Genomic DNA, 113741 nt, shown 5'->3' with positions numbered 1-113741 from the left:
TGGTGTGTCCTATGCCGGGGTATCGGTCGCGTCCTTTCTGTCGCTCGGCATCTGGTCCAACCGCCTGGCACTGGGAAGCGCCACCGCCAGCTCGAATGTGTTGCTGGCTGCCGGTACATCTGGAATGGACCCCAATGTGGATGTGCGAGGCATCTCGGTTGATATCAGCACTGGCCCAGGCGCGCTGACGGCCTCGCATACCTACCGTGGCGGCTGGTTGCGCGCAACCGGCGATATGACGGCACAGGACAAAGGCTCGTTTGCAGTCACAGTCATGGGCTCGCTTATTGAAGCCCGAAGCGCGACAACAATGGGGAATGCGGGGGAGGCGACTGAGCTGCGTGGGGTGCATGCGCAGGCGACAGATAGCGCCGGCAAAACCACTGCTCTGAACTTCGCTTACGGCGCGTACTGCTACTGCAATCACACGGGCACCGGGTCCGTAACCAACTCCATCGGGGTGATTGGCTTTGTGCAGAACAACAATGTGGGCAACACCATCAGCACAGTGGAGGGTGTGCGCTCTGCCGTCACCAACAGTGCAGGCACGGTAGATACCGCCCACCTGTTCCGGGGCACGTACACCGGCACATTCGCGACGAAGTGGGGCTTTCGGCTCAGCGGAGACACCCAGAACCAGATTGAAGGCTGGCTCAACATCACCAACACGACCGCGAGCACCAGCTCCACGACCGGGGCCTTACGTGTCTCTGGAGGTGTTGGCATCGCGGGTGACCTGTTCGTGGGCGGCAGCCTGGCGGCTTCTGGGCCGCTACGGGTTGGCCAATACACGCTGACCACTCTGCCCAGTGCCTCGGCCTTCAACGGCTATGAAATCGATGTGACCAATGCCACGGGCGGCTCCAAGCGCTGCCGCAGCAATGGCTCGGTCTGGCAAATCCTCAACACCTCGACCACTGTCTCCTGAAGGAATTCACATGCTTACCAAGCGCACGCGCCCCTATTGGACCCAGATCCTGCACCGTGATGACGGGACGATCGGTGCCCAGCACCAGACCATTACTGAAATCCTGGATGGCAACACCATCCTGCCCGGCGCATCGATTAGCGAGCCTCTGCCGATCACTGGCCAGGATCTGGACCATGTACTGGGTGCGGCCACTGTTGCAGCTCTGGCTCAGGTCGAGGCCTTGAAAGCCTCGCTGGCCGAACGCCAGTCACAGCTGGACCAGGCTCAAGCCGCGCTTGCTGATGCAACGCAGGCCTTGGCCGACCAGCGTGCACAGCTGGAGGCGGCAACTTCGCTGACCACCCAGCAAGAGCAGGTGATTGAGGCGCAGAAGGCCACGATTGCCGCGCTGCAGCAGCAACTCGATGCACCTCCTCAGCAAATAGTTGAAGGAGTCGCCTGATATGGACTGGACGCCACTGATTCACGCCCTGATCGCCCTGCTGGCACAGGCCCTAGTCGGCCTGGCGGTGGGTAACTGGTGGTTGGGTGGCGCGCTGGCCTGCAGCTGGTGGCTGGCGCGCGAGCACACCCAGGCCGAGTACCGATGGATTCAGGCATTTGCTGGAGGGCATCGCACGGGCATGCCCTGGTGGGGTGGGTTTGATTCGCGCGCCTGGAGTAAGGGCAGTGTGCTGGATGCTCTTGTGCCTATGGCTGCATGCATAGCGGTGTTCTGGGCAGTCTTCTGATACCCCCTTGAATCTTGTGCTGGGCCGTCGTTTCATTTGCCCTGCCGGATTTGCTGGCGCTGGAGAACCAATGCGTGGATTGCTTGCTGTGGCCCTGGCCAAACGTATCGGACAGCCCTTGACCGTCGATGTGGCGCGCGAGGTGGTGGCCGAGTGCCTGCCGGATCTGTCCGTGGGCGCGGTGGCGGTGGAGCGGCGCGGCGACCTGGTGTTCCAGGCCGAGCAGCTGGGACCGGATCCGGCCGCCGGCGAGCTGGCCGCGCAGCGCCTGCGGTTCCTCGAGGAAACCTTGCCCCATGGCGTGCCGGCCAAAGTGCAGTGGGATGAGCTGCGCCAGATTGAGCGCTCCGGACAGCTGCTGATTCTGACCGTGCGCCGCGACGGCGTGCTGCTGGGCAGCGTTTGGCTGAACCTCTATCAGGACCTGAATACTGGCGAGCCGGTGGCCTGTGACGACATGCTGTTTATAGAGCAGGGCGCGCGCGGCGGCCTGACGGTGGTTCATTTGTGGCGCTATGCCGAGCGGGTGCTGGAGCACCTGGGGCGCGTGCAGATGAGCTGCCATTCGCGCGAGGCCAACAATGCCGGGCGCCTGGCGCGGTTTGTGGGTGGGCAGATCACCCACACGGGATTCTCGAAACGGATTGGCTGCGGCCAGGAGCGGGCGCAGCGCGCCGGAAAGGACTGAGCAATGGGAAAGAGCACCAAGGTTGATAACTCCGGGGCCAACGCGGCCGCCCTGATGCAGGCGCAGCTGTCCAGGGAACAATTGGACTGGGCAAAGCAGATCTACGGCGAGACGGCTGATGAACGCGCAACGGCCACGGCTATTGCCGACCAGGTATCCCGTTCGCAGCTGGAAGCCCAGAACCTGCAGAACAAGGTGGCCCAGGCAGGCTACGAGGACTACACCAGCACCTATCGCCCGCTCGAGCAGAAGCTGGTAGCAGATGCCCAGGCCTATGACACTCCGGAGCGTCGCGCGGCCGAGGCTGCCAGCGCGAGCGCCGACGTGGAAACCAGTATCGCTGCCCAGCGCGGAGCCACGATGCGCGCCATGGAGCGCTCGGGGGTGAACCCCGCCAGCGGCAAGGTGATGGCCATGGCCGGAGCTTTGGACATTGGCGCGGCCAAAGCCAAGGCCGGCGCGGCGAATACCGCCATGAAAGCGGTGGAGCAGCAGGGCTATGCCCGGCGCATGGACGCGGCCAACCTGGGCCGCAATATCGCCAGCAGCCAGGGCACAAATGCCTCTATCGCATCGCAAATCGGTGCGGGTGCCGTGGGTAGCGCCAATGCTGGACTGGGCGCGGCCACGAGCGGGCAGGGGATTCTGAATTCAGGGTACGCAGGCGCCCTGGCAGGATTGGCTGGGGCCGCGAACACCTATAGCCAGATCAATCAGAACCAGATCGCTGCTGGATCCTCAAGCAATTCGCTGTGGGGCGGGCTCGGGAGCGCGGCAGGGATGATCGGATCTGCTTGGCTTGGGAAAAAGTAATTAGAGAACGCAGTCGAAAACCCACCAAGCGTTTGGCTTGGAGCCACCATCCTTGGCAAGCGCGGCATGCCGCCCCTGCTTCTGGCATTGGGCTTGGGCCAGATCAAATGCTTTTTGATTGTCTGCAAAGTCCCAGGCCGTTCCCTTGATCTCAACTGTGCGCGGTGTAGACGATGTAATTTCGTGCTTGCTTGCACATGCGGACAGGGCGACGCATGCAGCAATAACAGCAGCGATTTGAAAAGCTCTCATCTCTCTCATTCCTCCTATGTGAAGGAATGTAGCAGAGCGCATGCTCGTCGTTGAGACGGGCTTTTTCGATGCATACAGGTCACTGCGAAAAGTGTGGATGCCGCTCGCAGGCTATCGACCAACCCTTTGAGCGCATGCTTCAAAGGCTGCACCAGCTGCTTCCGAGAGCCCGCGAGTAGGAATGGACACTTCCTTTCCTGCTGGGGTAACGAAAGACAGCGACGTGACCTTGCCGAAGGTCACAATCTGCGCCATGTCCTGTGGCATCCCAAATCCGACTTCTACGGCATTTGCATACACAGATACTGCACCCGGGCCGGTGTATCTGTTGCCATTCACGCTGCCAAAGGCGCGGCCGGACGGCAAGGCCATTTGCTTCTCGCCTGCACCAAATTGCCGGCCTTTTATCTCAGCGTAGGTGAATAGTGGCGAACATCGGCGTGCATATTCGTATGCAAGCATTGCGACCCGATTGTTTCCGCCCTCAGCGGGAAGATCGAGCACCGCTACTGGGCCTGCAGCGCCTTTCTTATCCATGCGCCAAGAGCTCTGTGCATGGGCGCCAACGGTAGCTATCAGTACTGTGGCGGCGAGTACAAGTTTGATGTTGAGGCGCACTGCAAGCGCACTGTTCTTTGACTGCATGTTTCCCTCTGCTGCTCTGTATTTGTGAGGGAATGTAGCAGAGGGTCGGTAACGCTGGACTCTTGAATTCTCAGCAATCGCAATTAGCTGTTTTTTCCGGTTGAAAGTAACTCTCCTCACTTGGGTATGATTGAAACAAATCGTATCTACTGAGGGGTAATTTTGTTCAAGCCAGTTTTAGGCCTCATCGTGGCGTGTGCTTCGCCCCTTGTCTTCGCACAGACCTCTAATGAGTCTGCGCCAGTACTTGGTGTGACTACAACTGTGCCGGCTGTTGAGCCAGCCCTAGGCATGCTTAAAAGGACAGCAGACGCTGGAATTCGTTTATCTGCAACTTGCACGCTTGAAGTGCCGAAAAAACTACCTAATCGAGCTCTTGTTGTTGTGGTTCGTAAGGTGTCCTGCGTTTCGCGCTATGGAGGAAATGTCACTACGGATTTCTTCGAGGTTCTATACGCCGGAAATGAGCGCTTAGTACCAGTCGATGCTGTATTCATGACGAATGAGAATGAAAAACGTGTCGCCGCGATAGAGCCAGATCAAATCGAGGCCAGTACTGAAAAATGGCGGAGGTTCTCTCTGATTGCACGTAAAAACGAACTGGATCAGGCAATTGCAGCCATAGATGCGACTGGCAAGCACGGCATAACGCTTTTTAAGTCAAGCATCTTTGACGTCAGTGATTACACGGAGGGAACAGGCTTTAAAGCGACGGTTTTGAACTCGAGCAAAAAGACAATTAAGTATGTGTCCTTTACTGTTGCTGGGCTGAATGCTGTCGGTGACCCGGTCTTAGGTAACGCACGAGGGGGGGCGTCACCGACGCTGCGCGGAATTGGTCCAATTGCACCTGGTGAAACGGCTTCTTACTCTAAGGACTACATGTGGATGACGGATGTTGTTCAGTCATATCGAATTCGCAGCATTAAGGTGGAGTACACGGACGGAAGCAGTAAGGTTGTCTCCGATGTCAAGAAAATCCAAATCAGTGCACAAGACTATGAAGCGTTGATGACTGACGACTGACTAGAAGTACGATTTACATCGCTCAAAAAGGGGCAGGGGAGCGCGTCACGCTTGCCGGACCTGGCCCAAAGAACACAAGACCACCCTCGATGGTGAAGACAAGCACCCATCCTGGGTGGACTGCTTCTGTGATGTAGTCGCTGGCGCTGCCAGGCAGGATGCGCGCAATGGGATATCCGTATCGGCCCGGTGTGTGCAGCAGGGTGGGGTGCCAGTCCTCACCGATCATCATCATTCCGGCTTGCGCACTACACCCGGCATGGTGTTTTGGCGCGTGCGCTCCCAGTATTCGTCCAGCGTGTCGGTCACCTCGACGACTCTGAGCGTTCCTTGAACCGGGGTGGCACTTGGGAACTCCTTTTTGATCGACTCTTCGGAGCAGAGGTAACTGGTGGTGCGCCACTTGCCGAGATGGTCTTGATAGCGCCAGTTGTAGTGATGTTCGATGTGCATGGAGTCTTCTTGATGACTGTATATTTATACAGGCATTAAGAAATCCGACTTGTTAGTATGCACTTATGTGCAACCGCTACAACACCCCCTCCGAGATCGAGATAGAGCGGCATTTCCGAATCGGTCGGGAGTCTCCGGGCTGGTGGAAGGATGAGCGGCTCGACATCTTTCCGCGCGCGTCTGGCCCGTTTCTGCGCCGCGCTGTCGATGACCCCGGCTACAGCATCGAGGGTGCGGTAGGGCAATGGGGCCTGATCCCCTGGTTCGCAAAAGAGCGGGTGCTGAAGTACAGCACCAACAATGCGCGCTCGGAGGAGCTGGCAGACAAGCCCAGCTACAAGGCACCCTGGGCGCGCGGCCAGCGCTGCATCATTCCCGCCTGGAGCTTTGATGAGCCGTGTTGGGAGACTGGCAAAAACGTGTGGTGGAGATTTCGCCGGGCCGATGGCGCGCCGTGGGCGCTGGCCGGGCTGTGTAATCGCTGGAAGGATCCAGCATCCGGAGAGCTGGTGGAGAGCTACACCATGCTGACCATCAATGCTGACTCACATCCCCTGATGAGTCGCATGCACAAGCCAGACCCCAAGCTGCCGGCGGACCATCAGGACAAGCGCAGCGTGATCCCGATTGAGATGCAGGATGTGGACCAGTGGCTGGCGGGAACCCAGAAAGAGGCGTCCGATCTACTGCGCCTGGCGCCGGTCGGCGTGTTCGATGCTGCCCCAGCATAGGCTGGGTTCCTGCCTGCCAGATGCTCTCGATAGGTGCAAATGGCTCTGAATAAATTCACCGTGTAGCGCACCGCTGGCTCAGCCTTTCCACAACTTGCTCACAATCACGAATCGCCATAAAACTGCTCTCTGAATGCTCTCGAAAAGCTGCAGCGAGCGCTCGGCAGCGGTTGAGTTGAAATTGGGCGTTGTGGCGACTTGTGGCGGCCTATTGTTGTTTATTGCATGAATAGGCGCTCGGAGTTGGTAAGAAGAGTTGGTGTGCTTTGTAAGCCTTTGATTTATAAACCAAGTGTAAACCTTTACACGGAGTAGGTCGGCGGTTCGAGACCGTCAGGACCCACCACTAAAAAACTAAAGAAATCAAGGGCTTAGAGCAATCTAAGCCCTTTTTCTTTGCCCTCTCTACCAACCCAAATAGCCGCCACAAGCCGCCTCTACCAACCGGAAATCGTGGCTGACCAACCTGTCTGAGCTTGGCGTGGCGCTCGGCAGGGGAGTTCATGGCCGCTTGAGAAAAGCCCACGACGCCTGGCCGGGCTGCATCTATTGAGAGGAAGGCACGGGCTCCAGAAAACAAGCCCGCTTGGTGGCGGGCTGTTCAGCTGGCGTTGTTGCATAACTCCTGCGCTCAACTGCGATAGCCTCGCTCGATGAGTGAATCGGTTTGAGCATCAAGTCGTCGAGCTCAATGTTCGCGCATCCATCCTCAATCGATTGACAGGGCTGGGCGCGCCGCAGACGGTGGCCGTTGCATAACCAGGTCTGGGGCCGGGGCTGGGGAAAGCTCCACCTCAAATGGAGCTATGCCACACCAGCCACGGCAAACTGAAAAGCGCTCATCTGCCTCAGTCCTCCTGAGTGAAGGAATGCAGCAAAGGAGTCGCTTTGGTCTTGCAGACTCTCAGTAACCTTCGATCAAAGGCATTTCCGTCCCATCGACCGCAATCATCACTCCTGTGGTGCTGGTGTCGATTTCAATGGGGACTCCCCACAACTCATTGGGCTTGCCGAAAGAGTTGACGTGATTGAACTGCCGCAGCTCTTCTGGCGGCAGTTTGATGAGCTTGGGGTAGGCATTGTTGTGGGCCTTCCAGTGACGCAGGAAGGTCTGGCAAACGCGTTTGTGGACGGTGTTGATCGGTGATTCATCGGTCATGGCGCAATTGTCTCAGAGCCGGCCGGCGTGCCTGGCGTCCAACGGGATACGGCCAAAAGCGCAATGGTGACCGGTCGACGCCCACCTCGGCTTCAGGCCGATCTTGGTTGCTCGCAGCCGCCGGCTTGAGAGGCTTTGGTCATGACCGCTCCTTCATGCCGCGATACCTTGGGCAAGCTTGGGCGGCAATGCGCCGAACGCGCAGGTCGCCGCCGGCAAGCCGGTTGGGCTGGCCGGCGCAGTGCAGCCTTGTCGTCAAGACGCGGCAGAGGATGGATGGACTGCCCCTAGCGCAGCGCCCGTCGAACGCCGATGCCTGCCATGTCGAGCAGTTGGCGCGCTGCCGGGGCCAGCCCCAGCATGTGGATGCACCCATGGATCATGCCCGGCAGGCGCACGGCCGTCGCGAGCACACCATCCTCCTGCAGGCGAGCGGCATAGGCCTCGGCTTCATCGCGCAGCGGGTCATACTCGCAGCTGATCACCGTGGCTGGAGGCAACCCGGCCAGGCTTTCGGCGCGTGACGGGGATACTTGCTCCAGTCGCCCTTGCGCAGGATCTGCAAGATAGGCCTCGTAGCAATACGCCATGGTCGCCCGGGTGAGGGCGTAGCCATCGCCGAACAGATCGAAGGACGGGGAGTCCATGGCGGCGTCCAGTGCCGGGTACAGCAATAGTTGGTGGGCAATGCTCGGCGCGCCGCCCGCACCCCAACCATCTCCATGCCTGGCGGCCAGACAGGCTGCTGCAGCGAGGTTGCCGCCCGCGCTGTCTCCGGCCACAGCGATGCGGCTGCGGTCCAGTCCAAGCCTTTCGGCCTGTTCGAAGGTCCAGCTCAAGGCGTCGCAGAAGTCTTGCAGCGGCACCGGAAAGCGGTGCTCGGGGGCCAGCCGGTAGTCCACCGAGATCACCACCGCCTCCGTCGCAACAGCGAGCGCACGGCAGGGGTTGTCGTACAGCTCCATGGAGCCGAGGCACCAGCCCCCGCCATGCGCGAAGACCAGGGCAGGCTGGGGCGCGTCGGATGCCGACGGCCAGTACACACGCAGACGCAGCGGTGCGCCGTCGCGCGCACGCAGCGTGAAATCTCCCGTGCGCGCAACGGGTTCGGCCGGCCCATGCAGTGCACGCAGTCCGATGTCAGTGGCCTGCCTCAACTGCGCCAGCGTGGGCGCAGTCGAGGGCTGGGGCATCCGGGCCTGCTCCAGCAGGTAGTGGGCAATATCAGGGTTCAGAGGCATGATTACCGCGTCCTTTGCAAGAACGGCAGCAGTTCGGCGATGAAGGCCTGGGCCGCCTCCTCCATGATGAAGTGGCCACAATCGGGCACGATCACGCCGGACAGATCATGGGCATGCCCGCGCAAGGTGGTCAGCGGCGCATCGCCTGTGGCGTGCTCGGCGCCTATGGCCAGCACGGGCATGCCAAGAGGGCGCTTTGCGCGCTCACGATTCTGTCGAATGGTCTCGGGAATCGCCCGGTAATAGGCGAAGCCGCCGCGCAGCCCGCCCGGTGCCGCATAGGCGTCGACATAGGTATCAACGGCCACGCGATCGCGCCTCAGTGACCATCGATTGAACATGAATTCCAGATAGGCGCGTTCGCGGCCCGCGATCAGAGTCTCGGGCAGGTCGGCCAGTTGATTGAACATGAAATGCCACAGGAAGATGTTCTGCTCGGGCGGCGCGAAGATGCTGGGCTCTGGAGCCAGACCCGGGATCACGGCCTCGGTCAGCGCAAGCGATTGCACGACCTGGGGCAGGTCGCTGGCCAGCGCATAGGCCACCCACATGCCCACATCGTGGCCCGCGACCTGGTAGCGCTCGTGGCCCAGCGCCAGCATGGTGCGGTGCAGGGTCTGCGCGATGGCACCCGTGTCGTAGCCCGTCTCAGGTCGGTCCGAAAAACCGGTGCCCGGCGGATCGACGGCAATGGCCTGAAAACCCTGCGCAGCCAGCGCTTGCATGACATGGCGCCAGGCATACCAGGTCTGGGGCCAGCCCGGGATCAGCAGCACCGGCGAGCCCTGGCCGGCCGTGATGCAGTGGACGCGGCGGCCGTCGATGCGCACGTAGTCGTGGGTGAAATCGTCCTGGGCGTGCGCAAGGGTGGAGGGGAGAGCGTTCATGGGTCTGTTTCCTGGTCTGATTCGGAAGCCGGGGGCTCAGGCGATGCCGAGCATGGTGTTGATCTGGCGCTGGTCCACGGGGGCGCCGGCGAAGTCGTCGAAGATCTTGTCGGTCACGTGGATGATGTGGCGGTTGATGAAGTCCACGCCTTCGCGTGCACCGTCCTCCTGGTCCTTGAGGCAGCACTCCCATTCCAGCGAGGCCCAGCCCTGGTAGTCGTACTGGGCGAACTTGGAGAAGATGGCCTTGAAGTCCACCTGTCCGTCACCCAAAGAGCGGAAGCGCCCCGCCCGCTCCAACCAAGAGGAATAGCCGCCGTAGATGCCCTGGCGCCCGCTGGGCAGGAATTCCGCGTCCTTCACATGAAACATGCGGATGTGCTCGCGGTAGATGTCGATGTAGTCGAGATAGTCCAGCTGCTGCAGCACGAAGTGGCTGGGATCGAACAGTATCTTGCAGCGCTCATGCTGGCCGACCAGTTCATGGAAGCGCTCGAAGCTCGTGCCGTCGTGCAGGTCCTCGCTGGGGTGGATCTCGTAGCACAGGTTCACGCCCTGCTCGTCGCAGGCGTCCAGGATGGGGCGCCAGCGGCGCGCCAACTCCTCGAAGGCGGTCTCGATGAGGCCCGCTGGGCGCTGCGGGAACGGGAACAGATAGGGCCAGGCGAAGGAGCCCGAGAACGTGCCCATCTCCGTCAGGCCCATGCGGCGCGAGGCGCGGGCCGAGCACTTGAGCTGCTCCAGCGCCCAGGCCGTGCGCGCCTGGGGATTGCCGCGCAGGGCCTCGGGGGCGAAGCTGTCGCACATGGCGTCGTAGGCAGGATGCACGGCGACGAGCTGGCCGAAGATGTGCGTGGTCAGCTCGCTGGCCACCAGGCCGTGCGAGGCAAGCATGCCGTTGACGTCGTCGCAGTAGGCCTGGCTTTGCGCGGCGGTGGCCACGTTGAACAGGCGCTGGTCCCAGGCCGGGATCTGCAAGGCCTTGAAGCCCACGCCCGCGGCCCAGCGCGCAATGTCCTCCAGCGAATTGAACGGTGCCTTGTCATCGGCGAACTGCGCAAGATGAAGGCTTGGCCCCTTGATTGTCTGCATGTGTTTTTCCTTGCTTTGAGGTATTGTTTGTTGATCGACAAAGAATGGTATCACGCAAACGCAGTCGTTTTCGACAGATAGGTGTGCTGCGCCGTGGATGACACGCCGCTAAGATGCCGCACCGACTTTTGAGAGGAACAAGGAAGATGGCTGGAAGACCCAGGGAATTTGATCGGGACCAGGCGCTGGAGTGCGCCATGCTGGCGTTTTGGCAGCGCGGTTACGAGGGCACATCCATGGCCGACCTGGTGCAGGCCATGGGCATCGCCTCGGCCCGCATCTATGCTGCCTTTGGCAGCAAGCAGGCGCTGTTCCGCGAAGCCATACAACGCTATGAGTCCGGGGCCGGCTGCTTTGCCGATCGGGCCCTGGCCGAAGAGTCATTGGTGCGTGACGCCCTATCACGCATGCTGCGCGATGCAGCGACCACCTACACGGAACCAAGCCGGCCACAAGGCTGCATGGTTGTCATGGCAGCGACCAATTTTGCGCAAGAGAATGAGGAAGTGGCAGCCTGGCTGGCGGTGCACCGTCGCCAGCGAACCCAGTCCATCATCGACCGACTGCAACGCGCAATGGACGAGGGCGAGTTGCGAAAAGATGCGGATGTGCAGTCCTTGGGCGACTTCTATGCCACGCACTTGCACGGTATCTCAGTGCAGGCTCGTGACGGCGTGTCGCGCCCGCGCCTGCTGGCTGCTTCCGCGACCGCTATGGGGGTGCTGGACCAAGCGTTGTGCCCGGCCCTGAAGCCTTGAGTTGCAGTGCGGCTAGGGTGAGTTTGTGGGCAATTGAGCCAGGCGCTTGTTCAAGCGGGGCAAAGGCTGATTCCTGAGCGCATCTTGCCCTGCAGATGGCCCGGGCACAGAGTCCATGGAAGGGATCTGCCAGCGGCTTGCACAATGGTTCGGTGAGGGTGCGTGGGCACCCGTGGCGGCTCACTTCGAGCCAAGCCACTGCAGCACGCTCCATTGGTGCTTGAGCGTCACTCACCGGAAAGCCGTCGTTGACCCACACCTGCATCGGCCTCCGGATGACCGCTCTTGAGCGGTGACGGCGAGGTCATGCTATCCATCAAGGCGCTCAGGGTGTCGTCTTTGAGATGCCTGCGACCAGGCCAGGGAGGACGCCGGGCAGTGTTGGATTAGGGCGTTCTGCGAGCAGTTTCCATTGTCTGGACCAGGCATCAAACAGTGCATGTCTTGGCAGTCGAGTGCGTGTGTGTCATTTTCGAGTGTGGGTGGTCAGGAGAGTTGGAGACTGCTGCAAGGGGCTGATATCTATGGAGATATGAGAATTTTCGCAGGGTAGGTCGGCGGTTCGGGGCATCCAGTGCCCACCACCAAGGCGCAAAGAAGGCTTTGGCAGTAGTAAGCCTTCTTTGTGTTTTGGCGTTTGTTGCGACTGGAGGTGAAGGTTGTTCGGGGTATTTCTATGCAAGATGCACTGGCTGGACAGCGGCAATGGAAAAGCTGGCAGTTAGAATGGCCGGGATTAGCCTAACCCTGTTGGTGGAGGTTGGATGGCAGTTCTGTAGAGCATCAGTGCCCTGTAGAGGCCCGGTCGGTGGCGCAAGCGGGTCGCACGGCTTTCACCATTGTTAATGAGGCGAACGTAAGTTCGCCTTTATTTTTGCTGCCGCAGAAAGATTGACCATGTTCGAATCCATCCGCAAGCATTCCAAGTTCGTGATGATCTTGTTGTTCTTGCTGATCATTCCCTCTTTCATTTTTGTCGGAGTCAACCAGAACTACTTCACCGAGTCCAGCCAGACTGTGGCCCGCGTGGATGGGCATGACATCACCCAGCAGGACTGGGATAACGCTCACAGGACTGAAAGCGACCGCCTGCGTGCGCAGAATCCGACCATGGATGCCAAGCTGCTGGACTCGCCAGAGGCGCGTTATGCCACGCTGGAGAAGCTGGTGCGTGATCGCGTGCTGGCAGCTGCTGCAGCCAAGATGCACCTGACAACGCCCGATGCGCAACTGGTGCGTACCTTGCGTGAGATTCCTGCGATTGCCTCCTTGCAAAAGCCCGATGGCTCGCTGGATGCTGAAGCCTACAAGGCTCTGGTGGGCTCGCAGGGCATGACTCCCGAAGGATTTGAAGCCAATCTGCGTCGTGAACTGGCTCTCAATCAGGTACTGGGTTCCGTGTCCTCGACCAGCTTCACGACTGCTGCACAGCTGCAGCAGGCCATGGATGCTCTGTATCAGCGCCGCGAAATTCAGGTTGCACGGTTTGATGCCAGCGCCTTTGTCGGCAAGGTACAGCCCACGGAAGCCGAGCTCAAGGCCTTCTATGAATCGCACACCAGCCAGTTCAAGCAGCCCGAAGCTGCCACAGTGGAATATGTGCAACTGGATGTGGCGACGGTAGAGAAGAGCATTGTTCTGAGCGAAGATGATCTGCGCACCTATTACAAGGAAAACGCGGCCCGTCTTGCCGGCCCAGAGGAGCGTCGTGCCAGCCACATCCTGATCAATGCGGCCAAGGATCTTCCCGCTGCAGAGCGTGAAAAGGCCAAAGCCAAGGCAGAGCAACTGCTGGCCCAGGTGCGCAAGGATCCCAAGAGCTTTGCCCAGGTGGCCAAGGCCAATTCGCAGGACCCCGGCTCTGCTCCCAATGGCGGTGATCTGGGCTACTTCGGTCGCGATGCCATGGTCAAGCCATTTGAAGAAGCCGTTTTCAAGATGAAGCAGGGCGACATCAGCGATGTGGTCCAGTCTGACTTTGGCTTTCACATCATCGAGCTGACCGGCATCAAGCAGCCCAAGGTCCCCTCGTTCGAGGAAATGCGCCCCAAGCTGGAAGCAGACCTCAAGCAGCAACAGGCACAGCGCAAGTTTGCAGAGGCGGCCGAAGCCTTCTCCAACGCCGTTTACGAGCAGTCCGAAAGCCTCAAGCCTGTGGCCGAAAAGTTCAAGCTGAGCATCCACAAGGTCGAGAACGTGACGCGTGAGCCAGCCCCTGGCGCTCAAGGTCCTCTGGCCAACAAGCGTTTCCTCGAGGCACTGTTCTCCGCAGATTCTCTGGAGAACAAGCGCAATACCGACGCAGTGGAGCTCGCTCCCAGCAACCTGGTGGCTGGCCGTGTGCTGAGCTATGCTCCTGCGCATACTCAGTCCATGGATGAAGTGGGTGAGAAGCTCAAGCAGCTATATGTGGCGCATCAGTCCGCAGAACTGGCCAAGCAGGAAGGCAAGGCCAAGATGGCCGAATGGAAGGCCAAGCCTGAAGCAGCTCAGTTGCCTGCGGCCGTCGAGGTGGGGCGCGATCAAGCCAGGGATCTGCCGCGTGAAGTGCTGGATGCGGCATTGCGCGCCCCCACGAATGCCCTGCCTGCATGGGAGGGTGTCGATCTTGGCAATGCAGGTTACGCGGTGATCAAGGTCAACCGCATTGCCCAGCGTCCTGCGCAGGATGCTCAGGTGCTGGAGCAGCAAAAGGCGCAGTTCACGCAGTGGTCCTCCATGGCTGAAGTCATGGCCTACTATGAACAGTTGAAGAAGACCTTCAAGGTCCAGATCAAGGTGCCGCGTCCTCAGTAAGGCATTTAAATCAGGCGCGAGTTTATTTGCGGTCTGATTTATGCATTACAATAGATGCTTCTACGGTGGCTGTAGCTCAGTTGGTAGAGTCCAGGATTGTGATTCCTGTTGTCGTGGGTTCGAGTCCCATCAGCCACCCCAGAATTTTGAAAACGCTCTGCAGCGCAGAGCGTTTTTACTTGATGAGAGGTTTTTGCCTTGAATCGTTGCTAGTTCAGTGTTTGTTGCTCTCAATTTTGATTGGCGACTCAAATTCTGAAGTACAATAGAGACTTCTACGGTGGCTGTAGCTCAGTTGGTAGAGTCCAGGATTGTGATTCCTGTTGTCGTGGGTTCGAGTCCCATCAGCCACCCCAGTTTATAAAATGCCTCACAGGTTTTCTTGTGAGGCATTTTTGTTTTTGCAGCCCTGCTGAGCAGGGTGCACAGGCCGCTTTGAAGTTCTACTTCCTCGCTAGGCCGTCCGGCGCTGAAAGCAGCGTGACAGCGGTTGGGCTGGAAGTCGTACAGCGCAGCATTGAAGGCCCGAGGTGATTTGAGCATCTGAAGGGGTTGGAGGTTCAGGTGCACTCCCGTCCAAGCCGCAACGGCCTGCAATTGCTCGCTGGCTCCACGGGCATCAAGTGCTTGGGGGAAGGTGAATGGAAAGCCAAGAAGCATGGCGCCGTCGCCAGTGGCGCAAGGTGCATCTGGGCATAGACGCACAGACACAGCAGATTGGAGCCATCGTCGTGACCACTAACGAGGTGGGTGATTCGCCAGTAGCGGCTGAGCTGCTTGGACAAATACCCAACACCTGAAGAGGTGGCCAGCTTCACGGGCGACGGCGCATATGACGCACAGGATGTGCATGAAGCATGTCACGGCCGCAGCGCCATCCCCGTCATCTCGCCACGTAAAGGAGCAAGACTGCGTAAAGGGTTGGCCTTTCCGCATCGCAACGAGGCCGTTGAGGCGTGCAAGCGAGTGGGGGGGCAGTATCTGCAAGCGCTGCAGCGGCTACCATCGCTAAAGCTTGGTGCCAACCAAGATGAATTGCTTCAAACGCCTGGGAGAGAAAGTGATGGCCAGGACGCTTGAGCGTCAAGTCGTCGAGCTCAATATTCGTGCATCCATCCTCAATCGATTGACCGAGCTGTGCATGCTGCAGACGGCGGCCGTTGCATAACTAGGTCTGGGGCTGGGGAAAGCGCGACCTCAAATGGCGTTATGCAACAAAGCCCTTCATCCGCACCATCTCACTCTGGGACTGAACATCTACGTTGGCTACTGCTGACCCAGTAGCCGCGCAAGCTCATGCTTCCAGAAGCGAGCCTGCCCCGTGGTGCCATGGCCGGCTGTGTCGGCGCTGGCAGGGATACGCAGCATCCGCCCCTGAGGCACACGGGCGATGGCCTGCTGCAGCAGGCCCAACGCGGGCGGGTAGCGTTCGTCGTCGTCCGCGTTGATGGCTAGCAGCGTTGCGCGTATCGATTCGAGCTGCCTTGAAGCGTCATAGTCGGCCGAGGCTTCCCATTGGTAGAGCGTATCGTTGGCATCAGCCGGCAGCGGTGTGTTCAGGCGCGCATAGACGATGGCGTCGGCTTGCGCGCGCGTGGGTGCCTGATCGTGCAGCGCCAGGTCACCGCCATTTGTGGCAAGCGCGAAGAAGGTGCTTGCCAAGCGCAGGCTGGGTGGTTGCTCGGCGTAGTCCCCGCCCTTCCACGCAGGGTCCTGGCGTATCGATTCACACAGCATGCGGCGCAGCATCCAGTTGCGGCCCGACATGGGCGTGGGCAGCGAGGCCATTGGCACAGCGATGTCCAGCATGCCGGGGTGCTGCTGGGCCCACATCCATGTGTGCATCCCGCCCATGGAGTTGCCAAGCACTAAGCGCAGGTGGCAAATGCCCAGGTGCTCGGTCACCAGCCGGTGCTGGGCGCGCACCATGTCACCATAGGTGTAGCGTGGAAAGCGCGTGCGCAGGCCGTCGGATGGCTTGCAGGAGCGGCCGGTGCCGATGGCGTCGGGCGCAATCAGGAAGTAGCGGCTGGTATCGAGGGGCTGACCGGGGCCAAACAGCTCGCCGCCGAATTGCGGACCGAAGAAGGCCGCGCCCGACTGCAGGGTACCGTGAAGCAGAAGCACCGGCTCGCCATCAGGGTTGCCCAGCGTGGCGTAGTGAAGGCGCAGCTCGGGCATAGTCTGGCCACACTCGAACTCAAAATCGCGAACCTTCCAGCTCTGCCCTTGAGGAATTTGGGGTGCCTGCATAGAGCTCAAAGCCAGGTTTTCAACCAACCCAGCCCGTCGCTGGTGGCGTGCGCAGCGGCTCCGCGTGCAGGCTTGTATTCGCAACCAATCCAGCCTTCCCAGCCCATGCTGTCGAGCAACTGGAACAGGTAAGTGTGGTTGACCTCACCCACATCGGGCTCGTGGCGCTCGGGGACGCCGGCGATCTGGAAGTGGCCGACATTGCCTGTTGGAAGATACTCGCGGATCTTCATCGCCAGGTCGCCTTCGACGATCTGGCAGTGGTACAGGTCCATCTGCACCTTGACATTGGGCTCGTTAATCTCGGCCACCAGCGAGTGGGCCTGGTCCTGGCGACTCAGGAAGAAGCCGGGCATGTCGCGGCCGTTGATGGGCTCAAGCAGGATCTGAATGCCGTGGGGCGCTGCCTGGCGAGCGGCGTGGCGAACATTGGCCACATAGGTTGAGTGCACATGCGCGGGGTCGGCCCGCAAAGGCACGCGACCTGCCATCACGTGGATGCGCGGGCAGCCCAGGACGCGCGCATATTCGACAGCCTTGTCGATGCCTTTGCGGAATTCGGCCTCGCGTCCCGGCAGACAGGCTATACCGCGCTCGCCCTCGTCCCAGTTGCCGGGAGGCGCGTTGAACAGCACCTGCTGCAATTCGTGCTGCTTAAGTAGTGCGGCCAGCTGCGTGGGTGTGTAGGCATATGGGAACAGGTACTCAACGGCCTGAAAGCCGTCACGGGCAGCGGCAGCAAAGCGGTCGAGGAAGTCCACATCGTTGTAGAGCATGGACAGGTTGGCGGCAAAGCGTGGCATAGGCGTTGGGAAGGTGGGTTACCAGAAAGCGTTGAAGGTATGGCGCAGTTCGTCGATCTGCGCCATATCGAGGGGCTTCACAGAAGCGGCTGGCACCAGCATGCAAAGGCGGGCGGTTTCCTCCAGCTCCTCGAGCAGGGCCATGGCGGCGGCTGGCGTGTCGTGCCAAACATTGGGTCCCAGGCGCGCTAGCATCACGGCGCGTATGGGATGGCCAGCCTGCGCATACTGCGCAATGGCGCGTGCTACGTCCTCGGCGGCCTCAGCCGCGCCGGGGCGGTGGTAGCTGATGTGAGGCACATGGCCAACCTTCATGACGAAGTAGGGCGTAATGGGCGGCAGCAGCTCGGCCTGATCCGGCCCTGCGCGCAGCGAACAGGCCACGAGGTGGGTGCTGTGCGTGTGGATCACGCAGCGCGCGGGCGCGGCCGTGCTGCTGCTGGCCTGGTAGATACGCCGGTGCAGCGCAATGGTCTTGCTGGCCCGGTCGCCGCCAGTCTGGCGGCCGTCCTGGTCCAACCGGGCCAGGCGCTCTGGCGCAAGGGCGCCCAGGCAGGCGTCAGTGGGCGTGATTAGAAAGCCGTCGGCCAGCCGCACGCTGATGTTGCCGGCCGTGGCGTGTACGTAGCCGCGCTCGAACAGCGAGCGGCCCACTCGAACGATTTCGTCGCGGGCCTGATCCTCGTTCATGAAGTCCGTGGTCGTGCTCATGCGTTCAGCATCGTAAAGGCTTTGGTGAAGAAGTCCTCGGTACCGAAGTTGCCTGACTTGAGCGTGAAGTGCAAACCCTGCGGCGCAACCGGCGAGAGGGCATGGCACCAGGGAACGCCGGGATCGATCTGGCCTCCAATGCGCAGTTGTGCGATGTCCATAGCCTGCACGCAGGCGCCCGAGGTCTCGCCGCCGGCCACGATGAGCTGGCGCACGCCTATCTCGACCAGGCCGCGCGCCACGGCGGCGATGGTCTGCTCGACCAGGGCGCCAGCATGTTCCACTCCGAGCCGCTCCTGGATGGCCTTGACGGCGGCGGGCTCGGCCGTGGAATAGACCAGCACCGGGCCGCCGGCGATGTGTTCGCGCGCCCAGGCCAGGGCCTGCTCGGCAACCGACCGCCCCCCTTGCGCATCAGCGGCGATCTGCAGCGGGTCCAGCGCAAGGGCCGGGTGGCCCCTGGCGATGAAGTGTGCGACCTGGGCATTGGTGGCCACCGAGCAGCTGCCCGAGACCACGGCCTGCAGACCGCCGGGTGAGGGCAGGGCCGCGGCATGGCTGGTAGGCGCGAGCCCGAAGTTGGCGGGCAGGCCGATGGCCACGCCCGAGCCGGCCGTGACCAGCGGCATATCGGCCAGTGCCGGACCCAGGCGCAGCAGGTCGTCGTTGGAAACGGCGTCCACTACGGCCATGCCCACGCCTTCGGCCTTGAGCTGGGCGATGCGCTCGCGGATCGCGGCCTGGCCACGGGCCACCACGGCGTGGTCGATCAGGCCCACCTTGCGGCGCGTCTGCGCCTGCAGCACGCGCACCAGGTTGGGATCGGTCATGGGCGTGAGCGGGTGGTTCTGCATGCCGCTCTCATTGAGCAGCACATCGCCCGCGAACAGGTAGCCTTTGAACACGGTGCGCTTGTTGTCGGGGAAGGCCGGAGTGGCGATGGTGAAGTCCGAGCCTTGCACATCCGCGAGCGCATCCATCAGTGCATCCGTCACGGGGCCGATGTTGCCGGCCTGCGTGCTGTCAAAGGTGGAGCAGTATTTGAAGTAAATCTGCTGTGCTCCCTGGGCGCGCAGCCAGCGCAGCGCGGCCAGCGACTGCTCCACGGCCTCGCCGGCGGCAATGGTGCGCGACTTGAGTGCCACCACGACGGCATCGACGTCCGTGTCCAGCGGGCCCTTGGGCACGCCTATGGTCTGCACCACGCGCATGCCTGCGCGAACCAAGTTGTTGGCCAGGTCGGTGGCGCCGGTGAAATCGTCGGCAATGCAGCCGAGTTTGAGGTCGGTGGTCTTCATGCCTGGTCCTCGTTGGCTGCGCGCGGCAGGTTGATGCCGGGGAAGATCTTAATCACGGCGCTGTCGTCTTCCTTGGCGTAGCCGGCCGTCGAGGCCTGCATGAACATCTGGTGCGCCGTGGCAGCCAGCGGCAGCGGGAACTTGGAGGCCCTCGCGGTGTCCAGCACCAGGCCCAGGTCCTTGACGAAGATGTCCACGGCCGACAGCGGCGTGTAGTCGCCAGCCAGCACATGGGCCATGCGGTTCTCGAACATCCAACTGTTGCCCGCGCTGTGGGTGATGACGTCGTAGATGGCGGCCGCATCCACGCCTTCACGCAGGCCCAGGGCCATGGCTTCTGCGGCGGCGGCGATGTGCACGCCCGCCAGCAGTTGGTTGATGATCTTGACCTTGCTGCCGGCGCCGGCCTTGTTGCCCAGGCGGTAGACCTTGCCTGCCATGGCGTCGAGCACGTGGCCTGCGGCCGCATAGGCGGCGGGCGTGGCCGAGGTCATCATGGTCATCTGGCCGCTAGCAGCCTTGGCTGCGCCGCCCGAGATCGGGCCGTCCACGTAGAGCACGCCCAGGTCGGCCAGGCGTGCTTCCAGGGCGATGGACCGGTTGGGGTCCACCGTGGAGCACATCACAAAGGTGCTGCCTGGCTGCATGGCGACCGCGGCGCCTTGCTCGCCGAACAGTACGGCCTCGGTCTGGGCCGCGTTGACCACCACAGACACCACGACGGAAACCCCGGCAGCCACTTCGGCAGGTGAGGTGCAGGCCACCCCGCCGTCCTTGGCGAATTCCTCGGCGGCGCCGGGGCGCACGTCACAGACATGCACGGCAAAGCCGTTGCTGCGCAGGGTTTTGGCGATGCCCAGGCCCATTGCGCCTAGGCCGATGACGCCGACGTTCTTGTTGCTCATGATGACGGTGTTCCCAATAGAAGTGAAAGACGGAAAACGCCGGACGTGCCGGCGCGGGAGAGGATCAGGGACTGCGGCGCTTAGGCGATGAGGCTCCACAGCAGCCATGTCATGGCGAAACCCGCCACGCCCAGCACGGTGGTCAGCACCGTCCAGGTGCGCAGGCCATCGGCCACGCTCAGGCCCAGGTAACGGGTCACGATCCAGAAGCCGGAATCGTTGACGTGCGACAGGCCCAGGCCGCCGAAGCCTATGGCCACGGTGAGCACGGCCACCTGCAAGGCGCTGTAGCCGCCCGACTGGATGCTTTCGGCCAGCAGGCCGCAGGTGGTGAGGATGGCCACGGTGGCCGAGCCCTGCGCGGCGCGCAGGGCCAGCGAGATCACGAAGGCCAGCAGGATGAGCGGCAGGCCGGTGTCGGCCAGTTCCCGCGACAGCGCCGTGCCTATGCCGCTGACCGTGAGTACCTTGGCGAACACGCCGCCGGCACCGGTCACCAGGATCACGGTGGCGGCTGCGGGCAGGGCTGATTCCATAACCTCATTGGTGCGCGTGCGGCTCCAGCCCAGGGGGCGGACCAGCAGCACGAAGGCCAGGCCGATGGCAACCATGAGCGCGAACAGGGGTGCGCCGGTGAAGGACAGCAGATTGCGCAGCGCGTCGCCCTTGGGCAGCATGGTCGCGCCCGTGGTGCCCAACATGATCAGGCCCAGCGGGATCAGGATCAGGGCCAGGATGGCTCCTACGCTAGGCAGCTTGCGGCCCGCATCGGGCTCGCCGCTGTTGCCGAAGCTGCGCAACTGCGCCTCGGTGTCGGGCAGCATGGTGAATTCGCGGCGGTTGAGGCGGCCAGCGACAAACTGCGACAGAAAGGCCAGCGGAATGCACAGCATCAGGCCGATCAGCGTGATCCAGCCCACATCGGCGCCCAGCACGGCTGCGCCGCCTACGATGCCGGGGTGCGGGGGCACGACCACGTGGACGGCCAGCATGATGCCGCCCACTGGCAGGCCATACTTGACCGGATTCACACCTGCGGCCTTGCAGAAGCCGTAGACGATGGGGATCAGAATGATGAAGCCCACGTCGAAGAACACGGGAATCGACAGCACCAGGGCCGAAGCCGTTAGCGCCGCCGGCACGCGCCGTGGTCCCAGCAGCTGGGTGAAGCGGTTGGCCAGGGCGCTGGCACCGCCCGAGACCTCGATCATGCGGCCCAGCATGGCGCCCAACGCCACCAGAATGGCCACCGAGCCCAGGGTGCCGCCCATACCGGCGATCAGCGTGGGAATTATGTCGCCGACGGGAATGCCTGTGACCATGGCCACGAGCAGGCTGACCAGCATGAGCGCCACGAAGGCATGCACCTGGAAGCGGATGATGAGAAGCAGAAGCAGGGCAATGCTGGCGGCAGCAATGCCGAGTAGAGCGATGGTGGACATGTCAGACATACGGGCAGGCTGCGCGAAAATTTATGTTGGATAAGCTTGTTATATTGTCATCATACAAATTTGGCGTTAATAAAAAAAACAGGGTAAACCCTTTGCGTATAAAAATGAGAGCTGTTAGCGCATGATGCGTTTAAATCCTGGATTGTTTTATAGCTGATATCAATATATAGCAAGCGATAAGTGCTCACTTTTTATGAGAAGAGCTTGCTACTTGCCGGTTGCCGCCTGGTTGGCGCGCGCCTGGAGTAGCGCTCAGGGCGCGTTCACGATGCCGCGCGCCAGCCGTTCGCCGTCCTGGTCCCAGAAGCTGGCATCGGCCTGCTGGATGCGTGCAATCGCATTGTGCATGTGGCTGGCCGCCGCCTGCCGCGCGGCTGCGGGGTCGCCGGCCTCGATGGCGCACACGATTCGGTCGTGCTCCTCGGTAACGGCCTGGGCAAAATCGGTGTGCCGCGCCTCGTTGGCACGCGTCACACGCGTGGCGTCGTGCAGGAATTGGGCAAGGTAGTCCAGCGTGCGAATCAGGAACGGATTACGCGCGGCCTGTGCGATCGCGTGATGGAAGGCCACATCCTCCTTGACGCCGTCACTGCCCTGTCGCACGGCCTCGGCCAGCGTGTCCACGGCCTCTCGGATGCGGCGCAGATCTTCTTCGTCGCGGCGCTGCGCCGCCAGCTCGGCCACTTCGGATTCCAGCGCCCGCCGCAGCTCGGTAATCTGTATTACTGCGCTCTTGCTGCTAGTGTGCAGGCTGTCCAGGTCCAGTGGCTCGATCCCCGCTTCCTTGACAAACACACCACTGCCCTGGCGCGACTCAACGAGGTTGAGCGAGCGCAGCCGCGAGATCGCCTCGCGTACCACAGTGCGGCTAACTTCCAGCTGCTGCACCAGCTCAGCCTCCGTCGGCAGCTTTTCGCCGGGCAGCAGGCGTCCGGCACGGATCTGCGCCTCCAACTGTTGGGCGACTTGGTCGGCCAGCTTGAGGGTGGGTTGGATTGCGGAGAAGGAAACCGTCATGGCGCAGGTAAGGTGTTTTTGAGGCTGAGGGACTATGCAATTGTCTCAGAACGCCTTGACGCGCAGGGAGTCGCAGGCAGGGCTGGGGAAAATCCCTGGAGATGATGCATTCCTCAATTCATATGATGACAGTATTAGATGATTTTAAAATCAGGAGACAACATGCAAAGACGTGACTTCATGGCCGCAGCGGCCTTCACCGGGTTCGGGGTAGGCGCCGGCCTCACGCAGACTGCAGCGGCCCAAGCCGCTTCCTGGCCGACGCGGCCCTTACGACTGGTGGTGCCGTTTCCGCCTGGAGGGCTGATCGACCGTATGGCGCGGCTGCTTGGGCCGCGCTTGGCCCAAAGCCTGGGCCAGCCGGTGGTGGTAGACAACAAGCCGGGAGCCGGCGGCAATCTGGGCGCGGCCGATGTAGCGCGTGCGGCGGCGGATGGCTACACCTTGCTGATGGCCTCGCCGCCGCTGACCATCAGCCCAGCGATCTACAAGTCTTTGCCATATTCGCCCCAGCAGATCGAACCCGTTGCTCTGCTGGGCAGGGTGCAGAACGTATTGCTGGTCAACGCGCGCAGTCCCATCCAGAGCGTCGCACAACTGAGCCAGGCAGCCAGAGCCAAGCCCGGGCAAATGAACTATGGCTCCAACGGCAACGGCACCTCACTGCACTTGTGCATGGAGCTTTACAAAAGTATCAGCGGCGCCCAGATCACTCATGTTCCATACCGAGGTGCGGCCGGTGCGATGACGGCCCTGCTTGCGGGCGAGGTGGATGTCATGTTCGACAATCTACCGGCGGCGCTGCCCCACATTCGCGCGGGCAACATTCGCGCTTTGGCAGTAGCCGCGCGTCAGCGCAGCCAAACCGTGCAGGATGTACCGACGATGATCGAGGCCGGCGTGCCCGGATTCGATGTAACCGCGTGGTTTGGCATCGCCGCACCGGCCGGTTTGGCCGGCGGTGTAGCCGAGCGTCTGCGCCAAGTGCTGGTGGATACTGTAAGGACTCCCGAAATCGTTCAGGCCATGCAGAATCAGGGCGCCGAGCCACATCTGCTCGGCCAGGCAATGCTACGCGAGTTCTGGGCTGAGGACGGAGCCCGCTGGAGCCGCTTGACGAGCAGGGTAGGCATTGCAATCGATTAAAGGCGTTGTTGCACTGCAGGGACTTCCCATCAACGCAAGCGCTGATCAGTTACTTTTGACTCACCTGACTGCCAAGACCATCAAGGTGCTTGAAACGAAGAACAGACTGCACATCTACAGACGGGGTGAAGCACGAGGTGCGCGCCCCCGAAACAAACCGTGCAGCAGGGCTCCTTTCAAATCACGTGGCGTCTTTCGGCTCACAATGCAACAACCGAGCTTGCCTGCTGCAGATCTGACCTGTTCATTGCAACTTTGATTTCACGTCTGGCATGTTGAAGTGCCTGCCTCAGGCAACGGCAGAGATGGGTGGTCTGGGGCGTTCGTTGGCATGGCCCGTGTCATAGGTACGCTCCTGTGTCATGAGCGCCCACAGGATGCGTGCATTTTTGTTGGCTAAAGCCACGGCGGCCTTTTGCCAGCCACTGCGCTGCCTCAAGGCCATCACCCATTGGGAGATAGGGTCAAGGTTGTGTTTGCCGGTCAGCACTGCGGCCTTGGCCCCTTGCACCTGCAAAGTGCGCAGGCAACTATCGCCTCGCTTGGTGATAGCTCCGAGGTTGGATTTGCCTTCGCCTCTTTGAACCCTTCACTCAGCCGATGCACACATGGTATGCCCTGCTGCTGTAGAGTCTTAACGGATACAAAGCGCATCTGAGGATGGCTGACTGCCTCACGCTTGGTGCAACCAAGATGAATTGCTTCAAACGCCTGGGAGAGAAAGCGATGGCCAGGACACTTGAGCGTCAAGTCGTCGAGCTCAATATTCGTGCATCCATCCTCAATCGATTGACCGAGCTGGGCATGCTGCAGACGGCGGCCTTCGCATATCTTGTCTGGTTGCTATGCACATCACGGACATCGCTATGGGCATCGTCACCATGATGGGTTCTACGGGCATCCGCACGGCCACAAGCATCATGGCTATTGGTCAAGTGGTCATGGCGGGGGACATAAGCACCACGGTGGACGTGGGCATGGTCGACGCTAGGCCTGAAACGCAAAAAAGCCACCCTTGAGGTGGCTTGGTTTATTTGGAGACTGTTTAGAAAGCGTCGACGCTGTACTCGCCTTCGGGAGGGTTCTGGGACAGCATCCGCAGAACTTCTTCGGGAGAGCGCGGTTCAGGCATTGGCGTCATGATCTCTTGAATCGTCGCTTTGAGTTCAGGATAGGCGGCGTACAGGTAGGTCATGGCAACTCCTTGAAGGGTGGATGGAAGCTGATGTCTTTCTTTTTAACGTTTGACTGTGTCAGTTCGTTGACAGGAATGTAAGCCGTGAGGTGTGCTTGCAGATTCTCAAGCAGGCATTGCACGGTCCTGTTGTCCGGTCACTAGGCTGTCTGCCCGGGCAGGAAAAGGCAGCGCGTGCAGCGACTCGGATCGCACCGCCTGGGGGCTGAGATCGGTATCCGCCCAAGCCGGCCAGCGGCTCAGGGTATCGCTAGCGGCGATAGCCGGGTTGTTGCCGGATGCTTTGCCGTCAATCTGGTGCTGGATGCTGCCAGCCATGTGCGGTGCGTGATGGCGCAGTCGAGAAACTCTGGCCTGTGCTTGAGATGAGAGTCCGGCTTGTGATTGCGCAACGGTGTTTGGTCGTGCTGCTGTGGTTGACGACTTGATTGACTCGATCGTGGAAAAAAGGCTTGGCTAATAGGAGAGGGCCGCTGGCTAGCTAAAACGCTGCAAGCCCTCGCTTGTCAGCGCCCCACGATGAAGAGGCAGTACAGCGATTCGCTGCACCATGAGATGAATTATAAATGCAATTGATAATCGTTTGCAAATAACCGTGCGATTTTCAGGACTATAGAAAGAAAGGGCTAACGTCTGGAGGCGTGAATCTGAATTGCTCCAAGAGTTGCTGGATAGATACGGGCGTTGGGTTCAGAAGCGTTGGAAGAGGTTGCGATGCGTCAGTGCCAAGGTGCGGTGTCAGTCTCTGCTGCAGGTAGGATTCAGGAGAGGTTTGGTTAACTTAAAGACGGCCCTGAACAAGAAGCCAGGGGAATCGCAAAGCAGGTTGAAGGCTCCGCTTAGAAGAAGGCCGGTGATCTGAAAGAGCGATTCAGGATGCGGTCAAAAAATAAGCTGCACGAGCGCTAAAGAGCAGACCACCTCCAGGTTGGCCAGTTGGCTTTTGTGTTGCTTTCTGGCGGGGTTCATTACTGAATATCTATTCATGCTGTAGATTTATACATGTGTGCTACAATACAACGGTCGGGGAAATCATGCTGGCGCCTAGGAATGGTGGTTGGCCCCCGACGCGGAATATCGCGAGGTGGAGCAGTCTGGTAGCTCGTCGGGCTCATAACCCGAAGGTCGTTGGTTCAAATCCGGCCCTCGCAACCAATAAAGCCCTGGTCGGAAACGGTCAGGGCTTTTTTGCCATCTTTCTGTCATATTTAGAGAGCAAGATACGCATCGCTAGGTTCAGGTTGTAGCACTGAAAGATGGCTTAACCCCTGGCGCCAATTCCCAAGCCCTGGCTGTAGCAGCCGGGGCTTTTTCTTTTGCCTTCTACCAGCCGAGGGCTGGTTGCTGCGGCCAGGGATTTGTCTCGTCCGGCTTTTCTTGTTCGCTTGAGCCAGCCAGGCCTACGCCCGGGTGGCATGCCGCACGGGTGATGAAAGGGCTGCTTCATCACTCACGGAGAGCTCTTGCATGTGCCACCTTTGGCCGAAGGTGTGGAAGCTGGAGTTGCGGAGGCAGCCGGTTTTCCTGCCATGAGGGCGCACAGCATCAGTGTTCGGTGCTGGCCTTGGAGGGTTAAGGCGGTTCTTGGTCCGCCAAGCCACAAATAAATATGATGGCGCGTACAAGCCGGCAAAGTTGCAAATCGCAGACAGACAAAAGGGGTTAGATCTTTCGATCTAACCCCTTGTCATTTGGTCGGAGCGGCGGGATTCGAACTCGCGACCCTCTGCTCCCAAAGCAGATGCGCTACCAGGCTGCGCTACGCTCCGAAGCCTCTATTCTAACTACAAAAAATTGCTCATTTTTTGAAATGTCGAATTTTTAATGGTGAGGCGCAATTTATTTTGAACGAGGTGTCGTGGGGGCCGGGCCACGGTTGGCCAGGTGGCGGAAGGTGATGCGGCCCTTGGTCAGGTCGTAGGGCGACATTTCCAAAGACACTTTGTCGCCGGCCAGAATGCGGATGTGGTGCTTGCGCATCTTGCCGCCGGTATAGGCAATCAGTTGGTGACCGTTTTCCAGCGTGACGCGAAAACGCGAGTCAGGCAGGACTTCTGTCACGGAGCCTTGCATTTCAATCAGTTCTTCCTTGGCCATTTGTTCAATCTCTCAGAAAAGGTCAGTTGCGGCGCTTGCTCGTCATCACCACGTAAAAGGCCTGAGCAGTACAAGTGCTCAGGCCTCAGTGTGGCAAGGGCGCTGCGCTGATTGCGCAGACCGAACAAAAGGCCGATATCCAATCAAGCCATGCTGTCAAACAGCATTCAGCTAAACATTGGAATTGTAGCGTCTCGCCTTCGCTTATGCCCTCATAAATGGGTAAAGCGTCGCAGCGATGAGACGGGGGCATGGGGCTTTGTCATGACGCCTGCATCATTGAGATGTCGTGCCCGGGAGGTGGTCTGGATGGGGGAAAACGCCTGTAGCCCTCAAAGACAGCCGCCGCTGCCGTGGTCTTGGCTAGAATCCTGTTCGACAGCTCTATAACTTTGATAGCAAAATTCCATTGTGTCTGACCGACTTGCCGTACTTTCCCAATATTTCTTGCCCAAGCAGGCGCTGACCGCGCTGATGGGAAAACTGGCGCAAGCCGAGGCCGGCGGATTGACGACGGCGGTCATTCGCCGCTTTATCCAGCGCTACCAGGTGAACATGGCCGAAGCGGCCAATCCCGATCCTGCTGCCTACAAGACCTTCAATGCCTTTTTCACACGTGCGCTCAAGGACGGTGTTCGCCCTCTGGCGCAGGCGGACTGGATTTGCCCGGTAGATGGTGCGATCAGCCAGTTCGGCAGGATCGAAGGCGAGCAGATATTTCAAGCCAAGGGGCATCAATACAGTGCGACTGCCCTGGTGGGAGGCGATGCGGCTCTGGCTCGTCAGTTCGATAATGGCAGTTTTGCCACGATCTACCTGAGCCCGCGCGACTATCACCGCATTCATATGCCTTGTGCCGGCAAGCTGCGCAGCATGACCTATGTGCCAGGGGATCTGTTCTCGGTGAATCCGGTTACCGCACGTGGCGTACCCGGCTTGTTCGCGCGCAACGAGCGCGTGGTCTGCGTGTTCGATACCGACCATGGCCCCTTCGTGCTGGTGCTGGTGGGCGCGACGATCGTTGGCAGCATGGCCACGGTGTGGCACGGCCTGGTCAACCCGCCGCGCCCAGGCCATATCCAAACCTGGAATTACGAAGGCGCCGAGGCGGTGACGCTGGCTAGCGGCGAGGAGATGGGGCGCTTTCAGCTTGGCTCCACGGTGGTCATGCTGTTTCCACAAGCGGCAGGCCTGCAGTTCAATCCGCAGTGGCAGCCAGCGGCGCCGGTGCGACTGGGTCAGGTCATGGCCAACGCCCGGATCAAGCTGGGCTGATAGCCGGGTTCCATAGAAAAAGCCGCTGATGCCATGAGCTCAGCGGCTTTCTTGTTTTGATGGATCAAAGAAACCAGGTCAGCGGTTCAGGCCTGCGTTCGGTGGTGAACACCGAGGGGGCAATACTCAGGCGATCGGGCTTTACCGGGTCGTCGTGACCTCGGAGGTAGACCATCAGTTCGCGTCTGCGCAAGATGACATGGCTGACGACTTCGCGTCGGCCATTCTGAGTGACCTCGGTGCCGGGGCGAAACAACGGCATATGAAACAGGCCGCTGCGTGTAGTGGGCGGCGATGCCGCAACTTCATTGGAGGCGAGCTGCATGGGCTTTCCGTAGTAGTGGTGACTGCTTATCGGCAGCGAATCATCAAACTAAAGCCCGAATTGCCGGGCCTGGTTCAACCGGGCTGGGCCAGGGCCTTGAGCAGCTCGGTCTCCACGCGCAACTGGCTGTTGTTGTCCTGCAGTTCAGGGCCTTCGATGAGGAAGGTGTCTTCCACGCGCTCGCCCAGGGTGCTGATCTTTGCCAGATGCACGCTGATATGGTGCTGCGCCAGGATGCGGGCAATGATGTAGAGCAGGCCAGCGCGGTCTGACGCGGAGATGGACAGCAGCCAATGCTGGGCTTTTTCATCGGGGCGCAGGATGACGCGCGGAGCGAATGGAAAGCTCTTGACGCGGCGCGAAAGCCGTCTTTGCGATGGCGTGGGCAGCGGGCCGCCCTGCAGCAGTGTCTGCGTCAGATCGCTTTCCACCATGTGCATGAGCTCGCGGTACTGCTCCTGCATGGTGGGTGCGACGACCTGGAAGGTGTCCAGTGCGTAATCGTTGTTGGCCGTGTGCACGCGCGCATCGAGGATGGAGAATCCGGCCCGGTCGAAGTAGCTGCAGATGCGGGCAAACAGATCGGGCTGGTCGGGTGCATAGACCAGCACTTGCAGGCCTTCGCCGGCCAGCGACCGCCGGGCGCGCACCACGGGCTTGCCCTGGCCCACATGGCGTGAGAGATGGCGGGTATGCCAGGCGATGTCGGCCGCTTCATGGCGCATGAAGTAGCTCACATCCAGTGTCTCCCAGAGTTTCTTGTGGGACTCGAAAGGCTGGGCGGACAGGGCCAGCTGCACCAGTGCCTCGCGCTTGCGGGCTTCGATTTCAGCGGCGGCATCCGGGGCGCGACCACCCAGCACACGCAGGGTCAGTCGATAGGTGTCTTCCAGCAGCTTGCCTTTCCAGGCGCTCCAGACCTTGGGGCTGGTGCCGCGAATGTCGGCCACCGTCAGCAGGTACAAGGCGGTGAGCTTGCGCTCGTTGCCGACGCGTTCGGCAAAGGCGCGAATCACATCGGGGTCGGACAAGTCCTGCTTCTGGGCCACCTGGCTCATGGTCAGGTGCTCGCGCACCAGAAACTCGACCAGATCCGCATCAGCTTTGTCGATCTGGTGGGCGCGGCAAAAACGCTTGACTTCGACGGCGCCGATCACGGAATGATCGCCGCCTCGGCCCTTGCCGATATCGTGGAAGAGGGCAGCCAGATACAGGATCCAGGGCTTGTCCCAGCCTGCGGCGAGCTGGGAGCAGAACGGATACTCATGGGCATGCTCGGCCATGAAGAAGCGGCGCACATTGCGCAGCACCATCAGGATGTGCTGGTCCACGGTGTAGACGTGGAACAGATCATGCTGCATCTGTCCCACGATGCGGCGGAAGGGCCAGAGATAGCGGCCCAGTACCGAGGTCTGATTCATCAGTCGGATGGCATGGGTGATGCCGCGCGGCTGCTGCAGGATTTTCATGAAGGTGGCGCGATTGACCGGATCGTGACGGAAGGCACTGTCCATCACATCGCGGCTGGCATACAGCGCACGCAGGGTGCGCGTCGACAGACCCGTCAATCCCTCATGCTGCTCATACATGAGAAAGGTTTCGAGAATGGCATGCGGATCGCGCTCGTACAGATCGTCGCTGACTACCTCGATGGTGCCGGCCTTCTCGCAAAACCGATCATTGAGCGGAATCAGTTCGTGCGAGCCGGGGTTCAGGCGCTCCTCGATGCTCATGCGCACGATCTGGCACAGCTGGGTCACCGCCTTGGCGGCCCAGTAATAGTGCCGCATCAGGGTCTCGCCAGCGCGCATGGCCAGCTTGCGGCCCTCTGGCGTGGTGGAGCGGTAGCCAAAGGCTTCGGCCACGGCGGTCTGCAGGTCAAAGACCAGCCGGTCCTCATGGCGCCCGGCAGCGGCATGCAGGCGCGCACGGATCAGGCTGAGCAGGGATTCGTTGGATTCGAGCTGCTGGACCTCGAAATGGGTAATCAGGCCTTGCTCGGCCAGCTCATGCCAGCTGTTGCCGAAGCCTGCAGCCTTGGCCAGCCAGAGCATGGTGTGCAGATCGCGCAGCCCGCCGGGCGACTCCTTGCAGTTGGGCTCAAGCGAATAGGGCGTGAAGTCGTATTTGGCATGGCGCTGGCGCATTTCCAGCAGCTTGCCTTCGACAAAGGCTCGGGGCTCGAGCTGCGCACGGAACTGCTGCTCGAAGTCGGCAAACAAGGCCTTGCTACCTGTGATGCGGCGTGACTCCAGCATGGCGGTCTGCACCGTCAGGTCCTGCGCGGCCTCCTGCAGGCATTCGGCAATGCTGCGCACGCTGGAGCCGATTTCCAGGCCTGCATCCCAGCAACTGCTGATGAACTGCTCGATGCTGGCCGCCAATTCCGCAGCCGGCTGTGCACCGCTTTGGGGCAGCAATACCAGCACATCGATGTCCGAATAGGGAAAGAGCTGGGCGCGCCCATATCCGCCCACGGCCAGCAGGGCTGCACCTTCCGGCATCTTCGCGCGCTCCCAGAGAGTGCGCAACAGACCATCGGCGAGTTCACTGAAATGGTGCAGCACTCCGCGCACGCTGCGTCTGCCCAGCGTGGGGTTGCGCAGCAACTCCATCTGCCGGGCCTTTGCCTCGCGGTATTGCTCGCGCAGGCTCTGTAGCGAGGACAGGTCGGAGACGTCGGCAGAGTTGGCGTAGGAGTGGGCAGAGGAGGTCATGCGCAGTAGAAAAAAAGCGTTTCAACAGGGCAAGTGCTTGAGCGTCACCTTAACCCAACTGACTTGGGCTTGAGGCCTGTGATGGCAAAAAGATGAGCGCATGGCGCTTGCAGAACAAGGTCTACAAGCAAAAAATATGCCGCATCCAGCCTTGGCCGGATGCGGCATGCAGATCAGCGGCAGCAGCGTGCTCAGGTGCGGATGGCCGTGATGAAGTCGGGCGGAGTGGGTGAGCCATCGGACCAGGTCAGCACGTCATAGCCGGTCTTGGTGACGGCCAGCATCAGCTCCCACTGGGCGGTCAGGCTGCGATCCTTGGTGACCACGGTCCAGCCGTCGGGCATGGCCTTGATGTCGCGCTTGCCCAGATTCAGCATGGGCTCGATGGTGAAGACCATGCCTTCTTCCAGCACCACACCTTCGCCGGGGCGGCCGTAGTGCAGCACCTGGGGCTCGTCGTGGAACACCTTGCCGATGCCGTGGCCGCAGTATTCACGCACCACGGACAGATTGTTACCCTCCGCGTAGGTCTGGATGGCGTGGCCGATATCGCCCAGCGTGGCGCCGGGCTTGACTTGGGCAATGCCCTTCCACATGGCTTCGAACGTGAGCCTGGACAGACGCTTGGCAGCAATCGTGCCTTCGCCAATGATGAACATGCGGCTGTTGTCACCGAACCAGCCGTCTTCGGTGATGATGGTCACGTCGACATTGACGATATCGCCCTTCTTCAAAGGCTTGTCGTTGGGGATGCCGTGGCACACCACATGGTTGACCGAGGTGCAGACATAGGCCGGGTAGGGCGTCATGCCCGGGGGCTGATAGCCGAGGCAGGCGGTCTTGGTGCCTTGCTCGGCCATGCGCTTGGCGCACAGATCGTCGATCTGCTGGGTGGTGATGCCAGGTTTGATGTGGGGGGTGATGTAGTCCAGCACATCCGAAGCAAAGCGGCCTGCAATGCGCATGCGCTCGATGTCTTCGGGGGTCTTCAGTGTGATGCTCATGGCCGCAATTATCCCATTGCGCGCTTGAACATGCAGGGCTTGTGGGTGTGAGCATTCGGACTAACCCCGAGGCACGGTAAAATCCGAGGCTCACCGAATTCAGCGCTTTGGCCAGGTCCTCTCAAGCAGGGGATTGGTCAGGACGCTTTTCAACAGCCTTCACACAAACAGGCCGCCACGTGACATTGCATCTGACACAGTTTGAGGGTGGAAACGCCCTGAGCTCGTTCCGCGCCCAACAGCTTCTGACCGATCTGGTCGCCATTCACCCCAAGATCACCGGCGTATCTGCACGCTTTGTGCACCTGGTTGCCACCGAGGGTGCAGTTGCGCCCGCATTGCAAGAGCGCCTTTCGGCGCTCTTGACTTATGGAGACCCCTATACGGGCAGCGCTGAAGGCCTGGCCTTTATCGTCACCCCCCGTCTGGGTACCATCTCTCCCTGGGCTTCCAAGGCGACCGATATCGCCCGCAACTGCGGCCTGAATGTGTTCCGTGTGGAACGCATGACCGAGTATCGCGTGGACATGAAATCCGGTCTGCTGGGCGGCAAGCCCGAGCTGTCGACAGAGCAAACCGCTCAGGTCGCCGCTTTGCTGCACGACCGCATGACCGAGTCCGTGTTTGCGACACGCGCAGAAGCCGAGCAACTGTTCAACACCCTGGCCGCACAACCCATGGAGTTTGTGGATGTGCTGGGCGGTGGCCGCGCCGCGCTGGAAACCGCGAACAAGCAATGGGGCCTGGCCCTGGCTGAAGACGAGATCGAGTATCTGGTCAACGCTTTCAGCGACCTCAAGCGCAATCCCACGGACGTGGAGTTGATGATGTTTGCGCAGGCCAACTCCGAGCATTGCCGCCACAAGATCTTCAACGCCAAGTTCACTATCGACGGCGTGGAGCAGGAAAAATCGCTGTTCGGCATGATCCGCAACACCGAAGCCTGCTCGCCCCAGCACACCGTGGTAGCTTATGCCGACAATGCTTCCATCATGGAAGGCCATGAGGTCGAGCGATTTGTCGCCAAGTTCGATGCCAAGGCAGATGCAGTCAGCGCGCCCAGCTATCAGAAGCAGGCGGCTACCAACCATGTGCTGATGAAGGTGGAAACACATAACCACCCCACAGCGATTTCGCCCTTCCCCGGCGCATCGACCGGCAACGGCGGCGAAATCCGTGACGAAGGCGCGACCGGTCGTGGCTCCAAGCCCAAGGCCGGCCTGACCGGCTTTACCGTCTCCAAGCTTTGGGGCAGTGAGGTGGGCAAGCCCGAACATATCGCCAGCCCGCTGCAGATCATGATCGAAGGCCCTCTGGGCGGTGCGGCGTTCAACAACGAGTTTGGCCGCCCCAATCTGACTGGCTATTTCCGCGAGTACGAGCTGCAGGTCGGCGACATCACCCGTGGCTACCACAAGCCCATCATGATCGCTGGCGGCCTCGGCGTGATCGATTCCGAGCTGACCAAGAAGATCGAGTTTCCGGCGGGCACGCTGCTGATCCAGCTGGGCGGCCCCGGCATGCGCATCGGCATGGGCGGCGGGGCAGCCAGCTCCATGGCTTCGGGCACCAATGCCGCCGAACTGGACTTCGACTCGGTGCAGCGCGGCAATCCCGAGATCGAGCGCCGTGCGCAAGAAGTCATCAACCATTGCTGGCAGCAGGGCGCAGGCAACCCCATCCTGGCCATCCACGACGTGGGTGCCGGTGGTATCTCCAATGCCTTCCCCGAGCTGACCAACGATGCCGGGCGCGGTGCACGCTTTGACCTGCGTGCCGTCAAGCTCGAAGAGTCCGGCCTGTCGCCCAAGGAAATCTGGTCCAACGAATCGCAGGAGCGCTATGTGCTGGCCATCGCTCCCGAATCGCTGGAGCAGTTCACGGCCTTCTGCGAGCGCGAGCGCTGCCCGTTTGCCGTGATCGGCACAGCCACCGAAGAACGCCAACTGGTGCTGGAGGACACGGCGGTCGAGTCCGGCGACCAGAAGTTCCCCGTGAACATGCCCATGAACGTGCTGCTGGGCAAGCCGCCCAAGGTGCACAAGGATGTGACCAGCGTGGAGCGCGAGCTGCCCGCCATGGACCTGACCGGCGTGCCGCTGGAAAAGGCCGTGATCGAAGTGCTGGCCCACCCCACGGTGGCTTCCAAGCGCTTTCTGATCACCATTGGCGACCGCGCCGTCGGTGGCCTGACCCATCGCGACCAGATGGTCGGTCCCTGGCAGGTGCCGGTGGCCGACGTGGCCGTGACCCTGGCCGACTACAAGGGCTTCAAGGGTGAAGCCATGGCCATGGGCGAGCGCACGCCGCTGGCCGCCATCAACGCGCCCGCCTCGGGTCGCATGGCCGTGGCCGAAGCCATCACCAATATGCTGGCCGCGCCCATCGAGTTGTCCAAGGTGAAGATGTCGGCCAACTGGATGGCCGCCTGTGGCGAAGCCGGCGAAGACGCTGCGCTGTACGCCACCGTCAAGGCCGTGGGCATGGAGCTGTGCCCCGCGCTGAACATCTCGATTCCCGTGGGCAAGGACTCCCTGTCCATGCGCACCCAGTGGAGCGAGAACGGCCAGACCAAGAAGGTCACCTCGCCCGTGAGCCTGATCATCACCGGCTTTGCCGCCATCGACGATGTGCGCAGCACGCTCACGCCGCAGCTTGACGCCGAGGTGGAGGACAGCACCCTGGTGCTGATCGACCTGGGCCGCGGCAAGATGCGCATGGGCGGCTCCATCATCGGTCAGGTGCTCAATCAGTCGGGCAACGAAGTGCCGGATCTGGACGAGCCCAAGGATCTGATTGCCATGGTGGATGCAGTCAACGCACTGCGCGCCAAGGGACTGATCCTGGCCTACCACGACAGGGGCGACGGCGGCCTGCTGGCCACGGCCGCCGAAATGGCCTTTGCCGGCCATGTGGGCGTGGCCCTGAATGTGGACATGCTGATCACCGAGGGCGACGGCATCTCCGATAGCCGCATGGACAGCGGCGAAGGCAAGAACTGGGGCAAGCAGGTCTCTGGCCGTCGCGAAGACCTGACCCTGCGCGCGCTGTTCAACGAAGAGTTGGGCGCCGTGCTGCAGATCAGGACGCAAGACCGTGCCGAAGTGTTGCAGGTGCTGCGCGAACATGGCCTGATCCAGTGCAGCCATGTCATCGGCAAGACCCGTCCTGCTTCGTCTCCTGTGGACGCCGGCAAGGGCGAGCTGCAGGTGTGGCGTGATGCGAACAAGGTGTTTGGCGCAACCCTGTCCGATCTGCACCAGGTGTGGGATGCCGTGAGCTGGAAGATCACCCAGCAGCGTGACAACCCCGTGTGCGCCGACAGCGAGCATGCTGCTGCGGGAGAACCCACCGACCCCGGCATGCATGTGCATCTGACGTTCGACCCCAAAGAGAACGTGGCAGCGCCCTTCATCCATGTGGCTGCCAAGCCTCGCGTGGCGGTGCTGCGCGAGCAGGGCGTGAACTCCCATGTGGAAATGGCCTACGCCTTCACCGAAGCCGGCTTTGATGCGGTGGACGTGCACATGAGCGACCTTCAGTCCGGCCGTGCGCAGCTCAAGGACTTCGCTGGTGTGGTGGCCTGCGGCGGCTTCAGCTATGGCGACACCCTGGGGGCGGGCATTGGCTGGGCGCGTTCCATCACCTTCAACGACCGTCTGTCCGAGCAGTTCCAGGCTTTCTTCGGTCGTACCGATACCTTCGGTCTGGGCGTTTGCAACGGCTGCCAGATGTTCGCTGAGCTGGCCGACATCATCCCCGGTGCGCAGGACTGGCCGCGCTTCACGCAGAATCAGAGCAACCGCTTCGAAGCCCGTCTGAGTATGGTGGAAGTGCTGGAGTCGCCCAGCCTGTTCCTGCAAGGCATGGCCGGCTCCCGCCTGCCCATCGCCGTGGCGCATGGTGAGGGCTTTGCCAACTTCCAGTTCCGTGGCGATGCCGAGCAAGTGGTCAAGGCCATGCGCTATGTAGACAACCACGGCCAGCCTACGGAACAGTATCCTTTCAACCCCAACGGCTCGACCGGTGGCTTGACTGCGGTGACCACGGCCGACGGTCGCTTCACGGCCATGATGCCCCACCCCGAGCGCGTGTTCCGCAATGTGCAGATGAGCTGGACTTCGGGTGACAAGTCCGAATTCAGCCCCTGGATGCACGTATGGCGCAACGCGCGCAAGTGGTTGGGTTGATCCCCTGGCACTGCTAGTGCAATCAAAAGGCTCTGCATTTTGCAGAGCCTTTTTTCATGGAGGTTCGGGGGAGCTCCAGCGCGGCGCCGAGGCGCTGCCGGGTATGAGCGCTGGCAGAGCCTGCATCTGGATGCAATCTAAATGATAATCACTATTGATTGAGTATTTCCAAGGAATCTCGAAAGAGAGCTGAAACCCGCCATGCCAACTAGCACCAGTCCCCTGCACCAGGAGGTTGCCCGTCTCTATACCGAGCACCACGGCTGGTTGCACGGCTGGCTGCGCAGAAGACTTGGCGACGTGCACCAGGCGGGCGATCTGGCGCATGACACGTTCCTGCGCTTGCTGGCGCGTCAGGAGCCGGTATCGGCTCGCGAGCCCAAGGCCTTCCTGACCACGGTGGCGCAGCGCGTGCTTGCCAATCATTACCGTCGCCAGCAACTGGAGCGCGCCTATCTCGAGGCATTGGCTCAGTTGCCGCCGGTTCTGGCGCCATCCCCCGAGGAACGTGCTTTGCTGCTCGAAGCGCTGGACGAAATCGATCGCATGCTTGATGGCCTTGCTGTGCCGGTACGCCAGGCTTTTCTGCTGTCCCAACTCGACGGCATGAAGCAGGCCGAGATTGCCCAGGAACTGGGGATCTCGATCACCACGGTCAAGCGCTACCTGATGCAGGCCGGCATGCGCTGCTTTGCGGCGGTAGCCGCATGAATGAGCAGCGGCTTTCCTCTGCCGAAACGGAGATCTCTGCGCAAGGCTTGCCGGCAACGGCGCCAGACGTCCCTGCAGACCTGGCCAGGCAGGCCGTCGAGTGGTGGCTTCAGTTGCAGGAGGAGCCGGACAGCGCCCTGCTGCAGTCGCAGTGGCATGCCTGGCGTGCTAAGGATCCCTTGCACGAGCAGGCCTGGCAGCGTATCGAGGTCGTACAGCAGCGCCTGCAAGGTCTGGGCGACACGCCACTTGCGGCGCTGGCGAGGTCCGCCCTGGTATCCAGGCGTGGCGGGGATCGACGTCGTGCGATGCAGGCCCTGCTACTTCTGGTGCTTGGCGGTGGCGCGGCCTGGCAGATGGAGGCACACATGCCTTGGCGCAATTGGGTCGCCGATGTGCGTACGGCGCGTGGTGAGCGCCGCCGTTTGACCCTGCCCGACGGCACGCAACTGGTGCTGATCGGTGGCAGCGCGCTGGATATTGCCTTTGGTGCCACCGAGCGGCGGTTGCTGTTGCGGGCGGGTGATATCCATGTGGTGACTGCAGTAGATTCGCAGCAGCCAGCAAGGGCTCTGGTCGTGCAGACCGAGGCGGGCGAGATGTGGCCTCTGGGTACCCGCTTTACCGTGCATGTCGACGAAGGACCGCGCAGTCTGGTCGCTGTCTATGAAGGGGCGGTGCGGCTGCGGCCACGGCTGCAGCCGCAGCAAGAGCGTGTGCTGCCGGCCGGGCAGCAGGCCTGGCTCGATATGCGAGCAGTGGCCGCTGCCGTGCCGACATACGAGGAGCAGTCGGCCTGGATTGACGGCATGCTGGTGGCGCGCAATATGCGCCTGGATGCCGTGCTGCAGGCGCTGCAGCCCGCCACCACTGTTTCCCTGGTTTGCCATCCTGCGGTAGCGGGTCTCAAAGTCTCCGGGACTTACCCCCTGGATGACGTGCCGCGCATCATGGCCACGTTGGGCACCTTGCTGCAACTGCAAGTGCGCTCCATGCGCCGCTGGTGGGGAGGGCCGGAGCTGGTTATCGGCCCCATGGGGGCACTTTAGGCTGGTTGCTGTGGCTGGCTTGCACGGATTCCTGTCTTTTCAAAATAGATAGCGATTTTCGCTTGATATGCATGGATTTAAGATTGATAAGGCATTGAAATCTATATAAAGCATTCGGTTGGTGCTATTTATTTTTTTATTTCACTGCCCGGAGCATTCAATGAGTGCCGGAGCCTGAGTCCCTGTCTTTCAAATTTTTTGTTCCAAGGTGGTCTGTTTTCCCGCTTCGCGGGACATGCAGGAAGAGGGCTGCTTCGCATTGCCCGGGCTGATCTGTTTCGTTGCCGGAACGGGTTGTGTATTCCTTGCTTCTTGGGGCTGCGGCCCTTGATCACCATGGCCTTTACTACGCCAACTTCCCCGGTATCTTTTGCTTCCTTGTCCTGTGTTTCAGGCGCCTCAGAGGGCGCAGGACTGGCTCCCACGGCCCGTGCCGTCCGCCTGCTGGCATGCACTTTGGCTGCTGCAGCATGGACGGGCATGCCGTCCCTGGCCATCGCCCAGAGCGGCGTGTCTGCAGGAGTTGCAGCCGAGGCCGGCAGCGATGAGGTTCGTGACTATCGCATTCCCTCAGGCTCACTGGATGAGGTGCTGAATCGCTTTGGTCGTGAATCAGGCCTGTTGCTGTCGTTCACGCAGGACCAGGTCCAGGGCTTGAGCAGCCCCGGCGTGCACGAGCGTGCCACGGCGCAGCAGGCCCTCAATCGCCTGCTCGCCGGCACCGGCCTGGTGGCTCAGCGTTCGCCGCAAGGTGCCTTGCTGCTGCGCAAGATGGGGCAGCCTGTATCGGACGGTGCAGCGGCATTGTCCGAAGTGACCGTGACCTCGAAATACGATGCGGCCATGAGCGGCTATGCGGCCAACGACCGCCCGACGGCCACCAAGCTGGGCGGCACGCTGATGGAAACACCGCGTTCCGTCTCCATCGTGAGCCAGGAACAGATCAAGAACCAGGCGCCCAAGACCATCGAGCAGGCACTGTCGTATACGGCCGGCGTCACCACGGAGGTGACGGGAGCCGACCTGCGCATGACGGGTGCCATCATTCGGGGATTCAGCGACGGCAGCTCCTACTACAAGGACGGGCTGCGCCAGTTTTCGGCCGGCACCTATGGGTCGTGGAACGATGAGATCGATGAACTCGAGAGCATCGAGGTCATCAAGGGACCGGCCTCGGTGCTCTTTGGGCAGGGGCGGCCCGGCGGCGTGATCAATGTGGTGTCCAAGAAGCCCGACGCCGATCATGTCAACAGCGTCGGCATCTCCTACGGCCGATACCAGCGTGCCCAGCTGACGGCCGACCTGGGCGGCGCCCTGAGTGAAAGCGGTGATGTGCTTTATCGGCTCAACCTCAAGGGGCGCGACAGCAATAGTCGTACCGTGGGTTCGCGTGACGACCGCATCTCCATCGCTCCTTCGCTGCGCTGGAACATATCCGCCCAGACGCGTCTGACTCTGCTCGGAAGCTACTCACGCGAGCGGGGGACGCCAAAGTCCTGGTGGCCCAGTCTGTTCACCTACCCCCAGATCAAGAACCTGTCATCCAGGCTGACCGCTGGTGATCCGGCATTTGACCGTTTCGACCGCAACACCCAGTCGATAGGCTATGAGTTCGGACACCTGACCGACAGCGGCTGGCAGCTCTCCCAGAACCTGCGCTATTCCACCATCGATATCGACTACCGTCACATCTATGCCATGGACGTGCTGGCCGACGGCCACAGCATCTCGCGCGCGAACCTGGCCCAGCGCACCAAGGGCAAGACCCTGGCCATGGACAGCCGCGTGCAGAAAGACTTGCGCTGGGGTGAGTTGCAGCACCGCCTAGCTTTCGGTCTGGACCATACGCGGTACAGGGAACGTGGCGGCCTGGGTTTTGGCTGGGACGTACCCGATCTTGATCTGAATGCCCCGCTATACGGCCAGTCCATTGCCATGCCCGAGCTGGAGGACAGCCACTCCAACCTGCTCCAGACCGGCATCTACACGCTCAACCAGCTGCAGTACGGGCGCTGGATTGCCAATCTGAGTCTGCGCCACGATACGGCCCGCACCACGCAGAACAGCATTGCGCAGCCGCGTATCAGCGATAGCGACACAACGGGCAGCGCCGGCCTGCTCTACCAGTTCGAAAGCGGCTGGGCACCTTATGCGAGCTATGCCACCTCGTTCGATCCGACCACCGGCCTGGCTTATGACGGCAGCGCATTTGTCCCACGTCGCGGCAAGCAGTACGAGGTGGGCGTGAAGTATCAGCCCGCAGGCAGCAGCACGCTGATCACTGCTTCGGTCTTCGATCTGCGCCAGAGCAATGTGATCACGCAGGACCCGGCCCATCCGCGCTTCAGCATCCAGACCGGCGAAGTGCGCTCCACCGGCCTGGAGCTGGAAGCGCGTATCGGCCTGACGCGAGAACTCAGCAGCTTGTTGAGCTACACCTGGCTGGACCCTCGCACCACGCAAAGCACCCGCGCCGCCGAAGTGGGGCGCCAGACCCTGCAGACCACGCGCCATGCGGCCAGCATCTGGCTGGACTACCGTCCGCGTGCTTTCCCTGGGCTGATGCTGGCCGGCGGTGTGCGCTACAAAGGCCGTTCGCCCTATAACGTGGCATCGGATGGCCGTCTGAACTTCAACGACGCGGTCACCGTGGCCGACCTGGCCGTGGCCTACGACACGCCCAGATACCGCATTGCGCTGAACATCAACAACCTGTTCAACAAGACATATTTCGCGGGCATCTTCCGCGGTGTCGACCGCGAGGCCAATTTGAGCGTCCAATACTATTGGTAAGCAAAAGTATCGAGGATGCCGTGGCTTGAATGCGGCGGAGTCGGTACTTGCATCTGCAGGAGCATCGGCGGACTCAATGTTCGCCGGGAACAGCGGTGCCGAAGCTCGGCGAGGAAGCCGGTTGATGCATGTCACCAAGCTCCTTTGTGTTCTGATTTTTTGCACGTTTTCATCGGCACAGTGCCATGGCGATGATAGGCTGACGTACTGCGCGCAAAGGTCTGCGCGGTCTGTCAAACCACAGTTTTTTCCGCGTTGAAAGCACAGCTTCAGCAAAGCGCGGACGAGGTTTTCCGAGGAGAGTCTCGCACTCGCCCTTGGTGCATTAGCGCCTCGAACTATCAAGATATAGCGTTGATTCGGGACGGGAGACATTGGTGTCGCGTGTATTAGCAACGGAAGCAGAAGTTTTGGCACTGTCGCCGGATGCTGCGTCATCCAAGGCGGCCAAGGGACTGCAGTCCCTGAGCAAATGGCCGAACACAGGCAGCAATGATGCTGCGGTCTGGGGGGAATGCCAGGGCAGCGGCAGCAAGCCGTATCAGACTCAGGTGGATCTGAGCGGGCCGGCCTTCAAGTGCTCCTGCCCCAGCCGCAAGTTCCCCTGCAAGCACGGGCTGGCGCTGATGCTGCTGCGCGCAGGCGGGCAGGTGCCAGAGGGCGGCGAGCCTCCGGAATGGGTCAGCAACTGGCTGGGTGGTCGTCTGCAAAAAGCCGAGCAGAAAGAGGCCAAGGCTGCCGCCATTGCCGCTGCGCCAGTGGCGGATCAGGAGGCTCTGGCCAGACAGCAGGCCAAGCGCGAGGACAAACGCTGGGACAAGGTTGCTGGCGGCATGCAGGAGCTGTCACTATGGATGCAGGACATGGTGCGCACCGGCCTGGCCAATCAGGCCGGCGACAGCCAGACGCGCCAGCACTGGAACACCATGGCGGCACGCATGGTCGATGCCCAGGCCACGGGCATGGCCGCGCGTATCAAGGAAGCCTGGGAGCTGGTGGACAGCCACCCGACCTGGCCGCGTGACCTGCTGGTGCAGCTTGGCCATTGGCAGCTGCTGGTGGACGCGGTGCAGCGGCGTGATTCGCTGAGCCCCGAGGTGAAGGCCGACGTCATGGCTGCCCTGGGCTGGCCCATGGACAAGGCTGAAGTACAGGCCCGTGGCGAGACCATCAGCGACGATTGGCGGGTGCTGGGCCAGCGCCTGATCGAGCGCGAGGGTCGCCTGCTGGAGCGCCGCGTCTGGTTGCAGGGCCTCAATACCGGCCGCGCGGCCCTGCTGCTGGACTATGCCCAGGGCGGGCGCGGTTTCGAGATGGCCTGGGTGAGCGGCGGAGCCTATCGCACAGCCTTGAGCTTCTATCCTGGCAGAGCGAGCCTGCGGGCGGTCGCCGTCAATGCGGCTGAAGCACTCGACAACTGCGATGCTGCAGCCCTGACGCTCAAGGCTTTGGGCAAACCGTTGCTGCAACTGGGCGAGCGCATTGCCGCCAATGCGCTGCAGCCGGTGCAGCCGCTGTGGTGTGCGAATGCCCAGCTGCTGTATGCCGAGGGGCAATGGCTGGTGGGCTGGCCCACAGGGCAGAGCCAGCCGGCGCCGGTGCCGGCGGTGATTGCCGATGACGAAGCCTGGCGGCTGCTGGCGCTAAGCGGCGGCACGCCTTTGGCCCTGTTTGGCGAGTGGGAGTCCGGGCCGCAACTGGGGCGCTGGCGCTTGCTCAGTGCGTGGCAGCAGGATGCTCAGAGCCAAGCCTTGTCCCCCATCTGGCAGAACCAAGGAGAGATGTCATGAGCAGCGCCAATTTATGGGCTGCGCTGCAGCAGTCAAGTCTTGTCGGCGCGGACAGGCTGGCCGTGCCTGCGGTGTTGACCGCGCAGGTCGATGCCGCAGCCAGCGCCGGTCTGCAAGCCATGCAAGCCGCCTGGCTGCAGCCGGCTGCATCAACGGCTGCACAGGTGCTGAGGGCCAGTGCCGTCGCCGCCGTCTTGGAGCGCGCGGGCTGGCAACCCGGTGCGCAGATTCGGCTCAGCGCACCTTTGAGCTCCCCGGCATTGCCTGCCGACGAGTCTCGCCGTGCGCCCGATGATGAGCGCTTGCATGGTCTGATGCGTGATGTGCTGCAGCATGGGCCCGAGAGCATGCTGGCTCCGATGTTTCACGCCCTCGATCAGGCTGGACAGCGCTTGCCTTATGCGCTCCTGGTCGAGGCTTTGAACGAGGGGCGCCGCTCGGTGGAGTTGCGTACCTGGCTGACGCCGGTGCTGGGAGAGCGAGGACGCTGGCTGGCCGGGCTTAACCCGCAATGGAGCTATGCCAGCGGCGTGCAGGAGACGGCCAATGCCGAGCTGATCTGGCAGGAGGGCTCCATCGAGCAGCGTGTGGCGCTGCTGCACAGCGAGCGTGAGACCGATGCAGACCAGGCGCGCGCCAGACTGGAAGCCAGCTTGAAGGAGCTCAATGCCAAGGAGCGTGCGCCCATGGTGCTGGCCCTGGGCGTTGGACTGTCCATGGCGGACGAGCCGCTGCTGGAAAGGCTGCTGACCGATCGCAGCAAGGAGGTGCGTGAGAACGCGGCCCGTCTGCTCTCGCGTCTGCCGCAAAGTGCGCACAGCCTGCGTATCACGGGCTGGCTGCAGTCCATGCTGAGCCGCAATGCCAAGGGGGAATGGCAGATCGAGCCGCCCGAGGAGGGCAGCAAGGACTGGGAGCGCGACGGCATTGCGCTGCAACCGCCCGCTTATATCAAGGGCGTGAAAGCCTGGTGGCTGCAGCAGATGGTGGAGCTTGCGTCCATCGATTTCTGGCTGCAGACCCTGGAGATGACGCCCGAGCAGCTCTGGGACTGGAGCCGCCGCAGCGACTGGAAGACCGCTTTGCGCCAGGGCTGGCTGGCGGCCCTGCGCGATCAGCCCGATGTGCGCTGGATTGCACTGTTGCAGACCATGGAGCGCGATGCTCGGGCTGGAGCGCTGCTGCCGGCCCTGCTGGAACGGCTGAGCCAGCACGAGCGCGAGGCGCTATGGCAGGCGCAGTTGCAGCAGGCCAAGGGAAGCCTGGTGGACCGCATCAACACCATCGAGAGCAGCATGCCGGTGGTTGGCGTGTTTTCTCAATCCATGTCTGAGCAACTGATGGACGCTCTGGACAAGGCGCTGGGCGGCAAGCAGGCCACAGGCAACTGGCATAGCTGGCAGGGCGATCAGGCCGTGCTGGCCTGTGCGCGCCGACTGCATCCGACCGTTCTGTCGCGCTTTGTGCGACTCTGGCGTCAGCCAGCACAAGTGGAGGAACTTGCCGTGCCGCAGCAGCATCCCGAGGCAGCAGCCCCGGCAGGGCTGGCCGGGCTCTGGAAAAAGCTGGTATCCAAGGTGGCCGATGCGGCCGAAGAGGCCGCCGCAGTGGCTGCGGAAAGCGCCCTGACGCCCGAACAACAGGCGAGGCTGGAGCGCGCCCGTCTGCGTCCCTGGGATGACGAGCGCGTGCTCGAGCAACTCAACCGTATCGTCGATCTGCGCCTGGCCCTGCATGCCGCACTGAGCGCCTAAGCCTTCGATTTTTTCTGCATTCAACCGAAAGTCATCATGAGCCAAGTACTACGTCAGCACGCCGAGGTGCAATTTGCCGAAGAACTCGATGCCCTGCAGAAGGTGGACGATCGTCCGCGCCCGCCAAACTGGAAGCTCTCGCCCTGGGCCGTGCTTCAGTATCTGATGGGAGGCAAGCTCAGCAACGGCTTTGAGCTCAGCCCGAAATACATCGGCAATTCGCGTCTGATGGAGATTGCCGTGTCCACGCTGGCCACCGACCGTGCCTTGTTGCTGTACGGCGTGCCAGGCACGGCCAAATCCTGGGTGTCCGAGCATCTTTCGGCGGCCGTGAGCGGCGATTCGACCATGCTGATCCAGGGCACTGCCGGCACCAGTGAGGAGCAACTGCGCTATGGCTGGAACTATGCCCAGTTGCTGGCCCATGGCCCGTCCGAGAAGGCGCTGATTCCCAGTCCACTGGTCAATGCCATGAAGCTGGGCAAGATCGCGCGCATCGAGGAGCTCACACGTATTCCCGCCGATGTGCAGGACACGCTGATCACGGTGCTGTCCGAAAAGACGCTGCCTGTGCCGGAGCTGTCCATGGAGTTCCAGGCCGTGCAGGGCTTTTCGGTCATTGCCACGGCCAATAACCGCGACAAGGGTGTCAACGAGCTGTCTAGCGCCCTGAAGCGCCGCTTCAACACCGTTGTGCTGCCTGTACCGGCCTCGCAAGACGAGGAGGTGCAGATCGTCACCAAGCGCGTGGCCGAGCAGGGGAGGGCGCTGCAGCTGCCAACCGAGCCGCCCGCGCTGCAGGAGGTGCGCCGTGTGGTGCAGATCTTCCGCGAGCTGCGCCACGGCCAGACCGAGGATGGCAAGACCGTGCGCGTGAAGTCGCCCAGCTCCACGCTGTCCACGGCGGAAGCCATCTCGGTCATCAACAGCGGCATGGCGCTGGCCGGCCATTTCGGCGATGGAGTGCTGCGCGCGGCCGATGTGGCCTCGGGCCTGCTGGGAGCTGTGATCAAGGACCCGGTGCAGGACACGGTGGTGTGGAAGGAATATCTGGAAACAGTGGTCAAGGAGCGTAGCGACTGGAAGGATCTGTACCGCGCCTGCCGCGAGCAGATCTGACGTACTTCCCGGGACTTTCCCATTCTTTTCTCCTGTGACTGCTGATCGAGCCCATGGCCACTTCCGCTGACAACGTCCATTTCTTCGGCATACGCCACCACGGCCCGGGCTGCGCTCGCAGTCTGCTGCAGGCGCTTGAGGCCTTGCAGCCCGATTGCCTGCTGGTGGAAGGTCCGCCCGAGGGGGAGGCGCTGCTGCCCATGCTGCAAAGCGCCGAGCTGCGCCCGCCCGTGGCCATGCTGGTCTATATGCAGGACGAGCCCAGCCAGGCCGCGTTCTATCCGTTTGCCGAGTTCTCACCCGAGTGGCAGGCATTGCAGTGGGCCAGTCGCCGGAGTGTTGCAACCCGCTTTATTGACCTGCCCCAGACCCATGGCATGGCCATCGAGTTTGCGCGACGCGAAGCGCTGAAGAAGGCGGCTCAGGCAGCCGAGGACGCTGTGCTGTTGGAGGCTGTTCCGGACTCCGAGCAGGCAGCCGCAGAAGCGCCGGATGGAGCGCAGGCCACGACGCTGGCCGATATGCAGGACGGCGACGAGCATGAGCTGCAGCAGGATCTCCCGCCATCGGCCTCGCGGCACCTGCACCGCGATCCGCTGGACTGGCTGGCCCATGCCGCAGGCTTTGACGATGGCGAGAGCTGGTGGAACCGTCTGGTCGAGGAGCGAGGCGACAGCGAAGCACTGTTTGAAAGCATTGGCGAGGTGATGGCGGCAGCTCGCGAAGAGCTGGCCAAGGACGGCGAACATTGGCGCGGCGAGGAATACATGAAGCGCGAAGCACTGCGCGAAGCCCATATGCGCCAGTGCATTCGCGAGGCGACCAAGGCCGGTCACCAGCGCATTGCCGTGGTCTGCGGTGCCTGGCATGTGCCGGCGCTCAAGGCCAGCGTGACGGCCAAGGCCGACAGTGCTTTGCTCAAAGGCTTGCCCAAGGCCAAGGTGCTTGCGACCTGGGCTCCCTGGACTTATCGCAACCTGGCCAGCAGCAGCGGCTATGGCGCTGGCGTGACTTCGCCGGGCTGGTACCAGCATCTGTGGCAGTGCTATCAGCCGCCTCCGGATTTGGAGTCAAATCAGCCTCAAATGCTTGATGGTAAAGAGAAAGCAGCTATCAAAAATGTGGTTTCTCCGGCCACGCTGCGCACAGCGGGCTGGCTGACGCGCGTGGCCCATCTGCTGCGCGACAAGGATCTGGACTGCTCCAGCGCTCACATCATCGAGGCCACGCGGCTGTCCGAGAGTCTGGCGGCGCTGCGCGGTCAGCCCATGCCTGGCCTGGACGAAATCAACGAGGCCATCGTCACCGTGATCTGCATGGGCGATGACGCATCGCTCAGGTTGATCGAGGAGGAACTGACCGTCGGTCATGTGCTGGGCCAGGTGCCTGCCGATGTTCCCCAGGTGCCGCTGCAGCGTGATATCGAGCAGCAGCAGAAGTCGCTGCGTCTCAAGCCCGAGGCGGCCAGCAAGCTGCTGGCGCTGGATTTGCGCAAGGATACGGATCTGGCACGCAGCCATTTTCTGCATCGTCTGCGCCTGCTCGGCATTGACTGGGGCGCGCGCGCCACCGATGCCCAGCGCAATCGAGGCACTTTCCGCGAAAGCTGGCAGCTGCAGTGGGAGCCCGAGCTGGCGGTGCGCATCATCGAGGCCAGCGTACACGGCGCGACCGTGGCCCAGGCAGCCACGGCCAAGCTGCGAGCCCGCCTGACGCCCGAGACCTCGCTGCCCGAAATCGCGCAGGCCATCGACGATGCGTTGCTGGCCGATTTGCCGCAGCTGGTCGAGGCCCTGATCGCCACGCTGGCCCAGCGTGCAGCCACCACGGGCGATGTGGGCCAGCTGTTGCAGGCCTTGCCGCCGCTGGCCAATGTCTATCGCTATGGCAGTGTGCGCCAGACGGATACGGCGCTGCTGGCCGGCGTGATCGATTCGCTGGTGCTGCGCGCTGCCATCGGCTTGCCCGTGGCCTGCATGGCCATGGATGAGGATGCGGCGGCCGCCATGAAGACCAAGGTGCTGGCGGCGCACGAGGCACTGCGGCTGCGAACCAGCGACGGCCAGGCGCAGCAGGCGGTGGATGCCTGGCGCTTGGCACTGCGCAGCCTGGCCATGGGGGATGCCGCAGCGGCGCTGCTGCGCGGCATGGCCTGCCGCTTGCTGCTGGACGAGCAGTTGCTGGAAAGCGCTGAAATCGTGCGTCAGTTCAACCGCAATCTTTCGCTGGGTGCGGCCCCCATGGATGTGGCGGCCTGGCTGGACGGTTTTCTGAACCAGCAGGCGCTGGTGCTGCTGCATGACGAGTCCATCTGGGGGGCCGTCGATGCCTGGCTCAGCGCTCTGGGCGAGGTGCAGTTTGCACAGATTCTGCCGCTGGTGCGGCGCAGCTTCTCGGCCTTTAGCAATCACGAGCGGCAAAGCCTGGGCGACAAGGTCAAGCGAACGCCTGTCGGAGGCGCTGCGGCACCGGGTCCCGCCATGGGCGCCGCGGACGATGCCGCTCCCTGGGATGAGTCGCGTGCCTTGCTGGCCTTGCCCGTGCTCAATGAGCTGCTGGGCTTGAATCTGCCTCAGGCGCTGATGGGCCAGGCCCAGGCAACTACCGATTTTGATGCGGCTGCGGCCAAGGTGTGACCATGAAGCAAACAGCAAATATGGCGACTGAGCCGCAACAGGAATCCGAAGAGCTGCAGCCCACTACGCGGATGCAGCGCTGGCGCATGGTGCTGGGCAGCCCCGCTGACGCCAGTTGCGGCGGTGTGACGGGCCGTTTGCAGGAGATGGACAAGGCGCTGGCCGCCTTGTATGAGGAAGACAGCAAGCTGGCATCGCGCAAGGGCGGACGCGGCAACTCCTCGCCTTCGGTATCGCGCTGGCTGGGCGATATCCGCAAATACTTTCCGAGCCAGATCGTGCAGGTCATGCAGCGCGATGCCATGGAGCGCCTGAATCTGCGTGAGCTGCTGCTGCAGCCTGAGATGCTGGAGAACGTGCAGCCCGATGTGCATCTGGTGGCGGACCTGATTTCGCTGGGCTCGGTGATTCCGCAGAACACCAAGGCCACGGCGCGGCTGGTGGTGCGCAAGGTGGTGGACGAACTGATGAAAAAGCTCGAGGAGCCCATGCGCAGTGCGGTGGCCGGGGCACTGGATCGCAGCCAGCGCAACCGCCGCCCGCGCCATGCGGAGATCGACTGGAATCGCACCATACGCGCCAACCTGCGCCATTGGCAGCCCGAGTACAAGACCATTGTTCCGGAGACGTTGATTGGCTATGGGCGCAAGGCGCGCCGACCGCAGCGCGAGGTGATCCTGTGCATTGACCAGAGCGGCTCCATGGCCAACTCGGTGGTCTATTCCAGCATCTTCGGTGCGGTGATGGCCAGTCTGCCGGCCGTGGCCACCAAGCTGGTGGTGTTTGATACGGCCGTGGTCGATCTGACGGAGAAACTCGACGATCCCGTCGATGTGCTGTTTGGCGTGCAGCTGGGCGGTGGCACCGATATCAATGGTGCGGTCGGCTACTGCCAGGGGCTGATCAGCGAGCCGCGCAACAGCATTCTGGTGCTGATCTCCGACCTTTACGAAGGCGGTGTGGAGTCGGGCCTGCTGCGCCGCGCCAACGAGCTGGTGGAAGCGGGCGTGCAGTTCATCACGCTGCTGGCGCTCAGCGACGAGGGCGCTCCGGCCTATGACGCGGAACTGGCGGCCAAGCTGGCGGCTCTGGGCGTGCCCTCGTTTGCCTGCACCCCCGATGCCTTTCCGCAGCTCATGGCGGCGGCCATCCGCCGCGACGATGTGGCCGCCTGGGCGGCGACGCAGGGCTTCAAGACCAGCAAATAGGAAGACTGAGGAAGACTGCCCGAAGAAGACTGCTTGTTGGGGCTCAGTCCGGCAGCACGACGCCGAGCTTGGCCAGCTTGGCGGCCATCACATCACGGCGGCGCGCGGCCTTGGCAGCGGTTTCGCTGACCGTTGCAATGGTCTTGGGGCCTTTGCCCGCAGCGGCTTTGACCAGCTCGGCCTTCTTGGCGGCCTCTGCGGCAAGTTTGCGGTAGCTGGCAATCAGTTCGGCATGAGCGATGGCTTGAGTCACAGGGTTTCCGTTCGGTAAGGGCGCTCATTGTCGCTGCAAAGCCAGGACCCCGTGCCGAACGCGCGCTGGTTGGCAATTTCCTGTCGCACTCGTGGCACGGTTTGCAGGCATGATGGCGACTTTGCAAACCACCGGGAGAAGCGATGGCAGGTGCCGGCCTTTTGATGTTGCTAGACGATATTGCTAGCTTGCTGGACGACGTGGCCTTGATGACCAAGACTGCCGCAGGCAAGAGCACGGCGATTCTGGATGATGTGGCCACCCAGACCAAGGTGGCGGTGCAGAAGACGGCCGGCGTGCTGGGCGACGATCTGGCCCTCAACGCCGAGCAGGTCACGGGTGTCAAGGCCAGCCGGGAACTGCCCGTGGTCTGGGCTGTGGCCAAGGGCTCGTTGATGAATAAGGCTATTTTGGTGCCCGCAGCGCTGTTGATCAGCGCCTTTGTGCCCTGGTTGATCACGCCTTTGCTGATGGTGGGGGGCGCGTTTCTGTGCTTCGAAGGCGTGGAGAAGATCCTGGATCTGTTTCACAAGCACCAAAAGCATGATGCGCATGACGCCGTGGTGGATGCCGAGGAGGCTGCCCATCAAGGTGTTGCACCTTCATCGGTGCGTGCCGCGCGTGAAAAGCAGATGGACCCGATGGAGTACGAAAAGCAGAAGGTCAAGGGTGCCGTGCGTACGGACTTTATTCTGTCGGCCGAAATCATGGCGATCGCGCTGGGTACGGTAGCCACCAAGCCCATCTGGGAGCAGGCTGCGGTGCTGATCGCCGTGGCTCTGGGCATCACCGTGTTCGTCTACGGACTGGTGGCCGGCATTGTGCGCATGGATGATGTGGGCGGCTGGCTGATGGCCAGGAGCAGCAGCGCTGCCAAGGCCATGGGCCGTGGTCTGATTGCTTTTACCCCGTGGCTGATGCGCGGGCTGTCCATCGTGGGCACGGCCGCCATGTTCATGGTGGGCGGCAGCTTGCTGGTGCACGGCATAAAGCCTGTCGAGCATTGGATAGAGCAGGCGATTGTGCCCACGGGGGGTATGGTTGCAATGCTGGGACCGGTGTTGGTGCATGTGCTGGTTGGGGGCGTCATTGGCGGTGCGGTTGTGGTGTGCGTGGAGCTGTGGCACAAGCTGCGACCAGCCGGGGTGGCTCATCCGAAGTGACGAATACCATCACTGGTGACGTAAATTTTTGCGCTTCATCAGTATCTTGGGCGGACGTGGCCTATGGGCAACGTCCGCTTTTTTCTTTGCGGTGTTGGTGTGCGGGTTGACATGGGACAAACCCGTGTGGCAGCGGCTTTGTTTCAATGGATGCCAAGGGATGCAAAGCATTGCACTCACCCAATTCTTCAAGGAAAGAACCCATGAAAAAGACTCTGATCGCGATTGCTGCCGTTGCCAGTGCCCTGACTGCCGGGACCGCTTTTGCCCAATCTTCGTTTGACGGCTCCAGCCCTTGGCAGGTTCGCGTGCGCGCTCTGCATCTGGACAGCGACAACGGTGGCGCTGCTGGAGACGCTGGCGTGAGCATCAACAACAAGTGGATGCCTGAACTGGACGTGTCCTACTTCTTCACGCCCAACATCGCGGCAGAGCTGGTGCTGACCTATCCCCAAAAGCATGATGTGCGCCTGAATGGCGGCAAGATCGGTTCGCTCAAGCATCTGCCCCCCACCTTGCTGGCGCAGTACCACTTCACCAACTTTGGGGCCTTCAAGCCCTATGTGGGTGCAGGCGTGAACTACACACGCTTCTCGAGCGTGGACATCCTGGATGGTGCCGTGACCGTGAAGAAGAACAGTTTTGGCGGCGCGCTGCAGGTCGGCTTCGACTATGCGCTGGACAAGAACTGGTCACTGAACTTCGATATCAAGAAGGTGTATTTGGGCACCAAGATCACAGGTGCAGGCGTGTTTGAAAACACCAAGTTCAAGGTTGACCCATGGCTGGTGGGTGTGGGTGTGGGCTATCGCTTCTGATAGCTTCACGGCAAAGAGTGTTCTTGTCTGCGGCCTTCTTCCCGCAGGCGAGGCACGCACCGCAGGCTCTGCGGTGCATCGGGGTCATCAGGTCGGCATGGCCTGATGACTTCGGAGGCTAGGGTGTATGTTTAGATCGGTATTCCGCCAACGCGGGGTACCGATTTTTTTTGCTGAATTCTTTGAGCAGTATTGACTTTGTCAGCATTGCTGCATGCGCATGCAGTAAAAGAATCGCTGGCTTCAGTCCTACTTCTGCCGATTGCCGGCCGCGCTAGGCTGAGGGCCTAAGGCAGGCTTGGCAGTGATGGCGCGGGCAGTGGCTGCATCGCGCGATCGGCTCATCAGGAGGATCAGCATGCGCGCGATACCGGACAGGCAGGCAGCATCAATAGAGTTTGCATCACGCGCAGGGCGCATTCCATTGCCTCTGGCGACCTCGTTGAGACCTCCACAGCTTCAGGGCGAGAGTTGCACCTTTATGGATGCGTATACCCCCTCCACGCTTGTGCGCTGTGAACTGGCGCAGGGGCTGATGCAGCGGCAGGCGCAGATTTCCCCCAAGTTCCTATATGACGCGCATGGCTGCGCCCTGTTTGAGCAGATAACCCAGCTGCCCGAGTACTATCCCACAAGAACCGAGGCGGCCATCATGGCTCGCTACGACCTGGAGATCGCCCAGGCCATGGCGGGTTGCCAGGTGCTGATAGAGCTGGGAGCGGGAAATTGCGAAAAGGTGCGACGCCTGTGTCGCAGCGTGGGGCCGCAGCAGTTTCTCGGGGTGGATATTGCGGTCGAGTTTTTGCAGGCCGCTGTGGCGAGGCTGGAGCATGACTTTCCGCGGCTTACGGCTCGTGCGGTTGCGGCGGATTTCACGGGGGACTGGCATCTGCCGTCAGGCGTGCCGCAGGCGCGGCGTGAGCTGTTCTATCCCGGCTCCTCGATCGGCAACTTCGATACACAGCAGGCTTTGCATATGCTCAGACATATGCATTCGCTCGTGGAGGGCGACGGCGGTCTGCTCATTGGTATCGATCTGCCCAAGCCGGTACCGATTCTGTTAGCGGCTTACGACGATGAGCAGGGCGTCACAGCCGAATTCAATCTCAATGTGCTCAATCATGTGAACCGTCTGCTGGGCAGCGATTTCAATCTTCAGGACTGGGCGCATGAGGCGCGCTTCGACAGCCGGACATCGCGCATAGAGATGCATTTGCGCGCCCGTCGCCCCGTCATGGTGTGCTGGCCTCAGGGCCTGCGCTATTTTGCTCAGGGCGAGACCATCCATACGGAGAACAGCTACAAATACCCGCTGTCCGATTTCCTCTCCATGCTGGCTTGCGCAGGATTTGCCGAACCCAGGGTCTGGACCGATGAGCAGAAATGGTTTGCCGTCATTCATGCCCATGCCTGAAGCCATGGTTCTGCCCCTTTTCGTCTCGTCTGAGGCATGGGACTGGACGGCACTGGCGCAGCAGTTCGCGCAGGTGAGGGCCTGCACGCAAAAGCTGGCAGCGCCATTGTCCGCCGAAGACGCCTGCGTGCAATCCATGCCCGATGCCAGTCCTGCCAAATGGCATCTGGCCCATACCAGCTGGTTCTTCGAAACCTTTGTACTGGCCGTGCATCAGCAGGAGTATCAGGTTTTCGATGCCAGCTATCGCATGCTGTTCAACTCCTACTACCAGCAGGTGGGGACACGCTATCCGCGAGCTCAGCGGGGTTTGTTGACCAGGCCGGCTCTGGCACAGGTCATGGCCTATCGCACTGTGGTGGATGAGCAGATGCTGGCGCTGATGGCCGCCATGAAAGAGACAAGCCCGACGACGCAGGAGGCCGTTGCTCAGCTCGTCACATTGGGTCTGCAGCACGAGCAGCAGCATCAGGAGTTGATGCTCACCGACATCAAGCATTTGCTTTCTTGTCACCCACTCTGGCCTGCTTATGCGACAGGTGGGGGGGCAGAGGGGAATTGCGTGCAGGCCTATGCCGATATCACTTGGCAGCCACTTGAGGCGGGCATCTACAGCATAGGTCATGGCGGCGGCAGCTTTGCGTTTGACAATGAAATGCCCAGGCACAGCGTCTATGTGCAAGCCGCGCAGATTGCATCGAGGCCCGTGAACAATGGCGAGTTTCTGCGCTTTGTGCTGGATGGTGGCTACAGTAAGCCGCAATGGTGGCTGGCCGAGGGCTGGGACTGGTGCCAGGCACAGCAACTGAGCCACCCCTGGTACTGGAGGCAAGCTGAGGATGCTTCAGGTGATGTGGGCTGGCAGGAGTTCAGCCTGTATGGCGTGACGGCTCTGCATGCGCTGAGGCCTGCCTGTCATATTTCCTATTTCGAGGCCGATGCCTATGCGCGCTGGGTCGGTGCGCGCCTGCCGACGGAGATGGAGTGGGAGGTGGCAATGAGCGCGCATGACTGGCCTGTGTCCTCGTCAGTAGGGCACGCCAGCCTGCATCCTGAAATCTCAGGCGCTCATCATGGGATGGCAACTGGCCAGGTCTGGGAGTGGACGCATTCGTCCTATGCCGCCTACCCGGGCTTTCGCGTGGCCGAGGGTGCCGTGGGTGAGTACAACGGCAAGTTCATGGTCAACCAGTATGTGCTGCGCGGAGGCTCCTGCCTCACGCCTGCCAGTCATGCGCGGCTGACCTATCGCAACTTCTTTCCCGCAACGGCTCGCTGGCAGATGACGGGGCTGCGCCTGGCGCGCGATGCCTGAGGCCGCGCGCCAGAGTTGGACGCCTTTTCAGACCCGTTCCAGCGCCTGGTTCAGGTCGGCCAGCAGATCGTCGATATGCTCGATGCCCACGGACAGGCGCACCATGCCTTCGGTCACGCCGGCCTTGGCCAGCTCTTCGGCATCCAGCTGGCGGTGGGTGGTTGAGGCGGGGTGGGTCGCCAGCGACTTGGCATCGCCGATATTGACCAGGCGCGTGAACAGCTGCAAGGCATCCAGGAAGCGTGCACCGGCCGCACGGCCTTCGTTGCCTTTGAGGCTGAAGGAGAGAATACCGGAGGCGCGGCCGCCAGACTGCTTTTGCACGATGGCGTGGTCGGGGTGGTCCTTGAGCCCGGCATAGCGCACCCACTCCACTTTTGGGTTTTGCTGCAGGATTTCGGCAATCTTCTGCGTGTTTTCGCAGATGCGGTCCATGCGCAGGGCCAGGGTTTCGATGCCCTGCAGAATCTGGAAGGCGTTCTGCGGCGAGATGGCAGCGCCCATGTTTCGCAGCGGAACGACGCGGGCGCGGCCGATGAAGGCGGCGGGGCCCAGCGCTTCAGTGTAGACCACGCCGTGATAGCTGACGTCGGGTTCGTTCAGGCGCTTGAAGCGGGCCTTGTGCTCCGCCCAGGGGAACTTGCCGCTGTCCACGATCGCCCCGCCAACGCTGGTGCCGTGGCCGCCCAGGTATTTGGTCAGCGAATGCACGACGATGTCTGCGCCATGTTCAAACGGGCGCAGCAGATAGGGAGAGGGCACGGTGTTGTCGACGATCAGCGGCACACCATGCTGGTGGGCCACATCGGCCAGCGCACGGATATCGGTCACATTGCCCAGCGGGTTGCCGATGGACTCGATGAATACCGCCTTGGTCCTGCCGTCGATCAGCTTGCCGAAGCTGGCCGGATCGCGTGGATCTGCAAAGCGCACCTCGATGCCTTGCTGCGGGAAGGTGTGGGCAAACAGATTGTAGGTGCCGCCGTAGAGCGTGCTGGCAGACACGATGTTGTCGCCCGCTTCGGCCAGGGTCTGGATGGCGGCGGTGATAGCGGCCATGCCTGATGCAACGGCCAGTGCGGCAATGCCGCCTTCGAGCGCCGCGACGCGCTTTTCCAGCACGTCGGTGGTGGGATTCATGATGCGCGTGTAGATATTGCCCGGGACCTTCAGATCAAACAGATCGGCGCCATGCTGGGCGCTGTCAAACGCATAGGCCACCGTCTGGTAGATGGGCACGGCCACAGCCTTGGTGGTGGGGTCGGGGGAATAGCCGGCATGTACGGCGAGTGTCTCTATGCGCATGTGTGTGTCTCTTTGGCAAGTTATTCGAACGCCACAGCCAGAGCTTTGGCGTCATTGATTATGGACAGGACGCTGATTCAGGCGAACGACCTAATGGCTATGTGCTTATGCCAGAGTGAAGGCGAGCGCTGTATTGGAATATTGGAGATACTTCTCGCCGGAGAATGGATGACATTGAATTCACAGTTTCCTGCGCGGAGAACCTCAATTGGGCCAGCCTGCAGATTTGTACTTTGCCTTGATTGCACCGGCTTGCGTGGTGTTGTTCGGGTTTGCCCTGTTGGCTTGCTGGTATGTGCAACGCCGACAGCCGCGTGCGCTGTTTCTGCTCTGGCTGGTGGGCGGTTACGTGCTGCTCGCGACGGCTTTGGCTGCCCAAAGCCTGATGAGCAATGCGCAGCTGAGCCAGTTTGCCATGGCCACGGCATGCCTGTACCTGCTTGGTACCTGGTCGCTGGCGCAAGGGGTTTCACTTAGGCTGGGGTCTGCGGGGGCGAGTGTGCCCGGCGGCATTCTGATCGCTGTCGTCGCCCTGTCCGTGCTGTTCTATTTTTCCCGGATCGAGAATAACTTGTGGGTCCGCGTGCAGTGTCTGGCACTGGCGATGGCGCTGCAGCTGACCCTGGCCATACCGGCTTTTCTCAGGGCCGATTCGTCAAAGGACTGGCTGGAGCGCGCAGTGCGCTGGGCCTATGGGCTCAATGTATGCAATGCATTGTTACGGCCTGCGGCCGTCAGTCTGTTGCCTGTGCACGAAGTGCAGGAGCTGACCCGATCCGGATATTGGCTGCTCACCCAGGCCATAGCGCTTCTGTTTGCGATGTGGTTTGCTGTAGGACTGCTGGCATGCTCGGTCAGGGATGTGATGACGACATTGCGCGAAGAGCGCAACCGGGACTCTTTGACGCGCCTGCTCAATCGTCGCGCTTTCATGGAGGCTGCAGAGTCGCGTTTGGCCGATCAGCGGCTGGTGCCCTGGGCCGTGGTCGCTGTGGACATCGATCATTTCAAGTACATCAACGACAACTGGGGTCATGCAGCTGGCGATCAGGTGCTGCAGCACCTGGCACAACTGCTGACTCAGCAGGTCAGAGACTGTGATCTGGTTGCCCGCTTCGGCGGAGAGGAGTTCGTCTTGCTGCTTTCGCGAGTACAGCTGTTCGAAGCGCAAGCCATTGTGGAGCGTGTGCGTGAGCGCTTGCAAAGTCATGTGCTCGCAGGAATGCCTGCGCAAATGAGGGTGACAGCCAGTTTTGGCATTGCTGCACTCAGCTCCGCGCAGGATTTCGAGCAGGCACTGGCCCAGGCCGATGCGCTGCTCTACCAGGCCAAGAAGGCGGGGCGGGATTGCGTCATGAGCTCTGCGCAAGACGAGAGCCAGTCGCAATGGAGAATGATTGCCTGACCCCGCTATCAGGCCCAGAACTCTTGACGCCTTGCCTTCAGGATTCGGCTCGCGATCGGAGGCACGACACTTCAGGACCTCGGACTTCTGGGGGCGCGCCGTGGAAGAACGGGGAGGGCGCTTTCCCAGGTGGGCAGGTGCGCATAGATGACGGCCGGGGCATGGGCGTCATTGGCGGCATAGCGTCGCTGGGCCGGGCTGAGTTCTGCTGCGGCCCAGTTGGAGGTGGTGGTGCGCTTGGACTTGCGAAAGCTCTGCTGGAGTACCAGCGCTGCTGCAGCACGCACACCCACCGACGGGCCATAGCCCAGCCGCTTGAAGCGGCTGTCCAGATCCTGAATATTGATCAGCGGCGCTCCCAGCCTGCGGGGCAGGGAGTGTTTATCGTTATCGAGCCCGAAGCCGACCTTGCAGATATGTTCTGCAGCCAGCACCATGCGCGATACTTCCAGAGCCATGGGCCTGTGCAGCTGCAGCAGCCAGACCTGGCTGGCCGTGGCGAGCTGCACCAGATGAGGGCCGTTGTCCTGCTGGCCGATATTAAAGATGGGTTTGCTTTCCGTGTCAAAGCCGAGCACAGGCTCGGCATTCATGGCCTTGAAGGCGGCTTCAAATTCGGCTTCGGACTGCGGAAGGTGGATTGCATGTTCGGGCAATTCCAGAAACGGAGGGAGCAGGGCACTTTCGTCCTTGCTGGGGGCAATCAATCTGGGCATGCGGGTGATTACACAACAGCTTGGCTTGTCCCCAGATCATGTGGGCCGGTCTGTGGGTAATTCCGGGGAAATGTCTGCAAAGCCTTGCTCACAAAGGTATTGCATGTGTTGCTTAAATAAAAGGCAGTTTCAGCGGCGTGAAAAAGCGGGAGCGCGTTTTTCCAGAAAGGCGCTCACGCCCTCACGGCTATTGGTATGGCTGGCGCAGTCGGTGATGGCCAGGCGTTCGGCCTCGAGGTGGGCGGCCAGATCATGGCTGTGGGCGCTGTCGCAGAGCTTTTTGATATGGGCCAGAGAATGGGGAGCGCCTGCAGCCAGGTCTTCGGCCAGTTGAAGGGCCTGGGCAGCCAGAGCATCCGGCTCATGCAACTCGTCAAAGATGCCCATGCGCAAGCAGTCCTGGGCAGAGGCAGGACGGTTGCTCATCAGCAGGTACTTGGCCTTGGCAGCACCAGCCCTGCGGCTGAGGTAGTAGGAGGAGCCCAGATCCGGGCTCAACCCTATGGCCGAGTAACCACCGCGCAAGAACACCTTGTTGGAGGCCAGCACGATGTCAGCACACAGACCCAGGCCAATGCCGCCACCGCCCAGCGCACCCTGAATGGCGCTGATGACAGGCACGGGCATGGTGACCAGTGCGTGCATGGTGGGGTTGAGCAGGGCCAGAATTTCCGTGATCTGGCGGGGCAGCTGATTGCGGTTTTGCACGAACTCACGAATATCCCCGCCCACGCAAAATTGCTTGCCTGCAGCAGAGATCAGTACAGCGCCAATATCTGCCTTGCAGGCCTGTTGCACCGCAGCGGCCAGTGCATGGGCCATGGGGGTGCTGATGACATTGCCCTGGTCGGGCTGGTTCAGCACGATATGGCCGACGCCATTGCGCTGCTCCCATAAAACGAGTTCGGACATTAGGCGATCTTTCTTTCCTGGTTGGCCCAGAAGGGCGCGCGCAATGTGGTCTTCAAAATCTTGCCCGCGCCAGATAGCGGCATGGCGTCGATGAAGGAAACCCCACGCGGGCATTTGTAGTGGGCAATGCGATTCTTGCAGAACTGGATTAGCTCATCGGCCTCAAGCATGGCACCAGCTTTGCGCACGATGAAGACATGCACCAGCTCGCCCCATTGCTCGCTGGGCACGCCAATGACAGCGCAGGATGCGACGCCTGGATGGGTGGTGATTACGCTTTCCACTTCCACACTGTAGACGTTCTCGCCGCCAGTCACGATCATGTCTTTGAGGCGATCGACGATGAAGACATAGCCCTCGTCATCCATGCGGCCGCCATCGCCCGTGTGCATCCAGCCGTTGCGAATGGCAGCGGCAGTCTCGGTAGGCTTGTTCCAGTAGCCCAGCATGACGCCGGGGCCGCGAACAACCACTTCTCCCACCTCGCCCCGTGCCACTTCCTGCCCGTCGGGGTCCACGATACGGACTTCGGTGCAGACCGTGGCGCGTCCGGCGCTGCGATGGCGGCCTTGGGTCCGTCCCTCCTGTCTGTGCATTTCGGGGCTCAGAACCGTGGCGACCGGGGCCAGCTCCGTCATGCCATAGGCCTGGGTGAAGCCGACGCTGGGAATGGTCTTCATGGCCCGGTCCAACAGACCTTCGGAAATGGGCGACGCCCCATACAACATGTTCTGCAGCGAACTCAGGTCATATTGATGGACATCCGGGTGGTCCACCAACATCTGAATCATGGTGGGTACCAGCAGCAGGTCGGTGATCGATTCTGTGGAAATAGCCTGAAGAACGGCCACAGGATCAAAGCGCGGCACCATGACATGGCAGCCACCAGCAGCCAGCAGCGCATTCATGAAGGCACCGTCTGCCAGATGAAACATGGGCGCAGCATGCAAACCGACGCTGCTGCGACGTGCCGTGTTCTCGCAGACGCCGGAGATGGCGTTTGTGTAGAGATTGCGATGGCTGAGCATCACGCCCTTGGGCGTGCCGGTGGTGCCACCGGTATAGAACACACCGGCCAGATCATCTCCGCCACGCAAGGCGTCTTCCACCGGCGCGGTATTGGCAACCAGTGCCTCATAGGAAAGCATGCCTTCGGGAGCCGGGCCATCACCGATGTGGATCAGCGTCTGCAGGGCTTGTGCACTCTTTCGGATTTCAGGAATCAGGGGCAGAAAGCTGTCATCCACCAGCAGGACATGGGTGTCACAGTCGTCCAGTGAATAGGCGATCTCTGCAGCACTCCATCGGATATTGATGGGGTTGACGGCAGCGCCCGCCCAGTAGGTGGCAAGGTAGTACTCCAGATACCAGTCGGAGTTCAGGCCGAGGATGGCCACGCGGTCGCCCGCTTGCACGCCCAGTGCGCGCAAGGCGCCAGCAAAGCGGGCCACACGCTCGCCCAACTGCACAAAACTGCGTCTGCGACCGTTGTAGATCGTGGCAGTGGCGTGGGGCTGCTGCTGTATGGAGCGGCGCAGATTTTGCGTGAGATACATGACAGGCCTTCCAAGGTCAGTGTGTTGGAGAAAAGAGCGGGTCTTGAGCCCTGCTTATGAAAACAGGCGTCTGGCGATCAGGTCCTTCATGATTTCATTGGCACCGCCGTAGATCTTCTGGATGCGTGCATCGGCATACATCCGGCCAATCGGGTACTCCTCCATATAGCCATAACCGCCGAACAACTGCAGGCACTCGTCGATGACGCGGCACTGCTGTTCGCTACACCACCACTTGGCCATGTAGGCGGCCTCGTTTTCCAGCGTGCCATCCAGCAGGCGCTGTATGCAGTCGTTGACAAAGCTGCGCACCACATGGGCAGTGGTGGCGCATTCGGCCAGCTTGAAACGCGTGTTCTGGAAGTCGGCGATCGTCTGGCCAAAAGCCTTGCGCTGCTGCGTGTACTCCACCGTCAGCGCCACGGCCATTTCGATGGCGGCGGCGGCTCCCACGCCAAGCAGCATGCGTTCATAGGGCAGCTGGCCCATCAGCTGCTTGAAGCCCTGGCCTTCGGTGCCGCCCAGCAACTGAGAAGCAGGAATGCGCACGTCTTCAAAAAACAGTTCGGCTGTGTCGGAGATATGCTGGCCTATCTTGTCCAGCCTGCGTCCAACGCGAAAGCCGGGCAGGTTCTCGGTCTCCAGCACCACCAGAGATACACCGCCGCTGCCGGCATCACCCGTGCGCACGGCCACTACCAGCAGATTGGCGGTGAAACCGTTGGTGATAAAGGTCTTGGAGCCATTGATGACATAGTGATCCCCATCAGGCTCAGCGCGTGTGCGCATGGCTTTCAGGTCGGAGCCCATGCTGGGCTCGGTCATCGCAATGCCGGCCAGCATCTCGCCGCTGCACAGCTTGGGCAGCCAGCGCTGCTTTTGCTCGGGCGTGCCATAGGTGTCTATGTAATGGGCGGTGATGGTGTGCACGCTGGTGATGGCGTGAATCTCGGCCTTGGTAAGCTCTTCCTGCACCACTAGCTGATAGGCCAGGTTGCCACCGCCGCCGCCCCATTGCTCGTCCATCTCGGGCAGCAGAAAGCCATGTTCGCCAAAGCCGCGCCAGGTCTCGCGCGGCACATAACCCTGAGCGCGCCAGGCGGGGACATGGGATGCCAGCTCGCGCTCGATGTAGCGGCGCACCTGCTCCCGGAAGGCGTCGATCTCGGCATCCATCCAGTCATGTTGAAAGGGTTTGGGCAGCAGCATGTTCAGACCCCTGTCAGGCCGCCGGTACACATCAAGGTCTGGCCGCTGATGTAGTCCGACTCAGGTTGGCAAAAGAGGTAGACCGCACCCGCTGCTTCGTCGGGCGTGCCGGCCCGACCCAGGGGAATCGTCTGCTCCATGGCGGCCATCAGGCCGGGGTTCACGCCTACCTTGATATCGCGGCCCTCGATGTGGGCTGTCTCGCCATTGGCTGCGGAGTTGGTCAGCCTTGTCTTGATGAGCCCGAATGCCACGCAGTTCACGTTGACGTTCATGCGTCCCCACTCCTTGGCCAGCGTCATGGTCATGCCTGTGATGCCGGCCTTGGCCACGGAGTAGTTGGTCTGGCCCGCATTGCCGAACAGACCCGCCACCGAGGAGATATTGACCACCTTGCGCATGACGCGCTGGCCAGCTTCCAGCTCGGCCTTGGACAAGGCCTTGATGACGGGCTGGGCCGCACGCAGTATGCGAAACGGCGCTGTCAGATGGCAATCGAGAATGGCATACCACTGCTCGTCGCTCATCTTCTGGATGACGCTGTCCCAGGTGTAGCCGGCGTTGTTGACGATGATGTCCAGGCCCTGGTATTTCTGTTCGGCGGCGCCGACAAAGCGCTCGGCAAAGTCGGTGTGGGTGACATTGCCCACACAGGCAATGGCCTCGCCGCCCATTTCGCGTATCAAGGCCAGAGTCTCATTGGCGGGTTCGGCGTCGAGGTCGTTGATGACCAGGCGTGCGCCTTCGCTGGCCAGCTTGAGGGCGATGCTGCGGCCTATGCCGCGGCCAGAGCCCGAAACCAAAGCCACCTTGCCGTCGAGTTTTCCTGTCATTGCTGTCTCCTTGAGGGAATCAATACGCTCTCAGGGCAATCTGATCCAGGCATCGCCCGCGATCTTGGTCTGGCCATGCTGGTTGCTGCTTTGCACCTCGATGCGGACGCCGCGGTCCGCATCGCGTTTTTCCACGATGCGGCCCGTGCATGAGGCCGCATTGGCAAGATGGGTAATGCCCTGAAAGCGCACATCGAAGCGGCGCAGCCGGGACTGTGGCGCCCAGTTGGTCAGCAGCCGACCCAGCCAGGCCATGCCAAGCATGCCGTGCGCAAACACATCGGGCATGCCGGCCTTGCGCGCAAAGTCGGTGTCGATATGAATAGGGTTGTGGTCGCCTGAGGCTCCGGCAAACAAGGCCAGTGTGGTGCGATTGATCGGGGGCAGGTCGAGAGCGGGCAGTACATCTCCAACCTGGACCTCGTCGTAGCGAGGGGTGTTCATTGCCAGCCCTTTCTAGTTGCGAACCACGATGACGGAGCGCATTTCTGCCACCAGCTCGTTGTTCTGATTGACGGCGCGCGATGACTTCACGACAAATTCCAGCGCACCGTTCTTCTTGCTGTAGATGTCATCGATCCTGGACAGCACCGTGATGCGGTCTCCGGCGCAGGCGCTGCGGTGATAGCAAAAGCTTTGCTCACCATGCAGGATCTTGGCGATCGGGATGTTCAGGGTTTGCAGGAGCAGGTCGGACGTGCCACTGTCCATTTCCGCCGCAAACAAAAAGGTGGGGGGCGCGGGCAGGTCCGGGTAGCCCGCTGCGCGGGCGGCCTCCAGGTCGGTATAGACGGCATTGCTCTCACCGATGGCCTTGGCAAAGAAACGCAGGCGACTGCGGTCGAGGCTGAGTTCGGAAGAGGGCAGAACATGCCCTATCCATTGGGGGTCAATCATCGGCAGCTCCTTCAGACGCGCTCGTAGAGGGTGACCACACAGGCTCCACCGAGGCCGAGGTTGTGCTGCAGCGCCAGGCGGGCATTGGCAACCTGCCGCTGGTCGGCGCGGCCGCGCAGTTGCTGCACCAGCTCCGTGCACTGGGCCAGGCCGGTGGCGCCCAGAGGGTGTCCCTTGGACAGCAGGCCGCCCGACGGATTGGTCACAAACTTGCCGCCGTAGGTGTTGTCGCCGTCGCAGACAAACTTTTCCGCACCGCCCACGGGGCACAGGCCCAGGGCTTCGTAGGTCAGCAGTTCGTTTTGCGCAAAGCAGTCATGCAGCTCCACCACGTCCACGTCCTGGGGACTGATGCCCGCCTGCTCATAGACCTGGCGCGCAGCGTCCTGTGCCATGCTGAAGCCCACTACTTCGCGCATATCGTGAGCCTCGAAGGTCCTGGGGCTGTCCGTGGTCATGGACTGAGCGCGGATGCGCACGCTGTGATCCAGGCCATGCTTGAGCGCATAGGCTTCGGACACCAGCAGGGCGGCTGCCGCGCCGCAGGTGGGTGGGCAGGCCATGAGCCGGGTCATCACGCCCGGCCACATCACGGGGGAGGCCATGACCTCTTCCTCCGTAACCTCGGTGCGAAACAGGGCCACGGGATTGCGCGCTGCATGGCGGCTGGCCTTGGCGCGGATCTTGGCGAAGGTGGAAAGCTGCGTGCCGTACTGCTCCATATGCGCCTTGCCTGCTCCGCCGAAGTAGCGCAGGGCCAGTGGCACGCCGTTGTCGCCGACCAGGGCATCGGTTTCCGCTTCGAACCGGTCAAAGGGGCTGGGCCGGTCGCTGAAGACCGAGCCCAGTGCACCAGGGGTCATCTGTTCGAACCCCAGGGCCAGCACGCAGTCTGCAGCGCCGCTGGCCACGGCCTGGCGTGCCAGGAACAGTGCAGTGGAGCCGGTAGAGCAGTTGTTGTTGACGTTGACGATGGGAATGCCGGACATGCCCACCTCATACAGCGCTCTCTGACCGGCGGTGGAGTCACCGTAGACATAGCCCACATAGGCTTGCTGCACTGCGTCATACGCGAGGCCTGCATCTGCCAGCGCCAGGGACGTGGCGCTGGAGCCCATCTGGAAGTAGGGATCACTCTTTCCGGGCTTGGCAAATGGAATCATGCCTACGCCGGCAACAAACACATCGCGACTCATGAGGGCTCCTTGGGAAAGTGGCAAGCAGATGTCGAGCAATGAGGGCCATCGTAGGATTTACCGATGCGCAAACCCATTGCCGAGCGCATCTTTCGTATGTCAAAAGACCTCAAGGTGATCTTTTCATGGCTGCTGCTTCTATCGTTCCTTTCACGATCTCCATGGCGTTGGTGCGAGGTATTGCTGCCGGGGTGAGAAGACGAGGGCATGACTGCGAGGAGCTGCTGCTGCGTGCAGGCATAGCCCCTTTGCTGTTGGCGCAGGAAGGCGCCAGAGTCACGGCAGACCAGTATGTGGCGCTGATGTGGCGAGTGGTGGAGATGTTGGGAGACGAGGCCATGTGCCAGTTCTCCAGACCGCTCAAGCGCGGCAGCCTGGAGCTGATTGCCCGTCAGGCCCTTTCAGGGCACGGAATGGAGACCGCGCTGCAGCGCATGTGCCAGGCCCATGTGCTGCTGCAGGACCAGGTGGATGTGCAACTGGTGCGTGATGGAGCGCTGGCTGGCATTGTGCTGCGCCCGGTGGGGAATGAGCCGCTGCCCAATTTCCTCTATGAGTTTTCCCTGCGTGTGCTGTGGCGGCTTACTGCCTGGCTGATGGGCGGTACGCTCAAGGTGCAGCACTTTGACTTTGCCTTCGGGCAGCCCGATTACGCCAACGACTACGGCGACACCTTTCCTGCGCCTTTGCATTTCGGCCTGCCGTTTTCGGCATTCTGGTTTGACGCGCGCAAGCTCGCCCGTGTCTGCAGCCGCGACGAGCAGGCTTTGCAGACCTTTGTGGCCAGTTGGCCGGCGGCGGCCATCATGCCGCCGCGTACCGGAGAAGGTGTGGATGCCCGCGTGCATGCCCATTTGCTGCAGTCGCGTCCGCAGTGGGCAGGGCTGGAAGCCACGGCCGCCGAGTTGAACATGTCGGCCCCCACGCTGCAGCGCAAGCTGGCTGCTGCAGGCACCTCCTTTCAGGCCATCAAGGATGAGCTTCGCCGAGACATCGCGGTCTCTCGGCTGGGGACCAGCAAAGTCAGCTTTACAGAGCTGGCTGCAGACCTCGGGTTTGCCGATGCGGCGGCCTTTCAACGTGCATTCAAGGGATGGACGGGCAGCTCTCCCGGCCTTTATCGCGCCAGGTCGGTCGAGAGCTGATTTCTTGAAAACCCTTGCGTGAAAGCCCTAGTTATTTTTACAGAGCAAATGATTGGTAAAAATAAAAAAGGCCGATATGCTGCATCTCATGCAAACAAGTCATGAAGCAGTCATCACCAAAAAGCGCGGTCGCGGCAGACCTCCGAAGTCGGCCGATGAGCGCAATGAAAGCATGCGCCGTGGCGAGCTGGTGAAGGTCGCGGCGCAGCTATTCAGACAGCGCGGATTTCATGGCACCAGCACACGCGATATCGCTGCAGCCGCAGGTATGCAGCCAGGCTCCCTGTTCTATTTTTTCGAGAGCAAGGAGGCCATCCTGCATGCGGTCATGCGCGATGGAATGGCGCAGGCAGCCGCCAGCCAGGCCGCTGCACTGGATGCGCTGACGGCGCGTGCCAGTGGTGTGCAGCGCCTGCGGGCCCTGGTGCGCAATCACCTGCAGATCATGGTCGGTCCGGACAGTGACTTCATTCCCGTCATGCTGTACGAATGGCGGCTGCTCAGTGATGAGCAGCGCGTGGATGTGGGAGCGCAAAAAGACGAATACGAGGCGCAGTGGATGCCCGCACTGCAGGCCCTGCACCACACGGGAAAGCTCAAAGCCAGTCCAGAGATTGCACGCCTGTTGATCTTCGGTGCGCTGAACTGGACGGCTCAATGGTTTACCGAGGGCCGTGGGCTGACGCTGGATGAGCTTACCGAGCAAGCCCTGGCCTTATTCATTGGAGAGCGTTGATGTACCAATCCGTATTCCGTGCCGCATTGTTTGCGGGGCAGGTGGTTGTGGTGACTGGTAGCGGCTCGGGAATCGGTCGCTGTGTTGCGCACGAGCTGGCATCCCTGGGGGCCACAGTCGCCCTGGTGGGACGCAATCAGGACAAGCTGGCTGCGGTGCAAGCCGAGTTGCAGCAGGCCGGAGTACCGGAGGATCGAGTCAGCCGGCACAGAGCGGATATACGGGATGAGGCTGCCGTCAAAGCGCTGGTGGCCGAGGTTCTGGCCCGCCACGGGCGCATCGACGCCCTGGTCAATAACGCGGGTGGGCAGTACATCGCGCCCCTGGCCAGCATCGGAGTCAAGGGCTGGCAGGCCGTGCTGGACACCAATCTCACAGGCGGCTTTCTGATGGCGCGCGAATGCTTTGTGCAACACATGGCAGAGCATGGTGGCTCCATCGTCAACATGGTGGCCGATATATGGGGCTCCATGCCGGGCATGGGGCACAGCGGTGCGGCGCGAGCGGGCATGGTCAGCCTTACCGAGACGGCGGCTGCGGAATGGGCACCCCATGGCGTGCGTGTGAATGCCATCGCACCCGGCTACATCGCCTCCAGCGGCATGGATCACTACCCACCCGAAGCGGCGGCCATGCTGCGCAAGATACCCGCCACCGTGCCGGCGGGACGCTTTGGCAACGAGGCCGAGGTTTCCGCCTCCATCGTGTTTTTGCTCAGCCCCGCAGCCAGTTTTATCAGCGGCACGGTTTTGCGCGTCGATGGCGCCCGGCCCCAGGTGCGCATGGGCATGGGGCCGGTTGCCGCCAGCGCCGAGGTGCAGCAGCGCGGCGCAGTGCGTGCATTTGGCGGCTTTTCTCTCTACCAGACTCCCAAGGTTTTTCAGTCATGAGCGTCTTTGCATCGCAATGGAATGCAGCCGGCGAGCAGGCGCAGCAGCGCCGGGCCGCCACGCTGTCGCGCATCGCCGCGCTGCGTGAGCTGGAGCAGCGGGCAGCCCAGGCATCGCAGCGGGCCAAGCCGCAGTTTGAAAAGCGCGGCCAGTTGCTGCCGCGAGAGAGAGTGGCCTTGCTGCTGGATGCCGGGACGCCATGGCTGCCGCTGTGCACGCTGGCGGGTTTCATGCTGGACCAGGAAGACCCCGCCAAGTCGGTTCCCGGAGGCGGAATGCTGGCGGGCATCGGCTTTGTCAGCGGCGTGCGCTGCATGGTCGTGGCCAGCGATTCGGGCATCGAGGCGGGAGCCATCCAGGAAAAAGGCCTGGACAAGATGCTGCGCGTGCAGGAGATTGCGCTGCAGAACAAGCTGCCCTTCATTCATTTGGTTGAGAGTGCAGGCGCCAACCTCATGCGCTACCGTGTCGAGGGCTTTGTGATGGGCGGAGCCTTGTTTCGCAACCTGGCGCGGTTGTCCGCGGCGGGTTTGCCGGTCATCACCGTGCAGCATGGCTCGGGCACGGCCGGCGGAGCCTATATGCCGGGGTTGTCGGACGTGGTCATCATGGTGCGCGGTCGCTCGCGCGCCTTTCTGGCCGGGCCGCCCCTGCTCAAGGCGGCGACCGGCGAAATCGCGACCGAGGAGGAGCTGGGCGGTGCCGAAATGCACACCAGTGTCTCGGGGTTGGGCGAATATCTGGCGGAGGACGACCGCCATGCCCTGAGTATGGCACGCGCCGTGGTGTCTCAGCTATCTTCATGGAAGACGTCTGCAACGATTGATGCATATGCGAAAAAAGCTATTGATTCAGGAGTTTCGGAGCCGCGTTACGACGCCGATGAACTGCTGGGCCTGATGCCGGCACACCATCGCGAGCCAGTGGATATGCACGAAGTCATGGCGCGGCTGGTCGATGGTTCCGAGCTGCTGCTGTTCAAGTCCGGCTACGGTGCGGCCACGCTCTGTGCGCAGGCGCATATCGGCGGCCATGCCGTGGGCCTGATCTCCAGCAACGGCCCCATCGATGTGGCCGGTGCTAGCAAGGCCGCGCACTTCATTCAATGGATGTGCCAGTTGGGCCACCCCATCATCTATCTGCAGAACACCACGGGCTATATGGTGGGCAAGGACAGCGAGCAGGCCGGCATGATCAAGCACGGCAGCAAGATGATTCAGGCCGTCACCAATGCCACCGTGCCGCAGATCACCATCCAGTGCGGCGCCAGTTTCGGAGCAGGCAACTACGGCATGTGCGGCCGAGGCTATGCGCCGCGCTTTCTGTTCAGCTGGCCCGGCGCCAAGACGGCGGTGATGGGCGGCGAGCAGGCGGCCAGCACCATGCGCCAGGTCACCGAGGCCGCCATGGCACGCAAGGGTTTGCCCATCGATGCCGAGCTGATGCAAAAGCAGTACGACCAGATCGTGGCCATGTTCGAAGCCCAGGCCGATGCGCTGGTCACCAGCGGCTTGTTGCTGGACGACGGTGTGATCGACCCGCGCGACACCCGCGCAGTGCTCTCGTTTTGCCTGCAGACCTTGCACGAAGCGCAGCAGCGCACCTTGCGCCCCATGCAGTTTGGGGTCGCGCGCATGTAGGGGCGCGCCTCTTCCCCCCTTTTTTTCTTCCAAACAGGACTCGACGGAGACAAGCCATGCAATGGACCCATGAACATCTGGAAGTGCGCAATACCCTCAATCGCTATATCGACGAGAAGATCAACCCTCATGTCGATGAATGGGAGCAGGAGGAGATCTTCCCTGCGCACCAGGTGTTCAAGGGGCTGGGCGATCTGGGCCTGCTGGGCCTGACCAAGCCCGAAGCCTATGGCGGTGCGGGGCTGGACTACTCCTACAGCCTGATGATGGCCGAGACACTGGGCCATATCCGCTGCGGCGGTGTGCCCATGGCCATTGGCGTGCAGACCGATATGTGCACGCCCGCACTGGCACGCTTTGGCAGCGATGCCTTGTGCGAGCAGTTTCTGGCTCCAGCCATTGCGGGCGATATGGTGGGCTGCATCGGCGTGAGCGAGCCCGGTGCTGGCAGCGATGTCTCGGGCATCAAAAGCCATGCGCGCAGGGATGGTGACGATTACGTCATCAGCGGCCAGAAGATGTGGATCACCAACAGCATTCAGGCGGACTGGATGTGCATGCTGGTCAACACCAGCGAGGGGCCGGTACACAAGAACAAAAGCCTCGTCATGGTGCCGCTGCGTGACGGCCCGCGCGGTAGGCTGACCAAGGGCGTGGAAGTGGCGCAGAAGCTGCGCAAGATCGGCATGAACTCCTCGGATACGGGCCTGCTGTTCTTTGACGAGGTGCGCGTTCCGCAGCGCTATCTGGTGGGGCAGGAGGGGCAGGGCTTCGTCTATCAGATGCAGCAGTTTCAGGAGGAGCGGCTCTGGGCCTCGGCCAGTGGCCTGCTCGCCATGGAGGATTGCATTCAGCAGACCATCGAGTGGGCGCAGCAGCGCCAGATGTTCGGCAGCACCCTGATAGATCAGCAATGGGTGCAGTTCAAGCTGGCCGAGTTGCAGACCGAAGTCGAGGCCCTGCGCGCACTGACCTATCGTGCCGCCCAGATGTATATGGCAGGTCAGGATGCGCTGCAGCTGGCCAGCATGGCCAAGCTCAAGGCAGGGCGGCTGACGCGCGAAGTGGCCGACACCTGTCTGCAGTTCTGGGGCGGCATGGGCTTTACCTGGGACAACCGCGTCTCGCGCCTGTACCGCGACGGGCGTCTGGGCTCGATAGGCGGTGGTGCCGACGAGGTCATGCTGGGCATCATCGGCAAGACCATGGGGCTGATCAAGCGCCAGGCGCACTGAGGAGCGGCGCATGACTCAGTTGCTTGAAATCGAACGCCAGCCCTTGGGCAGCGGCTTTGTGGAATGGTGGCGACTGAATTCGCCGCAAACCCGCAATCCGCTGACCGACGAGCTGGTGCAGGCTTTGCGCGATCAGGCCACAAGAGCGCACAAGGATTCACAGCTGCGCGTGGTCGTGCTGTGCGGCAACGGCGGGCATTTCTGTGCGGGCGGGAGCCTGGGAGGCTTTGCCAGCAGCATAGGCTCGCCGCTGCCTGCGGGGGCGCAGGACCCGCTGGTTCAGGTCAACCGCGAGTTTGGTCATCTGCTGCAGCTGCTGGCAGAGCTGCCCCAGTTGCTGATCGCTGCCGTGCAGGGCGCAGCCATGGGCGGCGGTGTGGGGCTGGTCTGCGTGGCCGACTGGGTGGTGGCGGATCAGCAGGCCGTCTTTGCCACACCCGAGGTGACGCTTGGAATTGTGCCCGCGCAGATCGCGCCGTTTGTGCTGCGCAGGCTGGGTGAAGGTTGCGCGCGTCAATGGCTGCTGGGCGGTCAGCGCTGGTCCGCAAGCCAGGCCCAGGAGGCCGGCCTGGTGCAGACCGTGATCCAGGCCACAGACGCTGCCCAATGGCAGAGTCAGCTGCAGCATCAGCTTGAAATCTGCGCGCAGGCCGCACCGCAGGCGGTGGCTGCCACCAAAAAGCTGCTGGCAACCATTGGCGGGCAAAGTCTGGATGCATCGCTGAACCAGGGCGCGCAGGCCTTTGCCAGTGCACTGCGCAGCGCTGAAGCGGGGGCGGGGCTCAAGGCCTTTTCCCGCAAGCAACCGGCTCCCTGGACCTGCATTGCAGGAGGCACATCATGAAGCGCATTCTGATTGCCAATCGTGGCGAGATTGCGCTGCGCATCATGGCTACGGCCAGGCGCATGGGCATAGAGACCGTGGCGGTGTACTCGGATGCGGATGCGGGAAGCCTCCATGTGCAACAGTCCACACAGGCCTATGCACTGGTCGGGCTGACATCGGCACAGAGCTATCTGGACGTGAACAAGCTGCTGGCGGCCGCCAAGGCGACAGGGGCCGATGCCGTTCATCCCGGTTACGGCTTTCTCAGCGAGGATGCGGGCTTTGCCCAGGCCGTTCAGGAAGCGGGCCTGATCTGGATTGGCCCGCCGCCGGCCGCGATCCGCCAGCTCGGCAGCAAGGCCGCCGCCAAGCAACTGGCCAGGGCCCATGGCGTGCCCTGTCTGCCGGGCTATGAGGGCGATGACCAGAGCGATGCGCGCTTTGCCGACGAAGCAGCCATGATTGGCTACCCTGTCATGGTCAAGGCCGTGGCCGGTGGCGGCGGGCGCGGCATGCGGCTGGTGGAAAGTGCCCAGCAGCTGCATGCCGCTCTGAACAGTGCGCGTTCGGAAGCCCTGGCTGGCTTCGGCAATGGTGACTTGCTGGTCGAGCGTGCCGTCATGCACCCGCGTCATGTGGAAGTGCAGGTGTTTGCCGACGGGCATGGCCATGTGATTCATCTGGGGGAGCGCGACTGCTCGGTTCAGCGTCGCCACCAGAAGATCATTGAAGAGGCCCCCAGTCCGGCCGTCAATGCCGAGCAGCGCGAGCACATGGGCAGTTGTGCCGTGGCCCTGGCCAAGGCGGCAGGCTATGTGGGTGCGGGTACGGTGGAGTTCCTGGTCGAAGGCCGGCAGTTCTATCTGATGGAGATGAATACCAGACTGCAGGTCGAGCATCCGGTGACCGAGGCCTTGACGGGCCTTGATCTGGTCGAGTGGCAGATCCGCGTCGCGCGCGGCGAGGCCTTGCCGTTGACGCAGCAGCAGGTGCAGTTCGACGGCCATGCCATCGAAGTGCGACTGTGCGCCGAAGACGAGAGCTTTCAGCCCCATACCGGCGTGGTGCGACATTTCTCGGCCCCCGACGCGGCCGCCTTCAGCCGCGCGCCGCTGCGCTTTGACCACGCATTGCACACCGGCAGCGAAGTCACACCCTATTACGACGCCATGCTGGGCAAGCTGATCGTCCATGCGCCGACGCGAGAGCAAGCCATTGACGGGCTGATTCATGCACTGGGCCGGCTCGCGGTGCTGGGCTTGCCGACCAATCGCGCCTTTCTGATTGAATGCCTGAACGACGAAGTGTTCAGGCGGGGCCAGGCTCTGATCTCCTATCTGACGGGCGATGCGCCACGCCTGCAGCAACTGCTGCGAGAAAAGGAAGCTCTGGCGCACCAGCACTGGGGAGCGCTTTGCGCCGTGGGCCAAAGGCCGGGGCCGCTGGCTTGCAGCTATGCCCAGTTGCGCAAGCTGCAGCACCGGGGCCGGGCACAGGAGCTGGCGCTGCGGCCCGAGACCGAAGACAGCTGGCTGCTGAACCGGCGCGGCGCAGAGCCTGAGCTGCTGCAGGTCGACGAGTTGCTGGCCTATGGCTGGCGAGCGAGAACGGCGGGCCTGACCCAAACCGTGCAGGCCGTGCAACTGCCCGTCGGGCAAGGCGGGACGCGCTGGCATCTGCAGGCTGGCAGTGTGGACTGGTGGGTCGAAGATGCAAGCTATGCCCCGCCAGAGCATGCAGCCGGAGCCGGCCAGACTGCAGAGCTGCGCGCGCCGTTCAACGGCCGTGTGGTGCAACTGGGTGTGGAGACCGGGCAGGCGCTGAAGGCCGGCGATGTGGTCGTGGTCGTCGAATCCATGAAGCTGGAGCACAGCCTGAGCGTGAAGGCCGACTGCCGGGTGGAGGCCGTGCTGGTCAATGCCGGCCAGCAGGTGGCGCCGGGCCAGGTGCTGCTGAAACTGGCGCCCCTGTCTGGAGGCACTGCATGACTGATGCCACTGAACGCGAAATGCTCTATGACATGGTGCGCCGTTTTGCGCGTGAGCATATCGCTCCTCATGTCACGGCCTGGGACGAGGCGGGAGAGTTCCCGCGTCAGCTCTATCGCCAGGCCGCCGAGCTGGGGCTGCTCGGCATTGGCTACCCCCAGGAGCTCGGTGGTACCGCGGCCACGCACGGTCTGCGCGCCGCTTTGTGGCTGGCGCTGTGCCGCTACGGGGGCAGCGGCGGTGTGCTGGCCAGCCTGTTGTCGCACAACATCGGCCTGCCGCCCGTGGTGGCTCTGGGCAGCGATGCGCTCAAGCAACAGGTGGTGCCCGATGTGCTGGCAGGCCACAAGATCGCGGCGCTGGCGATTACCGAACCTGGCGGTGGATCGGACGTGGCGGCGCTGCGCACCAGGGCCAGGCGCGATGGCAACGAGTATGTGATCGAGGGCGAGAAGACCTTCATCACCTCGGGCATGCGTGCGGACTGGATCACGGTGGCGGTGCGCACGGGCGAGCAAAGAGGTGCATCCGGTATCTCCCTGATCCTGGTGCCGGGCGAGAGTGCGGGATTGCGCCGCAGCCCGCTGCACAAGATGGGCTGGCAATGCTCGGATACGGCCCATCTGTTCTTTGATGGCGTGCGCGTGCCTGCCAGTCATCTGCTCGGGGCCGAGGGCGAGGGCTTTCGCGCCATCATGCAGAACTTCAACGGCGAGCGCCTGGGCATTGCCTGCGCTGCGCTGGGCTTTGCCCAGGCCTGCTATGACGAGGCGCTGGCCTGGGCGCAGCAGCGCCAGGCCTTTGGCGTGACGCTCAATCAGCATCAGGTCATACGCCACAAGCTGGTGGACATGCAGCAGCGCCTGCGCAGCACCGACGCCTGGCTCAACGCCGTCTGCGCACGAGCCGATGGCGGCGATAGCGGTGCGGATTGGGTGGGTGAGGTCTGTGTGCTCAAGAACCACGCCACCCAGACCATGCAGTTCTGTGCCGATACGGCGGTGCAGATTCTGGGTGGCATGGGCTTTATGCGCGGCACGCTGAGCGAGCGCATGTACCGCGAAGTCAAGGTGTTGACGATTGGCGGCGGCACAGAGGAAATCATGAAAGAGCTGGCCGCGCGCCAGTGGCGTATCTAGCGCGGCTGTCGCAGCGGCCTCAGTCGTTGCCGGGAGGTTTGAGCGAATAAGCCTGAAACGCTTATGTGTAAAGCGTTGTCAGCTTCTATTAAAGGAGCAATATGTCCGATAAAGCCATTATTACCTGTTCCATTACCGGGGTGCTGACCGACCCGAATCAGCATCATGTGCCCGTGACACCAGAGCAACTGGCGCAGGAAGCACGCCGGGCCTATGACGCGGGCGCATCGGTGGTGCATGTCCACTTCAGGCGCCAGGAGGAGGGCAAGGGTCATCTGCCCAGCTGGGACCCGGCAGTGGCCAGGGCCTGCGTGGATGCCATGCGCGCAGCCTGCCCCGAGCTCATCATCAATCAGACCACCGGGGTTGTCGGCCCCGATTACCAGGGACCGCTGGACTGCCTGCGTGCCACGCGACCCGAGATGGCGGCCTGCAATGCGGGCTCGCTCAACTATCTCAAAACCCGCAGCAATGGAAGCTGGGCCTGGCCGCCGATGCTGTTCGACAATCAGCCCGCAAAGGTGCAGGACTTTCTCGATGTGATGGCCGAGACCCACACTCTGCCCGAGTTCGAGTGCTTTGACGTGGGCATCGTGCGCTGCGTGGGCATGTATGTGGAAACCGGCATGTACCGAGGCCTGCCCGAATACAACTTCGTGATGGGGGTGGAGTCCGGCATGCCGGCAGACCCCGATCTGCTGCCTATCCTGCTCAGGCTCAAGATCAAGGATGCGCCCTGGCAGACCACGCTGATCGGGCGCAGCGAGATCTGGCCCACCCATCTGCGCACGGCCGAGCTCGGCGGGCATTTGCGCAGCGGACTGGAAGACACTTTCTATCTGCCGGACGGCAGCAAGGTCACATCCAATGCTCCGCTGATCGAGCAACTGGCGCGCTATGCGCGTGATGTGGGCCGTGAAGTCGCCACTCCCAGGGAGGCCAGGCAGATGCTGCACCTGGCGGCCTGAATCAGGGAGAAGTTGCAGATGAACACTTGCCCTCCTCCTCGGACCGTGGCGCAGGCACTGGCGCAGACCGTGGCCGCCCATCCCCACAGGGATGCCTATATCGACCAGGGGCGCAGCTACAGCTGGCAGCAGGTGGATGTCATGGCCAGCGCCTGGGCTGCCCATCTGTCCTCGCTGGGCCTGCGTCCCGGTGAACGCATCGGCATCATCCTGCCCAATGGTCTGCCCTGGGTGCTGAGCTATCTGGCAGCGGCGAAGACGGGGCTGGTCGTGGTGGGCCTCAGCGTCCGATACCGGGACGCCGAGCTGGACTTCATGCTGCAGGACAGCCAGGTCAAGGCCGTGCTTGCGCCGCGCGAGTTTGCCGGTTTCGACTACCAGAGCTATCTGGCGCAGGCCCGTCAGCGTTTTGCGGCGCTGGAGCACCTGTTGTGGGTGGATGAAGGATTCGAGCAACCGCTGCAGTCCGGCGTGAAAGTCTTGCATGAAGGCACCGGTCCTGAGCCGGATGACCTGCTGATGATCATCTACACCTCCGGCACCACAGGCCGGCCCAAGGCGGCGGGGCTGACGCATCGCTCCCAGTTGGGCTCAGCGCTGGCGCAGCACGCGCATGTGAGGGCTGTGGTGGACGATATGGTGCAGCTGGCCATGCCGCTCAACCATGTGGGGGGCATTACCTGCGGCGTGCTGACCATGCTGCTGGCGGGCGGCACCTGCGAGCTGGTGCCCATGTTCAGCCCCGAGGCTGTCTGGAAGATGGCGCACCGGCATCCGCCGACCTGGCTGGTGGGCGTGCCAACCATGCTGACACTGCTGCTCATGCATCCGCTTTTGGCGGAGGTGGACATGAGCCGGCTGCGCCTGATCGTGGTGGGTGGATCCAATGTGGAGCCAGTCTTGCTGCAGCGGCTGCAGCAGCAGTTTCCGGGCGTGAGCATCATGAATCTCTACGGTCTGTCCGAGACTTCGGGGGCCATCGTGATGACGCCCTGGCAGGCGGATCAGCAGGCCCTGCTGCACAGCATAGGCAAGCCGCTGCAAGGGGCGCAGCTGCGCGTGGCGGGGGCTGATGGAGAGGAGCTGCGAAGTGGCGAGGTGGGGGAGCTGTGGTTTCGCGGTGCGGGGGCGATTCCGGCCTATGTGGGGCAGGAGCAGGACGAAGAGGCGTTTGCCGGCGGCTGGCTGCATTCGGGGGATCTGGGGCTTGTCGATGAGCGGGGCCTGGTCTACCTCAAGGGGCGGCAAAAAGACATGTTCATACAGGGCGGCTTCAACGTCTATCCCAGCGAGGTGGAGAGCGTGATTGCCGGTCATGCAGGCGTGCTGATGGTCGCCGGCATCGGCGTGCCGGACCCCGTGCTGGGCGAAGTGGGGCGCTACTACATCGTGATCAGACCTAGTGCCAGCGTGAGCGAGGAGGAGCTGCTCGCGCATTGCCGCCAGCAGCTCGCTGACTACAAGCTGCCGCGCCAGCTGGTGTTTCGCACCGAATTGCCGTTGACCCCGGCAGGAAAGATCCAGAAAGCCCTGTTGCGAGCAGAGGAGTGCTGTTCATGAATGTTCAATTTGATTTTTCAGGTCGCCATGTGATGGTGTTTGGCGGCACCACAGGCATCAACCTGGGCATTGCCCAGCACTACGCGATGGCAGGAGCCAGGGTCTCGGTCGCCAGCCGCAAGCAGGCCAATGTGGATGCGGCCCTGGCGACGCTGGGGGCGCAAGCCTTTGGCGTGGTGGCCGATGTGCGCGATGAGCAAGCGGTGGGCGCAGCGCTGGCGCGGGCCGTGGCCTGCCATGGGCCGCTCGACGTGCTGGTGTCTGGCGCAGCCGGCAACTTCCTCGCCCCTGCAGAGCAGATGTCGTCCAACGCCTTCAAGGTGGTGCTGGACATCGATCTGCTGGGCAGCTTTCATGTCGCGCGTCAGGCACTGGTGCACCTGCGGCAATCGGGAGCGAGCCTGATCTTCATCACCGCGCCGCAGTCCACCGTGCCCATGATGTACCAGGCCCATGTCTGCGCGGCCAAGGCTGGAGTGGACCATCTGGCGCGGGTGCTGGCGCTGGAGTGGGGTGCCAGGGGCATTCGTGTGAACGCCATTTCCCCCGGACCCATCGAGGGCACGGAAGGCATGCGCCGGCTGGCCCCGCAGGGGGCAGAAGGAGACGCTCTGGTGCGCAGCATGGTGCCGCTGGGGCGCATGGGCACGACTGCAGATATTGCCCGGCTGGCGATGTTTCTGGGCAGCGATGCGGCCAGCTACATCTCCGGCACCGTCATTGCCTGTGACGGCGGGGCGCAGGGCCAGCTCTCGCCCATGGTTGCCGCTGCCGCCATGGCAATGCCGAAGCAGGATTAGAGACACAACAAGAAAAAGCGTGGGTTATGGGTTCCGGGTTGCACACTATCAAGGAGACAAACCATGATCGAGATGAGTCTGACGAAGGAGGCACGGCGTATCCGGCGCATTGCGCTGGGCGACCTGCTCTACCGCAGTGCGCGCAAGTTTGGCCACCGCACGGCGCTGGTCGATGGTGCTGAGCGCATCAGCTATGCCGAGCTGGATGCACGAAGCTCGCGCTTCGCGCATTATTTGCTGTCGACGCTGGGGCCGGGCAAGCAGATCGGCATGCTGTGCGCCAATTCCATAGACATGGTGGTGGCCTGCAACGCCATTCACAAAGCGGGTCAGGTGTGGGTGCCCGTCAATATCAAGCTGGAGGTATCGAGCATCGACTACATCCTGCGGCATGCAGAGGTGTCGGCAGTGGTGCTCGATCAGGAGTTGCTGGCCCTGCCCGGACTGGCCGAAATTCTGCAGCAATTGCAAGTGCCGCTCATCATCACGCGCCTGCAAATGTCGCAGGTGCAGCAAGGACTGCCGGGCATATCGTTGACACAGGCCGAAGCAGGCCAGTCCGATGCTTTGCCGGAGGTTGACATTGACGACAACCAGGCGGCCTTGCTCATGTACACCAGCGGCACCACGGGCAATCCCAAAGGCGTCGTGCATTCCCATCTGTCGGTCTATGCGGCGGTCAAGGGCAATATCGACGAGATGAAATATGGCGAGGCCGATGTGCTCAGCGGCTGGTTGCCCCTGTTTCATTGCGCCCAGCATGCGCTGGTGCAGACTGCGCTGGCGGCAGGCGCTTGCACCGTGCTCACGCGACAGTTTGTGCCGGCGGAGGTGGGGCAGCTGGTGATGAAGGAAGGTGTGACGATCTTTGTCGGGCTGCCCCTGATGTATGCAGCGGTGCTGGCCGATCCGGGTTTTGCGCCCACCACGATCCGGCAATGCATCTATGCCATGGCTCCGATTCCCAAACCCTTGATCGCCCAGATTGCGCAGCGCATGTGCCGCAATATCTCTCTGGCCACGGGGCAGACCGAGATATATCCGGCCACCATGACTTTCTACCCCTTGCTCAATGCCGAATGCGATGCCAATTTCTGGGGGCGCTCTCTGACCACTTGCGAGACCGCCGTTATGGATGATGCAGGCAATCTGCTGGGATCCTGCCAGGTCGGCGAGATCGTGCATCGCGGCCCCAATGCCATGCTGGGTTATTTCAAGGACCCCAAGGCGACGGCCGAGGCACAGAAGTTTGGCTGGCACCATACCGGCGATCTGGGCATGTGGGACGAGCAGGGCCGCATGGAGTTCATAGATCGCAAAAAGGACATGATCAAGACCGGCGGCGAGAACGTCGCCAGCGTGAAGGTTGAGGCCGTGGTGCTGGCCCATCCCGAGATCGCGGCCGCTGCCGTCTTCGGCTTGCCGCACCCGCGTTGGAGCGAGGCGGTCTGCGCATTTGTGATGCGCAAGCCCGGAACCTCGGTCGATGCTGATTCGGTGCTTGCTCACTGTCGTCAGCATCTGGGGGGCTTTGAAGTGCCAAAGCTTGTGCACTTTGTCGATGCCTTCCCTTCCACGGCAACAGGCAAGGTACAGAAGAACGTGATGCGCAGGCAGTTCGAGCAGATTGCCAGGGATCTATGGGGGGAGTGATGCTCGCCGTGGATTGAAAAGGCCGGCGATAGCTGGCCTTTTTGTCATCATTCCACGGTTTCCTGTGCCCAGGCAAAGACGGGGGGAGTGCGTTCGGCAATGACCTTGTTGCGAGCCTCCAGCAAGGGGTAGAGCATTTCCGGCTGGGGAACAATCCAGTATTCGCCGCGTTCGATCGCCGCAAAAACCAGGCTGGCAAACTCGTCGCTGCCCAGACCGTTTGCATCAAGCAGATGACTCATCATGCCGTGAAACTGGGCCGATGCGGCGGATGGTGCTTCTCGGAAGATAGCAGTCTTGACCGGACCGGGAGCCAACAGCGAGACCTTGATATGCGGGGTCAGAGCGGCCAGCTCGCTGGCCAGACTTTCGGTCAACGCCACCACGGCAAATTTGGTGGCCGAGTAGGGGGCCATCAGCGGGCTCGGCAAAAAACCACCGATCGATGCCGTATTGATGATGCGTGCGGGCCTGTCTGCCCTGAGCAGGCGTGGCACAAAAGCGCGCAGGCCGTTGACGATGCCGTTGACATTGACCTGCCAGGCTTGCTGCCATTGGGCATCGCTGATCTCCCAGCTATTGCCGGTGCTGAGAACGCCTGCGTTGTTGAAAAGCAGATCGACCTGACCGAAAGCTGTATAGGCCTTGTCGGCCAGCGCATCCAGCGACGCCTGGCTGGTGACATCGGTGGCCACGGCCAATGCCTGATCTCCCAGCTCCAGCGCGACTTTTTCAAGGCCGCTCTGGTCGCGGTCTGCAACCACGACCTTCATTCCAAGAGAGACTGCCTTTTTGGCAAGGCCTGCACCAATTCCACTGGCGGCGCCGGTGATGACTGCAACTTTCATGATTTCCTCATTGGCTAAATACGAATGAATTAAAGCACTCCCAGCGTATTTGTATTTCTCACGAATTCCCGCTTGACAGTTATTGAAGGTGTTTACAGTCTTTATTAATTTATTAAATGAAAATACTTGCTTGACATATAAAAAACCTGGGCACAGTACGTCCGAATGGATTAATGGTTTTCACTAGGGGCTGTAAACACAAACTTATTTTGTAAAGAGGAAAAATCAGAGTGATTTGAATTTGGAAATAACCAAGAATCTCAATTCCCATCGCCAATTGGTGGCGGTCAGTCAGTATTGAGGTTTGAAAATGAATTCATTCATCGGTGGTTTGAAAGGAAAAGTGGTTCTGGTCACAGGTGGTGCCTCGGGCATTGGCCTGGCCAGTGCCCAGGCCCTGGCCTCCAGCGGGGCCAAGGTGGTGTGCGCTGATCTGCAGCAAAGCCAGGATTTGCCGCAGGGTTGCGAATTTCGCAAGCTCGACGTGAGCAGCGAGAAGCTGACCAATGAGCTGGTTGCTTACATGCTGGACCGCTATGGCCAGATTGATGGGCTGGTGACTTCGGCTGGCATTTCCCGCGTGGGTGATCTGGAGAGCATGCCCTTGCAAGAGTGGGAACAGGTACTGCAGGTCAATTTGACAGGGACCATGCTCAGTGCACGTGCCGTGGCCAGCCACATGAAGCAGCGCGGTCAGGGCTCCATCGTCACCATCGCCAGTATCAACGGCATGCTGGGTAACCCGAGCAATCTGGCCTATTGCACCTCCAAGGGGGCGGTGATCCAGATGGTGCGCAGTCTGGCCGCAGATCTCGGTGCTTACGGCGTGCGGGTCAACAGCATCAGCCCCGGCTATATCCATACGCCCATGACCACCATGCTTGATGAACTGCCTGTAGGCCAGGCTTTCGAGGCCATGCATTTGCTCAAGCGAGCGGGCAAGCCACAAGAGGTGGGCAATGCCGTGGCATTTTTGCTTTCCGATATTGCTTCATTTATTACCGGGGTCAATCTTCCAGTGGATGGCGGATTCTCTGCAGCCAAAGTAATTAATATTTAAGGAATTCCAATGAAATATGATGTCATAGTGATTGGTTGCGGAATGTCCGGCATTCTGGCTGGTATTCACCTGAAGAATAGCGGGAAGAAATTCATTATTCTGGAGAAGGCCGGGACATTGGGAGGAACCTGGCGGGATAATACTTATCCAGGCCTGACGTGCGATGTGCCATCTCACGCCTATACCTATTCTTTCGAGCCCAACCCCGAATGGTCTCGGGTACTGCCGCCTGGAGCCGAGATTCAGCAGTATTTCGAAGGCGTGTTCCAGAAATACGGTATTGCCGATTTTTCGCAGTTCGGCACCGAGATCACGCGAGCCGAGTGGACGGGCGATGCCTGGACGCTGCAGGATCAGCATGGCAAGCAATACGAGGGCAAGGTGGTGGTTGCTGCCACCGGTGTGCTGCACCACCCCAACTATCCGCAGATCAAGGGCCTGGAGGAGTTCGGGGGGAACACGATTCACAGTGCACGCTGGGATCATTCGGTACCGCTGGACGGTAAAAGAATCGCCGTCATCGGCACCGGATCAACGGGCGTGCAAATTGTCTCGGCACTGGCGCCGCGTGCCAAGGTGCGGCATTTTCAGCGCACGGCCCAATGGATTTTCCCGGTCGAGAATCCAGCTTTCAGCGAAGAGCAACGTGCCGAATTCCGCAGTAACCGCGATCTGCTGGTCTATCTGCAGCGCGAACCTAATTATGTGGCCAATGTTGAACGCTTTACCGAGGGTGTGCTGGATCCGAATTCGGAACAGATTCAGGAAATTCAGAAAATCTGCCAGGACAACCTGGATGACTCTGTTGCAGACCCAGGCCTGCGTGAAAAACTGCAGCCTCATTACCGGGCTGGTTGCAAGCGCTTGATTTACTCGCCCGACTACTACAAGGCGATCCAGCACCCCGATTCAGAGTTGATCACCGAAGCTATTGCCAAGGTCGAGAAAAAGGGAGTGCGTACCAGCGACGGTGTGCTGCATGAGGTGGACGTCATCGTTCTGGCCACGGGATTCAAGACCGACCGCTATGTGCGCCCCATGAATGTGACGGGCCTGAATGGAGCCACGCTGGAGCAGGCCTGGAGCGATGTGCCCACGGCATACAAGTCCATCTCGGTGCCGGGCTTTCCCAACTTTTACTTCATGAACGGGCCGACCTCTCCCGTGGGCAACTTCTCGTTGATCGATACCTCGGAAATGCAGTGGGGCTATATCTCGCAACTGATAGAGCGTGGCCAGCAAGCCGGTGTGGCAGGGCTTTCGGCCAGGCCCGAGGCCCTGGCTCACTACGACCAGGAGCGCTTGCAGGCCGCCAAAGGCTCGGTCTTCGGCTCGGGTTGCAACAGCTGGTATCTGGACAGAAACGGTGTACCCAACACCTGGCCTTGGTCGCAGTCGCGCTTCAGGCAGGAGATGAGTGCGCCGGTGTGGCAGGACTATATCCACCACCAGACCGAAGAGCTTGTGGCCTGAGTGCCACCTTGCGCCCGTCCTGATCGGGCGCGCTCCATCAACTTCAAGGAGACCCAATGCAGATACACCCCGAAATGGCTGCCGTGCTGGAGCAGTTCAAGGATGCTCCGCCCATGGATTTCGTGACCACTCCGGTGCCCGAAATCCGCAAGCTGATGGACCACATGGCTTTCCCGCCTGCCGACATGCCCATGCACGAGGTGCGTGAGATCGACATCCCCGGTGGCGACGGCCAGCCGCTCAAGCTGCGCCTGTACCGTCCCGGCACTGCGCAAGCAGCGCCTGTCATGGTCTATTTTCACGGTGGTGGCTGGTGCATAGGCACGCTGGAAACGCATGACAACCTGTGCCGCCACCTGGCGCGCCTGACCGGCATGAATATTGTGTCGGTCGATTACCGTCTGGCTCCCGAGCATGTCTTTCCCGCTGCGCTGGACGACGCCTATGCTGCCACGCGCTGGGTGGCGTTGCATGCGGCCGAGCTGCACTGCGATGCACGGCAGTTGATGGTGGCGGGTGACAGCGCGGGAGGCAATCTGGCCATTGCCACCTGCCTGCGCGCAAAAGAAGACGGTTGGAAAGGCATCGCCCAGCAACTGCTGCTCTATCCCGTCTGCGATGCGCATATGGATGCGCCATCGCATGCGCTTTATGGGCAGATGCCGTTTCTCACCACCGAAGCCATGGCGGCAATGTGGCGTCACTATCACCCTGCCATGCCTGCACATCCACTGGCCTCCATCATGCAGTACCCCGATCTTGCTGGTTTGCCGGCAGCGGTGCTGGTGACTGCGGAGCTGGACATATTGCGCGACGAAGGAGAGGCCTTTGGCCTGCGCCTTCAGCAGGCTGGCGTGCCAGTTTCCAGCCTTCGTGCGCAAGGCATGTTGCATGGGTTCGCCAACTTCAGCACCCTGGTGCCGGCGGTGGCAAAGTTGCTGCAAGAGGCTTGTTCAAAGCTGCCTTTCGGCAAGATATCGGCTGTTGGACAAGCCTGATGCATGCAACTGTTCATGTATACAGTTGTGTGTGATGGATGCCTCAGTTTTATCCCCGCATCATGTGGACGCTCTTGTGGAAAACTATGCTTTCAAGCCTTGAAACCCGCGCCAGATGGTGCTTTGCACGGATTGCCTAAAAAATAGACGATTTACGCGAAGGGATTAAACCGAGGGTTTTCACCAGTGGTTCTCAGTCCGTAAAAAAAGCCCGCCAACCGTTGCCGGTGGCGGGTTTTTGGGGTGGCATGCGCGCGCTCAGGAAGGCTGCTGAGGCGTGGGGCGTGTGCGGTAGAACTGCATGGGAGACTCTTTCATTTCCTTGGCATGCTGGTTGAGCACTGACTTCTTCATCTTGCCCACCACATGCATCTCGCAGGGCTTGCAGTCAAAGCGCAGCGTGAGCTTTTCCTTGCCGTTGATCAGCTGCAGCGGCTCTGCCTTGATGGTGCCCTTGACGCCGATCACGCCCTTGGCCTGCTTGGGACACAGGCTCATCGAGAAGCGCACGCAGTGCTTGGTGATCATCAGCGAGACTTCGCCTTCCTCTTCCTTGCTCTCGTAGGCGGCGTCGATGATCTTCACGCCATGCTTCACATAGAAGTCATGGGCCTTCTGGTTGTAGACATTGGCCAGATAGGTCAGCGTGTCTTCAGGGAAAGGCGCGGGCGGCTCCACGGGCTTGGCGCGGGGCAGGCGCACAAAGCCGTCAGCGCGGGCCTGCTCCAATGCGGCCACTGCATCGCGGCGCAGCTGATTGAGCACCGATGCCTGGATAAACCAGGGCTGGCTCAGGTTCAGCGAAATATCGTTCACCTCGAAAACCGTCGCGCCAAAGCGTCCCAGCTGCTCGCGCAGCGAGGCCTGCGCCTTTGCGGCATCGGTAGCGCTCTGGTGCTCCTGGTCAATGGCGGCCGCGCCGACAAAGCCGTCCTCATCGGTCAACGTCAGCGCGAAGCCCGAAGCGGTCTCCGTGAACTCGGCCCACAGACCGATGCGGCGTTCGCTGGACTTCTTCTCCAGTGTGCGCACCCAGTCCATATCGCGGTTGCGGTTGATTTCCAGGCCCTTGCGCAGGTCCTTGAACTCGGCAATCTCGTTCTTGGGGAAGACACGCCAGATGCCTTTTTTGGCACTCACGCATTCGGCACGGTTGATGTGCACGCCCACCAGTTCCTTTTGCAGATCGTAGTAGCACAGACCGTCGCCGTTGTGCAGCTCGGTGGCCTTGTCGCTGGTTTCGATCTCGAACCATTTGTCGCCGACCTGTGTCACCCAGCCGATCGCACGACCCGGGGTCTTGGGCGTGTCGAAGGCGCCGATGTCATCCTTGCGCCCGTTGACGAAATAGTCTGTGAACTCGCGGTTGAAATTCTGGTCCGGATCGGGTTCGAACGAGAAAGTTGTGCGGCCTGACGACGAGCGCGCCAGCGGCCGATCGGAGAACTCGCGCTCCTCGATGATTTCGTCTAGCAGTTTGCGGTAATGGGCCGTGATGTTCTTCACATAGCCCATGTCCTTGTAGCGGCCCTCGATCTTGAAGCTGCGCACGCCGGCGTCGATCAGGGCACGCAGATTGTCGCTCTGGTTGTTGTCCTTCATGGACAGCACATGCTTTTCGTGCGCGATGATGCGGCCGCTGGCGTCCGTGACCTCATAGGGCAGGCGGCAGGCCTGATTGCAGTCGCCGCGGTTGGCGCTGCGTCCCGTGTGGGCATGGCTGATGAAGCACTGGCCCGAGTAGGCCACGCACAGTGCGCCATGCACAAAGTATTCGATGGTGGTGCGGGCCGGGTCTGTTGCGGCGCGCACGGCAGCAATCTGCTTCAGATCCAGCTCGCGCGCCAGCACGATCTGCGACAGGCCGGCGTCCTGCAGAAAGCGGCCCTTCTCGTGCGTGCGGATATCGGTCTGGGTGGATGCGTGCAGCTGGATGGGGGGCAGGTCCAGTTCCAGCAGACCCATGTCCTGGATGATCAGCGCATCGGCACCGGCGTTGTAGATCTGCCAGGCCATATCGCGCGCGCCCTGCAGTTCATCGTCGCGCAAGATGGTGTTGAGTGTGATGAAGATGCGGCTGCCGAAGCGGTGGGCATGCTTGATGAGCCGCTCCAGATCGCGGATGTCGTTGCCTGCCGTCGCGCGCGCGCCAAAGGCCGGTCCGCCGATATAGACGGCGTCCGCGCCGTGATTGACGGCTTCGATGCCGATATCGGCGTCGCGCGCCGGGGACAGGAGTTCGAGCTGGTGGGGCAGGAGAGACATAGGGGCAGGATTATCTCAGCAAGCCCCGGTTTCGGCACAGTGGCGGGTAATCGCCTGGTTCAATGGCCGCGTGGGCTGAATGTGCGCGGAAATACCACGGGCCCGCTGCGGTCCGCCAGCCGGTAGCCCATGGCGGGGCGGTTCGACACGCCTTCCACATGGCCGGCCTCGACCAGAAAGTTCGCTGCCAGCATGCGGGTGCGGAAGCCGCTTTTGTCCACGCTGCGCCCCAGCACGGTTTCATAGACTTGCTGCAACTGGGGCAGGGTGAAGGGCTCGCTCAGCAAAAAAGCGGGCAGCGAGGTGTATTCGACCTTGTTGCGCAAACGCTCCACTGCCGCCTGCAAGATGGTGCCATGGTCGAACGCCAGAGCGGGCCGGCGCAGCAATTCATCCACTTCGAACCAGGCCACATCGGCCGCATTGGCGCCTTTCGTCAGTTGCAGCTCATGGGCGGGAATCAGCGCAAAGTACACATGGGTGGCCGACCAGCCACGCGGATCACGCGCCGCACTGCCCCAACTGCCAAGCTGCTCCAGATAGGGGCTGTCCACACCCGTCTTCTCCTTGAGCTTGCGCGCGGCGCAGGCCTGCAGATCGGCATCCAGGTCCACATTCACAAACCCTCCGGGCAGGGCCCAGAGGCCTGGAAACGGATCGTCTTCATGGCCTGGGCGTTGCACCAGCAATACATTCAGGCGGCCCTGGGCAATCGTGAAGATCACCACATCCACCGTGGTGTAGGGGCGGGGAAAGTCCGGCGCTGGCTTGGAGTGACGCTGTGTAACGGTCATGAATCAGGCTTGACTGGATGAATGTTGGGTTGTATTGTACAACTTTCATAAGTTGCTCAATACAACTTATGTCCTGTTGCTGGAGCCCAGACCAAGCATGCAGACGCATGCCAACAAAGCCTGGCCTGGGTTTGCCACAAGGCAGTGGCACCGTGGAAAGTACGACAAGGTCGGGTCCCGGTAGCGCAAGAGCCTGTCATGAGCCAGGCAGGCAGCTTCAAACAAAGAGAAAAAGAGAACAAGAAAATGAAAAACCCAAACACCACCGCTCGCAGCAAGTTCCTCAGCCTGGTGCTCAGGCACAGTCCCGAGACCATAGGACTCAAGCTTGACGAGGCGGGCTGGGCCCAGACCGATGAGCTGCTGGCCTGCCTGGCACGCTCCGGTCGGCCCATCAGTCTGGTGGATCTGCAGACCATGGTGGCTGACAACAACAAGCAACGCTATTCCTTCAGCGCGGATGGCAAGCGCATTCGTGCCAATCAGGGCCACTCCATCAAGGTCGAGCTGGGCCTTGAGGCAAGGCGTCCTCCGGCAGTGCTCTTCCACGGAACGGCCACGCGTTTTCTGGATGCGATTTTTCATGAGGGCCTGAACCGGCAGTCACGCCACCATGTCCATCTTTCCGAAAGCCAGGCAGTGGCTGCTCAGGTCGGCAGTCGCCATGGCAAGCTGGCCTTGCTGCAGGTGGATGCCGCGCGCATGCAGGGCGAGGGCCATGTGTTCTACCGCTCCGACAACGGTGTGTGGCTGACCGATGTCGTCCCTGCCCGGTATCTGCTGAAGCTGGCGCCATGAATGCCTCGGGAATCATCGCCGTCGACGCGGATGGCGTGCTGCTGGACTACAACCGGGCATATGCCTCAGCCTGGGAGCGGGTATTTGGCGAGCGGCCCGCGCTGAAGCGGCCTGACGCCTACTGGGCCATGGACCGCTGGGGTGTGGCCAGCCTGCAGGGCGAGGCCTTGAGCCGCTTTCGCACCAGCTTTGATGCGCAGTTCTGGTCAAGCATTCCCGCGATTGGCGGAGCGCTCCAGGCTTGCGAGCAGCTGTGCGCTGCGGGGTATGAGCTGGTCTGCGTGTCTGCGATCCAGCCGCAGTTTGCCGAGGCCCGGCAGGTCAATCTGCGGCGGCTGGGTTTTCCGATCTCGCGTGTGATTGCCACCAGCGGCCGCACTGATCCGGGTCCCAGCCCCAAGGCACAGGCCCTGGCGCAGTTGCAGCCCCTGGCATTTGTCGATGACTTTCTGCCGTATTTCGACGGCGTGGGAGTGCGGATTCACAAGGCGCTGGTGCTGCGCGAGCAAGGTGGGTCACCCAATACGGGGCCGGGTTTGCAGGCCATTGACTCCACTCACGCCACGCTGGCGGACTTTTCCCGTTGGTGGCTGAATCATTATCAAGAAGAACAGACATGAACCGAGATTACGAAATTCGATCCGTAGCCGATCTGGTGGCCCAGCTCGACCAAGGCTACCGCCCCAAATACCTTTGTTTCTGGGGGCATCAAGCCGAAAGGAATGGCTCAGTGGGCAAAGGCTGCCTGAGCCAGTGGTTTTCTGCTCCATTCACTGTGCAGGGGGATCGCTTTGCCACGGCGGAGCATTTCATGATGGCAGGCAAGGCGCGGCTGTTTGGGGACGAAGAGGCGCGCGCGCAGGTGCTGGCTGCGCCGTCTGCGGCCAGTGCCAAGCAGATAGGGCGCAGCGTGCGCAATTTCAACGAGGCACGCTGGAAGGCGGAGTGCTTCGACATTGTAGTGAGCGCCAATGTCGCCAAATTTTCCCAGAACCCGGCCCTGGGGGAGTTTCTGCTGAGAACCGGCGAGCGTGTGCTGGTCGAGGCCAGTCCGCGCGACCGCATCTGGGGCATCGGCCTGGGCGCTGCCCATCCCGATGCCGAGCAGCCGCGCAAATGGCATGGACAGAACCTGCTGGGTTTTGCGCTGATGGCCGCACGCGCTCAGTTGAGAGCCGGACAATGAGCACGCTGGACCGTTTTGAAGGCGCTCTGCTGGGCCTGGCTTGTGGCGATGCCGTGGGTACGACGCTGGAGTTTCGGGAGCGTGGAAGCTTTGTGCCGCTGACCGATATGGTGGGGGGCGGGCCGTTTTCACTGAGGGCCGGACAATGGACGGATGACACGTCCATGGCTTTGTGCCTGGCCGAGAGCCTGGTTGTCAAAGGAGGTTGCGATCCCGGGGACCAGATGACGCGCTACGCCAACTGGTATCAGTGGGGTTACTGGAGCTCCACCGGTCACTGCTTTGATATCGGCATGGCAACGCGCGAGGCGATACAGCACTATCTGCGCACCGGCAATGCGCTGGCGGGAAGTGACGATGCGCGCAGCGCCGGCAATGGCTCGCTGATGCGGCTGGCCCCGGTGGCCATGGCGTATGCCCATGATGAGCAAGAGGTGCAGGAGCGGGCGGCGCTGAGCTCTCGCACCACGCATGCGGCTGCCGAGTGTCTGGATGCCTGCCGTCTGTTCGCCGTGGCACTGAGCCGCGCCCTGCTGGGCGCAGACAAGGCGCAGGTGCTGGATCTGGCTGCGCTGCCGTTTGGCAGCCCGCGCATCGCCGAGATTGCACAAGGCAGCTGGCGCAGCAAAAGCCGCGAGCAAATCCAGAGTTCGGGCTATGTGGTGCACAGCCTGGAAGCTGCTCTGTGGTGTTTTGACAGGCTCGATAGCTTTGAAGCCGTCGTGCTGGAGGCGGCCAACCTGGGTGACGATGCCGACACCACTGCGGCCATTGCAGGCCAGATTGCGGGTGCGTGCTGGGGGCGCAGCGGCATTCCTGCGCACTGGCTGGAAAGACTGCATCAGCAGGCCGATATTCGCGCGCTGGCGCAATCGATTTATGCGCTGAATCAGGGGCTGGCCCGATAGATTTTGCGTGGCCATGCGCCCTTCGCGGGACCTGTTCACACCTTGCAAGTAGGTCGCAGGCCCTTGGTTGTCGCAGCGCAGGTCGCGAAAGCCGCACCGGGCCTGCGCGCTCAAACGCCCTGTTCGATACTGCTTTGCGCGAAGGCATTCTGTTCGCGCCCGGTGCGCTGTTTTCCAACGCCGCACGTTTCGACCATTGCCTGCGTATCAACTGCGGCTGGCCCTACAGCGCACAGATCGCGACACCGCCTTGTGTACACTGGGCCAATGCATGGCCGCGCAGGCCCCGCCAGCCAGCGCAACGCAAGCCCCTGCGCACCGGGCCCTGACGCTGGCTTGATCGGCCCCTTCCTCGTTCGCAGAACGCATGGCGATGGCGTTCTCACCGTAGATTGCGAAAAATGAAAAAAGGCACCATCGATTTCCTATTGCACCTGCTTTCGTTTTCCATTCTGATCGCTTCTGTCGTCCTGGTGCTCTTCTTCAAATACTCCGCAGCCGTGTTCATACTGGCCTTCGCGCTTTCATGGGTTTTGATCTATGTCGTCCTTCCAGTCCTGAAAAAACGCTGGCCGCGATGAGCCCATGCAACCCAAACCCTTCCCAGGAAACCGCCCTATGCTGCCCCGCCACCAGCAAGCCTTCAGCGCACTTGCCCGCACCGATTCCCTGCAGGCGCTCGATGGTGCCATGCGCGCGCGCCCGGCGGCACCAACACCCAACCCTGGCTGGTGCATGCGCTGACCGGTGAGCACAAACAACAGCTGTGCGCGCGTGTGCTGCACGCGCACCAGCACGAACAAGGCCGGCACCAGGCCGAGTACGCCTACTATCCACACGAATTCGTCGAGCCCTATCTGGGGCGCCGACGCAAAAGTGGTCTGGACCTTGCCGGTGCCTGTGGCCGCCGGCCTCCAAAAAGCTTGCCCGGCAGCCAGGAAAGCTAGGCGCAGCGTGCACCACCCCTGTCAACGCGGCACAATCAAGGCGCTGAGTCGGCGACGGTGCGAGGGCAAGGTCGGCCGCTTCAGCCGAAACCCGAAATATCCCCAGCAGCCGGAGTCTGTGCTCAACGCCGCAAGAGTCGAGCCTGCTCGGGCTTGCTAGCAATTGCCCCAATGGAGTTCTGTTCCTTAGACTCCAGGGATTGCCCCTTCGCTTGCACATTGAACTGGTATCGCCGGCTTTGCCGCTACGCTTGAGGCTTTGGCCTGGCGTAGGCTTGCATGCCACAGCCTTCCGCTTCATCAAGGAGAAAGCATGTCCATGACTGATCGCTCGGCCCAGAGCCGCCGTGTCCGCACCTCGTGTTCCCTGAGCCTGGCGCTGGTCGCCGTGTCCCTGGCGTCCGCCCATGCAGCGGATGCTGAAAAGCCTCTGGTGGTACGCATCGCCCATGGCGGACCGGTCTCGGGTCCCATCGCAGCCTTGGGCAAGGATGAGGAAAACGGCGTGCGCATGGCGATTGACGAGCTCAACGCCCGCAAGCTGCAGCTGGGCGGCCGCCCCGTGCATTGGAAGCTGGAGGCCGGCGACGATGCGGGCGATCCGGGCCAGGCCACGGCGTTGGCACGCCGTTTCTGCGACAAGAAGGTGGCGGCCGTGGTGGGGCATCTTCAGTCGGGCACCACGCTGCCGGCGGCCAAGATCTACAACGAGTGCGGTATTCCAAACATCACCCCAGCCGCCACCAATCCTGCGATTACCGAGGCCGGCTATGACGACACCTTCCGCGTCATCGCCAATGACCGGGCCATGGTCAATGCCTTGCTGGACTATGCCGTCAAGCACCAGGGCGTCAAACGCATCGCGATCGTGGACGATCGAACAGCCTATGGACAGGGCATCGTCAAGCTGTTTGAGGCCGCAGCTGCCGAGCGCGATGTGCAGATTGTCGACAAGCAGTACACCAGCGACAAGGCCACGCAATTTGCGTCCATTCTCACGGCCATCAAAGGCCGCAAACCCGATGCGATCTTCTTCGGCGGGCTCGATGCGCAGGCAGGTCTCATGCTGCGTCAGATGTCGCAGCTGGCCATGAATCAGATGAAATTCCTGGGCGGTGATGCGCAATGTTCGGAGCGCCTGCCCGCCATGGCTGACAAGGCGCCGACGCTCAAGAACGTGGTTTGCGTGATGAGCGGCAGCTCTCTGGGCAATATGCCTGGTGGTCTGCTTTGGAAGCAGAAGTATGACCAGCGCTTTCCCGGCCAGTATCAGGTCTACAGCCCTTACGCTTATGACGCGACCATGGTGCTGGCACAGGCCATGCTGAGCGCCGATTCGGCCCAGGCCGAGGCGTATCTGCCGCGCCTGCGCCAGACCCGCCACGACGGGGTGACGGGCACGATTGCCTTTGATTCGCAGGGCGAGCTGCAGAATCCGCGTGTCACGCTCTACGGCTATGACTCCGGCGAGCGCAAGGAACTGGTGATCAGCGGCCATTGAGCGGCGCTGGTCTTTTCAAGCAATTGTCATTCGGGCCTTGTCTGTCAGCCGCATAGAGCTATGAATCTTGATGCTTCCGTGCACGAACACTTCATGCGCCTGGCGCTGGAGCAGGCGCGCTGCGCCGCCGATTGTGGCGAAGTGCCGGTGGGGGCCGTGGTCGTCAAGGACGGGCAGGTCATAGGCCGCGGTCATAACAGCCCGCTCTCTGCCCAGGATCCGACGGCCCATGCCGAGGTGCTGGCTCTGCGCGAAGCAGCTCGGACTCTCGGCAATTACCGGCTTGAGGGCTGCACGCTGTATGTGACGCTGGAGCCTTGCACCATGTGCAGCGGCGCCATGCTGCATGCGCGTGTGGATGCCGTGGTCTATGGTGCGGCCGAACCCAAGACCGGTGCGGCCGGATCGGTGCTCGATGTCTTCGGCTACCCCGCCATCAATCACCAGACGCGGGTGCTGCGCGGCGTGCTGGCCGAGCAATGCTCGGCGCTGATGGCCGAGTTCTTCCAGCTGCGACGCCAGGAAAAAAAGGCGCAGCAGCCGCACCCGCTCAGGGACTGGGCGCTGCGCAATGCCGATGAGGCGTTTGCCGACCTGCCCGCCTGGCCCTGGCAGCCGCAGTGGCGCAGCGACCTGCCGGCGCTGCAGGGCCTGCGTCTGGCGGTGGTCGATGAAGGGCCGCAGGATGCAGCGCTGACCTGGCTGTGTCTGCATGGCAGCCCGGGCTGGGGTTATGGCTTGCGGCATCTGCTGCCCGATTTGCTGGCCGCCGGTCATCGTGTGGTGGTGCCCGATTTGCCGGGCTTTGGCCGCAGCGACCAGCCCAAGAAAGACAAACAGCACAGCGCGCAATGGCATTTGCAAGTCATCGCCGAGCTGATCGAGGCGCTCAACCTGCGGCGGCTGGTACTGCTCGGGCAGGGCGATGGCGGTCGCCTGGGTCTGGCCGTGGCGCAAGCCCTGCCTGAGCGCTTTGCCGGTGCCTGGCTCATCGATACCTGGCCGCTGAGCACGCAGCCAGAGCAGCGTCAGCAATGGTTTGAACAGGCTGCGCGCAAGCCCGGTTGGGATGTGGCCAGGGGCATGGCCGAATTGGAGGGGAGCAGCAATGCCGAAGAGGCCCGCGCCTGGAATGCCCCGTTTGCGCAACCCGGTCATCGGGCCGCACTCAAGGCGTGGCCCCGCCTGCAGACCGAGCTTGCTGTGCCCCCCGCCGATCTGCTGCAGCAATGGGCGCAGGCTGGCAGGCTGTGGCTGCAGCCCGCAGCCACGCAGCAGCCCGTATCTGTCGCGCAATGGCGGGCGGCCTGGCTGCAGGCCGTGCCGCAACTGGCGGCGCAGGCCAGTGTCTGGCGGCAAACCCGGCCTGGCGCTCTGGTTCCTGCAGCACGGCAGGGCGGCGGTGCAGCGGCTGTGGAATACTTTGCGCCGTAGCCCGATCGGTCAGACCGGCGGAGCAAGCATTTGAATTAGGACTTACGCAAACAAGAATGCAACAAGGGCCCGCCTTCTGAGGCAGTCGCCCGGCCTGAAGCTGTTTTGCGCAAGTCGTATGAACTTCTGAATCTGCGGATTCATCCACTTTTTTTCGGAGCATGTGGCCGATGGCCGCATGAAAAGGCTTTGGCAACCTCGCGCAAATCCCCTGCATCCACTACAGCGCCCCAGCAGCAAGATCCGCAGCACCACGCCCAGGCTCACGCCCAGGCTCACGGGCAGGAACCGTCTGGCGAGGCGCATGTGCATGACGAGCACTGCGGCCACGATCATCATGACCACGTGCACAGCGCCGATGGCAGCTGCTGCGGCCATGATCACAGCCATGGCGGCAAGCATGTCTATATCTATTCGCCCTCGGGTGCGGTGCGCGACAAGGCAGCCTTCAAGCGCGGCATCAAGCAGCTGGAGGCCCTGGGCCACGAGGTGGAGATCGATGCCGATGCACTGGCCAGCAGCCAGCGCTTTGCGGGTGACGACGCCACCCGTCTGGCGGCTATCCATCGCGCCGCCGCCAGCGGAGCCGATGTGGCGCTGATTTCGCGCGGCGGCTACGGTCTCACGCGCATCCTGCCGGGCATCAAGTACAAGACCGTGGCCAAGGCGATTGCCAATGGCACCAAGTTTGTCGGCCTCAGCGACTTCACGGCTTTTCAGCTGGCCATGCTGGCACAGACCGGTTCGGTCACCTGGGCCGGCCCCGCGCTCAACGCCGACTTCGGTGTGGACAGCAAAAAGACGGGCGAGCCCGTGGACGACATCATGCTGGACTGCTTCGAGGACCTGCTCAGCGGCCAGGGCGAGGGCGCGGGCTGGCAGATGCCCAGGATTGGCGAGTTGCCCAATGGCAAGCCCCAGCTCAAGGACTTCTATGTCCCCGGCGGAGCCACCCTGTGGGGCGGCAATCTGGCGGTGCTGGTGTCGCTGCTGGGCACGCCTTACTTCCCGCAGGTCGATGGCGGCATTCTGTTCATCGAAGACGTGGGCGAGCACCCCTACCGGATCGAGCGCATGCTGACGCAACTGCTGCTGGCGGGCGTGCTGCAAAAGCAAAAAGCCGTCGTCTTCGGCCAGTTCACCGAATTCAAGCTCACCACGCATGACAAGGGCTTCAAGCTGCAGACCGTCATCGACTGGCTGCGCATGCAGCTCAAGCGCCCCGTGCTGCAAGGCCTGCCCTTCGGCCATGTGCCCACCAAGGTGCTGCTGCCCGTGGGGGCGCAGGTGTCGCTGTCCGTGGAAGGGCGGGATGCGCTGATCTACTGGGGACATGTCTGACGGCAGACGGCAGCTGAGGTTGCAGGGGCGTAGTGAACATGGCCTGCGCCTTCTGCTGTGCCTAAGTGATCTCTATTTTGATAGCTTTAAACGCAGGCTGCATATTGGATAAGTGCCAATCTGGCTTGTATTTTGGAAATCGGGAAGGACGCATGCATGGGCAAGGCTGCACTGCAGTGGACCGAGGAAATGCTGTCCCGCCTGGGCCAGGAGAAAGACGCCGTGCTGGCCGAGCGCTGGGGCACATCGGCCAAGACGGTCAACCTCAAGCGCAATGCGCTGGGCATTCCGGCCTTCGGGCATTTCCAGTGGACGCAGCCAGCGCTGGCTCTGCTGGGACGGGAGGCTGATGCCGAAGTGGCCAAGCAGCTGGGCATCAGCAAGGCCAGCGTGGTGGCCAAGCGCACCGAGCTGGGCATTGCCTCGGTGACGGGGGCTGCGACCCGCAGTGCTTTTGACTGGTGCGACGAGGCTGTGGCTTTGCTGGGCACCGCATCCGATGCCAAGATTGCCGATCAACTGGGCCTGAGCCGCCTGACGGTCTACAACGCTCGCATCGCCAGGGGGATTGCTGCAGCGGGCCGGGGAGCGGACAAGAGCTGCGAGCCATGAACCTCGCTGGCGCGACAGTGACCGAGCCGGGGCTGACCCGGCCACAGACCCTGCTGCGCGCGGTATTGCTGGGCTGGCTGTGGCTGGCGGCCCTGGCCGGCTTTTCCCATTGGCTGACGCGCTTGCCGCCCTGGGGCTGGCTGCTCGCAGTCTTGCTGCTGGCGCTGCTGCCAGCCTGGGGGCATTGGCTGCTCCTGATGCTGCGCAAGAAGCTGCTGCGCATGCAGTTTGCGCCACAAGGGCATATAGGCCGCTGGCTGGCCGGGGGCTGGTGGCCGGCCTGCAAGGCATTGGCACTGGCCTTGCTGCTGTGCACCAGTTCACTCTGGCAGGCATGGTTTCTTGCGCCCTGGGAGTGGACCCTGCTGGCGCTGGCTCCCTTGCTTTATGCCTTGCTGGCCTATGGCATGCAGGCGGGCCTGAGGCGAGAGTTTTCATCCACGGCCTTTGCCTGGGCCTTCAGTCAGCGCGCTGCTACTTGGCTGCTGCTGGTACTTTTGGGCGGTGGCTGGCTCTATGGCATGGCCAGTCAGCAGAATATGGGGCGGCCACTGGCGGCCGGCATGGAGCCCGAAGCGCTGAGTCTTGCTCTGGTGCAGATTCATGCCGCGCCCTCGGGGCTGGTGCGCTGGGGGCTGGATGCCCTGCTGGCCGTGCAGCTGGCCAGTGGTGCCATGGCCGATCTGCCCCAAATGCCCGTGCTGCGCCTGTTGCTGCTGGCACTGTTTGGCCCGGTAGGCGTGCTGCTGTGCCTGGGGCGCGCCATGCAGGGGGCATCGACTTCCTCGGCTCTCCTGCTGCAGGCCAGGCCTTTGGCGGCAGTGCGCAATGCCGCGCCTTCGCCGGCCGCGCCTTTGCTGGCCCTGGTTGCCGTGCTGGTGCTGGGCATTCTGGTGCAGACCATGGCCGCCCTTGACGGTCTGGCCCGTGCGCAGGAGAGCCCGCTGGCGCTCAAGCGCCTGCCCGAGTGCGAGCGCATCGGGCAGCAGCTCTACAGTCTCGGCACGCTGGACGCCACACACCAGCAGGTTCTGCAGCTGCTGGGCCGGGCCCAGGCCGGGCAGGCCTTGTGCCAGAGCATCCCGCAGATGAGCCGGCAGCTGGATGCGGCCGTCGAGCGTTATCTGGACTGGTATTTCAGCCTGGGCGCGGAGTGGGGGCGCATCCTCAGTCTGCTCACGGGCGATGTGAGCCAGTTTCTGCAGAACAAGCTCAGCGAAACCCTGGGCGACACGCCAGGACTGGAGGGCTGGGTGCAGGCTTTGCAAAGGCAGGCACTGACCAGCGGTGCCGCTCTGGTCGAGGGCCAGCATCGCATCGAGGAAACCCTGGCGCGCCATCATCTGGCCTTGAGTTCCGAGCAATGTCTGGTGCGTGCCGAGGTTGCCAGTCTGCCTGCGCTGGAGCTGCTGGGCGATGCACGCCAGCGTCTGACGGCCAGCGCCCTGGCGGGCGCGGGGGGCGGTGCTTTTGCCGCAGCCGTTGCAGGCAAGGCCATGGCCAAGGTCTCGATGAAGGCCGCCAGCAAGGTGCTGGCCAAGGCTGCTGCCAAGCAGGGGCTGGGCAAGGCCGGGGCTGCGGCAGCCGGTGCGGCCCTGGGCTCCGTGGTTCCCGGTGTCGGCACCGCCGTGGGGGCGGTGGCGGGAGCGGTCGCCGGTGTGGTGCTGGGCGTGGGCATCGACTGGGCGGCACTTTATGCCGAAGAACTGCTGACACGCGATGCCATGCGCGCCGATCTGCGTGCCGCGCTGGACGAGCAGTTGCAGGGCCTGAGTCGGGCCATGGGCTGTCCCTAGCTGACTTCGCAGTCGGCCCGGCGCTGCGCCAGTAGCCACGAAAACCTGTGCTGCTGGTGCTGTCTAGGGCTGCATTCCTGCGAGTGCAGGCGTACAGTGAAGTTTCGCTGCAGGAGTTGCATATGCTCAATTACTCCCTCATGAAACCCGAAGGCATCTTGCTGCTGGAGCCCAATGGGCCCCTGACCGAGCAGGATTTCGACGGCGTCAGTCAGGACGTGGACGATTTCCTGGCCGAGCATCCCAAACTGCATGGGGTGATGATTCAGTCCAAGGACTTTCCCGGCTGGGAAAACTGGGCCGGCTTCAGCGCCCATATGGGCTTTGTCAGAGACCATCGCCATCAGGTGGAGCAGATCGCTCTGGTGACCGACAGTCATCTGGCGGGCATGGCCGAGTTCGTCGGCAGGCATTTCACGCATGCCGAGGTCAGGCATTTCCCCTTTACCGACGAGGCCATGGCCTTGCAGTGGCTGCATGCGGCCTGAGCCGCCTGTCTGAACCAGTGCTGCAACTGTGCCGGCGAGCCGCAGCACAGTTGCCCGGATCGGCCTAGCCCTGTTTCCGGTGGCCGGTCGCTGCGCCAGAAGCATGCGCACTGGCGGCTGCCTGCTGCGGGGCCTGTGCGTAGCGCTTGAACTCCATGGTGTAGGTGGCGCGCCCCTGAGTCATGGAGCGCAGGTGCGTGGCATAGCCGAACATTTCCGATAACGGCACCTCGGCCCTGATGGTCTTGCCGTCGCCCGCCATATCGTCCATGCCCTGCACGGCACCACGGCGCGAGGACAGATTGCCCATCACGGCGCCTGCGTATTCCTCGGGTGTTTCCACCTCGACGGCCATGATGGGCTCCAGAATCACCGGGTCGGCTCTCCTGCAGGCCTCCTTGAAGCCCAGGATGGCGGCCATGCGGAAGGCCTGCTCCGAGGAGTCCACCTCATGGTAGGAGCCGAAGGTCAGCCGCACTCGCACATCGACCACCGGGTGGCCGGCCAGAACGCCCGAGTTCATGGCTTCGCGCAGGCCTCTTTCCACGGCGGGGATGAATTCGCGTGGAATCACTCCGCCCTTGATGTCGTCGACGAATTCAAAGCCCTTGCCCGATTCCAGCGGCTCCACGGTCAGCACCACATGGCCGTACTGGCCCTTGCCGCCGGACTGGCGCACGAACTTGCCGTCCACATCGCTGACTTTCTTGCGAATGGTTTCGCGGTATGCCACCTGAGGCTTGCCCACATTGGCGGCCACATTGAATTCGCGTCTCATGCGGTCGACGATGATTTCCAGGTGCAACTCGCCCATGCCGGCAATGATGGTCTGGCCCGACTCCTCGTCGCTGCTGACTCTGAAGGACGGGTCTTCGGCGGCGAGGCGCGCCAGTGCCTGGCCCATTTTTTCCTGGTCGGCCTTGCTCTTGGGCTCCACGGCCTGGGCGATGACGGGTTCGGGAAAGGAGATCTTCTCCAGCACGATGGGCGCTTGCGGATCACACAGCGTCTCGCCCGTGCTCACGTCCTTGAGACCCACGCAGGCCGCAATGTCGCCTGCGCGGATTTCGTCGATCTCCTGGCGTGCGTTGGCATGCATCTGCACGATGCGGCCTATGCGCTCCTTTTTACCCCGGGTCGGGTTGTAGACCAGATCGCCCTTGGTCAGCACGCCCGAGTAAACACGCACAAAGGTCAACTGGCCCACGAAGGGGTCGGTCATGAGCTTGAAGGCCAGGGCGGCGAATTTCTCGTCATCGCTGGCATGGCGTATCAGCGTGGTGCTGGCGCTGTCATCCTCGCTATGGCCTTCGATAGCCGGAACATCGAGCGGCGAAGGCATGAGCTCGACAATCGCGTCGAGCAGACGCTGCACGCCTCGATTCTTGAAGGCCGAGCCGCAGAGCATGGGCTGAATTTCGGTGGCAATGGTGCGTAGCCTCAGGCCGGTGATGATGTCCTCGGCGCCGAGGTCGCCGCTGTCCAGGTACTTCTCTGTCAGTGCTTCACTGGCCTCGGCAGCGGCCTCCACCATCTTCTGGCGCCATTCCTGTGCGCTGGCCAAAAGCGCTGCCGGGATCTCCCGGTACTCGAATTTCACGCCCTGCGACTCGTCGTCCCAGAAGATGGCTTTCATCTTGATGAGGTCGACGAGGCCGTGAAAATCAGCCTCGGCTCCGATGGGGATGACGATGGGAACCGGGTGGGCCTTGAGGCGGTCCACCATCATCTGGCGCACACGAAAGAAGTCGGCGCCCACGCGGTCCATCTTGTTGACGAAGGCCAGGCGCGGCACCTTGTACTTGTTGGCCTGGCGCCAGACGGTCTCCGACTGAGGCTGCACGCCGCCCACGGAGTCGTAGACCATGACAGCGCCGTCGAGCACGCGCATGGAGCGTTCGACCTCGATGGTGAAGTCCACGTGGCCGGGGGTGTCGATGATGTTGATGCGATGGGCCGGGAAGTTGTGCTCCATGCCCGACCAGAAGGCCGTGGTGGCCGCCGAGGTGATGGTGATGCCGCGTTCCTGCTCCTGCTCCATCCAGTCCATGGTGGCCGCGCCGTCATGGACTTCGCCGAGCTTGTGGTTGACCCCGGTATAGAACAGTATGCGCTCGGTGGTGGTGGTCTTGCCGGCATCGATATGCGCGGAGATGCCGATATTGCGATAGTGCTCTATGGGCGTGTGGCGAGCCATGATGACCTCCCTGAAACACAGTTCTGAAACTGAAGTGCCGGCACCATGGTTGCGGAGCCGGCAAGCAGAGGAAACGCACAGGAAATACTAGAGAGATGGCTACAAACTCACTGCCAGAGTGGGTATGCCCCGCGGCATAAAACATCAAAAGCAGGCTGTGGCCCAGGGCCTGTAGCCTGGCAGGCATCCGGCTTTACCTTCATTCAAGAACGAGGACTTGCGAACATGACAGAGCAGAGCATTCAGACAGCCGCCCACAAGATGGTCTACATCCTGGTGGTGGAGCAAAGCTTGCGTGCCGGCGAGGGCATGAACGAGCAAGCGCTTTGCGCCGACCTTCAAAAGCATGGCATCGGCGAAGGCGAGCGCCAGTCCGCGCTGGACTGGGCCGTCTCCAGGGGCTGGCTGCAAAAAGCAGGCGACGAGGTGCGCTTGACCGAAGCCGGCTTCGATATGAATTTCACACAGTAGCGCCAGGGCAGCGGCCGCTGCCCGCGCTTATTCCAGATAAACCCCTTTTTCCTTTTTGCGCGCCCGCATGCCGGTGCGCAGGAACAGCTCGCTGCCGCCTTGCACGGCCAGGGGCTGACTGGGCTTGCCGGCTGATTTGGCCAGATGGGCATCGGCGCGCGCATTCCAGTGCTCCAGCAGATCCTGCAGGGCATGGCGCTCTGCTTCGGTCAACTGCGGATGCTGCTCCAGGAACTCCTGCAGATACTGGCGTGCATCCAGCTCCAGCTGCTCGCGCGTGGTCGCCAGAGAGATATAGCTGATGTCATCGTCGCGCCCGCTGGTATGCGTGCCCAGCAGATAGCAGCCGATATAGTCGCCCCGGGGCTGACCCACGGCCGGGTCCTGGCTGAGTTTCTTGAACAGACTGAAGGGCCACATGCGTTGAATTCCTTGGGACTGACGCAAACAGGGAGGCGCGACGGGCCTTTCCATCGACAAAGCACCATGCCTGATCCGAGTCTGCGTAAGTCGTTTACCTAACACCGGGCCAGGGCCCAAACGGGTATTGTCGCCCATGGCTGGACGCGATCAGCATGTGGATGTTGCGCACCGGACGCATGACAAGAGGCGATATGGGAGACATCACTTCGGCGGCAGAGCCCTCTGCCCATCCCTGGCTCAGGTGCACACTGCATCTGGCGGCCGCGGCCTGCGGACTGGTCTTGCTGGCAGGGGCCGCGTTGGCGGTCTATGGCGTGCGGGCCCAGCCGCGCATGGACGGCAAGCTGGTCCTCGCCGGGCTTGAGCGCAGCGTGTGGGTCAGGCGCGACGACTCCGATGTCACGCATATCAGCGCCGACTCGCCGCAGGATGTCTGGCGGGCCCTGGGCTTTGTCCATGCGCAGGAGCGCGGCTGGCAGCTGGAGTTCAACCGCCGTCTCATGCAAGGGCGCTTGTCGGAGACTCTGGGACCGGCCACGCTGGAGCTGGACAAGCTGATGCGTGCTCTCGATATTCATGGCGCAGCGCGTCGCCAGTACGCGGCGCTGCCACCCGCCGTGCAGGAAGCCCTGCAGGCCTACAGCCAGGGTATAGCCGCCTTTTATGCCAGGCCCTCGCAGGCGGCAGCGCCGGAGTTCCTGCTGCTGGGCACGAGGGCCGGAGCAGGAGGGCCATCGACCTGGGAGCCTGAAGACACCGTGGGCTGGGCGCTGATGATGGCGCTGGATTTGGGCGGCAACTGGGGCAACGAGTTCGCGCGGCTGAATCTGCTGCAGGTCCTGAGCACCGAGCAGCTGTGGCAACTGATGCCGGCCTATCCCGGCGAGCCGCCCGCGACGGCGGTGGATCTTGCCAGCCTGTACCGCCAGCTCGGTGTCTACCGGGAGGCGGATGCCCTGCCCAAGGTCTCGGCACCGGCCGGGCAGATGCAATCAGCCTTGCAGCAATGGGCGGCCTCCATGGTGCGAGACATGGGCAGCAACGACGGATTGGGCAGCAACAACTGGGTGGTGGCCGGCAGCAAGACCCAAAGCGGCAAGCCCTTGCTGGCCAACGATCCGCATCTGGGCCTGAGCGCTCCGGCCATCTGGTATTTCGCGCGCCTTCAGTCGCCCCAGGGTCGGGCCAGCGACGGCAGCGTCCTGAGCGCGCTGGATGTGACAGGGGCCACCTTGCCCGGCATGCCCTTTGTGGTGCTGGGCCGCACGGCGCAGGTGGCCTGGGGCTTTACCAACACCAACCCCGATGTGCAGGACCTGTATCTGGAGCAGATCAACCCGGTCGATGCCAGCCAGTACCGCACGCCCACTGGCTGGGAAAATTTCACCGTGCGCGAGGAAGTCTTCAAGGTCAAGGGCCAGGGCGATGTCAGGGTGACGCTGCGCAGCACGCGCCATGGCCCCGTGATCAGCGATGCGCAGCAGCAATACGGCAAGGTCATCAACACCGAGCGCTATGCACTGGCGCTGCGCTGGGCGGCGCTGGACACGGACAACCGCACGGTGGAGGCCGGCCTCAGGGCCAACGGTGCTCGGACCGTGTCCGAATTGTTCGAGGCGTTTTCCATCTACCACTCGCCCATGCAAAGCATTGTGGCGGCCGATGTGCAGGGGCATATCGGCTTCAAGGCCGCAGGCCGGGTGCCGGTGCGCGCGCCGGGCAATGACTTGCGCGGCGTGGCGCCGGCACCTGGCTGGGATGCGCGCTATGACTGGCAGGGCTGGCTGAGCTACGAGCAGACGCCGCAGGACGATGGCGGCACGCGCGGCTTTGTGGCCACGGCCAACCAGCGCGTGACGGAGGCTGGCTATGCACATTTTCTGACCCAGGACTGGAGCCTGCCCTATCGCCACCAGCGCATAGAGCAACTGCTGGCGGCCGGCAGCCAGCATGATGTGGCCAGCATGGCGGCGATCCAGAACGATGTGCAGTCCCTGGCCACCCGGGCCTTGCTGCCCGTGCTGCGCAAGGCGCAATCGATCCACGCCCTGGCAGCGCAGGCACAGCAACTGCTGGCGGACTTCGATGGGCAGATGGAGCGGGACAGGCCCGAGCCGCTGATCTTCTCGGTCTGGGTCGACGAGCTGACGCGCGCCCTGGTGATTGCGCGCATCGGCGAGCAGCGCTTTGCCATGAGCTACGGCAAGCGCGACTTCCGCGCCGGGCTGGAGGGAATGCTGGCGCGCAATGACGCCTGGTGGTGCGCGCCGCTGAGCTGCGAGCAACAGGCAGGACAGGCGCTGACCCGCACGCTGGACAAGCTGCAGGCCGCCTACGGCAATGACCCGCGCCAATGGCGCTGGGGCGCGGCGCACCCGGCGCTCAGCGCGCACAAGCCGCTGGGCTCGGTGGCGGCGCTGGCCGGCGTGTTCAATGTGAGCGTGGCCTCGGGCGGTGACACCTATAGCGTCAACGTCGGGCAGTACAACGCCAATCCGCCGCCCGCCGATGCCAAAGGCCCGCTGGGCGGGCGCTTTGTCAGTCGCCACGCGCCTTCGCTGCGCGCCATCTACGACCTGGGCGATCCGGAGTCCTCGCAGTTCATCTACCAGACCGGGCAGAGCGGGCTGGCGCTGTCGGGCCGCTATGCGGACATGAGCCGGGAATGGGCCGACGGCCGCTATCGCAAGCTGCAGATGCAGCCCAGGCGCTGGCGCCATGTGCTGGAGTTGCAGGCCGCTCAGGGCGTGGATGGCTATTAATAAGTGAGCTTATATCGACTGTAATATATTGATTTCAGATATAAAAGATGCTGAAAATCAATGTTCGCGTGCGATATAAGCTACTTTAAAGATAGCGGTTGTGGTTGAAGTCGCAGTCGCAGCCGTTCAGCGCAAGAAATCCTCGATCAGGCCGGCCACGGCCTCCGGCTGGTCGTGGTGCAGCATATGGCCTGCGTCCTGCACGCGGGCTGTCTCACATTGCGGGATATGACGTATGCGCTCGTGGTATTGCTCCAGCGTGTAGCGGCCCTGATGCCACTGGCCCAGGCTGTCGTCCGAGGCTTCGACCGACAAGGTGGGGGCGGTGATGGCGGCAAGGCAGGCCAGAGCCTCGTCCACGCGATACAGATAGGGGTTGGAGAGCTTGTGCGCGGCGTCGCCCAGAATATGCCAGCGGCCCTGGGCATCGGGGGCCGACCAATGGTGAGCCAGCCACAGCGCCTTGTCGCGGGGCAGGCGGCGATTGGTTTTTTGCAGGCGATTGGCAACGGCCTCCACGCTGTCATAGGGTGCGAGCCCCATGCCGCCCGCGCGCTGCTCGCGCAGCTGATCCATCCACTGGGCCAGACGCCCGGGGGCCTGTTCGGGCGTTGTGGGCGCCATGCCGAAGCCCTCCAGATTGACAAAGCGGCGAATGCGCTCGGGCCGCGCGCCCGCATACATGCAGGAGATATTGCCGCCCATGCTGTGGCCGACCAGATCGATGGGCTGATCGGGCGAGATCTGCTCCAGCAGCATGTCCAGGTCGGCCAGATAGTCGGTGAAGTAGTAGCTGTCGCAGGGCTCGGTGCTGCGGCTCAGGCCGAAGCCGCGCCAGTCGTGGGCAACGATGCGGCGGCCCTGCACAAAAGCGTCGCTGAAGGCGTCGACCACAAACTGGTAGGAGGCGGCCACATCCATCCAGCCATGGGCCAGCACCAGCACGGGCAACTCGGGATCGATTCCGGACGCTGGCTCGGGCTCCCAGCTGCGCAGGTGGTAGTGCATATTGCGCACGGGCAGCATCTGCGAGCGCCATTGGCGGCGCGGCTGATAGTGCGTGATATCGGTGAGCTGGCCGGTCTGCGTGGGGTGGTGCGTTGTCATATTGTCTCCGTTGTTTTGATTATTGCTGCGCTTGCAGCATGGCCCGTCGTGCACGGGACAGCTGTGTCAAAAAACCAGGAGTCTGCCCTGATCTTGTACTGTCAGGCTCTAAACTTGGACGCATGACTTCTGCTGCATCCACTTCCCGTCTTTCCATGAATCCCGTCGCTCTGGGGCAGAGCGATCTGCGCGTCAGCCCCATCTGTCTTGGCACCATGACATTCGGCGAGCAGGTCGACGAAGCTGAAGCCTGGCGCATCATGGACCGCGCCGTGGAGCGCGGCGTGGATTTCTTCGATACGGCCGAAATGTATTCCGTGCCGGCCCGCCAGGCCACCTGTGGTGCGACGGAATCCATCATCGGCCGCTGGCTCAAGGCCCGCCCCGGCATGCGCGATCAGATCACGCTGGCCAGCAAGGTGGCCGGCCCCTCGCGCGGCATGCCCTGGGTTCGTGAAGGCTCGGGCCTGTCGGCGGATGACATTGTTCGCTCCTGCGACGCCAGTCTTGAGCGCCTGCAGACCGAGGTGATCGACCTCTACCAGATCCACTGGCCCGAGCGCCATGTGCCGGCCTTCGGCACCATGTACTACGACCCGCAGAAGGAAAGCTCGCTCACGCCCATCCACGAGCAGCTGCAGGCGCTGGCCGGTCTGGTCAAGCAGGGCAAGATCCGCCATATCGGCCTGTCCAACGAGACGCCTTATGGCGTGCACGAGTTTGTGCGCCTGGCCGAGCAGCACGGACTGCCGCGTGTGGCCGCGATCCAGAACCCCTATTGCCTGGTCAACCGCAGCTATGAAAACGGGCTGGACGAAACCTGCCACCGCCTCGATGTGTCGCTGCTGGCCTATTCGCCGCTGGCGTTCGGCCTGCTGACGGGCAAGTTCGATCAGTTTGCACCGACCGAGGAGGGCGCGCCCAAGCAGGCTCGCATTGCCAGGTATGAATCAGTGCAGAGGCAGCGCTGGGGCCGCCCCGATGCGCTGGCTGCCGCGCGCCGCTACAACGCGCTGGCCCAGCAGCATGGCCTCACGCCGGTGCAGCTGGCGCTGGCGTTCTGCTATACCAAGTGGCAGGTGGCGAGCACCATCATCGGTGTGACCTCGGTGGCCCAGCTTGACGAGGATCTTGACGCCTGGGGCACGCAGCTGCCTGCCGAGCTGCTGGCCGCAATCGACGCCATCCGCTGGGAGATGCGCGACCCCGCTGTCTGATCGCTTTATTGAGGGAGAATGGCTGCTCTCCCATGTAGTTCATGGGTTAGCAGCTATCAAAATTGAATCATGGCCAAAAAAGACAAAAACACCCATGTCAGCGAGACGCCGGCCACGCAGATGCTCAGGGCCCACAAGGTGGAGTTCACCGAGCACCCTTATGACTATGTGGAGCATGGCGGCACCGAAGAGTCGGCGCGTCAGCTGGGGCTGGACGAGCATGCGGTCGTCAAGACCCTGGTGATGCAGGATCAGGATGCCAGGCCGCTGATCGTGCTCATGCATGGCGATTGCAAGGTATCGACCAAGAACCTGGCGCGCCAGATCGGTGCCAAGAGCGTGGAGCCCTGCAAGCCCGAAGTGGCCAACCGCCACAGCGGCTATCTGGTGGGCGGCACCTCGCCGTTTGGCACCAGGCGCGAAATGCCGGTCTATATCGAGGAAACCATACTCGCGCTGCCACGCATCGCCATCAACGGCGGACGGCGCGGCTATCTGGTGCAACTGGCCCCTGAGGTCTGCACCCGTTTGCTCGATGCCCGGCCGGTGCACTGCGCGCTGGCAGAATAGGGGCTGGCCAGCCGGGGGCAGACGCCGGCCGGCAAAAACGCAAACAACAAGGACTTACGCAAACCAGGATGCACGAGGGGCATGACGGTCGACAAACCGCCATGCCTGATCCGGATTGCGCAAGTCGTGACAACAATCGGTGCCGTCGACTTTGGTTGGCGAGCCTAAGGGCCAGTCTCTGGCCGAGGAATTCCTTTGAACGCCCTCTATCCCGTTATCGCCGTCATCGCAGCCTATCTGATTGGTTCGCTGTCCTTTGCCGTCATCGTCAGCCGCGTCATGGGCCTGAACGACCCGCGCACCTATGGCAGCGGCAACCCCGGTGCCACCAATGTGCTGCGCTCGGGCAGCAAGGCGGCTGCGGCTGTCACGCTGGCGCTGGATGCGCTCAAGGGCCTGGTGCCCGTGGTGCTGGTCAAGGCCTTCGGCGAGCCGTTCGGTCTGGGCGACAGCATGGTGGCACTGGCCGGTCTGGCCGCCTTCCTGGGCCATCTGTACCCGGTGTTCTTTGGCTTCAAGGGCGGCAAGGGCGTGGCCACGGCGCTGGGTGTGCTGCTGGGCATCAGCGGCTGGCTGGGTCTGGCGACGGCGCTGACCTGGGTCATCGTGGCCGTGTTCTTCCGCTATTCCTCCCTGGCCGCGCTGGTGGCCTCGGTGTTCGCGCCCGTGTACTACGTGCTGTGCAGCGGCATCGTCTGGGATGCGGAAACGCCCATCACTGCCGCGATTGTCGTGATGGCGATCCTGCTGGTCTGGCGTCATCGCGAAAACATCCAGCGCCTGATTGCGGGCAAGGAATCCAGGCTGGGACAGAAAAAGACCGACGGCTCCAAACCTGCAGAGGGCGCGGCCCGCAAGAGCAAGCATCGCTAGGACGCTCCCGCAGATCGTCCATGAGGGGGTCGCGAGACTCCATATATACAAGCGCAAGCAGCTCTTAATTTAATAGCAAAAAGATATGGCTTCCAGCCCATCGCAGCGCGACTACAGCGCTCCCTGTCCTGGTTGTGGCGCGCCGGTCCACTTCGCCAGTGCGCAATCGAGCTTTGCCGTCTGCGAGTTTTGCCGCAGCACCGTGCTGCGCGATGGCGAGACGCTCAAGCGCATTGGCTCCATGGCCGAGGTGTTCGAGGACTACAGCCCGCTGCAACTGGGCGCCTCGGGCATGGTCAAGCGCAACGGCAAGCCCGAGCCCTTCACCGTCGTGGGCCGCGCGCAGTACAAAAGTGCTGCAGGCAGCTGGTCGGAATGGGTGGCTGCCCTTAGCAACGGCGAGCTGGCCTGGCTCAGCGAGGACAACGGCAGCTTTGTCTTTGCCGTGAACTGGCAGCCGCCGGGCTGGAACGTGAAAGAGTTCCAGCAGCGCGAATGGCGCATGGGCCGTGAGCTCAAGGCCGGCACGGAATCCTTCACCGTCACCAGCATTCAGGATGCGCAGCTGATGGCGGCCCAGGGCGAGCTGCCCCAGCTGCCCCAACTGGGCAAGAGTTTCAAGCTGGTCGAGCTGCGCAGCGACAAGAACCAGATTCTCTCCATCGACTTCAGCGACAAGACACCGGCCTTCAGCCTGGGGGCTGCCGTGGCGCTGGAGGCTTTGCAGATGCAGGGACTGCGCAGCAGCGCCCAGCAAAAAGCCCAGGGCCGCCACTTCAACTGTCCCAAGTGCGGTGCCGTGGTGCCCGTGCGCTTTGACACCACCAAGGCCCTTAGCTGCCCCAGCTGCGGCAGCCTGATCGACATGTCCAAGGGCATGGGGGCGGAGCTGAGCTATGCCGAGCAGCGCCGAAAGGTCAAGCCTCTGATCGCGCTGGGCAGCGAAGGCACGCTCGATGGCCTGAAATGGCAGCTCGTGGGCTTTCAACGGCGCAGCGGGCGTGGTCTGGGCGAAGATGAGGACGACAGCTTCACCTGGGATGAGTACCTGCTCTACAACAAGAAGGCTGGCTTTTCGTTCATCGTCGATTCGGAAGACGGCTGGAGCACGGCGCGCGTCATCACCGGCGCACCCAAGCTCAGCAAGAACGGCGCCACTGCCACCTATCTGCAGCGCAAATATCAGCGCGACTACGCCTATCTGGCCGAGACGGAATATGCAGAGGGCGAGTTCTACTGGCCCGTCTTCAAGGGCGCCAAGTCCAGCAATGTGGACTATGCCAATCCAGGCAAGCAGTCCACGCTGGCGCTGGAGACCGCCAACCAGGAAACGACCTGGACCCATGGTCAGCGCGTTTCGGCGGAGACGGTGGCCCAGGCGTTCGGCACGGCCAAGCTCAAGGATCGCTCCCAGGTCAGTCCTTTGTCGGGCAGCGGCTTCAGCTGGGGCACGATTCTGTTCTGGTTGTTCCTGCTGCTGTTCATCCTGCCGTTCCTGCGTGCCTGCATGTCCAGTCCCAACTGCGATCCGCGCACCGACCCCAATTGCAGCTACAGCCGCTCCAGCAGCGGCTCCTATGGCGGCTATACCTCCGGCGGAAGCCACAAATAACACCCCTATCTCATTCGAGGAGAGAGATCATGTTTGACTGGTTCAACCCCCAGAACTTCTTCGGCTCCATCATCTACGCCCTGGTGGGCGTGGTGGTGTTCTGGCTGTGCTTCATCATCATCGACAAGATCACGCCCGTGGACATGTGGGCCGAGATCGTGGAGAAGCACAACAAGGCGCTGGCCATGGTGGTGGCGGCCATGTGCCTGGGCATCAGCATCATCGTCGCTGCAGCGATACATTGAGGCTCCCCCTGAGGCGCTGCGCGCCTTCCCCCTCTCTCTACGCGCTGGGCGCTAGGGGAGGGGAACGACAGCTTCGCCGCGGGGCGGCCCTTGCTCGCTGTCCCTGGCAGGCAGAGGACGGCGCGCCTGTTTTACGGTTAAAGGAATTAGATGACTTCGATGGTGGCCGAGGAGCATAGCGCTGGCCAGGGGCCTCGGCCCATTGATGTGGCGCTGCTGGCCAGTGTCTTCGTGATCGCGGCCTGCGGCCTGCTCTACGAGCTGGCGGCAGGCGCGCTGGCGTCCTATCTGCTCGGCGATTCGGTGCTGCAGTTCTCCACCATCATCGGCACTTATCTGTTTGCCATGGGTATAGGCTCGTGGCTGTCGCGCTATTTCGATGATCAGCTGCCCGCGCATTTTCTGCGTGTGGAGCTGATGGTGGCGCTGGTCGGCGGTGCCTTGCCGGCCGTGCTGTTTCTGGCCAATGCCTATGCGCCGGGCGCGTTCCGCTTTCTGCTATATGGCATGGTGATGGTGGTGGGCACGCTGGTGGGGCTGGAGATCCCGCTGGTGATGCGCATCTTGAAGCGCAATGCATCGCTCAAGGATCTGGTCTCCAAGGTGCTGACCTTCGACTATCTGGGGGCCCTGGCGGTGTCGCTGGCGTTTCCCATCGTGCTGGTGCCCAAGCTGGGCCTGGTGCGCACAGGTCTGCTGTTCGGCTTCATGAATGCGGCCATCGCCGTCTGGGCCCTGGTGCTGTTCAAGCACGAGCTGCGCAATCTGCGTGCCCATGCCTGGGCCTGCGCGCTGGTGCTGCTGGCCCTGGGCGGGGGCATCGCGGGCGCGGATCAGCTGACCCGGCTGGCCGACGATCATTTCTACCAGGACCGCATCGTGCTGAGCAGCAGCTCGCCCTATCAGCGCATTGTGGTGACCCAGGGACGCCAGGGCGCGCGGCTGTATCTGAACGGCAATCTGCAGTTTGCCCAGAGCGACGAGTACCGCTATCACGAAGCGCTGGTCCACCCCGCCATGGCCGCACATGGCGCACCGAGGAAGGTTGCGGTGCTGGGGGGCGGCGACGGCATGGCCGTGCGCGAGGTGCTCAAGTACCCGGGCGTGGAGTCCGTGGTGCTGGTGGAGCTGGACCCGGCCATGACTGATCTGTTCAAGAGCAATGCCATGATGACGGCGCTCAATGGCAATGCGCTCAACGACGCCCGCGTGAGCATCGTCAATACCGATGCGTTTCACTGGCTGCAGCAAAGTGCGGAGACTTTCGATGTGATCGTGGTGGACTTTCCCGATCCCACCAATTTCGCCATCGGCAAGTTGTTCACCAACAGTTTTTATTCGCTGCTGGACAAGCGTCTGGCAGCCAGTGGCTATGCCGTGATTCAGACCACCTCGCCGCTGATTGCGCGCCAGAGCTTCTGGACCGTTGTGCAGACCGTGGAGTCCGTGGGCCTGACGGCCAGGCCCTATCACGTGCATGTGCCCAGTTTTGGCGAATGGGGCTTTGTGCTGGCCAGCCACCGTCCCTGGCGCGAGCCCGAGGCGTTGCCCGCTGGCATGCGTTTTCTGACTCTGCCCACGCTGCGCCTGATGTTTGACTTTCCTCTCGATATGGCGCGCGTGCCGACCGAGGTGAATCGCCTGTCCAATCAGGTGCTGGTCAACACCTATGAACGCGAGTGGGGCAAGGTGGAGCATTGATGCCGGAGGATCTGCATCGGCGTGACTGGCTCAAGCGGGCGACTGCCGGTGCCTTAGGCGTCTCTGGCGTCTCAGGCACTTTGGGTGCTTTGGGGGCTTTGGGTGCGGCCGGCCTGGCCGGCTGCAGGCAGGAGTCGCCCAGGCTGGACGATCTGCCCGGCGGCTTCAGCGGCGTGTCGCTGGAGCGCGGTCATGGGCTGCGCCCTTTCTGGCAGCGTCTGGCGCAGGGGCTGGAGCTGCCCGCACCGGCGCTGGTGCACCGGGCGCCGGTCGTGATTGTGGGCGGGGGCATGGCCGGGCTGGCAGCGGCGCGCGCGCTGGAGCTGGCCGGCATTCAGGGCGCAGCCCTGCTCGATACCCAGGCCGCCATGGGCGGCAACAGCCAGGGCGGGCAAGTCAAGGGTATAGCCTGCCCGCTGGGCGCGCACTATCTGCCCGTGCCCGGCGACGATGCTCATGAGGTGCAGGACTGGCTGGAGGAGCTGGGCGTGCGCCAGCGCTTGGCGGGCCGCTGGCGCTACGACGAGCGCTATCTCTGCCATAGCCCGCAGGAGCGCTTGTACTGGCAGGGCGGCTGGCATGAGGGGCTGCTGCCCGTGCAGGGCGTGAGCCAGCGCACGCTGGAGCAATATGCGCTGTTTGAAAAGCAGGTCGAGGCAGCGGCTCGGGCGGCGGCCTTTGCCATGCCATCGATCCGTGTCTGGCAGCGCGAAGCGGGCTTGCCGACTTCCCATGCCGTGCTCGATGCACAGCGTTTCGACCAATGGCTGGCGGCGCAGGGCCTCGATGACGAGCGCCTGCTCTGGTATCTGGACTACAGCTGCCGGGATGATTTCGGTGCCGGTCTGAGCCGCGTCTCGGCCTGGGCGGGGATTCACTATTTCGCCAGCCGCCATGGTTTCCACGCGCCGCGTCCACAGTCCGAGCACGAGAGCGAAGCGGACGGCGAGCAGGTGCTGACCTGGCCCCAGGGCAATGGCTGGCTGGCGCAGCAACTGGTGGCGGGACTGAAAGCCACGCAGCTTCAGACCGATTGCAGCGTGCTCGCCGTCACCGAGGACGCGGGCAGCGTGCAGATCGAGGTTTATCACCATGGCCGCCAGCAGCATGAACGCTGGCTGGCGCGCCATTGCGTGGTGGCGCTGCCCAGCTTTGTGGCTGCAAGAGTGCTGCGCAATGCGCCCGATTTTCTGCGTGCCGTGGCGGCTCGCCTGGACTGGGCCCCCTGGCTGGTGGCGAACATCCATATCGACCGACCGCTGGCCGACTACCCTGGTGCCGAGCCCGCCTGGGACAATGTGCTGTATCGCGATGGCAATGCGGGTGGGCTGGGCTATGTGGATGCGGGCAATCAGCGGCTGGACCGCATCCGCAGCCAGCCCACGGTGCTGAGCTACTACCAGGCGCTGGGTGACTGGGCCGATGGGCGCAGGCAATTGATGCAGCAGCCGTTTGCCTTCTGGCGCGAGCGCATCGTGAACACGCTGAGCGAGCCGCACCCAGACTTGCTGCGGCATGCCACACGCATGGAAATCACCCGCTATGGCCATGCGATGGCGATTCCGCGCCCTGGTGATCAGCAGATATTGAGCGAAATAGCCGTCAAGTTCAGTTCCAGCAAGCGCAATCTGCGATTGAATGGGGAGCGAGTGCAGGGTCTGCCCACGCCTGCGACGGCGCGGCTGAGCTTTGCACATTCGGATTGGGCCGGCTATTCGGTGCTGGAGGAGGCGTTCACGCGTGGCCACCATGCAGGGTTGAGGGCGGCGCAGGGCGCTTAGAACGTCAACCAGCTCTTGGAAAGAATCAGCGTCTGCTGCCTGGCAGCTTCACCATGCGGTACAGCTCGGCGTTGCCGCGTGCACTGTGAATGCCCAGCTGTGCCATGGAGCGCAGGTCCAGATCCAGCGTCAGCGACGAACGAGCCAGCGCGGAGGTGATGGCCGGCCTGCGCCCGTCCAGATGCCAGATGGGCGGGTACATGCTGTGGCCGTCGCGGTCGATCACGCTGGCAATCTCGGGCTCCTCCAGACTTTTCCCGCGGCGCAGCACCACTGCTACCTCGCCGTTGTCCAGCTGTACATAGGTGCCGGGCGGGTACAGGCCCACGACATCGATCAAGGCCTGCTTGACCTCATCAGCGTATTGACCACCCTGCTGCAGCACTTGCAAAGACTCGGTGGCCGAGCGGCCGCTACGGGTCTTGCGCGGGCTTATCAGGGCCGCATAACGGTCTACCGTGCCCAGAATGCGTACCAGACGCTCCAGCGGCTGCAACTGTGCCAGCGGCGCGGGCTGCAGCACCACATGGTGGTACTGCACGCTGTCCAGCCAGAGCGGATCACGCACCATCAGCCTCTCCAGCATCAGGCGGCCCTCTGTGGGGTGCTGCTTGACGGCTTCGGCCTGCTGGCTGCTCAGCGCAGTGCGTTGCTCGGCCAGCTGGTTTTGCAGCATGGTCATGCCGATGTTCATGGTCAGCGCGGCCCGGATCAGCGTGTCGCGCTCGGATTGAGGCAGCTCAAGCTCCTTGGCAAGGATATGGCACAGGCCCGCGCAGACCACGGCGTGAGACGGGCTGTAGCCCACGGTTGTCGAGCTGGCACGCTGAAACATCAGATACAGCGCGGCATCGCTGTCCTGCGTGATGAGGTCTTGCAGCCATAGATCAAGCTGGCGCAGCTTGATGGCAAAGCCAGGGATGCGCAGCGGCTCGGTCAGCAAAACCGCGAGTGCGGCCTCCAGATCCGACCAGAGGCCCAACAGGTCTTCATAGGGGTCGTCGTAGCGTGCGTGCATGGGCGAGAGGCGGGTTCAGTTCTTTTCCAGAACCATCTCATTGCCCTTGCGGGTCATCTGAAACTGGGTCAGCACATTGTTGCCCAGCAGCAC

99 protein-coding genes, 4 tRNA genes and 3 pseudogenes (2 of these 106 only partly in view) are annotated in these 113741 nt (G+C 62.2%); 67 read left to right on the top strand and 39 right to left on the bottom strand.

From position 1 onward, the window contains the following. The 5 genes from QYQ99_RS03040 to QYQ99_RS03020 all read left to right on the top strand — a co-directional run. Positions 1-928 carry the 3' portion of a pyocin knob domain-containing protein gene (locus QYQ99_RS03040; protein WP_302091368.1) on the top strand. The gene continues 917 nt to the left of window position 1, outside the view, so the window shows 928 of its 1845 coding nt (coding positions 918-1845); the start codon falls outside the window, past its left edge; its stop codon occupies positions 926-928. 10 nt (positions 929-938) lie between these two features. Then, entirely contained in the window at positions 939-1373 is a 435-nt protein-coding gene (locus QYQ99_RS03035) for a hypothetical protein (protein ID WP_302091367.1), read from the top strand. Between the two features lies 1 nt (position 1374). Beyond that, entirely contained in the window at positions 1375-1662 is a 288-nt protein-coding gene (locus tag QYQ99_RS03030) for a hypothetical protein (RefSeq protein ID WP_302091366.1), read from the top strand. Between the two features lie 70 nt (positions 1663-1732). Continuing rightward, the gene (locus QYQ99_RS03025) at positions 1733-2350 is read left to right on the top strand and encodes a GCN5 family acetyltransferase (RefSeq protein ID WP_302091365.1); all 618 of its coding nucleotides are present in this window, start codon (positions 1733-1735) and stop codon (positions 2348-2350) included. A 3-nt stretch (positions 2351-2353) separates the two neighbouring features. Beyond that, positions 2354-3163, top strand: a complete 810-nt coding sequence (locus tag QYQ99_RS03020; protein WP_302091364.1) for a hypothetical protein — start codon at positions 2354-2356, stop codon at positions 3161-3163. Here the strand turns inward: QYQ99_RS03020 and QYQ99_RS03015 are convergent, their stop codons facing one another. Then, on the bottom strand, positions 3164-3415 hold the full coding sequence (locus QYQ99_RS03015; protein ID WP_302091363.1) for a hypothetical protein: 252 nt from the start codon (positions 3413-3415) through the stop codon (positions 3164-3166). A gap of 111 nt (positions 3416-3526) precedes the next feature. Continuing rightward, a complete protein-coding gene (locus tag QYQ99_RS03010; RefSeq protein WP_302091362.1) occupies positions 3527-4060 on the bottom strand; it encodes a hypothetical protein in 534 nt (177 codons plus the stop codon). A 252-nt stretch (positions 4061-4312) separates the two neighbouring features. Here QYQ99_RS03010 and QYQ99_RS03005 point away from each other — a divergent pair, with 252 nt between their 5' ends. Continuing rightward, the gene (locus tag QYQ99_RS03005) at positions 4313-5086 is read left to right on the top strand and encodes a hypothetical protein (protein ID WP_302091361.1); all 774 of its coding nucleotides are present in this window, start codon (positions 4313-4315) and stop codon (positions 5084-5086) included. A gap of 231 nt (positions 5087-5317) precedes the next feature. Here QYQ99_RS03005 and QYQ99_RS03000 read toward each other — a convergent pair whose 3' ends face one another. Beyond that, positions 5318-5539 (bottom strand): hypothetical protein, encoded by a 222-nt coding sequence (locus QYQ99_RS03000; RefSeq protein WP_302091360.1) that lies wholly within the window; start codon positions 5537-5539, stop codon positions 5318-5320. A 65-nt stretch (positions 5540-5604) separates the two neighbouring features. Between QYQ99_RS03000 and QYQ99_RS02995 the strand changes: the two genes are divergently transcribed. Continuing rightward, entirely contained in the window at positions 5605-6270 is a 666-nt protein-coding gene (locus tag QYQ99_RS02995) for an SOS response-associated peptidase (RefSeq protein ID WP_302091359.1), read from the top strand. 904 nt (positions 6271-7174) lie between these two features. On the opposite strand, the gene QYQ99_RS02990 is transcribed toward QYQ99_RS02995, so the two are convergent. The 4 genes from QYQ99_RS02990 to QYQ99_RS02975 form a co-directional block, all read right to left on the bottom strand. After that, entirely contained in the window at positions 7175-7429 is a 255-nt protein-coding gene (locus QYQ99_RS02990; RefSeq protein WP_302091358.1) for a hypothetical protein, read from the bottom strand. 287 nt (positions 7430-7716) lie between these two features. Next, complete coding sequence (locus QYQ99_RS02985) at positions 7717-8670, bottom strand: alpha/beta hydrolase (RefSeq protein ID WP_302091357.1); 954 nt, start codon at positions 8668-8670, stop codon at positions 7717-7719. 2 nt (positions 8671-8672) lie between these two features. Further along, positions 8673-9557, bottom strand: coding sequence for an alpha/beta fold hydrolase (locus QYQ99_RS02980; RefSeq protein ID WP_302091356.1), 885 nt, complete (start codon positions 9555-9557; stop codon positions 8673-8675). 36 nt (positions 9558-9593) lie between these two features. After that, positions 9594-10649: a sugar phosphate isomerase/epimerase family protein gene (locus QYQ99_RS02975; protein WP_302091355.1), complete on the bottom strand. Its 1056-nt coding sequence runs from the start codon at positions 10647-10649 to the stop codon at positions 9594-9596. Positions 10650-10846: 197 nt separating this feature from the next. Between QYQ99_RS02975 and QYQ99_RS02970 the strand changes: the two genes are divergently transcribed. The 5 genes and pseudogenes from QYQ99_RS02970 to QYQ99_RS02950 form a co-directional block, all read left to right on the top strand. Continuing rightward, positions 10847-11407 (top strand): TetR/AcrR family transcriptional regulator, encoded by a 561-nt coding sequence (locus tag QYQ99_RS02970; RefSeq protein WP_302091354.1) that lies wholly within the window; start codon positions 10847-10849, stop codon positions 11405-11407. An 897-nt stretch (positions 11408-12304) separates the two neighbouring features. Beyond that, positions 12305-14203 carry a SurA N-terminal domain-containing protein gene (locus QYQ99_RS02965; RefSeq protein ID WP_302091353.1) on the top strand — a complete coding sequence of 633 codons (1899 nt, stop codon included), beginning with the start codon at positions 12305-12307 and terminating at the stop codon, positions 14201-14203. Between the two features lie 65 nt (positions 14204-14268). Beyond that, positions 14269-14344: transfer RNA gene (locus QYQ99_RS02960), tRNA-His, on the top strand. A 139-nt stretch (positions 14345-14483) separates the two neighbouring features. Next, a tRNA-His gene (locus QYQ99_RS02955) sits at positions 14484-14559 on the top strand. A gap of 190 nt (positions 14560-14749) precedes the next feature. Beyond that, positions 14750-15371: pseudogene (locus QYQ99_RS02950) on the top strand (IS5 family transposase); the annotation flags it as partial. A gap of 98 nt (positions 15372-15469) precedes the next feature. Here the strand turns inward: QYQ99_RS02950 and QYQ99_RS02945 are convergent. The 7 genes from QYQ99_RS02945 to QYQ99_RS02915 all read right to left on the bottom strand — a co-directional run bounded on the left by QYQ99_RS02945 (position 15470) and on the right by QYQ99_RS02915 (position 22641). After that, a complete protein-coding gene (locus tag QYQ99_RS02945) occupies positions 15470-16456 on the bottom strand; it encodes an alpha/beta fold hydrolase (RefSeq protein WP_302091352.1) in 987 nt (328 codons plus the stop codon). A 5-nt stretch (positions 16457-16461) separates the two neighbouring features. Further along, positions 16462-17259 carry a 2-oxo-tetronate isomerase gene (gene otnI, locus QYQ99_RS02940; RefSeq protein ID WP_302091351.1) on the bottom strand — a complete coding sequence of 266 codons (798 nt, stop codon included), beginning with the start codon at positions 17257-17259 and terminating at the stop codon, positions 16462-16464. Between the two features lie 18 nt (positions 17260-17277). Continuing rightward, positions 17278-17949 (bottom strand): class II aldolase/adducin family protein, encoded by a 672-nt coding sequence (locus QYQ99_RS02935; protein WP_302093102.1) that lies wholly within the window; start codon positions 17947-17949, stop codon positions 17278-17280. Between the two features lie 17 nt (positions 17950-17966). Then, the gene (gene otnK / locus QYQ99_RS02930) at positions 17967-19268 is read right to left on the bottom strand and encodes a 3-oxo-tetronate kinase (RefSeq protein ID WP_302091350.1); all 1302 of its coding nucleotides are present in this window, start codon (positions 19266-19268) and stop codon (positions 17967-17969) included. Next, positions 19265-20173, bottom strand: coding sequence for an L-threonate dehydrogenase (gene ltnD, locus QYQ99_RS02925; protein WP_302091349.1), 909 nt, complete (start codon positions 20171-20173; stop codon positions 19265-19267). The genes otnK and ltnD overlap by 4 nt, the downstream gene beginning before the upstream one ends. 80 nt (positions 20174-20253) lie before the next feature. After that, positions 20254-21624: a GntP family transporter gene (locus tag QYQ99_RS02920; protein ID WP_302091348.1), complete on the bottom strand. Its 1371-nt coding sequence runs from the start codon at positions 21622-21624 to the stop codon at positions 20254-20256. A gap of 252 nt (positions 21625-21876) precedes the next feature. Further along, the gene (locus tag QYQ99_RS02915) at positions 21877-22641 is read right to left on the bottom strand and encodes a FadR/GntR family transcriptional regulator (RefSeq protein WP_302091347.1); all 765 of its coding nucleotides are present in this window, start codon (positions 22639-22641) and stop codon (positions 21877-21879) included. A gap of 162 nt (positions 22642-22803) precedes the next feature. Between QYQ99_RS02915 and QYQ99_RS02910 the strand changes: the two genes are divergently transcribed. Further along, on the top strand, positions 22804-23787 hold the full coding sequence (locus QYQ99_RS02910; protein ID WP_302091346.1) for a Bug family tripartite tricarboxylate transporter substrate binding protein: 984 nt from the start codon (positions 22804-22806) through the stop codon (positions 23785-23787). A gap of 289 nt (positions 23788-24076) precedes the next feature. Here the strand turns inward: QYQ99_RS02910 and QYQ99_RS02905 are convergent. Continuing rightward, positions 24077-24358 (bottom strand): annotated as a pseudogene (locus QYQ99_RS02905) (IS110 family transposase); the annotation flags it as partial. Between the two features lie 104 nt (positions 24359-24462). Here QYQ99_RS02905 and QYQ99_RS02900 point away from each other — a divergent pair. Together QYQ99_RS02900 and QYQ99_RS02895 are read left to right on the top strand one after the other, a co-directional pair. Next, a pseudogene (locus QYQ99_RS02900) lies at positions 24463-24672 on the top strand (hypothetical protein); the annotation flags it as partial. Further along, positions 24654-24806: a hypothetical protein gene (locus tag QYQ99_RS02895; RefSeq protein WP_302091345.1), complete on the top strand. Its 153-nt coding sequence runs from the start codon at positions 24654-24656 to the stop codon at positions 24804-24806. The pseudogene QYQ99_RS02900 and the gene QYQ99_RS02895, both read left to right, overlap by 19 nt. 26 nt (positions 24807-24832) lie before the next feature. Here QYQ99_RS02895 and QYQ99_RS02890 read toward each other — a convergent pair whose 3' ends face one another. Continuing rightward, complete coding sequence (locus QYQ99_RS02890; RefSeq protein ID WP_003080696.1) at positions 24833-24982, bottom strand: hypothetical protein; 150 nt, start codon at positions 24980-24982, stop codon at positions 24833-24835. 1078 nt (positions 24983-26060) lie between these two features. On the opposite strand from QYQ99_RS02890, the gene QYQ99_RS02885 reads away from it, so the two are divergent. Continuing rightward, a tRNA-Met gene (locus QYQ99_RS02885) sits at positions 26061-26137 on the top strand. Positions 26138-26674: 537 nt separating this feature from the next. Here QYQ99_RS02885 and QYQ99_RS02880 read toward each other — a convergent pair. After that, positions 26675-26751, bottom strand: a tRNA-Pro gene (locus QYQ99_RS02880). 70 nt (positions 26752-26821) lie between these two features. Then, positions 26822-27079: a translation initiation factor IF-1 gene (gene infA, locus QYQ99_RS02875; protein ID WP_302091344.1), complete on the bottom strand. Its 258-nt coding sequence runs from the start codon at positions 27077-27079 to the stop codon at positions 26822-26824. Between the two features lie 411 nt (positions 27080-27490). On the opposite strand from infA, the gene asd reads away from it, so the two are divergent. After that, positions 27491-28354: an archaetidylserine decarboxylase gene (gene asd, locus QYQ99_RS02870; RefSeq protein WP_302091343.1), complete on the top strand. Its 864-nt coding sequence runs from the start codon at positions 27491-27493 to the stop codon at positions 28352-28354. 64 nt (positions 28355-28418) lie between these two features. On the opposite strand, the gene QYQ99_RS02865 is transcribed toward asd, so the two are convergent. From QYQ99_RS02865 to map, 3 genes are all read right to left on the bottom strand, one after another. Beyond that, entirely contained in the window at positions 28419-28679 is a 261-nt protein-coding gene (locus tag QYQ99_RS02865) for a hypothetical protein (protein ID WP_302091342.1), read from the bottom strand. Positions 28680-28753: 74 nt separating this feature from the next. Next, entirely contained in the window at positions 28754-31396 is a 2643-nt protein-coding gene (locus QYQ99_RS02860; protein WP_302091341.1) for a [protein-PII] uridylyltransferase, read from the bottom strand. A 191-nt stretch (positions 31397-31587) separates the two neighbouring features. Then, positions 31588-32400, bottom strand: coding sequence for a type I methionyl aminopeptidase (gene map, locus QYQ99_RS02855; protein WP_302091340.1), 813 nt, complete (start codon positions 32398-32400; stop codon positions 31588-31590). Between the two features lie 179 nt (positions 32401-32579). Between map and purL the strand changes: the two genes are divergently transcribed. The 9 genes from purL (at position 32580) to QYQ99_RS02810 (ending at position 49650) form a co-directional block, all read left to right on the top strand. Further along, the gene (gene purL / locus QYQ99_RS02850; protein ID WP_302091339.1) at positions 32580-36590 is read left to right on the top strand and encodes a phosphoribosylformylglycinamidine synthase; all 4011 of its coding nucleotides are present in this window, start codon (positions 32580-32582) and stop codon (positions 36588-36590) included. A 201-nt stretch (positions 36591-36791) separates the two neighbouring features. Then, complete coding sequence (locus QYQ99_RS02845) at positions 36792-37301, top strand: sigma-70 family RNA polymerase sigma factor (RefSeq protein ID WP_003056515.1); 510 nt, start codon at positions 36792-36794, stop codon at positions 37299-37301. Further along, complete coding sequence (locus QYQ99_RS02840; RefSeq protein ID WP_302091338.1) at positions 37298-38350, top strand: FecR family protein; 1053 nt, start codon at positions 37298-37300, stop codon at positions 38348-38350. The genes QYQ99_RS02845 and QYQ99_RS02840 overlap by 4 nt, the downstream gene beginning before the upstream one ends. A gap of 480 nt (positions 38351-38830) precedes the next feature. Then, entirely contained in the window at positions 38831-41143 is a 2313-nt protein-coding gene (locus tag QYQ99_RS02835) for a TonB-dependent siderophore receptor (RefSeq protein WP_302093101.1), read from the top strand. Positions 41144-41553: 410 nt separating this feature from the next. Next, positions 41554-42933 (top strand): SWIM zinc finger family protein, encoded by a 1380-nt coding sequence (locus QYQ99_RS02830; RefSeq protein WP_302091337.1) that lies wholly within the window; start codon positions 41554-41556, stop codon positions 42931-42933. After that, positions 42930-44687, top strand: coding sequence for a DUF5691 domain-containing protein (locus QYQ99_RS02825; RefSeq protein ID WP_302091336.1), 1758 nt, complete (start codon positions 42930-42932; stop codon positions 44685-44687). Before QYQ99_RS02830 ends, QYQ99_RS02825 begins: the two co-directional genes overlap by 4 nt. A gap of 36 nt (positions 44688-44723) precedes the next feature. Beyond that, positions 44724-45806, top strand: coding sequence for an ATP-binding protein (locus QYQ99_RS02820; protein ID WP_302091335.1), 1083 nt, complete (start codon positions 44724-44726; stop codon positions 45804-45806). Positions 45807-45859: 53 nt separating this feature from the next. Further along, positions 45860-48442: a DUF5682 family protein gene (locus tag QYQ99_RS02815; protein ID WP_302091334.1), complete on the top strand. Its 2583-nt coding sequence runs from the start codon at positions 45860-45862 to the stop codon at positions 48440-48442. 2 nt (positions 48443-48444) lie between these two features. Then, positions 48445-49650 (top strand): VWA domain-containing protein, encoded by a 1206-nt coding sequence (locus QYQ99_RS02810; RefSeq protein WP_302091333.1) that lies wholly within the window; start codon positions 48445-48447, stop codon positions 49648-49650. A gap of 43 nt (positions 49651-49693) precedes the next feature. Here the strand turns inward: QYQ99_RS02810 and QYQ99_RS02805 are convergent, their stop codons facing one another. Then, positions 49694-49903 (bottom strand): hypothetical protein, encoded by a 210-nt coding sequence (locus QYQ99_RS02805; protein ID WP_302091332.1) that lies wholly within the window; start codon positions 49901-49903, stop codon positions 49694-49696. 143 nt (positions 49904-50046) lie between these two features. On the opposite strand from QYQ99_RS02805, the gene QYQ99_RS02800 reads away from it, so the two are divergent. The 4 genes from QYQ99_RS02800 to egtB all read left to right on the top strand — a co-directional run bounded on the left by QYQ99_RS02800 (position 50047) and on the right by egtB (position 54613). Continuing rightward, positions 50047-51066: a DUF808 domain-containing protein gene (locus QYQ99_RS02800; protein ID WP_302091331.1), complete on the top strand. Its 1020-nt coding sequence runs from the start codon at positions 50047-50049 to the stop codon at positions 51064-51066. A 203-nt stretch (positions 51067-51269) separates the two neighbouring features. Then, the gene (locus QYQ99_RS02795; RefSeq protein WP_280031332.1) at positions 51270-51884 is read left to right on the top strand and encodes an OmpW/AlkL family protein; all 615 of its coding nucleotides are present in this window, start codon (positions 51270-51272) and stop codon (positions 51882-51884) included. A 481-nt stretch (positions 51885-52365) separates the two neighbouring features. Beyond that, positions 52366-53298 carry an L-histidine N(alpha)-methyltransferase gene (gene egtD, locus QYQ99_RS02790; protein ID WP_302091330.1) on the top strand — a complete coding sequence of 311 codons (933 nt, stop codon included), beginning with the start codon at positions 52366-52368 and terminating at the stop codon, positions 53296-53298. Continuing rightward, a complete protein-coding gene (gene egtB / locus QYQ99_RS02785) occupies positions 53285-54613 on the top strand; it encodes an ergothioneine biosynthesis protein EgtB (RefSeq protein ID WP_302091329.1) in 1329 nt (442 codons plus the stop codon). The genes egtD and egtB overlap by 14 nt, the downstream gene beginning before the upstream one ends. A gap of 27 nt (positions 54614-54640) precedes the next feature. Here egtB and QYQ99_RS02780 read toward each other — a convergent pair whose 3' ends face one another. Beyond that, positions 54641-55918, bottom strand: a complete 1278-nt coding sequence (locus QYQ99_RS02780; RefSeq protein WP_302091328.1) for an O-acetylhomoserine aminocarboxypropyltransferase/cysteine synthase family protein — start codon at positions 55916-55918, stop codon at positions 54641-54643. 208 nt (positions 55919-56126) lie between these two features. On the opposite strand from QYQ99_RS02780, the gene QYQ99_RS02775 reads away from it, so the two are divergent. Then, the gene (locus QYQ99_RS02775) at positions 56127-57323 is read left to right on the top strand and encodes a GGDEF domain-containing protein (RefSeq protein ID WP_302091327.1); all 1197 of its coding nucleotides are present in this window, start codon (positions 56127-56129) and stop codon (positions 57321-57323) included. A 71-nt stretch (positions 57324-57394) separates the two neighbouring features. Here the strand turns inward: QYQ99_RS02775 and QYQ99_RS02770 are convergent, their stop codons facing one another. The 8 genes from QYQ99_RS02770 to QYQ99_RS02735 all read right to left on the bottom strand — a co-directional run bounded on the left by QYQ99_RS02770 (position 57395) and on the right by QYQ99_RS02735 (position 64642). Further along, positions 57395-58039, bottom strand: a complete 645-nt coding sequence (locus QYQ99_RS02770) for a 3'-5' exonuclease (RefSeq protein ID WP_302091326.1) — start codon at positions 58037-58039, stop codon at positions 57395-57397. 129 nt (positions 58040-58168) lie between these two features. Continuing rightward, on the bottom strand, positions 58169-58951 hold the full coding sequence (locus QYQ99_RS02765; RefSeq protein WP_302091325.1) for an enoyl-CoA hydratase/isomerase family protein: 783 nt from the start codon (positions 58949-58951) through the stop codon (positions 58169-58171). After that, positions 58951-60507, bottom strand: coding sequence for an acyl-CoA synthetase (locus tag QYQ99_RS02760; RefSeq protein WP_302091324.1), 1557 nt, complete (start codon positions 60505-60507; stop codon positions 58951-58953). The genes QYQ99_RS02765 and QYQ99_RS02760 overlap by 1 nt, the downstream gene beginning before the upstream one ends. A gap of 54 nt (positions 60508-60561) precedes the next feature. After that, the gene (locus QYQ99_RS02755; protein WP_302091323.1) at positions 60562-61716 is read right to left on the bottom strand and encodes an acyl-CoA dehydrogenase family protein; all 1155 of its coding nucleotides are present in this window, start codon (positions 61714-61716) and stop codon (positions 60562-60564) included. 2 nt (positions 61717-61718) lie between these two features. Continuing rightward, positions 61719-62549 (bottom strand): SDR family NAD(P)-dependent oxidoreductase, encoded by an 831-nt coding sequence (locus QYQ99_RS02750; protein WP_302091322.1) that lies wholly within the window; start codon positions 62547-62549, stop codon positions 61719-61721. 30 nt (positions 62550-62579) lie between these two features. Next, the gene (locus QYQ99_RS02745; protein WP_302091321.1) at positions 62580-62993 is read right to left on the bottom strand and encodes a MaoC family dehydratase; all 414 of its coding nucleotides are present in this window, start codon (positions 62991-62993) and stop codon (positions 62580-62582) included. A gap of 12 nt (positions 62994-63005) precedes the next feature. Next, the gene (locus QYQ99_RS02740) at positions 63006-63446 is read right to left on the bottom strand and encodes a MaoC family dehydratase N-terminal domain-containing protein (protein WP_302091320.1); all 441 of its coding nucleotides are present in this window, start codon (positions 63444-63446) and stop codon (positions 63006-63008) included. An 11-nt stretch (positions 63447-63457) separates the two neighbouring features. Next, positions 63458-64642 (bottom strand): lipid-transfer protein, encoded by a 1185-nt coding sequence (locus tag QYQ99_RS02735; protein ID WP_302091319.1) that lies wholly within the window; start codon positions 64640-64642, stop codon positions 63458-63460. Between the two features lie 125 nt (positions 64643-64767). On the opposite strand from QYQ99_RS02735, the gene QYQ99_RS02730 reads away from it, so the two are divergent. The 12 genes from QYQ99_RS02730 to QYQ99_RS02675 all read left to right on the top strand — a co-directional run bounded on the left by QYQ99_RS02730 (position 64768) and on the right by QYQ99_RS02675 (position 79222). Next, on the top strand, positions 64768-65787 hold the full coding sequence (locus QYQ99_RS02730) for an AraC family transcriptional regulator (protein ID WP_302091318.1): 1020 nt from the start codon (positions 64768-64770) through the stop codon (positions 65785-65787). Between the two features lie 88 nt (positions 65788-65875). Beyond that, a complete protein-coding gene (locus QYQ99_RS02725; protein ID WP_302091317.1) occupies positions 65876-66523 on the top strand; it encodes a TetR/AcrR family transcriptional regulator in 648 nt (215 codons plus the stop codon). Beyond that, entirely contained in the window at positions 66523-67413 is an 891-nt protein-coding gene (locus QYQ99_RS02720; RefSeq protein ID WP_302091316.1) for an SDR family oxidoreductase, read from the top strand. The genes QYQ99_RS02725 and QYQ99_RS02720 overlap by 1 nt, the downstream gene beginning before the upstream one ends. Beyond that, complete coding sequence (locus QYQ99_RS02715) at positions 67410-69053, top strand: acyl-CoA carboxylase subunit beta (RefSeq protein ID WP_302091315.1); 1644 nt, start codon at positions 67410-67412, stop codon at positions 69051-69053. Before QYQ99_RS02720 ends, QYQ99_RS02715 begins: the two co-directional genes overlap by 4 nt. 56 nt (positions 69054-69109) lie before the next feature. Continuing rightward, positions 69110-70288, top strand: coding sequence for an acyl-CoA dehydrogenase family protein (locus QYQ99_RS02710; RefSeq protein ID WP_302091314.1), 1179 nt, complete (start codon positions 69110-69112; stop codon positions 70286-70288). A gap of 10 nt (positions 70289-70298) precedes the next feature. Further along, on the top strand, positions 70299-71132 hold the full coding sequence (locus QYQ99_RS02705) for an enoyl-CoA hydratase/isomerase family protein (RefSeq protein ID WP_302091313.1): 834 nt from the start codon (positions 70299-70301) through the stop codon (positions 71130-71132). Beyond that, the gene (locus QYQ99_RS02700; protein WP_302091312.1) at positions 71129-73102 is read left to right on the top strand and encodes an acetyl/propionyl/methylcrotonyl-CoA carboxylase subunit alpha; all 1974 of its coding nucleotides are present in this window, start codon (positions 71129-71131) and stop codon (positions 73100-73102) included. Before QYQ99_RS02705 ends, QYQ99_RS02700 begins: the two co-directional genes overlap by 4 nt. Further along, entirely contained in the window at positions 73099-74241 is a 1143-nt protein-coding gene (locus tag QYQ99_RS02695) for an acyl-CoA dehydrogenase family protein (RefSeq protein ID WP_302091311.1), read from the top strand. The genes QYQ99_RS02700 and QYQ99_RS02695 overlap by 4 nt, the downstream gene beginning before the upstream one ends. A gap of 101 nt (positions 74242-74342) precedes the next feature. Next, on the top strand, positions 74343-75209 hold the full coding sequence (locus QYQ99_RS02690; protein ID WP_034369294.1) for a 3-keto-5-aminohexanoate cleavage protein: 867 nt from the start codon (positions 74343-74345) through the stop codon (positions 75207-75209). An 18-nt stretch (positions 75210-75227) separates the two neighbouring features. Then, the gene (locus QYQ99_RS02685; protein ID WP_302091310.1) at positions 75228-76769 is read left to right on the top strand and encodes a class I adenylate-forming enzyme family protein; all 1542 of its coding nucleotides are present in this window, start codon (positions 75228-75230) and stop codon (positions 76767-76769) included. Beyond that, entirely contained in the window at positions 76766-77569 is an 804-nt protein-coding gene (locus QYQ99_RS02680) for an SDR family oxidoreductase (RefSeq protein ID WP_302091309.1), read from the top strand. The genes QYQ99_RS02685 and QYQ99_RS02680 overlap by 4 nt, the downstream gene beginning before the upstream one ends. A gap of 63 nt (positions 77570-77632) precedes the next feature. Continuing rightward, complete coding sequence (locus tag QYQ99_RS02675; RefSeq protein WP_302091308.1) at positions 77633-79222, top strand: class I adenylate-forming enzyme family protein; 1590 nt, start codon at positions 77633-77635, stop codon at positions 79220-79222. Positions 79223-79269: 47 nt separating this feature from the next. Here the strand turns inward: QYQ99_RS02675 and QYQ99_RS02670 are convergent, their stop codons facing one another. Beyond that, a complete protein-coding gene (locus QYQ99_RS02670; RefSeq protein ID WP_302091307.1) occupies positions 79270-80070 on the bottom strand; it encodes an SDR family oxidoreductase in 801 nt (266 codons plus the stop codon). Positions 80071-80380: 310 nt separating this feature from the next. Between QYQ99_RS02670 and QYQ99_RS02665 the strand changes: the two genes are divergently transcribed. The 3 genes from QYQ99_RS02665 to QYQ99_RS02655 are packed head-to-tail and all read left to right on the top strand — an operon-like array spanning position 80381 to position 83601. Next, positions 80381-81130 (top strand): SDR family NAD(P)-dependent oxidoreductase, encoded by a 750-nt coding sequence (locus QYQ99_RS02665; protein ID WP_302091306.1) that lies wholly within the window; start codon positions 80381-80383, stop codon positions 81128-81130. A gap of 9 nt (positions 81131-81139) precedes the next feature. Further along, on the top strand, positions 81140-82603 hold the full coding sequence (locus tag QYQ99_RS02660; RefSeq protein WP_302091305.1) for a flavin-containing monooxygenase: 1464 nt from the start codon (positions 81140-81142) through the stop codon (positions 82601-82603). A 56-nt stretch (positions 82604-82659) separates the two neighbouring features. Further along, complete coding sequence (locus QYQ99_RS02655; protein WP_302091304.1) at positions 82660-83601, top strand: alpha/beta hydrolase; 942 nt, start codon at positions 82660-82662, stop codon at positions 83599-83601. Positions 83602-83859: 258 nt separating this feature from the next. On the opposite strand, the gene QYQ99_RS02650 is transcribed toward QYQ99_RS02655, so the two are convergent. Together QYQ99_RS02650 and QYQ99_RS02645 are read right to left on the bottom strand one after the other, a co-directional pair. After that, positions 83860-85866 carry a peptidase U32 family protein gene (locus QYQ99_RS02650; protein ID WP_302091303.1) on the bottom strand — a complete coding sequence of 669 codons (2007 nt, stop codon included), beginning with the start codon at positions 85864-85866 and terminating at the stop codon, positions 83860-83862. A 59-nt stretch (positions 85867-85925) separates the two neighbouring features. Beyond that, positions 85926-86660: an NUDIX hydrolase gene (locus QYQ99_RS02645; protein WP_302091302.1), complete on the bottom strand. Its 735-nt coding sequence runs from the start codon at positions 86658-86660 to the stop codon at positions 85926-85928. A 246-nt stretch (positions 86661-86906) separates the two neighbouring features. Between QYQ99_RS02645 and QYQ99_RS02640 the strand changes: the two genes are divergently transcribed. The 12 genes from QYQ99_RS02640 (at position 86907) to QYQ99_RS02580 (ending at position 97671) form a co-directional block, all read left to right on the top strand. Further along, complete coding sequence (locus tag QYQ99_RS02640; RefSeq protein ID WP_302091301.1) at positions 86907-87458, top strand: RNA 2'-phosphotransferase; 552 nt, start codon at positions 86907-86909, stop codon at positions 87456-87458. Then, positions 87455-88078, top strand: a complete 624-nt coding sequence (locus QYQ99_RS02635) for an HAD family hydrolase (RefSeq protein ID WP_302091300.1) — start codon at positions 87455-87457, stop codon at positions 88076-88078. The genes QYQ99_RS02640 and QYQ99_RS02635 overlap by 4 nt, the downstream gene beginning before the upstream one ends. Further along, positions 88075-88644 carry an NADAR family protein gene (locus tag QYQ99_RS02630; RefSeq protein WP_302091299.1) on the top strand — a complete coding sequence of 190 codons (570 nt, stop codon included), beginning with the start codon at positions 88075-88077 and terminating at the stop codon, positions 88642-88644. Before QYQ99_RS02635 ends, QYQ99_RS02630 begins: the two co-directional genes overlap by 4 nt. Next, positions 88575-89552, top strand: a complete 978-nt coding sequence (locus QYQ99_RS02625; RefSeq protein WP_437439060.1) for an ADP-ribosylglycohydrolase family protein — start codon at positions 88575-88577, stop codon at positions 89550-89552. Before QYQ99_RS02630 ends, QYQ99_RS02625 begins: the two co-directional genes overlap by 70 nt. A gap of 401 nt (positions 89553-89953) precedes the next feature. Further along, positions 89954-90133 carry a hypothetical protein gene (locus QYQ99_RS02615; RefSeq protein WP_302091297.1) on the top strand — a complete coding sequence of 60 codons (180 nt, stop codon included), beginning with the start codon at positions 89954-89956 and terminating at the stop codon, positions 90131-90133. A 37-nt stretch (positions 90134-90170) separates the two neighbouring features. Next, positions 90171-90296: a hypothetical protein gene (locus tag QYQ99_RS02610; RefSeq protein WP_302091296.1), complete on the top strand. Its 126-nt coding sequence runs from the start codon at positions 90171-90173 to the stop codon at positions 90294-90296. Between the two features lie 516 nt (positions 90297-90812). Continuing rightward, positions 90813-92000, top strand: coding sequence for a branched-chain amino acid ABC transporter substrate-binding protein (locus QYQ99_RS02605; protein ID WP_302091295.1), 1188 nt, complete (start codon positions 90813-90815; stop codon positions 91998-92000). Between the two features lie 60 nt (positions 92001-92060). Continuing rightward, positions 92061-93434, top strand: a complete 1374-nt coding sequence (gene tadA / locus QYQ99_RS02600; RefSeq protein WP_302091294.1) for a tRNA adenosine(34) deaminase TadA — start codon at positions 92061-92063, stop codon at positions 93432-93434. Between the two features lie 306 nt (positions 93435-93740). After that, positions 93741-94775: an LD-carboxypeptidase gene (locus QYQ99_RS02595; protein WP_302093100.1), complete on the top strand. Its 1035-nt coding sequence runs from the start codon at positions 93741-93743 to the stop codon at positions 94773-94775. Positions 94776-94931: 156 nt separating this feature from the next. Then, positions 94932-95387, top strand: coding sequence for a hypothetical protein (locus QYQ99_RS02590; protein WP_302091293.1), 456 nt, complete (start codon positions 94932-94934; stop codon positions 95385-95387). Then, the gene (locus QYQ99_RS02585) at positions 95384-97183 is read left to right on the top strand and encodes a hypothetical protein (protein WP_302091292.1); all 1800 of its coding nucleotides are present in this window, start codon (positions 95384-95386) and stop codon (positions 97181-97183) included. Before QYQ99_RS02590 ends, QYQ99_RS02585 begins: the two co-directional genes overlap by 4 nt. A gap of 122 nt (positions 97184-97305) precedes the next feature. Further along, entirely contained in the window at positions 97306-97671 is a 366-nt protein-coding gene (locus QYQ99_RS02580) for an STAS/SEC14 domain-containing protein (RefSeq protein WP_302091291.1), read from the top strand. Between the two features lie 64 nt (positions 97672-97735). On the opposite strand, the gene fusA is transcribed toward QYQ99_RS02580, so the two are convergent. Beyond that, positions 97736-99868 (bottom strand): elongation factor G, encoded by a 2133-nt coding sequence (gene fusA, locus QYQ99_RS02575; protein ID WP_302091290.1) that lies wholly within the window; start codon positions 99866-99868, stop codon positions 97736-97738. A 225-nt stretch (positions 99869-100093) separates the two neighbouring features. Here fusA and QYQ99_RS02570 point away from each other — a divergent pair, with 225 nt between their 5' ends. Next, complete coding sequence (locus QYQ99_RS02570; protein ID WP_302091289.1) at positions 100094-100339, top strand: hypothetical protein; 246 nt, start codon at positions 100094-100096, stop codon at positions 100337-100339. A gap of 27 nt (positions 100340-100366) precedes the next feature. Here the strand turns inward: QYQ99_RS02570 and QYQ99_RS02565 are convergent, their stop codons facing one another. After that, the gene (locus tag QYQ99_RS02565; protein ID WP_302091288.1) at positions 100367-100759 is read right to left on the bottom strand and encodes a hypothetical protein; all 393 of its coding nucleotides are present in this window, start codon (positions 100757-100759) and stop codon (positions 100367-100369) included. A 194-nt stretch (positions 100760-100953) separates the two neighbouring features. Here QYQ99_RS02565 and QYQ99_RS02560 point away from each other — a divergent pair, with 194 nt between their 5' ends. Then, positions 100954-103524, top strand: a complete 2571-nt coding sequence (locus tag QYQ99_RS02560) for a penicillin acylase family protein (protein ID WP_302091287.1) — start codon at positions 100954-100956, stop codon at positions 103522-103524. A gap of 126 nt (positions 103525-103650) precedes the next feature. Here QYQ99_RS02560 and QYQ99_RS02555 read toward each other — a convergent pair whose 3' ends face one another. Continuing rightward, on the bottom strand, positions 103651-104631 hold the full coding sequence (locus tag QYQ99_RS02555) for an alpha/beta fold hydrolase (RefSeq protein WP_302091286.1): 981 nt from the start codon (positions 104629-104631) through the stop codon (positions 103651-103653). A 155-nt stretch (positions 104632-104786) separates the two neighbouring features. On the opposite strand from QYQ99_RS02555, the gene QYQ99_RS02550 reads away from it, so the two are divergent. The 7 genes from QYQ99_RS02550 to QYQ99_RS02520 all read left to right on the top strand — a co-directional run bounded on the left by QYQ99_RS02550 (position 104787) and on the right by QYQ99_RS02520 (position 112630). Continuing rightward, positions 104787-105848, top strand: coding sequence for an aldo/keto reductase (locus QYQ99_RS02550; RefSeq protein ID WP_302093099.1), 1062 nt, complete (start codon positions 104787-104789; stop codon positions 105846-105848). Between the two features lie 69 nt (positions 105849-105917). Beyond that, entirely contained in the window at positions 105918-106418 is a 501-nt protein-coding gene (ybaK, locus tag QYQ99_RS02545; protein ID WP_302091285.1) for a Cys-tRNA(Pro) deacylase, read from the top strand. Positions 106419-106613: 195 nt separating this feature from the next. After that, entirely contained in the window at positions 106614-107291 is a 678-nt protein-coding gene (gene plsY, locus QYQ99_RS02540; RefSeq protein ID WP_302091284.1) for a glycerol-3-phosphate 1-O-acyltransferase PlsY, read from the top strand. 85 nt (positions 107292-107376) lie between these two features. Beyond that, complete coding sequence (locus QYQ99_RS02535; protein WP_302091283.1) at positions 107377-108903, top strand: DUF4178 domain-containing protein; 1527 nt, start codon at positions 107377-107379, stop codon at positions 108901-108903. Between the two features lie 29 nt (positions 108904-108932). Beyond that, positions 108933-109148 carry a DUF350 domain-containing protein gene (locus QYQ99_RS02530; protein WP_003056416.1) on the top strand — a complete coding sequence of 72 codons (216 nt, stop codon included), beginning with the start codon at positions 108933-108935 and terminating at the stop codon, positions 109146-109148. Positions 109149-109298: 150 nt separating this feature from the next. Further along, a complete protein-coding gene (locus QYQ99_RS02525) occupies positions 109299-110849 on the top strand; it encodes a polyamine aminopropyltransferase (RefSeq protein WP_302091282.1) in 1551 nt (516 codons plus the stop codon). Further along, complete coding sequence (locus QYQ99_RS02520) at positions 110849-112630, top strand: NAD(P)-binding protein (RefSeq protein ID WP_302091281.1); 1782 nt, start codon at positions 110849-110851, stop codon at positions 112628-112630. The genes QYQ99_RS02525 and QYQ99_RS02520 overlap by 1 nt, the downstream gene beginning before the upstream one ends. A gap of 25 nt (positions 112631-112655) precedes the next feature. Here QYQ99_RS02520 and QYQ99_RS02515 read toward each other — a convergent pair whose 3' ends face one another. Together QYQ99_RS02515 and QYQ99_RS02510 are read right to left on the bottom strand one after the other, a co-directional pair. Continuing rightward, a complete protein-coding gene (locus tag QYQ99_RS02515) occupies positions 112656-113648 on the bottom strand; it encodes an HD-GYP domain-containing protein (protein WP_302091280.1) in 993 nt (330 codons plus the stop codon). A gap of 15 nt (positions 113649-113663) precedes the next feature. After that, on the bottom strand, positions 113664-113741 hold the end of the coding sequence (locus QYQ99_RS02510) for a retropepsin-like aspartic protease family protein (protein ID WP_302091279.1). Its footprint extends 552 nt past the window's final position; 78 of the gene's 630 nt are visible here — the last part of the coding sequence; the start codon falls outside the window, past its right edge; the stop codon is at positions 113664-113666.

This window comes from Comamonas testosteroni, assembly GCF_030505195.1.
Classification (GTDB): domain Bacteria; phylum Pseudomonadota; class Gammaproteobacteria; order Burkholderiales; family Burkholderiaceae_C; genus Comamonas; species Comamonas testosteroni_G.
The sequence above is the reverse complement of the archived record's forward strand: the minus strand, read 5'-3'. Positions and strand labels throughout refer to the sequence as shown.

Excerpts from the sequence above, each read along its gene's own strand:
- tadA (WP_302091294.1), top strand. The coding sequence starts at position 92,061 with ATGAATCTTGATGCTTCCGTGCACGAACACTTCATGCGCCTGGCGCTG.
- QYQ99_RS02845 (WP_003056515.1), top strand. The coding sequence starts at position 36,792 with ATGCCAACTAGCACCAGTCCCCTGCACCAGGAGGTTGCCCGTCTCTAT.
- QYQ99_RS03000 (WP_302091360.1), bottom strand. The coding sequence starts at position 5,539 with ATGCACATCGAACATCACTACAACTGGCGCTATCAAGACCATCTCGGC.
- QYQ99_RS02865 (WP_302091342.1), bottom strand. The coding sequence starts at position 28,679 with ATGCAGCTCGCCTCCAATGAAGTTGCGGCATCGCCGCCCACTACACGC.
- QYQ99_RS02660 (WP_302091305.1), top strand. The coding sequence starts at position 81,140 with ATGAAATATGATGTCATAGTGATTGGTTGCGGAATGTCCGGCATTCTG.
- QYQ99_RS02945 (WP_302091352.1), bottom strand. The coding sequence starts at position 16,456 with ATGCAGGCACCCCAAATTCCTCAAGGGCAGAGCTGGAAGGTTCGCGAT.
- QYQ99_RS02585 (WP_302091292.1), top strand. The coding sequence starts at position 95,384 with ATGAACCTCGCTGGCGCGACAGTGACCGAGCCGGGGCTGACCCGGCCA.
- QYQ99_RS02995 (WP_302091359.1), top strand. The coding sequence starts at position 5,605 with ATGTGCAACCGCTACAACACCCCCTCCGAGATCGAGATAGAGCGGCAT.
- infA (WP_302091344.1), bottom strand. The coding sequence starts at position 27,079 with ATGGCCAAGGAAGAACTGATTGAAATGCAAGGCTCCGTGACAGAAGTC.
- otnI (WP_302091351.1), bottom strand. The coding sequence starts at position 17,259 with ATGCCACGCTTTGCCGCCAACCTGTCCATGCTCTACAACGATGTGGAC.
- QYQ99_RS02535 (WP_302091283.1), top strand. The coding sequence starts at position 107,377 with ATGGCTTCCAGCCCATCGCAGCGCGACTACAGCGCTCCCTGTCCTGGT.
- QYQ99_RS02555 (WP_302091286.1), bottom strand. The coding sequence starts at position 104,631 with ATGACAACGCACCACCCCACGCAGACCGGCCAGCTCACCGATATCACG.
- QYQ99_RS02710 (WP_302091314.1), top strand. The coding sequence starts at position 69,110 with ATGCAATGGACCCATGAACATCTGGAAGTGCGCAATACCCTCAATCGC.
- QYQ99_RS02740 (WP_302091320.1), bottom strand. The coding sequence starts at position 63,446 with ATGATTGACCCCCAATGGATAGGGCATGTTCTGCCCTCTTCCGAACTC.
- QYQ99_RS02980 (WP_302091356.1), bottom strand. The coding sequence starts at position 9,557 with ATGAACGCTCTCCCCTCCACCCTTGCGCACGCCCAGGACGATTTCACC.
- QYQ99_RS02550 (WP_302093099.1), top strand. The coding sequence starts at position 104,787 with ATGAATCCCGTCGCTCTGGGGCAGAGCGATCTGCGCGTCAGCCCCATC.
- QYQ99_RS03020 (WP_302091364.1), top strand. The coding sequence starts at position 2,354 with ATGGGAAAGAGCACCAAGGTTGATAACTCCGGGGCCAACGCGGCCGCC.
- QYQ99_RS02580 (WP_302091291.1), top strand. The coding sequence starts at position 97,306 with ATGCTCAATTACTCCCTCATGAAACCCGAAGGCATCTTGCTGCTGGAG.
- egtD (WP_302091330.1), top strand. The coding sequence starts at position 52,366 with ATGGATGCGTATACCCCCTCCACGCTTGTGCGCTGTGAACTGGCGCAG.
- QYQ99_RS02610 (WP_302091296.1), top strand. The coding sequence starts at position 90,171 with ATGCTGCCCCGCCACCAGCAAGCCTTCAGCGCACTTGCCCGCACCGAT.
- QYQ99_RS02565 (WP_302091288.1), bottom strand. The coding sequence starts at position 100,759 with ATGTGGCCCTTCAGTCTGTTCAAGAAACTCAGCCAGGACCCGGCCGTG.
- QYQ99_RS02690 (WP_034369294.1), top strand. The coding sequence starts at position 74,343 with ATGTCCGATAAAGCCATTATTACCTGTTCCATTACCGGGGTGCTGACC.
- QYQ99_RS02735 (WP_302091319.1), bottom strand. The coding sequence starts at position 64,642 with ATGAGTCGCGATGTGTTTGTTGCCGGCGTAGGCATGATTCCATTTGCC.
- QYQ99_RS02795 (WP_280031332.1), top strand. The coding sequence starts at position 51,270 with ATGAAAAAGACTCTGATCGCGATTGCTGCCGTTGCCAGTGCCCTGACT.
- QYQ99_RS02570 (WP_302091289.1), top strand. The coding sequence starts at position 100,094 with ATGACAGAGCAGAGCATTCAGACAGCCGCCCACAAGATGGTCTACATC.
- QYQ99_RS02645 (WP_302091302.1), bottom strand. The coding sequence starts at position 86,660 with ATGACCGTTACACAGCGTCACTCCAAGCCAGCGCCGGACTTTCCCCGC.
- QYQ99_RS02970 (WP_302091354.1), top strand. The coding sequence starts at position 10,847 with ATGCTGGCGTTTTGGCAGCGCGGTTACGAGGGCACATCCATGGCCGAC.
- QYQ99_RS02625 (WP_437439060.1), top strand. The coding sequence starts at position 88,575 with ATGGCATGGACAGAACCTGCTGGGTTTTGCGCTGATGGCCGCACGCGC.
- QYQ99_RS02800 (WP_302091331.1), top strand. The coding sequence starts at position 50,047 with ATGGCAGGTGCCGGCCTTTTGATGTTGCTAGACGATATTGCTAGCTTG.
- QYQ99_RS02770 (WP_302091326.1), bottom strand. The coding sequence starts at position 58,039 with ATGCCCAGATTGATTGCCCCCAGCAAGGACGAAAGTGCCCTGCTCCCT.
- QYQ99_RS02965 (WP_302091353.1), top strand. The coding sequence starts at position 12,305 with ATGTTCGAATCCATCCGCAAGCATTCCAAGTTCGTGATGATCTTGTTG.
- QYQ99_RS02560 (WP_302091287.1), top strand. The coding sequence starts at position 100,954 with ATGGGAGACATCACTTCGGCGGCAGAGCCCTCTGCCCATCCCTGGCTC.
- QYQ99_RS02515 (WP_302091280.1), bottom strand. The coding sequence starts at position 113,648 with ATGCACGCACGCTACGACGACCCCTATGAAGACCTGTTGGGCCTCTGG.
- QYQ99_RS02920 (WP_302091348.1), bottom strand. The coding sequence starts at position 21,624 with ATGTCTGACATGTCCACCATCGCTCTACTCGGCATTGCTGCCGCCAGC.
- QYQ99_RS02815 (WP_302091334.1), top strand. The coding sequence starts at position 45,860 with ATGGCCACTTCCGCTGACAACGTCCATTTCTTCGGCATACGCCACCAC.
- QYQ99_RS02860 (WP_302091341.1), bottom strand. The coding sequence starts at position 31,396 with ATGACCTCCTCTGCCCACTCCTACGCCAACTCTGCCGACGTCTCCGAC.
- map (WP_302091340.1), bottom strand. The coding sequence starts at position 32,400 with ATGAGCATCACACTGAAGACCCCCGAAGACATCGAGCGCATGCGCATT.
- QYQ99_RS02745 (WP_302091321.1), bottom strand. The coding sequence starts at position 62,993 with ATGAACACCCCTCGCTACGACGAGGTCCAGGTTGGAGATGTACTGCCC.
- QYQ99_RS02525 (WP_302091282.1), top strand. The coding sequence starts at position 109,299 with ATGACTTCGATGGTGGCCGAGGAGCATAGCGCTGGCCAGGGGCCTCGG.
- QYQ99_RS02990 (WP_302091358.1), bottom strand. The coding sequence starts at position 7,429 with ATGACCGATGAATCACCGATCAACACCGTCCACAAACGCGTTTGCCAG.
- QYQ99_RS02840 (WP_302091338.1), top strand. The coding sequence starts at position 37,298 with ATGAATGAGCAGCGGCTTTCCTCTGCCGAAACGGAGATCTCTGCGCAA.
- QYQ99_RS02520 (WP_302091281.1), top strand. The coding sequence starts at position 110,849 with ATGCCGGAGGATCTGCATCGGCGTGACTGGCTCAAGCGGGCGACTGCC.
- QYQ99_RS02670 (WP_302091307.1), bottom strand. The coding sequence starts at position 80,070 with ATGAAAGTTGCAGTCATCACCGGCGCCGCCAGTGGAATTGGTGCAGGC.
- QYQ99_RS02750 (WP_302091322.1), bottom strand. The coding sequence starts at position 62,549 with ATGACAGGAAAACTCGACGGCAAGGTGGCTTTGGTTTCGGGCTCTGGC.
- QYQ99_RS02680 (WP_302091309.1), top strand. The coding sequence starts at position 76,766 with ATGAATGTTCAATTTGATTTTTCAGGTCGCCATGTGATGGTGTTTGGC.
- QYQ99_RS02715 (WP_302091315.1), top strand. The coding sequence starts at position 67,410 with ATGAGCGTCTTTGCATCGCAATGGAATGCAGCCGGCGAGCAGGCGCAG.
- QYQ99_RS02685 (WP_302091310.1), top strand. The coding sequence starts at position 75,228 with ATGAACACTTGCCCTCCTCCTCGGACCGTGGCGCAGGCACTGGCGCAG.
- QYQ99_RS02810 (WP_302091333.1), top strand. The coding sequence starts at position 48,445 with ATGAAGCAAACAGCAAATATGGCGACTGAGCCGCAACAGGAATCCGAA.
- otnK (WP_302091350.1), bottom strand. The coding sequence starts at position 19,268 with ATGAAGACCACCGACCTCAAACTCGGCTGCATTGCCGACGATTTCACC.
- QYQ99_RS03010 (WP_302091362.1), bottom strand. The coding sequence starts at position 4,060 with ATGCAGTCAAAGAACAGTGCGCTTGCAGTGCGCCTCAACATCAAACTT.
- QYQ99_RS02530 (WP_003056416.1), top strand. The coding sequence starts at position 108,933 with ATGTTTGACTGGTTCAACCCCCAGAACTTCTTCGGCTCCATCATCTAC.
- QYQ99_RS02615 (WP_302091297.1), top strand. The coding sequence starts at position 89,954 with ATGAAAAAAGGCACCATCGATTTCCTATTGCACCTGCTTTCGTTTTCC.
- QYQ99_RS02975 (WP_302091355.1), bottom strand. The coding sequence starts at position 10,649 with ATGCAGACAATCAAGGGGCCAAGCCTTCATCTTGCGCAGTTCGCCGAT.
- QYQ99_RS02820 (WP_302091335.1), top strand. The coding sequence starts at position 44,724 with ATGAGCCAAGTACTACGTCAGCACGCCGAGGTGCAATTTGCCGAAGAA.
- QYQ99_RS02725 (WP_302091317.1), top strand. The coding sequence starts at position 65,876 with ATGCAAACAAGTCATGAAGCAGTCATCACCAAAAAGCGCGGTCGCGGC.
- QYQ99_RS02700 (WP_302091312.1), top strand. The coding sequence starts at position 71,129 with ATGAAGCGCATTCTGATTGCCAATCGTGGCGAGATTGCGCTGCGCATC.
- QYQ99_RS02640 (WP_302091301.1), top strand. The coding sequence starts at position 86,907 with ATGAAAAACCCAAACACCACCGCTCGCAGCAAGTTCCTCAGCCTGGTG.
- QYQ99_RS02665 (WP_302091306.1), top strand. The coding sequence starts at position 80,381 with ATGAATTCATTCATCGGTGGTTTGAAAGGAAAAGTGGTTCTGGTCACA.
- QYQ99_RS02760 (WP_302091324.1), bottom strand. The coding sequence starts at position 60,507 with ATGTATCTCACGCAAAATCTGCGCCGCTCCATACAGCAGCAGCCCCAC.
- QYQ99_RS02720 (WP_302091316.1), top strand. The coding sequence starts at position 66,523 with ATGTACCAATCCGTATTCCGTGCCGCATTGTTTGCGGGGCAGGTGGTT.
- QYQ99_RS02650 (WP_302091303.1), bottom strand. The coding sequence starts at position 85,866 with ATGTCTCTCCTGCCCCACCAGCTCGAACTCCTGTCCCCGGCGCGCGAC.
- QYQ99_RS02825 (WP_302091336.1), top strand. The coding sequence starts at position 42,930 with ATGAGCAGCGCCAATTTATGGGCTGCGCTGCAGCAGTCAAGTCTTGTC.
- QYQ99_RS03015 (WP_302091363.1), bottom strand. The coding sequence starts at position 3,415 with ATGAGAGCTTTTCAAATCGCTGCTGTTATTGCTGCATGCGTCGCCCTG.
- QYQ99_RS02935 (WP_302093102.1), bottom strand. The coding sequence starts at position 17,949 with ATGAACGAGGATCAGGCCCGCGACGAAATCGTTCGAGTGGGCCGCTCG.
- QYQ99_RS02780 (WP_302091328.1), bottom strand. The coding sequence starts at position 55,918 with ATGCGCATAGAGACACTCGCCGTACATGCCGGCTATTCCCCCGACCCC.
- QYQ99_RS02985 (WP_302091357.1), bottom strand. The coding sequence starts at position 8,670 with ATGCCTCTGAACCCTGATATTGCCCACTACCTGCTGGAGCAGGCCCGG.
- QYQ99_RS02705 (WP_302091313.1), top strand. The coding sequence starts at position 70,299 with ATGACTCAGTTGCTTGAAATCGAACGCCAGCCCTTGGGCAGCGGCTTT.
- fusA (WP_302091290.1), bottom strand. The coding sequence starts at position 99,868 with ATGGCTCGCCACACGCCCATAGAGCACTATCGCAATATCGGCATCTCC.
- QYQ99_RS02695 (WP_302091311.1), top strand. The coding sequence starts at position 73,099 with ATGACTGATGCCACTGAACGCGAAATGCTCTATGACATGGTGCGCCGT.
- QYQ99_RS02590 (WP_302091293.1), top strand. The coding sequence starts at position 94,932 with ATGGGCAAGGCTGCACTGCAGTGGACCGAGGAAATGCTGTCCCGCCTG.
- QYQ99_RS02655 (WP_302091304.1), top strand. The coding sequence starts at position 82,660 with ATGCAGATACACCCCGAAATGGCTGCCGTGCTGGAGCAGTTCAAGGAT.
- QYQ99_RS02755 (WP_302091323.1), bottom strand. The coding sequence starts at position 61,716 with ATGCTGCTGCCCAAACCCTTTCAACATGACTGGATGGATGCCGAGATC.
- QYQ99_RS02835 (WP_302093101.1), top strand. The coding sequence starts at position 38,831 with ATGCCGTCCCTGGCCATCGCCCAGAGCGGCGTGTCTGCAGGAGTTGCA.
- QYQ99_RS03025 (WP_302091365.1), top strand. The coding sequence starts at position 1,733 with ATGCGTGGATTGCTTGCTGTGGCCCTGGCCAAACGTATCGGACAGCCC.
- QYQ99_RS02675 (WP_302091308.1), top strand. The coding sequence starts at position 77,633 with ATGATCGAGATGAGTCTGACGAAGGAGGCACGGCGTATCCGGCGCATT.
- QYQ99_RS02630 (WP_302091299.1), top strand. The coding sequence starts at position 88,075 with ATGAACCGAGATTACGAAATTCGATCCGTAGCCGATCTGGTGGCCCAG.
- QYQ99_RS02765 (WP_302091325.1), bottom strand. The coding sequence starts at position 58,951 with ATGTCCGAACTCGTTTTATGGGAGCAGCGCAATGGCGTCGGCCATATC.
- QYQ99_RS02910 (WP_302091346.1), top strand. The coding sequence starts at position 22,804 with ATGCAAAGACGTGACTTCATGGCCGCAGCGGCCTTCACCGGGTTCGGG.
- QYQ99_RS02635 (WP_302091300.1), top strand. The coding sequence starts at position 87,455 with ATGAATGCCTCGGGAATCATCGCCGTCGACGCGGATGGCGTGCTGCTG.
- QYQ99_RS02730 (WP_302091318.1), top strand. The coding sequence starts at position 64,768 with ATGGCTGCTGCTTCTATCGTTCCTTTCACGATCTCCATGGCGTTGGTG.
- ybaK (WP_302091285.1), top strand. The coding sequence starts at position 105,918 with ATGGCCAAAAAAGACAAAAACACCCATGTCAGCGAGACGCCGGCCACG.
- egtB (WP_302091329.1), top strand. The coding sequence starts at position 53,285 with ATGCCCATGCCTGAAGCCATGGTTCTGCCCCTTTTCGTCTCGTCTGAG.
- QYQ99_RS02895 (WP_302091345.1), top strand. The coding sequence starts at position 24,654 with ATGGGCATCGTCACCATGATGGGTTCTACGGGCATCCGCACGGCCACA.
- QYQ99_RS03035 (WP_302091367.1), top strand. The coding sequence starts at position 939 with ATGCTTACCAAGCGCACGCGCCCCTATTGGACCCAGATCCTGCACCGT.
- QYQ99_RS02605 (WP_302091295.1), top strand. The coding sequence starts at position 90,813 with ATGTCCATGACTGATCGCTCGGCCCAGAGCCGCCGTGTCCGCACCTCG.
- QYQ99_RS03030 (WP_302091366.1), top strand. The coding sequence starts at position 1,375 with ATGGACTGGACGCCACTGATTCACGCCCTGATCGCCCTGCTGGCACAG.
- QYQ99_RS02915 (WP_302091347.1), bottom strand. The coding sequence starts at position 22,641 with ATGACGGTTTCCTTCTCCGCAATCCAACCCACCCTCAAGCTGGCCGAC.
- ltnD (WP_302091349.1), bottom strand. The coding sequence starts at position 20,173 with ATGAGCAACAAGAACGTCGGCGTCATCGGCCTAGGCGCAATGGGCCTG.
- QYQ99_RS02890 (WP_003080696.1), bottom strand. The coding sequence starts at position 24,982 with ATGACCTACCTGTACGCCGCCTATCCTGAACTCAAAGCGACGATTCAA.